This window comes from Myxococcus sp. SDU36 (assembly GCF_030168875.1).
In the GTDB taxonomy this organism is placed as follows: Bacteria; Myxococcota; Myxococcia; order Myxococcales; family Myxococcaceae; genus Myxococcus; species Myxococcus vastator.
In genome coordinates this window covers 6,772,193-6,886,264 of record NZ_CP077414.1, presented here as the reverse complement: position 1 = coordinate 6,886,264, position 114,072 = coordinate 6,772,193, and the positions used below count along the sequence as shown (strand labels likewise).

The window sequence follows — 114,072 nt, the reverse complement described above, 5'->3', positions numbered from 1 at the left end:
ACCAATGGCGACGAACAGGCCCGCGCGAATCGCCAGGCGGCGCTCGGTTCCAACGGGAGAGAACAGGCTCATGGCGCGCCTCCAGGGAACAGCTCCACGCGGCGCGCGTCGAGGAAGGCACGCACCTCCGGGACGGTGGAGTGGAGCATCTCCCGCGGGTTGCCCACCTGCACGATTCTCCGATTGGCCAGCATGGCGATGCGGTCTCCCACGGTGAATGCGCTCACCATGTCGTGGGTCACGACGATGGAGGTGCAACCGAGCCGGGTCTTCATCGAGTTGATCAACACGTTGATGGACTGCGTGGTGACGGGGTCCAGGCCCGTGGTGGGCTCGTCCCAGAGGATGACCTCCGGCTCCGTGGCGATGGCCCGCGCCAACCCCACGCGCTTGCGCATGCCGCCCGACAAGTCGGAGGGCATCAGCCGCTCGGTGCCAGGCAGGTCCACCAGCGCCAGCTTCTCCGCGACGCGGGCGCGGACCTCGTCCGCCGGCATGTCCGGGAAGTGCTCGCGCAACGGGTACGCCACGTTCTCCCCGACGTTCAGCGAGTCGAAGAGCGCCGCGCCCTGGAACACCATGGCCACGTGCCGACGCACCGGTATGAACTGCTCCTCCGTGAAGCGCGTCAAATCGTGCCCCTGGAAGAGGATGCGTCCGGTGTCTGGCGACAGCAGCCCGATGAGGCACTTGAGCAGCACGCTCTTGCCCGTGCCCGAGCCGCCCATCACCACCAGCGTCTCGCCGACGCGCACGTCCAGGTCCATGTCGTCATAGACGTGCTTGGCGCCGAACGCCTTGGTCAGGTGCTCGAAATAGATGAGCTGCTCCCCCGGCCTGGGCGGCTGGAACGCGAACTCAGAAGCGGGCGAGGACGAGGAGCGCATGGCGCGTCACAGGTTCAGCGTGAGCTGGGTGATGAAGAAGTCCGCCAGGCACACGGAGACGGAGGTGGTGGCCACCGTCTGGGTGGTGGCGCGGCCCACGCCCTCCGTGCCGCCCTCCACGGTGAGCCCGCGGAAGCAGCCCACCAGGCCGATGATGAGCCCGAACACCGCGCCCTTGAACACGCCGGAGGCGAAGTCCGGCATCAGCACCGCGTCCAGCGCGCCCTGGAAGAAGAGGTTGAGCGTAATCGCGTACTGGAAGTTCACCACCAGCCCGCCCGCCACCAGCCCCACGACGTCCGCGAACACCGTGAGCACCGGCATCACAATCAGGCACGCCAGCACGCGAGGCACCACCAGCTTGCGCAGCGGGTCCGCCCCCAGCGCGCGGATGGCGTCCACCTGCTCGGTCACCGTCATGGCGCCCAGCTCCGCGGCGATGCCGCTGCCGATGCGCGCGCCCACGGTGAGCGCGGTGAGCACCGGCGCCAGCTCGCGGAAGAGCGTGAGGATGACCACGCGCCCCACGGTGTACTGCACGCCGAAGCGCGACAGGAAGTAGCCGAACTGCAGCGAGATGACGAGCCCCGCGAACATCGCGGTGAGCAGGGCGATGGGCAGCGAGCGCACGCCCAGCGACTCCGTGTGGTACACGAGCCCGCGCCAGTCATAGGGCGGACGCACCGCGCGGCTGAACACCTGCCCCGTCATCCGCGACAGCGCGCCCAGGGACTCCAGGCGCTCCTTCACGCGGTCCATGAGGCTCGGGGACCCGGATGCCGCCGCCGCGTCCACCTCGGGCTGCCGCGTCGTCATCCCTTGCGCTCCAATTCGAAGCCGGCCAGCAGCGCGTCGAAGTCCGCCATGCGCTCCTCCGCGAGCCCCGGCGGCGCCACGTAGGTGAAGTCGAACACGCAGGAGTCCTTCTTCAGCACCACCAGCTCCAGTTGAACGGGCACGCCATCCATCTTCGCCAGGTGGCGGCTGCGCAGGGCCTCGCGGCCATCCATGGGGATGCGCTGTTCGGAGACTTCCCGCCGGTCCGTGAAGCCCGCCAGCAGGTGCCGCGTGAGCACCTGGAGTGACGGGTCATCATGTCCCTTGCATGTGGCGTTGACGGAGAGCGCACGGCCCGTGCCCTCCTCGGCGAAGGCGAGGTCGTTGTCCTCCAGCCGCACCTGCTGCCAGTGCGCGGGCAGCTTGCCAATGCGGTAGCGCACGGCGGGCTTGGTGAGGACGGAATCCTCGAACGTCGTCCGGTGACAACCCGTCAGGGGCATGACCACCAGCACGCACAGCAACGTCATCCGCAGCATGGCACCGTTCTTCGTGGCTCTCTCCCGGCCCTGCGGCCGAGTCATGCGTCACAAGTGGCGCACCTGCAAGGAATTCCATGCCGTGTGGTAGGGGCCAAACGTCCACTGTCACACCTCTAAATCCTTCCTGGCGCGTCACATTCCCGCCACCCGTGAGGCGCCGGCCGGCCGTCGCGACACCAACCTGTCCAAGCGGGCATCACTCCGCGGGCAGTGCCCGGCCACCATCCCAACCCCAGCTTTGTCCCGACGCATGCAAGCCGCCCGGCTCGGAACGCAGCGCCCCGCGCGCGAAACCAAGGACAAGGAGGACCCCCATGGACGGCGGACTCGCGATATTCGGCTTCGGACTCTTCCTGCTGGGAATCGCCAACCTGTACGTGCGGCACAGCTACTGGCTGGCTGGCTGCGTGCTGCTCCTGGCGGTGGTGTCCATGGGGCTGGCCTTCAGCGAGTCCAAGCGACTGCGCGAGGTGTCGCTGGGCGTGGGCGTCGCGCTGCTGCTGCTCACCGTCGTCGCGCTCGCCGTGGGCACGTCCTGGTGGCTGCCGCTGGCCACCTTCCTCTTCGCCGTGGCGTATGGCGTGCTCTGGGCGGAGTACCGCTTCCCCTTCTTCCAGCACGTGGCCCCAGGCGACGCTCCGCGCCACTCCGAGCGGCGCTCCCACATCCACTGGCCCTGGCACCGCCGGCGCGTGACGCCGTGACTCAGGGAGCGGGAGGCGGCTGGGCGTCCGCGCGCACCGCCACCTGCCCGCCGTGCACGTCGAGCCAGAGCGTGTCATCCGCCGCCGCGCCCCGCACCAGCGAGCCGTCCGTGGTGGTGAGCACCACCTGCGCGCCGCTCTGGGCCAGGTAGCCCATCAGGTAGGCGTTGCGCTCGGGGTCCAGCTCGCTCGACACATCGTCCAGCAGCAGCAGCGGCAGGAAGCCCATCGCGGCCTCCAGGTTCTCGATTTCGGCAATCTTCCAGCCGAGCACCAGCGCCCGCTGCTGTCCCTGGCTCGCGTAGGCCCTCGCGCTGCGGGCCCCCAGCGTCACCGAGACGTCATCCGCGTGCGGCCCCACCGAGGTGAAGCCGCGCTCCATGTCCCGGCGCAGGCGCGCGGCGAGGCTCTCCCGCAGCAGGGACGCCAGCGTCGGCTCGTCCGCGGCGGCGAAGTCGCCCTCCAGATGCGCGGGGCGGTAGTGGTACACGGCCGGGTCCACCGTGCGGCCAATGGAGGCGAAGGTCGCCTGCGCCCTGGGCGCCAGCTCCGCCATCAGCGCGCGCCGCCGCGAATAGAGGCGCGCGCCGGCCTTCGCCAGCGTCTCGTCGTAGGCCTCCAGGTACACCGCGTCCACGGTGTGCCCTTCGCGCAGCAGGCGGTTGCGGTTCTTCAAGGCCCGCGCGTACTCGCGGCTCTCGCGCAGGAAGGCGGGGAAGCGGTTGAACACCGCCCGGTCCAGGAAGCCGCGCCGCGAATCCGGCCCGCCCTTCACCACCTCCAAATCGTCCGGCGTGAAGGCCACCACGGACACGCCGCCGAAGTAGTCCTCCAGGCTGGAGGCCTTCTTCCCATCCACGAAGGCCTGCCGCGTGCCGCCGCCCACCTCCACGGCGATTTCACGCTCGGCGCCCTTGAGGAGGAAGCGGCCCGTCACCCGCGCGCCCTGCGAGCCCCAGCGCACCAGCTCCGACAGGCGCCCCGCGCGCAGGGGCTTGAGCGTGGCCAGGAAGTAGAGGGCCTCCAGCAGGTTCGTCTTGCCCTGCCCGTTCTGCCCCACCGCGATGGTGGCGTGGGCGCTGGGCGTGAGCTGGACCTGGGGGAGGTTCCGGAAGTCGTGGACGTGAAGCGCGAGGAGCCGCACGGCCCCTCCGTATCACCTCTCCGCCCTCCGGCGGGGGACCTATCTCGCGGGCCGCAGCGGCAGCTCCACCACGAAGGTCGCACCCTCGCCGGGCCGGCTGTCCACCTGGATGGTGCCGCCCAGGGCCTCCACCAGCGTGCGCGTCACGTACAGCCCCAGGCCCATGCCGCCGTAGTTCCGCTCGGACACGGCGCGCTCGAACTTCTGGAAGATGCGCGCGTGGGCTTCCGGGTCGATGCCAATGCCCCCGTCCTTCACCCACAGCCGGGCGCCCGTCCCAACAGGCGCCACGTCGATGTGCACGGGCGCGCCCGCGCCGTACTTGAGCGCGTTGGACAGCAGGTTGGAGACCACCTGCTCCAGCCGCAGCCGGTCCCACGCCCCCTCGAGCCCTTCAGCCCGCGTGACGTGCAGCGCGCAGCCGGCGCGCGCCGCCTCCAGCTCGAAGCGCGCGGCCACCTCGCGCACGAGCGAGGGCAGGTCCACCGGCTCGACCCGGAGCTTCAGCCGGCCGGTGCTGATGCGCGACACGTCGAGCAGCCCGTCCACGAGCTCGGCCAGACGTGTCACCTGCCGGCGCATGGCCTCCACCTCGCGCCCGTGACGCTGGGCCAGCGCGGACTCAGGGTCCGCGTGGATGGCGCGCGCGAAGGACTGGAGCCGCAGCCCCAGCGACGTCAGTGGCGTCTTGAGCTCGTGGCTGGCCACGGACAGGAACTCGTCACGGGCGCGCACGGCCTCCTGGAGGTGCTGCTCCACCGTCTTCAGGCGGGTGATGTCCAGGAAGGGAATCACCACCACGGACGGGTGGCCGTGCATGGCCGGCAGCGTCTCGGACGAGATGCTGAGGGCGTACTGGCCCGCGGGCGTGTGCCAATGGACCTCCAGTCCGTCCAGCCGCTCGCCCCGGGCCGCGCGGGTGGAGGGGATTTCATCCACGCTCAGCCGGCGGCCCTCCAGGTCCGTGACGTGGAAGTGCTCGCCATACGCGGTGGCGGGCACGTCCTTGGGGATGTTCAGGCCGTAGAGCCGGTCCGCCGCGGCGTTGGAGAAGTTGAGGTCGCCGCTGGCCGGGTCCGCCATCACCACCGGCATGGGCATCAAATCCAGCACGGCCTCCAGCCACTTCTGCTGGCTCTCCACGGCCTGGCGCGCGAGCACCTGTTCGGTGACGTCGAAGGCGAAGGTCACCAGCCCGTCCACGAGCCCGCGCTCGTCGCGCAGGGGCTCGAAGATGATGTTCCAGAACTTCGTCTCGACGTGGCCTGCGCCCTCGTAGTCGATGGTGACGGGGTACTCCCGCGCGATGGCGCGCTCGCCCGTCTCCAGCACGCCCCGGTGGAGGCTCAGCAGCTCCGGGGACAAATCCGGAATGGCCTCCTCCTGGGTGCGCCCGTTGAGCTCGCGTCCGCCCATGAGCTTCTGGAGCAGCGGGTTGGCGAACTCGTAGCGCAGCTCGTGGCCGCGCAGCACGTTGATGGCCACGGGCGCCTGGGTGAAGACCTGGAGCAGGTTGCGCCGCTCCGCCTGCGCCGCCTCGCGCGCCGCCAGCTCCGCCGTCAGGTCCTGGTAGGCCACGGCGATGTGCGTGACGCCGCCGCTGGAGGCGACCAGGGGGAAGCCGGTGCAGGAGATGGCGATGCGCCGCGCCTCGGCGGGCGCGCGGATGTGCTCCAGCTCCTTCACGTCGTACCAGAACACCGGCGTCTGGATGCGCTCGCCCGACACGGCCCGCCGGAGCAGCTTCGCGTAGCCCAGCCGCGCGAGCAGCTCGTCCTTGAAGAGGCTGTACTCGGGCGGCGGCGCCGCGCCGAACATCGCCAGGAAGGCGGGGTTGGTGAGCAGGCAGTGGCCGTCCGAGGTGAAGACGGCGTAGGGCACCGGCGAATGGGTGAACAAGCCTTCGAGCAGCGCCAGCGAGTCAGGTACCTCGGCGAGCTGCTCGCGCAAGGAGCGGGGCTCCGTCACCACGGGCCTGCTGCGCATGTCCTGACTCCGTTGCTGACCCATTCGCGTCACCAAGTGCCCAGGGCCTAGCAGAGCCACCCCGGGCTGCCCAGTCCACCGTTGTCCGGCCGCCTGCCCACTGGGGCCCCCTGACACGCACAGGGTGCTGGTGCACCGGGGAGCCCATGCCAGGATGCACGCACCATGGCGGACTCCCTCAAGACTTTCTTTGACGCGCGGCTCGTCGAACGCCTCGCCGCGTCACTCCACGCCGCGGCGCCGACCTTCCCCCGCGCGGCCTTCATCCGAGAGGCGGCGAAGGGCCTGGATGGCCATGAGCTGATGGACCGGGCGCGTCATATCGCTGGCGCGCTGCACCGTGCGCTGCCCGGCGACTACCCGGAGGCGGTGGAGGTGCTGCTGCGCTCGCTCGGCCCCCGGACGGAGGCCACGGAGGGCGGGGCCATGGCCTCCTTCTTCTACCTGCCCCATACGATGTACGTGGCGGAGCACGGCCTGGCGCACTTCGAGCCGTCCATGCGCGCGCAGCACGCGCTCACCCAGCGCTTCACCGCGGAGTTCTCCATCCGGCCCTACCTGGAGCGGCACACCGCCAGGACGCTGGCCCGCCTGCGTGAGTGGACGGAGGACCCGAGCGAGCATGTCCGGCGGCTCGTGTCGGAGGGCACGCGCACGCGCCTGCCGTGGGCCTCGCGGCTGCGCGAGTTCCAGAGGGACCCCACGCCCGTGCTCGCGCTGCTGGAGCGGCTGAAGGACGACCCGGCGCTGTACGTGCGCCGCTCGGTGGCCAACAACCTGAACGACATCGGCAAGGACCACCCCGCCCTGCTGGTGCAGGTGGCGACGGCGTGGATGAAGGACGCCACGCCGGAGCGGGAGTGGCTGGTGCGCCATGCGCTGCGCTCGTCCATCAAGCGCGGAGAGCCCGCGGCGCTGGCGGTGGTGGGCGCGCGGCCTCCGTCGGGCATCGAGGCCCGGGTGACGAAGCTGCCCCGCCGCGCGGCCCTGGGTGACACGGTGGAGGTCCACTTCGAGGTGGCCAATCGCTCGAAGCGGCCACAGACGCTGGTGGTGGACCTGGCCGTGCACTTCCAGAAGGCGAACGGCGAGGCGCGGCCCAAGGTGTTCAAGGTGCGCGAGCTGCTGCTCGGCCCGGGACAGGCGGAGACGGTGAGCAAGCGCGTCTCCTTCGCGCAGCTCACCACGCGCAAGCACTATGCGGGCCCGCACCGCTTCGAGGCCCTGGTGAATGGACAGGGCTTGCCGCTGGGCGTCGTCGAGGTCGGCGAGTAGGTGGCCGACTCCCTTTTCGTCATGAACCGAGGCCCCACAGGCAACTCCCTGGCGTGCGGCGGCGATACCTGAATTGCGGGACGCCTTCCGCCCCCCAGGGAGCATGCGCATGACCATCAAGGGTTCGAAGCCTGTGATTCCCCCGTCCACCGCGGGGGCCGCGACCCGAAAGCCGGAGGCGCCCGCCCGCGCCACGGAGCGCAAGCCGTCCCCGCCCCCGGGGCACCCGGCGCAGTCTCGCTTCGAGCCCACCCGACCGCCCGTGAACAGGGCTCGCCTGGACGGCGCGGCCCCCTTCGAGCCCGCCCCGCGCAAGGCCCAGAGCGCGGCCGAGGCGCTACGCCAGGGCGCGCCGCCCGACACCGCCCAGGCCGCGACGCTGACCGCGGCGCAGTTGGCGCGCTTCTCCGGCGCCGCGCCCAAGGTCCGCCTGCCACAACTGATGTCCCAGCAGGCGAGTTCCCTGTCGACGGCCGACGCGGCCCCGGCTTCCGCCGCGCGCGAACTGGACGCGGACTCCAAGGCCCAGGCAGAGGAGGACTTCGAGCGGTTGATGAACGCGCACTACCTCTCGCGGCCCTACCTGACGTCGGAGCTGCTTCAGGAGCATGCGGGAGACCCGGACTATCAAGCCCACCTCATCGGGTTGCTCGCCCAGAGCGGCCCCGAGGGTGAGCTCCAGAACGTGATTGCGGGCTTCGAAGGGCTCTTCATCATCAGCGGGGCGGGCGAACACCGAGGGACCGAGGCGCAGCGCGAGGCGGTGCTGGGCGCGCTCCAGGCCGCGCTCGACGCGGGGGTCATCAACACCGCGGACCTCCAGGCCTTCTCCCAGGTCGCACCGGGCGTCTGGGAGGAGGTGATGGGCGCGCTGGACGTGCAGGTGGCCCAGCCGCCCGCTGGCGCGGACGCCGCCGTGGCCGAGGTGGAGCAGGCGACGAGCGACTACGAGGACGCGAAGGCGGAGGCCCAGAAGAAGGACGAGTGGCTGGCGCAGCAGCTCGCGGACATGGGGGACCTGCTCACCGAGGAGCAGCGTCAGGCGTACATCAACGCGTTCCGCAACGACCCGGAGAACAAGGCCGTCTACGACGAGCTGGAAGCGACGGCGGCGCGGCTCGCGGAGGTCGTGCAGGACAACGCCTCCGTCATGGAGGCCGCCGCGTACGCGGACCCGCAGGGGGATGGCGCGGCGCTGCGCAAGGCCCTGGAGCTGCTGGCGGACTCCAGCCACGCCGCGGTGGCGCTGGAGATGGGCGCGCGCTACCTGGCGGACCCCACCAGCCCCATGGGCCAGGTGGTGGCCCACTGGGGTGACTTCGAGACGAAGGTCCTGGAGAAGGGCATCGCCAACGCGACCGCGCAGTTGCTGGCGGACGAAGACCCGGAGACGGCGTTCGCGCGGCTGCAGGAGCTGCTCGAGCCGCTGAAGAACGCCAAGGGGCCCGCGGCGACGGCGTACCAGGAGCTGAAGGACGGGCTGGAGGCCATCCAGCAGGCGCGTGCTGGGAACTACGACCGGCTGACGCAGCTCGCGCAGAACTGGGATTCGGCCTCGCCCTTGATGCGAGGGCTCGCCGTCGCGGGCGTGGCCTTCGGCGCGGTGTCGGCCATCAATGCGGGCCGCGAGGGCGACTTCGCCGGCATGCTCCAAGGGCTGGCGAGCGCGGGCGAACGCGGCGCGCAGCTGACGGCGGGCGTGCTGCAGTCCATGTCCATCGTCGGGGAGTCCTCGCGTGCGGCCTCCTTCGCGGCGAAGCTCGCGCCGGCCCTGGGCCTGGTGGCCAATGCCACCGCGCTGGGCATCCACCTCAACCAGTTCGCCCAGGAGCAGAACCCGGGCTACCTCATCGCGGCGTTCGGCGACGCGCTGGGGGTCCTGGGCTCCGCGCTGGAGCTGACACCTGCCGCGCCCGTGGGGCTCATCATCAACGGCATCGGCGCGGCCATCAGCGTGATTGGCGAGCTCAGCGTGGCGCCCTTCGAGGCGGCGAAGCTGAATGATGCGCGCGAGCGGTATCTGGAAGAAATTGGCGTGTCGCCCGAGCTGAGCGAGACGCTGCGCGCCGCCGACCCGGAGCGCATCGAGGAGCTTCGGCACGAGCTCGGCATCTCCGCGGAGGACGTGCAGGCCCTGGCCGTGAACCTGCCATGGCTCCTCACCGAGGGCACGAACAACGGGCTGTACTTCGACCCCGTGGTGGAGCTGTTCAAGGCCTACGGCATCACCGGTGACGACGCCTACGCCCTGCTGTCCACCATGGGCAACGGCCACGAAGACCGGTCCTTCAGCACCTTCGTGGTGCTGAACAACATCTCGCGTGAGGCAGGCTTCGCGCAGACGCCCGAGGACTTCGACCGCCTGCTCCAGAGGCTCCGCGAACAGCTCCCCGAGCACGCCAGCACCATTGACGCGATTCTGGCCGCGCGCGACGCGCAGGGGTGACGCGCTGCCGTCAACGGGTGGGGAGCTCACGACAAGCGACTCCCTCCAGTCCGAGGCGCCTCACCGCATCCACGAGCCGCTCGGTCCCGATGATCATCGTCGCGAAGTTCGCGAGCCGGAACACTCGTCCTCCGCCGCTCGCGCCCCTCGCTGGCGACCGTGTCCTCTCCACTTCAGACAACGCGGACCTGTCACCGCGGCCCGAAAATCTTCACCAGCTTGTTGTAGACGCCCATCACCAGCAGGGGCGACACCCACTGGCCAATGAAGCGACTGGGGCGCGAGCGGCCCGTCAATTCCAGGATGAAGGACGAGGCCATCGCGGCGAGGCTCGCCACCAGGAACACGTGTGAGGGCACCTTCGCCGTCTGCTGCTCAATCAACCGTGTCAGTGACGGCTCGGCGTGCTCGGCCCGCACCACCGGGGGCACGTCCCTGTAGTCCTGCTCCGACGCCCGGCTCGCCGGGTTGACGTCCGTCTCCATGCTCCCTCCCAGGGCGGGCAGGCAGGCCCGCCGCATGCAGCGCTCTTCCGTCAGGCGGCGCCATGCAGCCCGGCGGAGAGGTCCCCATCATGGTGTGACCGATGGAGGCAAAGGGCGAGATGGCGAACGAGTCCATGCACACAGACGCCGGCCAGTCAGGCGACCTTCAGCTCCCTGAAGAGGGCGCGGGCCCCCTGCTCCAGCGCGACTACTGGGCGGTCATCCAGCACTGCCGGGTCTCTCCCGAGGAGCTCATGCGCTGGGTGGCCGTGCGCTTCGCCGAGTTCGCGCCCGCCGAGCTCTGCGTCTTCGAGCGCAAACAGCAGGAGCGCGAAGGCCAGCCGCTGGCGCTGGACGAAGAGCTGACGGTGAAGATTCAGGGCGCGGGCACCTCCGCCGTGCGCGTCATCCACCAGGACGCCCAGAGCTTCACGCTCGGCACGCTCCACGGGCACCCGGAGGCGGGCCGCATCACCTTCGGCGCTTACCGGAACGCGCGCGGCGATGTCATCTTCCACATCCGCAGCCGGGCGCGCTCCGGCTCGACGTTCCACTACCTCGGCTTCGTCACCGCCGGAGACGCCATGCAGACCAACACCTGGACCGAGTTCGTCCTGCGCGCCGCGCTGACGGCCGGCACCGGAGTGCATGGCGTCATCCACGCGGACACCACCGAGCTGGAGGGCGAACCGCCCGGCGGCGACACCGTCCACGGGCCCACCTTCCTGGCGCGGGGAGACGGAAGACAATGATTGAGTGGCGCTGGTTCTCCGGCTGGACGGAAGCGGAAATGGTGCCTCGGCTGGCGCGGGCTCGCACGCTGGAGCGCAACTTCCCGGAGGTCTCCGGGGAGATGACGCTGCAGGGCGGGTGGAGCCAGGTCCGCTCGGAGAGCGTGCTCGGCCGCGAGCCACCAGGGCGCCCTGTCCCGGGCGGCCTCTTCGAGCGCGCCCAGCAGGTGCTGGAGACCTTCGACTTCTCCGACCCGCGCATCGTCGCCTGGCACTTCTCCGACGAGGAGCCGATGCAGGGCCGCACGGTGCTGCTGGAGCTGCGCTCGCTGGGCCAGCAGCTGCGCTACCTGTGCGGCGTGCGGGTGGGCGGCACGCGCGAGGAGCACGGCGAGGCGTGCAGCATCTTCGGCTTCAGCTTCGAGACGCTCGATGGCCACATCGAGGCCGGGCGCGAGTGGTTCCTGCTCAAGAAGGACCACGAGCGCGGCGAGGTGCGCTTCCACATCGAGGCGGCCTGGCGCCCCGGCCAGTTCCCCAACTGGTGGAGCCGGCTGGGCTTCGCGATGGTGGCCCCGCGCTACCAGCGCGCGTGGCACCGACTGACCCACGTGCGGGTGCGCGAGCTGGCGTTGAAGCACCCGGAGCTCGTCGGCCAGCACGCGAGCCACGGCCAGTTGGCGCACTCCGGCCATGCGCTGGGGACGGCCCCGGTGCAGTTCTTCGCGCGGCGGGCGCCAGGACGGCGAGAAACGCAGTTGGAGGAGGAGATAGAGGCCATGAATCGAGGACACGGGTTGAGGGCCCTGGGCTTGGGCGTGCTGGCGGGGATGCGGAGCATGAGCGCGCCGACGCTGGCGAGCCGCTGGCTGATGAAGACGCAGCCTGACAGCGCGGACCGGCTCACCCGGGCCCTGGCGCATCGCTGGACGCCGCGCGTGCTGGGGCTGCTCGCCGTGGGTGAGCTCATCGCGGACAAGCTGCCGATGACCCCCGCGCGCATCAGCGCCGTGCCGTTGACGGGCCGGATGGTGTCGGGCGCCCTGGCCGCGGCCTCGGTGACCACGGAGCGTCAGCGCGGCATGCGGCTCGCCGCGGCGGCCCTGGGCGCCGTGGCGGCGCTGGCGTCGAGCTGGGCCTGCTATTCGCTGCGGCGCGCTGCCACGAAGAAGCTGGGCGTGCCGGACGTGGCCGTGGCCCTGACGGAGGACGCCCTCCTCGCGGGCCTGGCCTCGCGGCTGCTGCCCGTCTCCAAGGGTGAACTCCAGCCAACGTGAGCACGCGCGTCTCCTCCACCGCAAATGATAGAGACTGACTCACGGCATGTTCAGGATTGCCGATATTACCGAACCTGAGCTTCGGCCGCTTCCGTGGGTGACGCGCAGCCCCCATCTCGCAAGTGGGACTCGTAGGTAGTGGTGACTTCGGGCCAAGATACCTGGAGAGCTAGCCAAGGGCGCTTTCAGGGGGAGGAAGGAAGGCCGATGGCCCCGAAGCCGCTTTCGAGCGCTTCGTGAGCCAGGGCTCAGTACCCGCCATGACGAGGTTGCTCATGCGCGAGCCTTAAATCCCATGCGGATTGACACCTTGACCGAGCAGCATCGTCGGCTACAGGACACCAGCAGTTCGCAACTGCTCGGCGAGTTGCTGAACTAGCCCGCTGTCGGTTGCTGCCCTTGTGGGCCAAGAGGAGGCACTTGGCAAGGCTCGTGTTCCTGGCATCTCCGCCGAAAGAGGTCGCGAATCAGGAAGTAGCGGAGTTCGGGCGTGGTCTCCTGCTTCCCAGTCTGCTCCTTAGGTCGCGCCCTGAAGTCGACCTCGCCATGAGCGTTAGCGTGGTCATCGGGACGAATATGCTACCCGCTCTTGACAACTACGAATGCACGCCTTACCTTTCGTCCTAAGGACGAAAGGTAAGGCGTGCATAAACAACCTCAATGAAGCTTACCTATGGAAAGGCACTGGTTCACCAATTAGCAGCAGAGAACAGGAGAGTCGTGTCCGATTGGCGCGCACTCCTGCTGCTCCGTCGAGCGAGTCATCAAACCAAGCCCGAGGATCGGCGCTGGCGTGACGCCCCCACTAGCCTTGAGGCCATTCACCCCATTATGAGCAGACTGGTGAACTCAAATGAGTTTGCCCTGGTGGAAGGGTGTCCTCATGTCTACGAAGCACTCGCGCCATATGGGCGCTCGGGGATTATCGGGGCTGAGGAGGTGCTTATGGAAGCACATCCATTTGCGGCGCTCAGCCACATCACCGCCCTGGCCTTCCATGGCCTTACAGATGACTTCCCGCAGGAGATCCATGCAGTCGTGCATTCCGGCCCAAGCAGTCATCTGATCCCGCCTGGCATACAGCAAGAAGACTGGGCTGAAACCGGGTGGGCGGCCTGGGGACGAATGCCTAAGAGTCTTTTTGGTCAATCTATTGACTGGCATCGACTACGTACAGCGCCCTCCGATTTTGGCACCGCGGAATACCGCCCCCACGGATACCCTGTTCGCGTTACGACGCCTGAGCGAACCCTGGTAGATGGCCTCGCCCATCCAGAATGGTGTGGGGGGCTCCAAAAGGTACTCCAAGCATGGGTGCAGGCGCGTGACGTCCTGAACGTAGATGCTCTAGTCGAGTTCGTCGACACTCTCAATCAAGGAGTACTGCGCCAACGCACCGGATTCGTCATGGAGCAATTGGGACTACACCACGCGGCCCTCCAGGAGTGGCCGCACCTCGCCAAACGAGGAGGCTCAAGCCGACTTGCTGGCAGTGAGCCGTTCGCCCCTACCTTCAACGATCGGTGGAAGCTCTCAATTAATGCCCCAATCGAGGCGCTCCACCCTGGAGCGGGAGAATGAAGGCTCTCTATCCGGAGGCCTTGTCAAACATTAGAGCATGGGCCAAGGAAAACTCTCGACCTTTCACAGAAGCGCGTAATCGCTTCGCACAGGGCGCCATCCTCCGGGCCATTGCCAGTTCCAACTGGCTCAGCAGAATCCTCGTATTCAAAGGCGGAAACGCTCTTGACTTCGTTTGGCAGCCAAACCGAAGCACGAAGGACCTCGACTTCTCCTCCATAGAATCTGGACTGACGGCAGATGACATACAAAAACATCTAGGGCGTGCCCTCGAGCAGACAGGTCGATCTCTTGGCATCAGTTTCCGCATCCAAAAAATTGACCGCCAGCCTCCGGGTCCCAACCGCACATTCGTGACCTATCAGGTGAGCGTAGGGTTTGCACTTGAGGATGACCTAAACAACCGCGACCGCATCGCACGAGGGGACCCCTCGAAGGCTGTCATTCCTATTGACATCAGTCTCAACGAACCCGTCTGCGGAGATGAACTCGTCGAGATCCATGGGCTTGCGCGTCTTCGAGTGAGCACAGTGGACGACATCATCGCAGAAAAACTACGTGCACTGCTACAGCAGCCGATTCGAAAGCGTAATCGTTGTCAAGACCTCCTAGACATTGCAATGCTCGTTCGAACCCATCCAGAAATCAACCACATACGAATCGCCGAATACCTACACAGGAAAGCCCATGCTCGTGGCGTACCCGTATCACACGCCGCGTTTGACAATCCGGAAGTAAGCCAACTGGCCCGAGTGGACTACGACAGCCTCAAGCAGACAGCGAGGACTTTCATCCCCTTCGAGGAAGCATGGCTCGAATTGCGCGCCTTGGTCGCACAACTCAGCCTTGACTGACAAGGATTGGACTGCCAGGTCTCCAACCTGGGATTCCGTGGCTCGAACATGGCCATCCCCTCCACGTCGATCAGAGGCCAGTTGGTGTAGCCCCCTGAAGAGTCGGACAGGCTCGTTCGGCTAATAAGCGAGTCTGAGCATGGAGAAGAAGAGCCAAGAGGGAGCCCCTGAGGGGGCGGAGAAGGGCAAGCGCCGTCGGCGGTATTCGGCGGCGGAGAAGCTGCGCCTGGTGACTGAGTGCGAGGCGCCGGGCAGTAGCGTGTCCCTGGTGGCGCGGAAGTACGGCATCAGCCCCAGCCAGCTTTTCCGCTGGAGGCACCTGAAGGAGGCGGGCGGCGTGTCCGGCCTGCAGGCCGGGGAGGCCGTGGTGCCCGAGTCCGAGGTGCAGGCGATCAAGGCCCAGGTGCGAGAGCTCCAGCGGCTCTTGGGCAAGAAGACGCAGGAGGCGGAAGTCCTCCGGGACGCGGTGGAGTTGGCTCGCGAAAAAAAACTATTGTCGCCCGCGGCCTTGTCGAAGCTGGGAGGCATCCTGTGAGCGCGGTGGCCCGGGCACTCGGCGTGTCCCGCTCCACCCTGCATCGTCCCCTGGGGGCTCGGGAGCCCCGCCGCCCAGACGCGCATGCCGACGCCGAGGCGCTGGAGGGACTCAAGGCCGTCGCCCAGGAGCGCGCCACGTACGGCTACCGCAGGGCGTGCGCCGTCCTCAACCGACAGCGCCGGGCGGAGGGGAAGTCGCCCGTCAACCACAAGCGGGCGTACCGGCTCATGCGCGACGCCCAACTCCTCCTCCAGCGGCACACAGGGAAGCCTACTCGTACCCACGAGGGCACCATCATCACGCTGAAGTCCAACCTGCGCTGGTGCAGCGACGGCTTCGAAATCCGCTGCTGGAACGGCGAGCGCGTCCAGGTGGCCTTCAGCCTCGACTGCTGCGACCGGGAGCTCATCGCGTACCGTGCCTCCGTCGAGCACCCCACCGGCCTCACCATTCAGGATTTGATGGCCGAGACGGTGGAGGCCCGCTTCGGCCCGGGCACCTCGAGGGTGCCGCACCCGGTGGAGTGGCTGTCGGACAACGGGCCCGTCTACACGGCCAAGGACACGCGCGACTTCGGCCGGAATCTGGGCCTGGTGGTATGCACCACGCCCGCCTACTCCCCGGAGAGCAACGGCATGGCCGAGGCTTTCGTGAAGACGTTCAAGCGCGACTACGTGTACGTCAACGACTTGCCCTCCGCTTCCCACGTCCTCACCCGGTTGCCCGCCTGGTGCGACGACTACAACCGCTGCCACCCTCATCGCGGATTGAAGATGATGTCACCCCGCGAGTTCCGTAGTGCTAACTCCCAACCCTGAGCTGTCCGATTTGACGGGGGCAACTACACCAGTCATCCCCCCGCACCCATGCCTGCTCGCTCAATGCTGAGACCACCTCTAGACTTGGGCACATCAACCGCGCCACGCCGCCGCGCGGGCCGCGTGCACCAGCGCGGGCAGGTCCTTCACAGCCGAGCCCGCGTCGGCCCCGGCCTCCGCCGTGGGTACGCGCGCCCGCTCGGGCGAGAACAGACGCGCGGGTGTCTGGCCCTGGCCACGCAGGAGGATGAACAGCCGCAGCGCGTCCCGCAGCCGCTCCACGTCCTCGCCCTGCTCGCCTCGAGCCCGCTGCGCCGCGTTCCACAGCCGCGCCCACGCGGTCTCCTCGTTCCAGGCGCCCACGGGACGCTCGCGGGACAGCAAGGCCAGCTGCGCGGCCAGCTCGAAGAGCCCCGCGCGGCCCTCACCGAAAGCCTCGCAGGCCGAAAGCCGCACCTCCTCGGCCACATCCACGCCCGCGCCGCCCGACTCCTCTGGACGGCCGGCGCTCGCGTGCCCCACGGGCCAGCCCATCCGCGAATCGTCGCCCCTGAGCCCCCCCGTGGGTGGCTGCAGGCCAGGCGCCGCGGACGGCCCAGGCCCGCCAGTCCGCGGCTCCGCGCCACGCCCCTCGCGCGCAGCCAGCCACGCCAGCAACGACGGCACCTCGGCGTCCGTGGGCACCACCGGCGCCAGGCGCGCCTCCAGCACGCCGCGCAGCCGCGCCCAGGCCACGCCCCGCCAGAAGGCCGCGTGCAGCAGCAGCTCCGGCCCGCTGCGAGGCACCCGCCGCGGCGCGCGAGAGACTCGGGCCAGCAGGAAGCGCTTCACCTGCCCGCGCGTATCGAAGTGCTCCAGCCGCTGCCACAGCGCCGCCAGCGCCGCCTCCGCCAGCGGCAGGGCCCGCTGAAGGGCCTCCGCCTCCTCCGCCGTGAAGGGCAGCCCCCCTTCCGGCGCGGGACGCTTGAAGACGTGCTCGAACACCTCCGCGGCGGCGCACGCGGCGCGCAGCTCCGGCAGGTTGCGCGGCAGCAGCTCCACCGCCCGCGCCCAGATGTGCCGCCCCAGGAGCGGCCCCGCCTCCAGCACCGTCTCTTCCAGCTTCAGCAGCGCCTCGCCCAGCGTCGCGGGCCGCCCTGGCGCGGGCAGCCGCTTGAAGGCCACGCGCTGGACGTCCTCCCGCAGGCGCTCCACCTCGCGCATCAGCTTCATGGGCGCGGCGCTCGCCGGCCACCCCTCCGCGGCGGCGCGGCGCTTCAGCGCGGCCAGGGTGGCGTCCACCTCCGGCTGCGCGCGCGCCACCTCCAAGAGCAGCTCGAACTGCGAGCGCACCCGCTCCTTCCAGAAGAAGGCCGCCAGCAGGCCGCGCAGGGCGCGATAGCGCAGCCGCGTGGCCTCCAGGAGGTCCGCGCGGTCCTCCAGCCGGGCGCGCAGGTTGTCCGGGTGCGTGGCCATGCCCTCACCATAGGAAGGCACCGGCCGGGTGTCAGGCCCCCACGGGGCCCGACGCGTCACGAGTGAACGGTGCGGGCCCGCTCAAGGGGCCCTGGCCGACTCACACGCGCATGGGCATGACGACGGCGGTGAAGCTCCGGTCGCCGGGGGCGTGGAGCACGCCCGGGCTGTGCTCGTCACCCAGCTCGAAGGAGACCTCGTCCGTCTCCGTCACGGCGAGCACGTCCATCAAGTAGCGAGCGTTGAAGCCGATGGTGATGCTGTTGCCGCGGTAGGCCAGCTCCAGCACGTCCTTGGCCTCGCCCAGGTCCGGGTTGCTCGCGGTGATGATGAGCTGGTTCTCCTCCAGGCCGATGCGGACCGCGTTGCTCTTGTCCGCCGACAACAGGGCGATGCGCTTGAGGCTCTCCAGCAGGCGCACCTTGGGCACCAGGACGACCTTCTCCCCTTCCTTGGGGATGACGCGCTGGTACTCCGGGAACTGCCCGTCGATGAGGCGCATCACCATGGTGAGGCCCGGCTTCTTGAACAGCGCCGAGTTCTCCGCGAAGCCCAGGTGGCACTCCGCGTCCGGCGCCTCGTCCAGCAGGCGCTTGAGCTCCATCAGGCCCTTGCGGGGGATGATGACGCCGCTCTTGAGCTTGAAGTCGCCCGGCAGGTCGCGCTCCACCAGCGCCAGCCGGTGGCCGTCGGTGGCCACCATGCGGACCTTGCCGTTGGCCTGGGGCTCGAAGAAGACGCCGTTGAGGATGTAGCGCGTCTCGTCGCTGGAGATGGCGAACTGCGTCTTCTTGATCATCTCCAGCAGCGTGTTGCCCCCCACCTGCACCAGGGGCGCGTTCTCCTCCTTCGGCAGCTTGGGGTACTCCTCGGCCGCCATGCCCACGATCTTGAAGTGGGCCGAGCCGCTGGAGATGTCCACGTAGTTGTTGGCCAGCTTCTTCAGCGTGACCTGCGCGTCCGGCAGGTTCTGGACGATGTCGAAGACGTACTTGGCGCTCAGCGTGACGGCGCCCGTCTTGATGACCTCGGCCGGGTGCTCGGACACCACGCCGATGTCCAGGTCGAACGCGGTGACGGTGATGCCGCCCTTGTTCGCGGTGACGAGCACGTTGGCCAGGATGGGCATCGTCGTCTTGCGCTCCACGATGCCCTGGGCGCGGTAGAGGGCCTTCTTCAGCTCGTCGGCGGCGATGCGGAATTCCATCGGAGGGCGTCCTTACGGGTCTCGGCCGCGAAGGCCGATCTACGAGGCCGGATGTAGCCCCTGCACTCCAGTCCGTCAACGAACCCTGAGCGACGTAGGAGCATCAATGTCCACCTGCAACTGACCGCCAGTCATCAATTCGCGAGACAGACTGGCCCCTGGCGGCGAGCCGGAGCACACTGGCGCCACTTTCCTCCCCTGGAGCCCGTCATGAACAACCGCTCACTGGTGCTCGCCGCCCTTGTCCTTGGCTTCGTCTCCGGATGTAGCAAGCCGCCCGCCGCGACGTCCTCGCCAGCGGCGAGCGAGAAGCCCCCCTCCTCCAGCGAGAACGGAACGCCCCCCATGAGCCCACCGCCCAGCAATGACTCCCAGCCCCAACAGGGTGAGAGCACCGTCTACATCGTCAAGGACAGCGGCGTGCGCTGCTTCGCCCCGCCCTGCCCCACCTACAACGCCTTCCCGGTGGACACGCCGGACGCGGAGCCCATCCCCGTGCACGAGCTGGAGCTGTCGGCGGTGACGAAGGGCTCGGACGCGCAGACGGAGGCGTTGATCCGCAAGACGCTGGACGGCACCGGGCTCAAGCTCCAGGGCACCCTGGAGACGCGGCCCAACGCGGGCCCCGCGGGCGCGGCCACCGTCCTGCGCGCCAGCAAGGTCGAAAACTGAAACCACCCTTCCGGGCGGGCCTCAGATGTGGAGGCCCACCTGGATGCCGGGCCAGTGCTGGAGGCGTTGATCCGGCTCCGGATGGTTCTCCCGGAAGGAGAACCGGGTGATGGCGTCGAAGTCCGACTCGCCCCAGGAGAACCACGCGTTGTACGTGGGCCCGGCGAACACGGCCAGACGCGACAGGAACTGGAAGCCCAGCATCAACCGGGCCTGCCCCAGCACGTTGCCACCGTCACCCTCCAGCGGGTTGCGCACCGGCTGGACGGCGCCGCCCGTCACGTCCAGGTCCACCCAGAGCCGCTGGGACAGCGTCATGTGCCCGCCCACGCCCGCCGCGAAGCTGAAGCGCGCGTCGCGGCCCGGCCCCAGGCCCGCCATCAGCGTGAAGTAGACAGCGCCGCCGCCCAGCTTCACGCCCATGTTGGAGACCTGGATGTCGCTCACCCAGAACTCCATGTGCGTGGACCCCCGGCGCAGCCCCCGTGAGGTCGGCTCGGGGACGTCCTCGCCCACCTGTTGGGCGAAGGCGCCCCGCTCGCCCATCAGTGAAAGGCGGGGGGCGTACCGGGAATTGGCGGCGGCTGTCCCCGCCCACAGCCCGAATGCGAGGAGCGCAAAGGATTTCATCACTCCTGCTTTTCCAGCGTGAGGGAGGCCTGCGTCAAGTTCCCGGGCAAGGACAGCGGTGCCGAGGAAGCGTCGGGATTTCCAGACAACGCCTCCGCGGCGGCCAGCACCACCTCGACGTCGAAGGGCGCGTCGGACGAAACGAAGAAGAAGCGCTCGAAGCCCGGGGCGTCATCCAGCTCGTAGGCGCGCGGCAGCACCTGCGTCCCCGACGGCACCAGGGCCATGGCCTGGGGGCCCTCCTCCGGGGCGTGGAGGGTGACGGCGCCGTGGCCATCCAGGGAGACGATGACGCCATGCGAGCGGCCCGAGGCGATATACGCCACCTGCACCACGTCCCCCGCGGCGGCGGCGGCCCCGTCGGCGAGCCGCTCCGGGCGGGCGGTGGACTGCCGGTGGATGACCAACTGCGGCGCCAGCCCCTTGATGCGCGTCACCTCCCGGGTGTCCCCCGGGGCCGTGCCCTGCCCTGTTTCGGAGGAAGGCAGGGCCACCATGACCAGCGCCACCGCGGCGAGCGCCGGCACCAGGCCCCACGCGGGCGACAGGCGGAAGGCCGGGCGGGGCGCGTCCCGCCGGGCCACGCGCGCCTCCACTTCGCGGGCCACCCGGGCGGGCGGCAGCGCCTCCAGCGTGGCGCGCGTGTCGGCCTCCAGGGCGGCGAGCCGGGCCAGGCCGCCGGGTTCCTCGGCCAGCCGGGCGCGGGCGGCTTCCAGCTCCGCGGGCGGCAGCTCGCCCAGGGCGATTCGTTCCAGCAACCAATCCGGGGTGCGGTGGTGGGCGGATTTCATGCGGCCTCCAGCTCCAGCTCTTGCAGCACTGCCGACAGCGCCCGCAGGCGCTTGCGCACACCGGACACGGACAGCCCCACTTCGCGGGCCGTCTCCTCCAGCGTCATCCCATCCACCAGGTGCAGCACGGCGATGTCCTGACTGGACGCGGGCACCCGGCCGAAGAGCCTGTCCAACAGGCCGCGCGCGGCGGCGCGGGACTCGGGGTCCTCGGCGGAGGCAATCTGCAGCACCAGCTCGTCCTCCCGGTCCTCCGGGCGCCGCTTCGCGCCGCGCAGCCTGTTGAGGCACACCGTGGTGGCAATGCGGTGCAGCAGGCTCGACGGCGCCGCGTCCTTCAGCGCGCCCTGGTAGCGAAGCAACTGCACGAACACGTCGTGCATGGCGTCCACGGCCTTCTCCTCGTCACGCAAGAGGAAGCGGCAGCGCCGGAGCACCTGGGGGCCATAGCGCCGGTAGTAGGCCTCCACATCGATTGACACCGCTTGCTCGCCTCCCTCGGTTGCCGCGGACAGGGAAACACCGCGGCCTCGGTGAACTGTCACCCGGACTTTTCAGTCCCGTGTTTCCCGGGGGCTTCCCTGGAATCAGCGCAGTGTCCATGTACCCAGGTACAATGCCGCCCGTTCTATTCGGTAAAAGCTACAAGCAAGCAGGCACACGAGCGCGAGCAAGAAGGGCCGAGCACTGTCAGGTTGGCGATGAAATCGGGGCGGGTTCGCTGTAACTGAGAAACGCAACCCCGATACTTGCCCCCTCGACCTGCCCTCCATCGCGCCCGTGCTCACCGCCAACGACTCCGCCCTGACCGGCCTGCTGAACGCGTATCTCTCAGCGCAGCTCGCCGGAAACCGGCGTGAGGCGCTGCGGCTGCTCGTGGACGAGGGACTGCTTCGGGGCATCCCCCTCCAGACGCTGCACCTGGAGGTCATCCAGCCCGCGCAGTACGAAATCGGCCGGCTGTGGCAGGAGAACCGCATCTCCGTGGCGCAGGAGCACCTGGCGACCGCCGTCTCCCAGCTCGCGCTCGCGCACCTGTACCGGCACCTGCCCAGGGACCCGCTCAACGGCAAGGTCGTCCTCGTCTCCTGCGTCCGGGGCGAGCTGCATGAAATGGGCGCGCGCATGGCCAGCGACTTCCTGGAGATGGCCGGCTTCGACGTGCGCTTCCTGGGCGCCAACGTTCCACCGGAGCACCTGGCACGAATGGCGGCCGAGCTTCGCCCGGACCTGGTCGCCCTCTCCGTGACGATGACGTACCACCTGCCCGCGCTCCGCGAAGCCGTGGCGCACGTGCGCAAGACACTCCCCGATGTCCCCATCGCCGTGGGCGGCCTGGCCTTCAACTGGGCACGCGGACTGGAGGAAGCGCTGGGTGTGAACTTCTTCGGCAAGGACGCGCGGGAGTTCGTCGCGTCCGCCTGCCGGGTCCTGGGAGTCTGAAGGCACCATGGAGAGCGTGAGCAAGAGCGTGGAAGCACGGGCGGACCGGCTGGCCACCGCCTCTCAGGAGGCGCTCTATCAGGACCCCTTCTGGGCCGCCCGCTACGGCCTGGAGCGCGCGCGCCGCTTCGGTGACGAGGACGCGCGCTTCCACGTCCGCTACCTGGTGCAGGCGCTGGACGAACACCGCGTCTCCGTCCTGGAGGGCTACGCCCGCTGGCTGCGCACCCTGCTGGTGTCGCGTGGCATGTGCTCGCGCCACCTGGACCAGCACTTCGCCGGGCTGGCCGCCGCGCTGGCCACGGAGGGCTGGGGCCCCGGGAGCACCCCCCACGGCTACGTGAGCGCCGCGCGACAGGCCCTCCGCTATCTGGAAGGTCCGGCCCAGCTGCTGGAAGAGGAGGCGCCCGAGCTCGCCCGCGCCGCCACGGCGCGCCTCACGCTCTACATCATCCCCGAGGACCAGCCCCGCCTGGAGGAGGAGCTCCAGTTGCAGCTTTCCTACGTGGCTGACGCGCTCGCCGCCGGGAAGTCCGACCTGCTGGGCGACCATGTGCGCTGGTACGCCGGCTTCTGGCCCCGTCGCGGTTTTGGCCTCCTGGCATTTCCCAGTGTGCTGGGCATGTTGAAGGCCGTGCTGGGCTCACGTCACCCCGAAGCACGGACGCTCCTCGCCGAGGCAGGCGTGTCCTGGGAGGAGACCCGTTCATGAGGCAACTCGCCCCCACCGAGCCACTGTTCTTCGACGACCTCAGCCGCGAAGTCGCCCTGGCCTGCGACGCGGGAGGCACCCTCACCTGGGTGGACGCCCGCGCCCGGAACGTCCTGGCCGCCGAGCCCGGAAAGCCCCTGCGCGCCCTGGCGGCCCAGGGCACCGAGGAGAAGGTGGACCGGCTGCTGCTCCAGGCGCGCGACGAGAAGGTAGAGGGCTGGGAGCTCATCCTCTGCCGCGACCAGACGCCCTCCACCTTCGCCTTCCGCGCCCGGCCCCATGACGGGGGCGTGCTGTTGGTGGGCAGCCTGGTGCCGGAGGACTACGGCAGCGCGCTCGACCGGGTGAGCACCACCCTGAGCGAGGTGTCCACGCTCCACCGGGAGACGGAGCGCCAGCAGCGCGAGCTCAAGCGCCGCGCGGACGAGCTGGCCCGCCTCAACGGCGAGCTGGAGGAGTCCAACCGCGGCGTGCGCAGCCTCCACACCGCGCTGGATGAGAAGGCCGAAAGCCTCCAGCTGGTCGCGGAAATCAAGAGCCGCGTGGTGACCAACGTCAGCCACGAGTTCCGCACCCCGCTGCACTCCATCCTCGGCCTGTCGAAGGTGCTGCTCAACCCCATCAATGGCCCCCTGAGCGGCGAGCAGGAGAAGCAGGTCCAGTTCATCCGCAACTCCGCGGAGGCGCTCTTCGAGCTGGTGAATGACCTGCTGGACCTCTCCAAGATGGAGGCCGGCAAGGCGGTGCTGCGCCACAGCCGCTTCGTGGTGCATGACGTGCTCAGCGCGCTGCGCGGCATGATGAAGCCGCTCTTGCCCCCTGACTCCCCGGTGGAGCTGCGGCTGGTGGAGCCGGACGCGCCGCTGGAGCTGGAGACGGACGAGTCACGGCTGAGCCAGGTGCTGCGCAACCTGGTGTCCAACGCGCTGAAGTTCACCGAGTCCGGCCACGTCACCGTCTCCGCCGCGCCCGGCCCGCGGGACACGGTGGTGTTCACCGTGCAGGACACGGGCATCGGCATCGCGCCGGAGCACCACGCGCGCATCTTCGAGGAGTTCGCGCAGGTGGAGAGCCACCTGCAACGCCATGCGAAGGGCACCGGCCTGGGCCTGCCGCTGGCACGCAGGCTGACGGAGCTCCTGGGCGGAACGCTCACCATGAAGAGCGCGCTGGGCCAGGGCGCCACCTTCACCGTCACCCTCCCGCGCGTCCACATGGAAGTCACGGAGATGACGGGCCTGACCCAGCGCAGCGAGCACCTGGACCCCAGCCGGGCCCCGGTGCTGGTGCTGGAGGACGACCGGCAGACGCTCTTCCTCTATGAGAAGTACCTGGCGCGCTCCGGCTTCCAGGTGCTGCCGGTGCGCAGCACGGAGGAGGCGCGGCGCGTGCTGGAGCGCGTGCGCCCCGCCGCCATGGTGCTGGACGTCATGCTGGAGGGCGAGACGAGCTGGGGCTTCCTGGCGGACATGAAGAACAACGAGGCCACCCGCGACATCCCCATCCTCGTGGTGACGGTGACGGACCGCGAGCAGAAGGCCCGCGCGCTGGGCGCCGACGAGTTCTGGCTCAAGCCGGTGGACGAGGTGCGGCTGCAACGCAAGCTGCAGGCCATGGCGCGCACCGGGCCGGTGGAGCGCATCCTCATCATCGACGATGATGACGTGCACCGCTACCTGCTCAAGCAGCTCCTCAAGGACATGCCTTACGTCCTGCTGGAGGCCGCTGGCGGCAAGGACGGCGTCCGGCTGGCGCGGGAGCAGTCTCCGCACCTCATCTTCCTGGACTTCGTGCTGCCGGACATCACCGCCTTCGACGTGCTGGACGAGCTCAAGGCGGACCCGCGCACGCGGGAGGTCCCCGTCATCCTCCACACCTCGCACGAGCTGAAGGAGGACGAGCGCACGCGGCTGGCGAAGGAGACGACCGCCATCCTGGCCAAGCACACGCTGAGCCGCGAGGTGGCCATCACCCGCATCCGGGACGCGCTGTCCAAGGCCGGCCTGGGCTCCCAGTCCCTGCACCAGGAGGCGCACCGCCGTGGTTGAGCCCCCTCTGGCCACCGTCCTCAACGTCAACGACGACGACGCCAATCGCTACCTCGTCAACCGCCTGCTGTCACTGGCGGGCTACAACGTGCTGGAGGCGGCCACCGGCATGGCCGCGCTGCTGCTGGCGCAGCAACACCGCCCGGACGTCGTCATCCTCGACGTGAAGCTGCCGGACATCAGCGGCTACGAGGTCTGCGAACGGCTGCGCGCCGACCCCCACACCGCCTCCATGGCGGTGCTGCACACCTCCGCCACCTTCGTCACCTCCGACAAGAAGGTGCGCGGCCTGGAGGGCGGCGCGGACGCCTACCTCACCCAGCCCTTCGAGGGCGCGGAGCTCATCGCCACGGTGAAGTCGCTCTTGCGCCTGCGCCACGCGGAGCAGGTGGCGCGCCACCGCGCCAACGAGCTGGCGGAGATGGACCGCCGCAAGGACGAGTTCCTGGCCATGCTGGGGCACGAGCTGCGCAACCCGCTGGCCGCCATCATGACGGCCATTGGCATCCTGGAGCGCAGGCCCACCCGCGATGACAAGGAAGCGCGCATGCGCGGCATCATCCAGCGCCAGACGACCCACCTGGCGCGGCTGGTGGATGACCTGCTCGACGTCAGCCGCATCACCCGCGACAGGGTGGAGCTGCGCCCAGGCCACGTGGACCTGGTGCCCGTGCTGCGGCAGGTGCTCCAGGTCGTGCAGCCCCTGGCGGACTCGCGCGGGCTGGGCCTGGACGTCACCCTGCCCTCCGGCCCGCTCTGGCTGCGGGCGGATGCCACGCGGCTGGAGCAGGTCTTCACCAACCTGCTCGACAACGCCCTCAAATACACCGACGCGGGCCGCGTCCACCTGCGCGTGGAACAGGAAGGCGTGGACGGCTCCGCCCAGGCGGTGGTGCGGGTGAAGGACTCTGGCATCGGCATCCCGCCGGAGGTGCTGCCGCACATCTTCGAGCTGTTCGCGCAGGCGGACACCTCGCTGGAGCGCACGCGCGGTGGCCTGGGCATTGGCCTGACGCTGGTGCGCAAGCTGGTCCAGCTCCACGGCGGCGAGGTGACGGCGCGCAGCGACGGCCCCGGCCACGGCAGCGAGTTCGTGGTGAAGCTGCCGCTGGACCTCACGCTGGGCGCGCCCGCGCCCGCGCGCAACGCGGTGGACCTCCGCCGCGCCCGGCGCGTCCTGGTGGTGGAGGACAACCCGGACGCGCGCCAGGCCATGCGCGACTTGCTGGAGCTGTGGGGCCACCAGGTGACGGTGGCGCCGGACGGCCTCCAGGGCGTGGCGCTCGCGGTGTCTCAGCCACCCGAGCTGGCGCTGGTGGACATTGGCCTGCCCGGGTTGGACGGCTACCGGGTGGCGCAGACGCTGCGCGCCCAGGTGGGCAACGGCATCCGGCTGGTGGCCATGACGGGCTACGGCGACCCGGAGGGACGGGACCAGGCGCTGCGCGCCGGGTTCGACCGGCATCTCATCAAGCCCGTGAAGCCTGACGAGCTGGACAAAATCCTCTCCGAGCTGTGAGGGATTGAAGCGACAGGGTCAGCGGCGGTTCAACGCGTTGGCCACCAGTCCCAACAGCTTCACCTTCGCGGGCTCCAGCGGACGCACGGTGCGCAGCAGGCGCCGCACCTCGGGGCGCTCCTGCGGAGCGGTGGGCGCCTCGCCGGGGCGCGCGACACCGTTGACGGCGTTCGCGGAGAGCCCCAGGAGCTCATCCGCGGAGACGTGCAGTTCGTGGCACAGCTTCAGCAGCGTCTGCACGCTGGGAAGCATTCCGCCGCGCTCCAGGCGCCCGTAGACCTCGGTGGCCACATCGATACGCTCGGCCACGTCCGCCTGGGTGAGCTCCAGGCGGGTGCGAGCAACGCGCGCGGCAGCTCCGATGGTGGTTGCGAGTTTCTTGTCCATGCCTTACCGACCCGAAACGTTTGGCCGCTGGCATAGGACGTATGGGGGCAGACAGACAGAACTTGTCGGGTCAGCCTCCAATTGTCCACCCATAGGGTTGCTGTGCACGAGGTGGACTCGCGGAGTCCATCCACGACGCGCGGCGGGGGCCTTTTCTCGACGGAGAACGCCGGGGGAGGGACCTCCGCGAGCCGTCCGAACCCACGCCGTCACCGGGGTGGCGGGAGAACCTGATGCGTTGTGCGGCGACTTTCCTACGGTTCCGTCGAGTCCTGCACGCTGTCCCGCCCTCTAGGGTTGGTTCATGTTTCCAGCGTGCGCATAAGCGGTTCACCACGCCTCATATCTATCTGGAAATACAGGGCTTGATGAAGGACGGGAGACCTCACCGGGTGTGCGAATCCTTGATGGGCGCATACCGGGGGTGTTTCCAGACTCAGGTGAACGAGCGCGGTGACGCGCCGGCGGGTACGCTGGGGGCCGATGGCGGTCGGCCGGAATCTGCTGGTGAAGCTGTGCGTGGCGATGGGCGTGGTGGCGCTGCCGCTGCTCGTCGTCATCCTGGGGTTCGTCTTGCCGCAGCTGCGGGAGCAGCTTCGCGAGGACCGCATCCTGGGACTGCGGCAAGCGGTGGAGACGGCCTACGGCGTGCTGGAGGTCCATGAGGCCCGGGAGCGGGCGGGCGCGCTGACGCGGCAGGAGGCGCAGGCGCAGGCGGCGGCGCTGCTGGAGCAGCTGCGCTACTCGCGGGTGGAGTACTTCTGGGTCAACGACCTGGACACGCGGCTCGTGATGCATCCGCACCTGCCGGACATGCTGGGCAAGGACTTGAAGGGCTACCGCGACGTGCGCGGCAAGCCGGTGTTCGTGGACATCGTCACGCTGGCGCGAGCGCGGGGCGAAGGCGCGGTGTCCTACGAAGCGACGCGGCCGGGCTCGCCGGAGGCCATTCCGAAGGAGAGCTACGTGAAGCTCTTCGCGCCCTGGGGCTGGGTGCTGGGCACGGGCGTGTACGTGGAGGACCTCGAGCGCGAGGTGGCGGCGGTGCGCCAGCGCATCCTCCTGGCGGTGGGCGGCGCGCTGGTGCTCGCGCTGCTGGCCGGCGCCTACCTGTCGCGCCGGGTGGTGCGGCCGGTGCGCGAGCTGGCGCGGGCGGCGCACCGGGTGGCGCACGGAGATTTGGAGACCCGGGTGGCGGTGCGCTCCTCGGATGAGGTGGGCCAACTGGCGGCGGCCTTCAACACCATGGTGGCGGGGCTGCGCGAGGTGGTGGCGGCGCTGGTGGATGCGGCGGGCGCCACGGCGGCGGACGCGGAGCGCATCCGAAGCTCCGCGGAGGCGTTGTCGGCGACGACGCGGGAGCAGTCGGACTCGCTCAAGCGCGCGGCGCGGACGGTGCAGGACATGAGCGCGCGCGTATCCCAGGGAGCGGAGGCGGCGCGCACGGCGGCGAAGACGGCGGCGGACAACGGACAGGTGGCGCGCGAGGGGGGCGCGGCGGTGGGCCAGGCGCTGCGGAAGATGGCGCAAATCGTGGAGGTGGTGGAGGAGGCGGCACGGACGGTGGAGCGGTTGCAGAGCTCCGGCCGGGTGACGGCGGAGATGTTGCGGCTCATCCAGCAGGTGGCGGAGGAGACGCAGTTGCTGGCGGTCAACACCGCGATTGAAGCGGCGCGCGCGGGCCAGCACGGCAAGGGCTTCGCGGTGGTGGCCGGCGAGGTGCGCAAGCTGGCGCACCGGACGCGGGACGCGGCGGGGCAGGTGCAGACGCTGCTGGGCCGGAGCGAGGCGGACACGCGGGCGGCGGCGGACCTGATGCGCCAGGGCACCACGGCGGTGCAAGAAGGACTGGGCCTGTCCTCGGCGGCGGGAGACGCGCTGTCGCGGCTGCTCGCCGGCGTGAATGAGATTGGCGGCAAGGTGGAGCGGATGGCGGACGAGAACACGCGCCAGTCCGAGTCGGGGGAGCACATCGCCGGGAGCATCCAGGCGCTCTCGGTGAGCTCGACGGAGTCGGTGGCCGGCGTGCGGCAGATTGCCCGCTCCGTGGAGGACCTGCGGGCACGGGCCTCCAAGCTGAAGGAGCTGGCCGGGCGCTTCACGGCGCGGGGGTGAATGGTGCGCGCCACGCTTGGCTGCTACCTTCCCAGGAATGCGCCACGCACGGTGCTTGCTCTTCGCCAACCTCTGGTTCGCCGCGTGCGCTGCCACCCCATGGATGCCGCGCGAAGCCGAGCACTATGGCTTCGCGAACGCCACCAACCGGCGTGTCTGGGTCCGAGGGCCCTGGGAGGCCATCTCCCCTTCCAATGACATCGACGTGGTCATCGACCAGCTCTGCCCCGCCATCATGCGGCTGCCGGGCGCGACGGACGGCGACCATGGCCAGGAGTACTGCGGGGCGCTCTATAGCCTGGGCGATGGCATCTACCATGCGAGCTTCCCATCCCCACTGGGTACGAAACGGCCGGTGGGCCCCAGCAGACGAAAGACCTGCTACGCGCCCATGAGCGTCCAGGACACACGCGGCCGGGCATCAGTCATCGCCGACTATCACAGTCACCCCTGGTCGCCGTCCCCCATGTCGGAAGAGGACCGAAGAGCGAACACCCAGCGATACTTCATCCGCATCCAGTTCGACTCCCGGTGCATCATCCATAAGCTCGTCCCCCATGCGAATGAGACCCGGCCTGGCGAACTGTACGTCCGGGAGGCCCAGCGATGGAGGCTCGTTGGACGCATCCTTCCCGAAGACAAGGCCACCGGCCGCATCACCACGGTGACGGAATGAAGTCCAAGCTCCTTGCACTCTGCATGTTGCTGTCCGGATGTGTCCCCCGCTCCGCGACGCTCCCACGCGCCGCACCGGAAGAAGCCGCGTGGTTCAAGTTCCCGGACGCGCTTCCCGCTGACGGCCGACACGCGCTGCCTTCGGCAACGGCGGCCGCCATCCAGTTGGCGATAGATGATTTCCGTCCCAGGCACGTTCGCCTTCCGGGCAACGCCTCCCCCGTGGAGGTCTGCCTGAATCAGCGGCAGTCCTATGACGTGAGGACCTCCCCCATGCCAGAAGGCATCCTCCTCGTTCGTTTCTCCGTCAGCCCAGGTGCCTGCATGCAAGAAGGCCCCGTCACCGACATGGGCGCCACCTATGCGGTGGACACTCGCGCGTGGCGCATCCTGGCGGTGCAGCAGCCATGACGCGCTCTGGGCCACTTTCGCTCCTCGTGCTCGGAGCCCTGTCGATGGGCTGCGCCACGACCGCGCCGCTCCTTCCCCGAGCGACACCCGAAGAAGCAGCGGGGTTCACCTTCCCACTCGAGCTCCCATCGGAAGGGATGCTCCACCTGGAAGGGAACACCGCCGCGGCCATTCAGCTCGCCATGGATGACTTCAGGCCACGCGGTGCAGCCATCCCCCCGGGTGTTCGCCCCGACGAGGCCTGCCTCTACCTGCCTCAGTCCTACGACGTGACTTCCGCGCTCGGCTCGGAGGGCGTGGTCCTGGTTGAGTTCCAGCAGAACGACGCGACCTGCCCGCCTTCACCGGCGCTCTCCGTGGAAGCCATCTCCGGCAAGCCGCTTCAGGAGGTCACGACCTACGCCGTGGACGTCCGGGCCATGCGCATCCTGGCGGTGGGCATCCAGACTCGCCCCAGGCCCTGACGCGCCTCTTCCGTCGTCGGCCGGGCCACCACTGCGGGCGGCCCGGCACGAACGGATGCGCAGCCGCCAGTGCCACGGCCCTGGGGAGGACTTGTGGGCAACTCAGGGCGCGCCGTGGGCGACGCCGAGCGCGCGCCGGTCCACCTTGCCGGCGGAGGTCCTCGGCAGGGCGTCCACGAAGCGAACCGACCTGGGCGTCTTGTAGCGGGCGAGCCGTCCGTCGCAGAAGCGCAGCAGGGCCTCCGCCGAAGGCGAGGTGCCCGGCCGAGCGACGACCAGCGCGCGCGGCGTCTCCCCCCACTTCGGGTCCGCCACGCCGATGACAGCGACCTCCGCCACGTCGGGGTGCCCCGCGAGGACGCTCTCCACCTCCGACGGGTAGATGTTCTCACCGCCGGAGATGATGAGGTCCTTGCTGCGACCCACGATGCGGAAGCAGCCCTCCGCGTCCCGCGTGGCCAGGTCGCCGGTGTGCAGCCAGCCGTCCGCGAAGGTGCGGGCGGTGTCCTCGGGGCGGCGCCAGTAGCCCGCGCACAGGTGAGGGCCTCGCAAGAGCAGCTCGCCCACGTCGCCCGGCTGCGTCTCACCGTCGATGCGGGCCTCGACGTGAAACAGGGGCACCCCCACCGCGCCCGGTTTGCGGCGCACGTCTTCCGGCGGAAGCCAGAAGTTGTTGGGGCCCGCCTCGGTGAGGCCATACCCCGTCTTGAAGTCCACGCCCCGAGCGAAGAAGCGCTCGAAGACGGGCTCCGGGCAGGGCGCGCCGCCGCTGATGACCAGCTTGAGGCGTGAGAGGTCCACGGCATCGAAGCGCGGGTGGCGCTGCATCTCGATGAACATGGTGGGCACGCCGAAGAAGAGGCTCACCACGCCCCGCTCCACGAGGTCGAACACGCCCTCCACGTCGAAGCTCCGGCACACCACCGAGGCGCCGCCGACGTAGGCCAGCGGCGCGGTGAAGACGCTGAGGCCGCCGGCATGGAACAGCGGCGCATTGAGGATGGCCACGTCATCGGCGGTCAGTCCCCAGCCCATCACCGTGTTCACCGCGTTGGCGGTGATGGAGCGGTGCGTGAGCACCGCGGCCTTCGGCAGGCCGGTGCTCCCGCCCGTGTAGCAGAGCACCCACGGGGCATCCGCCTCCAGCTCCAGCGGCGGAAGGGACACGTCCGTCTGCGTGTCGCGCTCGGAGAAGGCGCGCTCGCCAGGCCCTGGAGCCGCGAGGCTGAGCCAGTGACGCACGAAGGACGCGCCAGGCCGCACGGCGTCCACCTGGGCGCGGAACTCCGGCCCGAAGACGAACACGGAGGGCTCGGCATCCGCGAGCAGCCCGCCCAACTCCGTGGCGCTCAGCCGCCAGTTGAGGGGCTGAAGGACGGCGCCCAGCTTCGCGCACGCGAAGAAGAGGTCGAGGAACTCGACGCAGTTGTAGGCGAGCACTGCGACCCGGTCCCCTCGCCCCACGCCCAGTCCATGGTGGAGGAAGGCGGCGGTACGCGAAGCCGCATCGTTCCATTCCCGAAAGGAGATGCGCCGCTCGCCATGGTCGGCGTCGATGAGGGCGGTATGCTCAGGGGCCAGCGAGGCACGCCGGGCCAGCCAGTCATGGACGATGGGCATGGGCTCCACGCTAGCTGAGGAGCCCTCGCGGCGCTCCGGCTGGAGGTTTGAATGGAGTTTGAGTCTACCCTCCACTGTGGAGGGTAGACTCAAACTCCCCTCAAACTCGCTAGGTTCACGCATGATGCGACGCCCCTGGGGAAGCCCTTCTCGCCCTGCCCCAGGTGCGCGCAGGAAGCGACTCCGGTCGATGGGAGAGCGCCAGCTCCTGGTCAAGACCTCCACGCGGCAGCGAGATCCATCCGTCGAGTATGGGCAGGGGAGCCGCTTCCCGGCGTATCGAGGTCGAAGGCCAGGGGCACGAAAGAGCACCACCCGGCGACCGTCGAAGAAGGACGCATCGAACTTGTCGCTCCCATTGGCGTCAGCCTCCGCCCAGAAGAGGCCCCGAGGTCGCTCATGAGTCCATGCTGGAGGAAGCCGCTCGTCGCGCTGGCCCTCGTGTTGTGCGCGGAAGCAGGAGCCGCCTCCACACGGCTACCGCGCGCCGAGCGCACCCGCCGCGCGAAGTCCTCCGCCACCCTGGAACAGTCACTCCTCGCGGCCGTGCGGGACACGGGCTTCGACCAGGTGCTCGACTTCAAGCGCGCCGGTGCGCGCATCACCCAGGCGCCCTACGTCGACGTCGCCGTCATCGAGCTGGACGCCCGGAGCCGTCCCACTGCCGCCGCCAACGTGCTGCTGTCTCGCGACTACCCGGCTGGCGTCATCGTCCCCATCGACGTCGAAACGTTGGGCACCACGGCGGTGCGTTTCACGGCGTGGAATCTGGACCTCTGGGACAGCGGCGCCCAGAACACCACCCCCACGGAAGCCCTGGTTCCCGGACGCGACAAAGCGCCGCTGCGCTTCATGGCGCCCTACCCCGCCTCGCTCTTCAAGTTGCTCATCGCCTTTCGCGTCCTCCGGTGGGTGGACCAGGGTCATCTCACGTTGGACCAGCCCTGGCGCTTCCTCCGGGACACCGAGGACCAGGGCACGCGCCCGATACGCGACTGGCTGGAGCCGATGGTGACTGAATCGGACAACACCGCCACCGAGGCCCTGGTGAAGCTGCTCCACGCGCAAGGCGCGATGGCGGGCCTCAACGCGGAGCTGGCGGCGCTGGGCCTGGACACACTGCAAATCCACGGCACGTCCCCGGTGACGGGCCGGAGCTGGAACCCCGGCCAGATTCACATGACGGCGCTGGATACCGCGCGGCTGTTGCTGCTCATCGAAGGAGGCCCCGGCGTCCTCTGGCACACCGCCTCGGGCCGAGAGGTGACGGCGAAGGCGCTCTCTGGCGCGTCCAGGGCCCACCTCCAAGCCCTGCTCGCCGACCAGTCCCTGCATGAAGCGCTGTCCTCCACGCTGCTGTGCGGAGACGCCCGCGCGGAGCCAGGCATCCCCGCGGCGGTCCCATCGCGATGGGTGCACCCCGAGGACGGCACGGTGACAGCGGCGGAGACCGCCTTCGGCCGGGACACGCGCCCCTGCAACGCGACGGCGGAGGTCACCTTCCTCCACAAGACAGGGCTGACGGAGAACTACGGCAGCGACGGCGGCATCGTCCGCGCCCTGCCCGGCAAACCCTGGCGCCGGTACATCGTCGTGTTCCTGTCCAACCTGGGCTACCGCTACTACGACGCGAAGGTAACTGACGCGGCTGACTTCGCGAAGGGCGAAGACGGCTTCCCTTACATCAGCACGTCCATCAGCTACACGCAGCGCATCCCAGCCCTGGGCCGCCGCATCGACGCGATGATGCGGGAGCGCCAGCGAGCCCGGCCTCCACTCCGGCGGGACGCCGCGCGCCAACAGGCACCCCGCCCCGCTCGATAGAGAGGAGCGCTCGACCAGGCCGAGCACGCCCTCACGGCACCAGCACCAACTTCCCCACCGTACCGCCGGACTCCAGGGCCCGGTGTGCATCCGCCACCGCGTCCAACGGAAACGACTTCACCGGAGGCGGCACCAGCTTCCCCTCCTCCAGCCAGCCCAGGAGCCGCGCCATGGACTCTTCCAGCACGGCGCGCTGCTCGAACAGGTACGACAGGTTGAACGCCAGCACGCTGGTGTTGTCGTTGGTGAGCGTCAGCGGGTCGAACCGCGGCGTCCTCAACCAGTCCCAGGCCAGCTTCGCGTAGTTCGGCCGTCCTCCCGTGCGTGGCAGCATGGAGTGGAAGCCGTAGATGACCAGCTTCCCCGGCGACGCCAGGTGCTTGTAGCTGTCGCGCAGCGTGGACGGCCCGTTCGCGTCCAGCACCACGTCATACCCTCGAGGCGCCGCCCGCTCCGCCGCGGCCCACAAGGCCTCCCGGCTCTTGTCGATGACGACCGCCGCCCCCTGCGCGAGCGCCGTCTCCACCTTGTGCGTCCCACCCACCACGCCCACCATCCGGCACCCGGCGATGCGGCCCAACTGCAGCAACGCCCCGCCCACGCCCCCCGCCGCCGAGTGCACCAGCACATGGGCGCCCGGGCGCGGGTGCGCCAGCTCGAAGAGCGCGTAGTACGCGGTGAGGAACACCGTGGGGAACCCCGCGGCCTGCTCCATGCTCAGCCGCGCGGGCAAGGCGAACACCTGGTGACGGGGCACGGTGACGTGGGTGGCGTACCCACCAAAGCGCGTCACACCGAACACCCGCGCGCCGGGAGCCAGGTCCTCCACCCCTTCGCCCACGGCCTCCACCCGGCCGGCGAACTCGAAGCCCGGGGTGATGGGCCACCCCACGTACTCCTTCGCGGAGGCGTACAGCCCCATGCGGATGACGCAGTCCGCATAGTTCACCCCGATGGCCTCGGTGGCCACCCGGACCTCCCCGACTCCAGGTGAATCCTGATTCACCTCTTCAAGGTGGAGCTGCCCGTACCCACCTGCCTTGCGGATGACGACCTTGCGTGCGCGCATACCCCGTTGAGTACCACGCGACGCAGCGCGACAACGTCCATGCACGTCCAGACGACGGAAGACGCTCGCGGGAGATGTCTCTAGACTGTGTATCGCGCTCGAGGACAGTTCCTGTTCCGGACGCGCTCTCCAAAAACAAACATTAGGAGCATGCCCATGCGTCTGAGGCCTTCGCTGTATCTCGCGAGCACGCTGCTGCTTGGCATCACCACCGGCTGCGGCGAGGAGCTCGCGCCCCACGAGGAGGCGCTCGGCGTGGTGGAGGCCGCGGCGGTCTCCACCTCCGGCGCCACCACGCACTTCCGCAACTGGCTGTCGTCCAACGGCTACAACAGCTACGACTTCGTCCGCGCGGACCTCAAGGGCGGAAGCTACGGCGGCAAGGCCAGCGCCTCCGACACCGTGACGAAGCAGCCCGTCATCTTCATCCACGGCAACTCGGACAAGGCGGTGGGCTCGGGCGTCTTCGGCCAGACGGGCTGGACGAACTCCATCGAGTACTTCCACTCGCGGGGCTACAAGACGAGCGAGCTGTACGCGACGACGTGGGGCCCGGCCAACGCGCTCCAGTCCGCGAACCAGTACCACTCGAAGCAGAACGTGATGAAGGTGCGCAAGTTCATCGAGGCGGTGAAGGCGTACACCGGCGCCTCGAAGGTGGACATCATCACCCACTCCATGGGCGTGACGCTGGCGCGCAAGGCCATCCTCGGCGGCACGGCCCACGACGCTGCGGACGGCGGCAGCTACAACGTGGGCGCGCCGCTCACGTCCTCGGTGGACACCTTCGTCGGCATCGCCGGCGCCAACCTGGGCCTGACGTCTTGTTACATGTCTGGCCCGTCGACGCCCACCTGCGGCTCCACCAACGGCCTGTACCCGGGCTACCTCTACTGGGGCAGCGTCACCGGCCGCTCCGCGTACCTCAATGACCTGCGCGCCAAGAGCGGCTACGAGGGCGCCTACCGCTACGCCCTCTACTCCACGGCGGACGAAATCATCGGCTACGACGGCATCGTCTACGGCGAGTACACGTCGCGCCTCCCCGGACAGACAGGCGAGAAGCGCTACACCGGCTACCCCTACGGCCACTTCAACTCGAAGGACCTGACGGCGGAGGTCCAGTACGGCATGGTGGTCAACCACACCATCCCGTAGCCGGCTCCACGCGAGCGCCTCCACCCGCGCATCCGGGGTGGAGGTGCACCGGGCAGCGCGCTACGGCTGGGGCAGCACGCCCGGCGTCGGCTCGCCTTCCTGGCCCGGCGTGGGCGGAGGCAGACTCTCCGGCGTGAGCGGCTCGGATGCCGGCGCGGGCGGAGCCTCCGGCCGCGGCGCCTCCTCCTTCGCGGGCGCGGACGGCACCTCGATGCGCTCCGCCGCCACGTCGCGGACGAAGGCGAAGGCCGCCTCGTTGAAGCGCTCCGTGCAGTCGAGCTGCACGGTGTGCCCGCAGCCCTCCAGCGCCACCAGCTTCGCGCCGGGGATGTGGGACGCGCCGTACTCCATGACGCCGCGCGCCTCGCCGCCGTGGAGGAAGGGGCTGGGGATGAGCCGGTCATCCGTGCCGTAGATGATGACGGTGGGCACGGTGACGCGGTGCAGGTTTCCGCGCACGAAGTCGTTGTTGGACAGGCCCCGCACCGTGCGCACGTTGGCGTAGGCGTAGGCGTCGAACTCGGGCGACTTCGCCAGCCGCACGCGCTCCTCAATCAGCCACTCCAGCTCCGGCCGCCAGTGCATGAAGTTGGCCTGGCGCACGCTGCCCCAGATGCTGGCCTCCGGCGCGGTCTTGATGAACTCAAAGCTCATCACCCGCGCGAACCACTCCTTCTCCCGCCAGCTGAACTTCTCGAAGCCGGCGGGCGACGCCAGCACCAGCCCGCTGAGCGACGCCGGGTAGCGGATGGCGAAGGAGAGCGACGTCTGCCCGCCCATGGAGTGGCCGGCGAGCACGGGCGTGTCCAGGCCCAGGGTGTCCACCAGCTCCAGCACCGCGTCCGCCATGGCCTCCATGGTGTACGGGAAGCTGCCGGGCTTGTCGGACTTGCCGTAGCCGGGCAGGTCCACCGCGATGACGCGGTAGCCCTGCTGCTGGAAGGCGTCCAGCTGCGCCCGCCAGAACTTCAGGTACGAACCCAGGCCGTGGATGAAGACGACTGCCTTCGCGTCCGGGCCGCTGCCGGGCATGTCCACGTAGGCCATTTCGGGCACCACGGCCATGCCGTACTGGTTCGCGGTGCGCGGCAGCGCCAGCCGCTTCACCGGCCAGGGCTGCTTCGAGCCCTCGGAGGTGTAGTCCAGGTCCTGGAAGGAGAGCGCGGGCTGCTGCGCGAACGAGCGCACGCAACCGGCGGAGGAGAGCCCCGCCGCGAGGAGCAGGGCCGTGAATGCGCGGGAGGTGCTCATGGTCAGAACGCGTACCAGGTGAAGGTGGTGAAGACGGAGAAGGGGTTGGTCCGGATGGTGGGCGAGCCCTCGTAGAAGCTGCCCCGGAACAGGTAGCCCGCGTGCAGGCCGGCCGTCATGAGGTAGCGGATGTGGTAGCGCAGCTCCGCGTTGACCTCGGTGCCAATGTACCGGCCGCGCTCGACCTCGGGCGTCCACCGCACGGGCGTCGCGTCGGAGGTGGCGGTGCCCACGCCCAGCTTGAGGTTCAGCTTGTTGGGCACCATGTCCCACGCCGCGGTGGCGATGGCCGCGCGCATGCCGTAGCCCTGGTTGGAGATGTCCGTCACCGCGCCCGTGTAGTTGTTCACCGTGCTGGTGAACGGGAACAGGATGAGCATCTTGTGGTTGAACCACACCGCGCCCGGCAGGCCGTACTGGTTGAGCGTGAAGGCGCCGGTGTAACGCGAGTCGGACAGGTCGCTGTCACCGGTGGTGTACATGCCCTCCAGCGTGAGCATGTCCGCGGCCCCGCGGCCCCACTGGTACATCAGCTCCAGGTTGGCGGAGAGGCCGGAGATGGTGAGCTCGTCCAGGGCGGAGCGCTCAGGGTCGTCGCTGACGTACTTGCCGCCGTTGTACATGACGAAGCCGGACGCGCCGAACCGGCCCGTGCGGAAGTCGATGTTGTGGTTGAAGTTGGCGCCCGCCCAGAAGACGTTGCCCGTGGGCCGCGCGATGTCGAAGCGCGCCGTGCCCGTGAAGGTGTTGAGGCCCGTGGAGGACGGGCCGCTCTTCACCAGGCCCTCGAAGGCGTAGGCGTCCCCCTTCGTCTGGTCGTTGAGGAACCACAGCGACAGGCCCACGTTCGTGTTGGGCCGCACCGGGTACACGTAGTCACCAGTGATGAGCCAGATGTACTTCAGGCGAGGGTCGTTGCGCGTGGCCTTGTCCGCCTGCGCGGTGCCCAGCGGCAGCAGGCTCAGCTTGGCCAGGCCCTTGTAGCCGCTGAAGAGCGAGAGGCCCGTGGCGTCGCTGCCCAGGAAGCTCATCTTGTAGCCGGTGCGGGTGATGTCCGACAGCGGCGTGCGCGTGGGGTCGTAGACGTTGTCGTAGGCCGGCTGCGTGCCCACCAGCAGCGTCAACTGCCGCGGGTTGCGCGTGGGGTACAGCGCGACGTTGACGTTCTTCGTCTGGATGTTGACCTGGTCGGCGTTGAAGCCGCCGCCCTCGTTCTGCTGGAGCGCGTTGGCGGAGCGGCCCCACATGTAGTCGATTTCGAACTGGGCCCGGAAGGAGGCCAGCCCGTCCACGAAGTGGGGGCTGTACTCCAGCACCGGAATCCACCGCTGCTCGATGAAGTACGCGGACAGGCCGGGCTCGGCGCGCACCGCGCTCCCCGCGGGCAGGCCGATGGGGCCCAGCGCCACGCCGCGGAGGCCGGCCGGGTCGCCGACCTGGTTCTGCACCGACACGCGCGTGAAGAAGTAGTTGATGAGGCTGAACTCGCGCGGCTTCGCGTCCTCGTCGCGGTTCGTCTCGTCGTTCCACTCACCGAAGTAGAGGCCGGGAACCGGCGTGCTCTGCGCCGCCGCCGGGAGCGACACCCCCGCCAGCGCCAACGCCAGGGCTCCCGCGGACCGCCGCGCCGCCCTGCGTGCCTCGGAAAACCACCACCGTGCCATAAACACCTCGGCCCCGTGCGCGGGGCGCTCCCAGCCTTCCGGCCGGACTGCGAACGTCTGCGTGCTCCACCCCTGCGACCGCGCCACACGGCGACCGCCGGGCGCGGGCCCCACACGGAAGGGAGGAGGAGCACGCCTCCCTCCCGGCGGGTTTCACGCTAGCTGCCGCTGATGACGTAGCTCTGCACCGCGCTGCCCTCGAATGGACGGCTCTCGCCCGCGATGACCTGGTTCACCGTGGCCGAGCCCACGCCGCCCGCCGCGCAGTTGGCGCCCGTGGCGCCGCCCTCGAAGAAGAGCTCCAGGTCCAGCCGCCGCTGGTCCGCGGAGAACGAGCCGCGGCCCACCTGGCGGAAGCCGGGGAAGGTGAACGCGACGTCGAAGCACTCGCCGTTCGCCGACACGTTCTCGATGCTCACGACGGTGGAGGTGAAGGACAGCGCGTTCTGCGGCAGGTCCGGGTTGCAGGTGCCGGTCTGGCCCGCCTGCGGCGCGCCCTCGATGGTGCCCGGGATGCTGTCCACCCGGAAGTTGCCGCCCTGCACCGACATGGTGACGCGCTGGTAGCACTGCGAGCTGGCGCCGAAGTTGACGTCCTCGCTGAAGCCGTTCGGATGGGTCGGGATGTCGTCCCCGGTCATCGTCAGCGTCTTTCCTTCCAGGAACGTCAGGATGCCCTGCGACGTGCTCAGGTTGGGGGTGTTGTCGGGGCCGTTGTCGATAGGGTCGCTCTCACCACAGCCCACCAGGGACAGCGCAGACGTCATCACCGCGGACAGCAGCATCTTCTTCATGGGTTGCTCCTCTTCCTCCGGCGGGCATCGCCGGGCTGACGCGACAGTCGACAGGCAGCGAGCCACCGTTGGCGTGGCCCGTCCTTCAAGGTGCCTTCACGCTCAATGACGCGAGCGGTCCCGGTCCGCGGCCACGGCCGCGTCGCGAAGCTCGCGCTTGAGAATCTTTCCGGCCGCGGAGATGGGCAGGCGCTCCAGCAGCTCCACGCGCTTGGGCACCTTGAAGCGCGCCACGCGTCCCCGCAGGTGCTCCAACAGCGCCTCCGACGAAACCTTCCCATCCGGCTTCAACACCACGAAGGCGCGGCCGACCTCGCCCCACTTCTCGTCGGGCACGCCCACCACGGCGCACTGGGCGACGGCGGGGTGCTCGTACAGCGCGGCCTCCAGCTCCAGCGGGTAGATGTTCTCCCCGCCGGAGATGAACATGTCCTTCTTGCGCCCGGCGATGGTGAAGAAGCCGTCCGCGTCCCTGCGCGCCAGGTCGCCGGTGTGCAGCCACCCGTCCGGGTCGATGGTCTCGCGCGTGGCGGCCTCGTCCTCGAAGTAGCCGGAGCACATGGAGGGACCCTTGAGGAGCAACTCGCCCACCTCGCCCGTGGGGACCTCCCGGCCGTCGTCATCCACCAGCTTCGCGGCGATGAAGTAGTTGGGCCGGCCAATGGAGCCCGCCTTCGACACCGCGAACTCCGGCCCCATGCTGAAGAGGCCCGGGCCGAACTCCGTCATCCCGAAGCCTTGCTTGAAGGGCACCGGGTGCACCGCCTGCCACGCCTGGATGAGCGGCACCGGCAGCGCGGCGCCGCCGCTGGTCATGAAGCGCACGGAGGAGAAGTCCGTCGTCTTGAAGCGCGGCGACTCCAACAACTGCTGGTACTGCGTGGGCACCGCGAAGAAGAGCGTCACCTGCTCCCGGGGGATGAGGTCCAGCAGCGCCTCCGGCTCCCACCGGCGCATGAGGACGACGGTGCCGCCCACGGTGAGCAGCGGCAGCGTGTACACGAGCAGCCCGCCCGTGTGGAACATGGGCGTGTGCGTCACCGTGACGTCGCCGGGCCGCACCTCGTGGACCAGCGTGTTGAGCGTGTTCCACGCCACCATGCGGTAGCTGACGCGCGCGCCCTTCGAGCGCCCCGTCGTCCCGCCGGTGAAGATGAGACAGAGGATGTCCTCCTCGGACACCGCGTCCTGCGTCACCGGCGCGCCCGGCACGTGGGCCAGCGCCGCGGCGTAGGCGTCCGCGCCCGGCAGGCCTCGCGACTCCAGGGCCACCAGCCGGGGGCCGCCGCCCAGGCGCTCGCGGACGTCCGCCACGGTGTCACCGAAGTCGTCGCCGAAGAGGAGCACGCCGGGGCGGATGGAGCGCACCAGGTCCGCCAGCTCGGCGGCGTGCAGGCGCCAGTTGAAGGGGACGAAGACGGCGCCGAGCTTCGCGCAGGCGAACAGCGCGTCCAGGTACTCCACGCCGTTGTGGGCCACGATGCCCACCCGGTCCCCCTTCTTCACGCCGGCCACGTCACGCAGCCAGCCGCCCAGCGCGGTGGCGCGCGTGTTCATCGCGCGGTAGGTGAAGCGGCCCGCGTCCCCTCGGGAGGGGTCCACCACCGCGACGCTGTCGGGCCAGTACAGGGCGCCACGGCCCATCCAGTCACCGATGAACATGTGAGCGCCCTCCGTCATGGCGTGACTCAGGCCGTCCAGCGGTAGAGGGCGGAGGCCATGGCGAGCCCGCCGCCGCTGGCGCACAGGGCCACCAGGTCGCCGCGCTTCACCTTGCCCTGCACCACCGCGTAATCCAGCGTCATCGGGATGCAGGCCGAGCCGGTGTAGCCCCACTTGTCCATGGTGTAGTGGGCCTTCTCCATCGGCTGGCCCAGAATCTTCATGGTCGCTTCGATGGTGCGCAGGTTGAGCTGGGTGAAGACGAACTGCTTCACGTCGTCCAGCTTCAGGTTCTGCCGCTTGAGGAGCTGGTCCAGCAGCATGGGCCAGCGCTCGGTGTTGAACGTCGCGGGGAACTTGCGGACGAACTGCACCGCGGGCTTGCCGCCCGTGAGCGCCAGCGACTCGGCGGTGGCCGGGCGGTTCGTCCCGCCGGTGTAGACGCCGAGCGCGTCGTGGTACTCGCCGTTGGCCAGCAGCTTCGCGCCCATGAAGCCGGGCGTGTCACCCGCGCCCAGCACCACCGCGCCCGCGCCGTCCGCGAACAGGGTGGCCGTCTTCTTGTCCTTCCAGTTGATGTAGCGCGACATGCCGTAGGCGCCCACGACGAGGATGCGCTGGTAGCTGTCATCCGCGGCAATCGTCTTGGAGCCCACGTCCAGCGCCGTCACCCAGCCCGCGCACGCGCAGTTGAGGTCGTAGGTGCCGGCGTTCACCGCGCCCAGCTTCGCCTGCACCACGGAGGCGGTGGCGGGGCTGAGGTAGTCCGGGGTGTCGGTGGCGATGATGATGAGGTCCAGCGCCTCCGGCTTCGTGCCCGCGCGCTCCAGCGCCTGGCGGGCGGCGCCCACGCAGAGGTCGGAGGTGGCCTGGTCATCCGCCATCATGTGGCGCTCGCGAATGCCCACGTTCTGCTGGAGCCACTCATCCACCTTCTCACCGAGAATCTTCTCGACGTCGGCGTTGGTGAGGACCTTCTCGGGGACGTAGCGGCCAGTGGAGAGAATCTGGGCGTATCGCATGGGTGTTCGTCAGCTCCGGGCGGCGCGCGCCGGGCGGCGGGCGGAACGCAGGGTGTTCTTCTTCGGGGTCTTCGGCTTGAGCTTCGGCTTCGGCTTCGAAGCAGCGGAGGGTTTCACGGTGTTGCGGCCCGTGGACGCGCGCGGGTCCAGGCCGTGGGAGATGAGCGTCATCGCGGTGTCGAGCACGCGCTCGAGCCCCGGGTCCTCCTCCCAGAGGACCCAGCGCATGCCGAGGAAGTCACTGATGCCCATGAGGCAATAGGCCAGCGCCTCCGGGTCCATGCGCCGCACCTCGCCCGCCTCCATGGCGCGGGTGAGCCCGCTCACGTAGCCGCGCGCGAAGCGGTCGTAGTAGCGGCGGTAGCACGCCTCATCCACGAACTCCGCCTGGCGCACCACGCGATAGAGGTTGGGGTGCTGCCGCACGAACTGGAAGAAGGTGCGCAGGCCCTGGCGCTCCACGTCGACGCGGTGCTCACAGTCGGCCACGGACTCGGCGATGAGCCGGCGCAGGCGCGTGCCCAGCTCGTCCACCACCTCGACGAAGATGGACTGCTTGTCGGGGAAGTAGACGTAGAACGTCCCGAGCGCCACGCCACCCTTGCGCGTGATGTCCGCGATGGAGGCGCGCTCGTAGCCCTTCTCACCGAAGACCGACTCCGCGGCCTTCAACAGCTTCGCACGCGTCTTCTGGCCTCGCGGCGTGACGGGTCCGGAGCGGTCTGGAGAAGCTGAAGCCCGATTCATGTTTCACCTAGCGGTAGCACCCGGCAGAGAGGGTGTCAAAGCACGGTCGATGGCTCCGCGCGTCAAAGCGCACATACGACGCGGAGCGTCAGCGCGCGTGTCGCGCCAACGACAGAAGAGCCTAGCGTGAATGCGCGCCTCGCGCGTCCCAGGTCGCGGTGGGGCACGGTGCTCCCGCGCTGGGGGGGCGGCGCGGGCACGGCGTGCCGCATCATCGTCGGTCCGTGCGGCCGCGGTCGGCGCAACGTGCTTCGAGCAGAGAGATGCGCAGGGCGCTTCGGGAGGTGGCGATTTCCGCGTCCAGGCCCGACGATGGGGCGCTGGTGGCGCACCTGGACGAGCGGCTCACGCGGGAGGGCGCGGACTGGCACGTACCCCTGTGTGACGGCCACGACGCGCACAACCTCCCCACCCGGCCGACCTCGCGTCTGGGTGGGGACATGCTCCACGGAGCTGGGCCGTCCGCGTGGCGGACGCCCTCACGTCACGGCAGCGTGCGCACCGGCCGGAAGCCAATGCGGTCCAACGACGCCTTCGGGTACGCCTGGGAGCGGAATGCCGCGCGGCTGTCATAGGGCCGGTCGAGCGCGCTGCCACCGCGCACCGTGCGCTCCACGCCGTAGTCCCCCAGCGTCGTCCCGCCGATGATGGGGTCCACCACCTCGCCCTCCTTGTCGAAGGCCGTGTACTCCGAGATGTCCCACACCCACTCAGCGGCATTCCCCAGCATGTCGAAGAGGCCGTAGGCGTTCGCCTTCTTTTGCGCCACGGGCTTCAACTTGTTGTCGGAGTTCTTGTCGTACCAGGCGACCTCCTCCAGCTCGCCGTAGCGGCGCTCCGTGGACTTTCCGCGCGCGGCGTACTCCCACTCCGCCTCGGTCGGCAACCGGTAGCCCTTGCAGTCGAGCCCCTTCGGCCACGACGCCTTGTCGCCGTCAATCTCGTAGCAGGGCTCCAGCTTCTCGCGCTTGGACAGCGCGTTCAGGTACTCCAGGGCCTGGAAGAAGTTCATGCCCACCGCCGCGCAGTCGTAGCCACACTCCGCGTCGTAGAAGTCGTTCGGCTTGCCGGTGATGAAGAACCACTCGCCCTGCGTCACCTCGGTGGCCTTCATGGAGAAGCCGCGCGTCAGCTTCACCTGCGCCACGTACTCGTTCGACTTGCGGTCGACGTCTTCGCCGTCAGAGCCAATCTGGAAGGTACCCGCGGGGACGGCGACGTACTTCGCGAAGTGCGCGCCCACGGAGCTGGGCTTCTTCGGGCCCTCGTCGCGCTTCACGCTCTTCGAGCGGCGGAACTGGCCGATGCGGTCCACGCCCTTGGGCAGCGCGCAGCCCCAGCTCCCGGCGCTGCTGCTCTTCTCCCACGTCCCGCCGCCGCCCGTGCACTCGACACACATGGAGCGCTGCGACGGCTTCCGGGCGAAGGACGAACGGCACTCCGACGGGCTGGTGACACTCTGCGCGAACACGGGGGCGCTCAAGACCACAAGGGCATATACGAAGCGATGTAAAGTAGACATTCCCGCCAAGCTACTCCAGACGGACTCAGCGTGAATTCGAATTCTGGATGGCTCACGCCTGAAAGGCGGCGGCATCGCTCCACTGGCTCACGGGGATGAAGCGCAGCCCCTCCGGATTCAGGGCCAGCACCTGCTCCACTAGCGACTGGTGGAAGACGTGGGTGGAGGGGGTCTCCGACAGACAGAACGCAAGCCGCCGCTCCAGCGGAATCTCCAGAAGCAACCGCTCGTCCAGCACCAACCTTCGGACTCCGAGGACCTCCCCGTCGTCATGGAGCGACAGCACCGAGCGCTCACGGTCGACGCAGGCAATCCAGTTGTGGACGTGCATGATCCAATAGGGTCTCACATCATCAGGCGTCACTCGGACATCCGCCGGGATGAACTGCACGCCGTAGATGTCCAGCGCCTCCAACGCAGTCTTGAGACGCGGAGAGAACACCGGCTCGGGCAGCTCGTGGAAGTCCACCATGAGGGGATTCCTGGGGATGGGCTTTCCCAGCCTGAGCTTGACGGGGCGCCCCAACGGCTTGACAGGCCTGGGCCTCACCAGCCCCACGAAGAACTCGTCCCGAGCCAGCATGGGGTAGTCATTCGACGCGGCGGACTCCAGGACACAGTACTCGTTCTGCATGGCAGTCATGCTCCAACGACGAGGGCTCGTGCGGGCAGCGGCTGTCTCGTCACGCTGTGCGCCAGCCCGTGATCGCGTCCCTGTGGGCATGGTGCCGAAGTGGGTTTCTGGCTGATGCTCCGCAAGCCGCCACAGCCCACGCCGCCCACCCGATAGTCGAGTCCATCCCGGGTAAGCGTCCACAAGCCCGATTCGATACTCTTCAGAATCTCCGCGCTCACCTTGTCCAGGGTCGCGGCGAGAGCGTCCGGGTTCGAGCAGTACTCGCCTGACAACACCCGCCGCTCAAGGTCACGGAGCCTCTTCTTCACGGCCTTGGGGTACGGCAGGTGCAAGTCATGGGCGAAACCCTCGGCATGGTTGCCCCGGTGCACCGCCACACCCAACTGGCACGCGAGCGCCATCTTCATTGGGAGGAAGACACCGTTCCGATTCCGGTCCGGGTGGTAGCCGAACTGCGCGCAGAAGGCCGCCCAACCGTCGTCGTCCAGCGCCTCCAGGCAGATGAGGTGGTGCGCCGCCAGCGAGAAGGGCCCCGCGTACCACGGATGCGTGGACAGCTCCCGCCCCTCCAGCATGTTTCGCCCCAGCACCGCCGAGTTCCCCAGGTTGCACCCCACCCTGCCCTTCCTGTCAAAGGCGTGCGCCTCCTTCCCGCAGTAGTCACACGTCTCCTCGGGCTCCCCCTGCGCCACCTCCTCCACCCGTACCGCCACTGGCGGCGCGCCCTGCGGCTGCATGATGGGGAACGGCGCCGTGTTGTGGTCATTCAGCGTGAAGAGGTCGAGGTTGCGCACCACCGGCCTGCCCTCGATGAAGACGTCAGCGGAGTAGCTCACCGGGTGGGCGCGCCCCTTCGTCGTCCCCGACGTCACGCCTCCGCCCGCCGTGCCCGCCTCGTTGCCGGTGGACCTGCCCAGGTATGAGTCCCGCAGGGCCACCGACGCACCATGGATGCGCACCGTCCGGGAGCCATTCTCCAGGTCCCGGCTCACCGCGACGTTGGGGAACGGCACGGGCAAAGGCCCTCCCGGCGAAGGCACCCGGCAGACGTCCGGAAAGCCCACCACCGTGCCTCCGCTCTCCTCGGTGACCGGCGTCATGCCATTTATATACACCTCGCCCTCGTCGGACATGCGTGCCCCCCAGGCTTGCGCGCATCAAGCGCCGCATGCACTGGACATTACCTGGGAGGTAGCCTGAAGAAGAGCCAACACCAGACATCTCGTCAGGAAGGCGACACACGCGCTTCCACGGGTCCTCCCTTCCAGCACCCTCATTGGGATTCCCGAGAACCTCCCGGTGCCACAAGGCCGCAACTGCCCGATTCCACGCCAGCGTGGGGCGTGATTTCGCGATGCGCGCCTGCCCAACAGTCCCTTCAAGCAAGCCCCCACCGGTGAGCGCCCCCCCCATCCCCTTCAGTCCGTCTCCACTTCGATGCGCTCCCAGGAGCGGGCATCCAACGCCGGGGGACGGCCCTTCCTCGCGAGCGAGGGGATGTGCAGGTAGTCCGGCTCGGTCGTCAGCCCCTGGCGCTCGGCCATGTAGACCAGGCTGAGCCCCTCGACGCAAAAGCGTCCCTCCGTGACGAGGACTTCGGGAGCCACACTTCCATGGTCCTCGAGCTCCGCCCACTCGTCGCTCCGCGCCTCCAGGTACTGCTCCAGCGCCGCGTTGAAGTCATCTTCGCGGGCGTTCATGAGCGCCTTGCAGACGTCCAGCCGGAAGTCCTCCGAGCCTTCGAGCGCCTTCTCATAGCGCTCGAGCAGCGCCTCCAGCGTGGTGCGCGACGCCCCCAGGCAGGCGTGCTGCATACAGAACTCCACGAAGAGGAAGTCCTCCTCATACTCCTTTCCCTGGACCCACGTCCGCCGGGAGTGCCGTGCAATCTCCTCCGCTCCCTGAGCGTCGCCGGCAGCCAAGGCGTCGAAGAACGGCAGCGCCTTGCTCCCGAGTCGCCCCTCCTCCGCTGCGTGCGCGCTGAAGAAAGCGAAGGCGCGGCCACTCTGGTGCAGGTGAAAGCGGAGCGCGTCGGGCGAGCCATCCAGGAAGAGCTTCCCGATGCCCGCGATGCGGAAGTTCTGACAGAACGCGAGCACCTTGCGCTGGGGTGCCCCCGCACGGATGCGCGGAAGGAGCCCCAGGTTGTCCTCCAGCGCATTCTGGACATAGACAGGCAGATACACGGCGCTCATGTGTCGCTCCTCCGAAGTGACATGCAGCCCACCGCGCCGTGCTCGGAGCTGGATACGACGAGCGAGCAAGCCTGCCGGCCGTGGCCCCGCGAGAGGTCGTGCGCGGCCAGGCATACGCCCAGCGCGCCACTGGCAGCCCCCACGTCTCCCACATACGTGACAGGCAGGTGCAGCCGCGCCGCGCCGAGCCGCGTCCCGAGGTGGACGCGAACGCAACCCCACTCATGGGACCGCCACTGCTCGCCGTTGAGGTCGGCGTAGACATCCCCTTCAAAGGGAGACGGCAGGCCCGACAGGACGTCCTGGATGCACGCGGCGAGCCCGCGGCCCATGTTCTGCCGCCCTGAGCCGAAGTGGTCGGGCTCCCGGCCCGTCGCAATCGTGTCGATGCGGATGGCGGACTCCACGCCGCGGCGACGCGCGCTCGCGTCCGTCTCCACCAGCAGGCACACGCCGGCCTCCCCCGGCATCAACCCGACCGGATGGTCCTCGGTCTTCAGCCGGCGGTGACTGGCGAGCTGCTGGAGAAGCAGTTCGTCCAGGTACGAATCCACCGCGACCAGCACCACGCGCTCCAGGCCGTGTGAGGCCATCCATTGCTGGCCCTGCTGGAGACCCGCGGCGGTGCCCGCGTGCCCGCTGGAGATGAGCGCCACGTTCGGCTCGGCGATGGCCAGCCCGAGCGAGCGATGCAGCGGCTGGAGGTAGCTCTCGCGAATCTGCTCCAGCGCCCCTCCCGGCGCCGACAGGAAGACCTCGTCATCCGCGGGGGGTGTCACGACGACGAGCCCCGTCTTCTCCCAGAAGGCAGCAGGCCTGCCCGACACGCCGGGATGAGACAGCAGGTCCTCCACGGCGCCTCGCGCCAGCCGCAGCCACCGGCCGATGAGCTGGAAGCCCTCCGTGTAGCCCCGGATGGGGTGGCCCGACACGGGGATGTCCTCCTGGGATTCCTCTTCCACCACCCGGAACTCCCGAAGCTTCCGGGGCCGTGAGATACCGGCGCGAATCGCAGCGCAGGCGGCCTCCACGGAGTGTCCGACGCTCGTCACCGCACCGGTCGCCATCAGCACCAGACTCAAGGGACCTCCCCAGCGAGAACGCTCCCGCCCTCAGGCGGTCATCAGGCTGTCGAAACCGCGGAGCGGCGAGTCCAGACGCAGCGCCACCAGGCCCTGGAGCTGCCGCAGTTGGAAGGCCGCTCGTGCCGTGGTCGCCACCTGGAGGGCACCTCGGGTGCGGACCGCCAGCTCCAGCGCCCAGACCGGGCGCAGGCACGCGGGCCCATGGGTCAACTCCGCGGACACGGCCGCGGGGCTCCAGGGGACGCCCCGGACGAAGCGCCCTCGCTCGTCGAAGCGTGTCCGCGCCTTCTGCCACCAGGCACGCACAGAGGCAGCCCGCACACGGCCGGGCGGACGCGGAACCCGCCATGCGCCTGTTGCCGCTCCCATCTCGCCAGCGCCCTCCTCCGCGGATGAAGGGGCTTCGTCGTCCAGTTCGTCCGTGAGCAGGTGCTCCGTGAGGTCGAGTCCGGTGATGATGGCGAATGCTTCGGCCGCCAGCCGGGAGACCGCTTCTTCCCGCTGCATCACGTCCACCAGCGCCTCGGCCGCGACCCGTCGCCCGCTGAACCCCAGGGCCCAAAGCACGTCCTCGCGGAGCCGCGACGCTTCCGCTGCCTCAAGGAGCAGCCGCATGTCCGCGGGCTCCCCGCCTGACGCGAGCGCCAGCGTCGCCAGGCGGCCAGCCTCGCCCGGCGCCCCCACCTGCCGCCGGCACGCATGCCACGATTCGCGCAGCCCCAGGATGAGGCCCGTCTCCAGGGCCGCGCATCGCACGGCGTCCTCGGCATGCGCCAGCCCCTGCCGCACGAGTCCCTCCGCGACCGGTCGCGCGGTGAAGCGCGCTGCGCGCAGTGCGGCCTCCCACAGGGCCGGCGCGTCGGCGGCGCCGAGCGTCCGAGAAAGCGCCGTGCCCGGGTCCGCCTGCCACGCGGTCAGCACCTCCAGCAACATCGCCTGGGCCTCCGGGCCCACTCGCGCCACCTGAGGGAGCAGCAGGGCCTCGAACCGGCTCCGGTCGGCGAGCTCGAAGGCGCGTTGGATTTCGGGGCGCGACTCCTCCGGCCCCTCCGTCAGGCCCCGCAGCAGCAGCACCAGGGACGCGGCCCCTTCCCTTTCGAGGAGCGCGAGCGCCGCGGGACCGACCTGCCACAGGTCCTCGCCCTCCAGGGCGGGCAGCAGCAACCGCCTGGCGACGGGTGCGCCTCCGATGACGAGCCCCTCCACGTGCGCGAGCAGGCGTGCCTCGTCGCCCTCGGCGACCTCCTCGAGCGACTCCTCCCACGAGGCGAGCGCGCGCTCCCGCTGGCGCCAGTGGAATGCGGCCTCGTCCAGGTGCTCCTGCATGACGTCCCAGAGGATGCGTCCAGGGCGCTGACTTCTGGCGAGACCTTCGCGTGGGGGGCCGGGCGGAGTGTGCATGGGCTTCGTCACGCGTCGCTGAACTTCAGCTCCGACACGAGGAGATTGCTGAAGTCACCTTCGCTGAGCTCCTTCGCCAGCTCGAAGCTCAGCACATAGGACTTGGAGTCCTTGTCGATGCGGAATAGCGGCGGAGCGTTCTTCATCTTCTTCCGGTCGAGCACAGGCACGTGCACATCGACGATACGCTCCGGGTTCTCCGTCCCTCGCTGGACATCGCTCGCGTCCATATCCAGACAATCAAAGGTCCCCAGCGGGTTGATGATGAAGTAGTCCCGGCTGTAGACGCGCTTGCGGTGGTCGTACAACGTGAAAGACAGGTACTCCACCTTCTCGTCACCGCAGTGCTTCTGGATGATGTCTTTCACGTCCTTATGGACGATGAGCATCTGCTGCGTGTTACCGAGCAGCGAGGACAACTGGATGCCGAGGTTCTCCTTGTCCATGTAGAGGCGGGCATCCCTGGGCAGGATGGCACCCACGGGCTCGCCCAAGGCCACGCGCCACGAGTCCATCCCGATGCCCTTGATGAAGTTGCCCAGCATGCAGAGGTCCGGGTCGTCCTGGTCGCCCATGTTGTCCAGCATGAAGAACCGGAGATTTCCCGCGGTCGCAGCATGATCGCTCATGACTTGAAGAGACCCTTTAGATTCGACTTGGTGGGAGTCTTGTTGAAGTGGCTGGCCGGGATTTCATCCAGCGCATCGCCCTTCATTGTCCCCGCTGCCATCAGCTTTCCCGCAGCAATAATCTTGTCATACAGCAAGCTGGAAAGCGCCTCGATCTCCAACTTGCAGGCCTTGTAGTCGGCGGGCGGACCCTCGTGCTTCTGCACGGCCGCACGAACGGGCACCAGGTACCACTTCAATTTGTCGCGCACGTGGTTGCGGTAGGCCCGGTGCGAACGGTGCTCCGCGGTGAGCCGGTGCCGGGGCAACTGCAAGGCCCGCGCGACCTTCTCATCCATCGGCAACAAGATCATGTTGACCTTGTGATTGAGATTGTATTTCTCCCTGAGCAACCCGCTGCGAACCTTCTTCACATACACCATTTGCAAGGGCTGACCCTCACCCACCTTGGCGATGCAGGACTTGAGCACGTTGTTGGGCACGAGGTGGTGCGCCTCGTGCCAGAAGGGCACGTTGCAGCTGGTTCGGAAGTTGTGCCCCTCTGCCGTGACGTCCCAGGCCTTGTTCTCCCCGTTGGGAGCCTGGACCCGCCGGGTGCCGCTGCGGGCGCGCACCACCATCGCGAACGTCTTCTGCTTGCTCAGGGCTTCATAGGCGGGCCAGTTGTAGGTCGCCTTCGTCTCCAGCGCTTTCTTGAAGGCTTGCCAGCGATGGTTGCAGGAGACGGCCTTCAGCACGCCCTTGCCATTCTGCTCGCGGCTTCCGTCGTGCCGGTTGAGACACGCACCACCTTCCGTCGAGTTCCTGACCACCTTGTGCTTGACGGTGAGGTTCTTGTCGTCCCAGTTGTGCTGTTCTTTCGACATGACGAACTCCTGGGTCTGGTGTGCCGTCAGTTGATTTGGACCTTGCCACCCTTGATTCTTTGCACTTCGTCCGCCTCGGTCCGGATGTTGATGCCGCGCAGGAGCACCTGCCCATTGCGGCGCAGGGTCAGGCTGGCCTTGCCACAGCGCAGGACGACCTCATCGCGTCCCTCGATGACCACCCGCTGCCCGTCGACCTGGGCTTCCATGGGCGCCTCATCAAGGGGAGGTTCAAGCGCGGCATCCAGCAAAGGCGTCTCGCTGGGCGCATGGATGAGCCCCATCAAGAGGGGCAGGCCTGGATCGCCATTCTCGAAGAGGAGGATGGCGCCCTGCCGCAACTGGGCCGCACGGGTCAGGGCTTCGCGGTCCAGCGGTATCGCGCTGCGTGCGGGAAGGGGCCCGTGCGGGTTGCCGGGATAGTCCACGAGCGCCCCGCCGGCACTGCTGGTACCTGTCACCCATCCCACCTGGGGACCCAGAATCCGTTCCGCCAGCGACTCGGACGGGGCACTGCGCTTGTGACCAGGGCTTGAGGTGTCCATGCGGGGTCCCTCGGGTAGCCGCCTGGCGCTACCGCGGCTTGCCACACTCGTCACACACGATTTCGGAGCTCCCTCCCACGGCAATCACCGGGGGCTGCATGACGGGAAAGGGCGGGGTGTTCTTGTCGTTGTGGAGCATCAGGTCCATGGCGCGCGCCACGTTCTTCCCCTCGAACAGCACGTCGAAGGAGTAGTTGACGAACTCGGCCTTGCCCTTCGTCTTGCCGGAGACCACGCCTCCGGCGCTACCGGCCTCGTCACCCGTACTGGAGCTGAAGTTCGAGTCCTTCACGCAAACCGGGTTGCCTTCCACAGACACCTTCTTCGTCCCCTTCGCCGTATCCGAGGACTTCGCGATGTTGGGATAGGGAATGGGGACAGGCCCGGCCGGAGTCGGTGTCTTGCACACGTCAGGGAAAGCGACGGTGACACCGTTACTGTCCTTGGTGATGACCGACAGCTTGTTCACACCCACGGTATTCGCCATGTCCGCCCCCAGGCTTTGATGAGCTTCAGGCAGGGAGGTCAGCCGCCGCCACGCGCCGTGCCACGAACAGTCCAGTGCTCGACCACCGCTCGCCCGCACACGACACGCGGTGTCAACGAACCCCGGGGCAGGTGCCACCGCGCCTGGCTCGCCCCAGCTTCCCGCCGCTCTCCAGCCGAGGCCTCGCCCGGCGGACAAGCACACCTTCCCACCGGTAACTCCGGCACAGCTTCCGACGCGAACGGACACCGCCTCCGGACTTGCATCCTTGGAGCTTCAAATTTAAATTATCTGCCGCCCGACCAATGTACCTATAAAATCAAGGCAAACGCCCCCATGTTCCTGGACGAGCTCGACCACCGCATCATCGACATGTTGCAGCGCGACGGCCGCGCCACGCAGCTGGAGCTGTCGCGCGCGGTGAAGCTGTCCCAGCCGGCGGTGGCGGAGCGGATCCGCAAGCTGGAGGAGCGCGGCGTCATCACGGGCTACTCGGCCCGCGTGGACGCGGCGAAGCTCGGCAAGGACATCACGGCCTTCATCGGCGTGAGCATCGAGCACCCGAAGTACTTCGACGAGTTCCTGCAAAAGGTGCTGTCGCTGCCGGATGTCCTGGAGTGCCACCGCGTGGCGGGCCAGGACTCGTACCTGCTCAAGGTCAAGACGGCGAACACCCGGTCGCTGGACTCGTTGCTGGTGGGAACGCTGCGCACCATCGCGGGCGTCACCCGCACGCAGACCACCATCGTCCTGACGTCCATGAAGGAGGACACGCATGTGCAGGTGCCTCCAGAGAACCCAAAAGGAGCGTGATGCATGAGCGCTGACGCGATGAGCGCCCCCCTCCCCCCGCCGCCCGTATGGCGGCTGGCCCAACGGATGTCCCGCATCAAGACGTCCGCGGTGCGCGAAATCCTGAAGGTCGCCGAGCAGCCCGACATCCTCTCCTTCGCGGGAGGCCTGCCGGCCCCGGAGCTCTTCCCGCTGGAGGCCATCGCCGAGGCTCACGCCGAGGCCCTGGCCACCGAAGGCCGCGCCGCGCTCCAGTACAGCACCACCGAGGGCTTCGGCCCGCTGCGTGAGTGGATCTGCGGCCACCTCCAGAAGCGCGGCCGCCAGTCCAACGCGGACCAGGTGCTCATCACCAACGGCTCGCAGCAGGGCATCGACCTGGTGGCCAAGGTGATGCTGGACCCCGGCGACCTCGTCATCGTGGAGAACCCCAGCTACCTGGCGGCGCTGCAGACGTTCGGCGCCTACGAGGCGCGCTTCGCCACCGTCGGCAGCGACGACCAGGGCATGCGCACCGATGACCTGGAGCGCCTGCTGGCCACGCACAAGCCCAAGCTGGTGTACGTGGTTGCCAACTTCCAGAACCCCAAGGGCACCACCCTGTCCCTGGAGCGGCGGCGCGAGCTGGTCCGCCTGGCCCAGCAGCACCGCTTCCTCATCCTGGAGGACGACCCCTACGGCGAGCTGCGCTTCCGCGGCGAGCACCTGCCGTCCCTGGCCGCCTTCGACGACGAGGGCGTCGTCGTGTCGCTGGGCACCTTCTCCAAGACGCTGGCCCCGGGCCTGCGCCTGGGCTGGGCGGTGGGCCCGCGCGACTTCGTGCGCAGCCTGGCCGTCGCCAAGCAGTCCACCGACCTGCACACCGCCACGCTGGCCCAGCGCGCGGTGGTGAAGCTGCTGGCGCGCTTCGACTACGCGGCCCACCTGGAGTCCCTGCGCCCCGTCTACGGCGAGCGCGCCCAGGCCATGCTGGACGCCCTCCAGGCCCACATGCCCGCCGGCACCCGGTGGACGCACCCCGAAGGCGGCATGTTCCTCTGGGTGGAGCTGCCCGGCGGGCTGGACGCCCAGGCGCTGCTGCCCAAGGCGGTGGCGCAGAAGGTGGCCTTCGTGCCGGGCGCGCCCTTCTTCGCCAACACCCCGCGCCCGGAGTTCATGCGCCTCAACTACTCCAACCGCCCGCCGGAGCTGATTGCCGAGGGCATGCGCCGCCTGGGCGCCGTGATTGCCGCCGAGCTGGGTTGAGCCGCTGACGGAGGGCCCTTGCCGCGCCGCGTCGGAAACGGCGCGGCGCTCTTCGTTTCAGCGAAGTTGAAGCTTGATTCAGGTTTCAAATCTTCCGGCGCTGGCCAGGGCGGTCGGGGTTTCGTACCCTGCGCGGCATTTCGTACCACCCCACCTGCCGGAGAGAGACACATGCAGCTCAAGGACCTGAAAATCATCGTCACGGGCGGCGCCCAGGGCATGGGCGCTCACTTCGCGCAGCGCCTGCACGAGGCGGGCGCCCAGGTGGCCGTGGGTGACGTGGCCGAGGAGCGCCTCGCTTCGCTGCCCGCCGGCATCCACCGCCGCAAGCTGGACGTGTCCTCCGAGGAGGACATTGTCTCCTTCGTGAGCTGGGCGCAGGGCGCCATGGGCGGCCTCAACGGCCTCATCAACAACGCGGGCATCCTGCGGGACGCGCTGCTGGTGAAGAAGGACCGGACCACCGGCGAGGTGAAGAAGCTGGCCACCGCCGACTGGAACGCCGTCATCGGCGTCAACCTCACGGGCGCCACGCTGATGGTGCGCGAGGTGGTGGCGAAGGTGGCCGAGTCCGGCCAGAAGGGCGGCGTCGTCGTCAACATGTCGTCCATTGCCCGCCACGGCAACCGCGGCCAGTCCAACTACGTGTCCGCGAAGGCGGCGCTGGCGGCCAACACCGTCACCTGGTCGCGCGAGTTCAGCCCCTTCGGCGTGCGCGTGGGCGCGGTGGCCCCGGGCATGATTGAGACGCCGATGACGCAGGGCATGAACCAGAAGGCCCGCGACGCGCTGGTCTCCAACATCCCCGTGGGCCGCATCGGCCTGCCCGAGGACATCTGGCTCGCCGTGAAGTTCATCCTGGAGTGCGACTACTTCAACGGCCGCACCATCGACGTGGACGGCGGCCTCAACTTCTGAGTGAGGCCCCTCCTCCGGGCGGCGCGGCGCCGTGCCGCCTGGAGGTCCGCTGGGACTTGCGCCTCACCGCCGGCTGGCGTCGCTGAGGCGCAAGTCCCGCAGCAGCGCGGGCTCGTCCGCGTAGAGCAGCTTGTAGGCGCTGTAGCTGCCCAGCACCTTCTTCACGTACCCGCGCGTCTCCTCGAAGCCGATGTGCTCCACCCACTCGTCGAGCTCCGCTTCGGGCAGCGCGTGCCGCCAGCGCTCCACCGCCCGGGGTCCGGCGTTGTAGGCCGCCACCGCGTAGGCCACGTTGCCGCCGAAGTGCTTGAGCAGCTGTCCCAGGTACGCCGCGCCCAGGCGGATGTTCGTGTGGGGCTGGAGCAGCGCGGACTCGCCCGGCATCGGCATGTCCAGCGAGTCCGCCACCTGCCGCGCCGTGGCCGGCATCAACTGCGCCAGGCCCAGCGCGCCCGTGGCTGAACGCGCGCGAGCGTTGAAGCGGCTCTCCTCGCGGATGAGGCCCTGGAGCAGGTCCGGGTCCACGCGGTGGGCCCGCGCGTAGCGGGCAATGGACGTGCGGTACGCCAGCGGCCAGGTGGCCTCCCAGATGGGGCGGGACGCGGCGCTCAATGGGCCGTGGACCTCCTGCTTCAGTGAGGTGCGCGCCACCTGCCGCGCGGCCCGGCTGCGACCGGTGCGCTTCAGCGTCTGGTACAGCAGCCGCGCCGGGGCCTCGGGCAGCGCGCGCGCATCCACGGCGAGGAACTCCTCCACCGCGCCGGGCAGGCCCAGGCGCATCAGCTCCACGCCCGCGTTGAAGCGCGCGTCCTTCGCCAGCGCGCCGGGCGGCAGGGGCCAGATTTCCTCGGACTCGCCCACCTCCGCCATGGCCTCGTCCGTCGGGGCGTCACCGCGGCCGGAGCCGCCAGTGCCCTCCAGGGACTCGGGAGGCACGGGCTTGGGGTAGAGCCGCGCCAGGCGCTCCGGTGAGAGCAGCGCGAGCCGTGAGCGCGCCAGCATCCCGTACCAGGCCGCGGGGCGCTCGGCGGCGATGTGCGCGTAGGCGTCGAGCGCCGCGTCCGCGGAGACGCCGGACTCCTGCATGCGCGCGCGCCAGTACCGTGAGCGCCACAGCGCCTCGTCCGTGCGCGCCGCCTCGGGCAGGTTCTCCACCGCCGTCAGCGCGGCCAGGGCCGCTGGGGCGTTGGCCTTGCGGGAATGCAGCCAGAAGGCGCGGAAGAGCGACTCCGAGGCGAAGTTCCCCGCCGGGTAGCGCCGCGCGGCCTCTTCGTAGCGCGCCAGGGCCGTGTCCACGTCGCCCGTGCGCTGGAGCAGCCACGCCTCGAAGAAGAGCGCGTCATCCGCGTAGCCATGCTCCGGGTAGTCCCGGGCGAGCGTGGCGTAGGTGGTGATGGCCGCCTTCGGGTCCACCACCGACTGGGAGTAGCCCAGGATGTAGAGCGCCTGGGGCCGCTGCTCGGACGCCGTGCAGCCCTCCACCATGGGCTCCAGCATGTCGATGGCCCGGCGATGCTTGCGCTCCTTGCGCAGCGCCCGGCCGTACGTGAGGTGCGCGCGGCAGGCCAGCTCGTCGGGCAACTCCAGGTGCGGCAGCACCTTGTTCAGCAGCGCCATGCCAGCGTGGTTTCGGTGCAACTCCACCAGCGCCTCGGCGCGGCGCACCCGCCACTTGAGCGGCAGGGGCAGGCCCTTCAGCCGCTGCTCGGCGCGCCTCGCCTCGCGCGACAGCGGGCTGGTGGCCCACACCTCCAGCAGCGCGCGGTGCTCAGCGTTGTACTGCCCTTGCGCGCGCGCCAGGTCGCAGATGGTCAGCAGCGCCTTCATCCGGAGCGCGTCCGGCCCTCGGGACTGGCGGCTGTCGATGAACTCCTGGAGCGCCGTCAACGCGCCCGGGATGTCCCTCCTCCGCTGGAGCACCCGCGACAGGCTGAAGCGCGCCTCCGGGTACAGCGGCGAGCCCGGGCTCACGTCGCGGTACTGCACCGCGGCCGTGTCCAGCTTGCGCAGCCGCTCGTTGGCCTGGGCGGCCCGCAGCAGGCTGTGGTCGCGCAGCGCGCCGTAGTCATCCGCCAGCGCGGCGAACTCGTCGGCCGCCACCGCGTGGTTGCGCGCCAGCAGCGCGCTCTGCGCCATGAGGAAGCGGACCTGCGGCGTGGCGGCCTCCTGGGCGAGCAGCGCCCTCGCGCGTGCGTAGCGACGACGCCGGAACTCGGCATGCGCCTTCGCCAGCGAGCCCTCCGCGAAGTACGGCGCGAGCTGCCCCGGACCGAAGGCCTGGGTGGCCAGCTCCCCATCCGAGGGCTGCGCCACGGGCGAGTCGAGCAGCGCCTCCAGCTGGTCCTCGGAGAGCACGTCCCCGGGCGCTTCCTCCAGCGGCGCCTGCGCACGGGAAGGCGTGGCGCCCAGCATGCCCGCGCACGCGAGAAACACCACGGCACCTGCTCGAAGTCCCACCATGACCGCCCTCTTTCTTGAACCCGGGGCGGCAATGCATCGTCACGCGGCACGCATTGGGGAGCCACCCTCCGGGCACACCCGCGCGCGCGCGTCAGCCAGCGGATACAGCGCCGGTGTGTGCGCCAGGGACAGTGCTCGAAATCCAACGGGCGCACTCCGCGCCCAGGCCATTTTCGCCCCTAGAGAACTAATGCAACACGATTGCACATATGGGTCCGCCGTGACATATGTCGGGGCCGCGCGAGGCGACACCCGCCCACGCGGTTCTCCACCCAGTGCCGGGACAAGTGATGCACCTACGAACTCTTCATCTGGCCCTCCTGGCCGCGACGGCCATCCTCCTGGGGGGCTGCGGTTCCTCCGACGACCCCGAACCCGTCGAGTGCGGTGGCTACGGGCACCTGCACGGTGACCACTGCCACTGTGACGAAGGCTATGAGGCGGACGGCCTCACCTGCGTCCCCGCCGAGGAGCCCGTCGTCGAGTGCGGCGGCCACGGGCACCTGCACGACGACCACTGCCACTGTGACGCGGGCTACACCGAGCAGAACGGCACCTGCGTCCCGGCCGAGGAGCCCGCGCCCGACTGCGGCGAGCATGGCCACGCCCACGGCGACCACTGCCACTGTGACGCGGGCTACGTCGAGCAGGACGGCACCTGTGTCGCGGAAGAGGAGCCCGCGCCCGACTGCGGCGAGCACGGCCACGCCCATGGCGACCACTGCCACTGTGACGCGGGCTACGTCGAGCAGGATGGCACCTGCGTCCCGGAAGAGGAGCCCGCGCCCGACTGCGGCGAGCACGGCCACGCCCATGGCGACCACTGCCACTGCGACGCGGGCTACGTCGAGCAGGACGGCACCTGCGTCCCGGAAGAGGAGCCCGTCACCCCGCAGTTGCCGGCGTACACGCTGGTGCCCATCGGCTACCCCTCCGGCACCGGCAGCTATGCCCAGGCGCTGAATGACGCCGGGCAGGTGGTGGGCAACGTGCGCTCGGCCGTGGTGGGTGGCACGCCGCCGCCGCTCATCGCCTACCATTGGAGTGACGACACGCTCACCGAGCTGGGCACCCTGCCCGGCAGCAACGCCTTCAGCCGCGCCTACGGCATCAACGCCAGCGGCGTGGTGGTGGGCGAGAGTGACAACGACGCGCCCCGCGCCTTCCGCTGGGAGGCCGGCGTGCTGACGGACCTGGGCACGCTGGGCGGCGCCACCGCCGTCGCCACCGACATCAACGACAGCGGCGTCATCGTGGGCAGCGCCTCCACCGGCACCGCCAGCCGCGCCTTCCGCTGGGAGGCGGGCGCGATGACGGACCTGGGCTCACTGGACGGCCTGAACACCACGCTGGCCCGCGCCTGGAGCATCAACGCGCACGGCGACGTGGTGGGCTACAGCAAGAACGCCCAGGGCGTGACGCGAGCCACGCTGTGGACGCGCGAGGGCACCCGCGTGAATCTGGGGGCGCTGGATGTCACGCGCGCCAGCCAGGCCCATGACGTGAACGACGCGGGCACGGTGGTGGGCTCCGCCGTCGTGGGCGCCACGTCTGGCGGCTCACCCATCTACAACGCCTTCGTCTGGAGCGACGGCACCATCCGGAGCCTGGGCACCCTGCCGGGCCTGCCCGGCGCCATCCACAGCGAGGCCAAGGGTATCAACGCGGAGGGCTGGGTCGTGGGCTACGTGGGCCAGTACTACGGCAACACCACGCTGGGCACCGCGTCGGCCGTGGCGTGGCTCGGCGAGCAGATTCACGACCTCAACAGCGTGCTCCCCGCCGGCAGCGGATGGACGCTGCTGAGCGCCGAGGACATCAACGCCCGCGGGGACATCACCGGCCTGGGCCGCTTCAACGGCACGCTCACCGCCTACAAGCTGGTGCGTCAGTAGGCGCGCCCCCGGTGGGCCCGAGGGGGACGCCCCCCTCGGACTCACTTCTCCAGGTCGCCGACAATCCGGCCGATGGGCGACGGCTCGCCGCGCAGCTTCTGGAAGAAGTTGCGGTTGTCGGTGCCCTGGTCGAAGACGCTCAGGGTGTCATTGATGCCGTTCTTGTCGGGACGCATGCCCGAGTAGTCCTGCCGCGACGGCAGCCCGTGCTCCGCGCGGATCGCGTTCTCGCTGGGCGCCCAGCCCGCGGGCGTGTGCGGCGTGGGGCGCAGGCCAATCGTCTCGAACTCCTCCCGCAAGCGCAGCCGCTCCTCGACCGTCTCCTTCATGGGCCTCGTGTACTGGGGGTGCTGGTTGAAGACGTCCGCGTTGCTGTGCTTGCTGGCCGCCAGCGGGCTGACCTGCACGCCGTTGGACGCGCGCCACGCGTGGACCGACTCGTGGCCCAGGCTGTTGAAGCGCGGCCCCGTGGCCTGCTCGTTGTACCGGATGTCGCTGGGCCGGCCCGCGCCAGGCTGGCCTTCGTAGCGGTACGCCGGGCGCGTCGAGGCGTAGGTGCCGTCGTTCCGGGGCACGTGGGACATCGGCATGGCGCTGTTGCGGCCCGAGTAGATGTCCGCCACCGTCAAGGGCTGCCGCTGGGTGCCCGTCATCCCGGGGTTCACCGCCTGCGTCCGGCCGTTGAGCTCCGTCATCAACTGGTTGCCCTGGGGCTGGCTCGTCAGCCGGTGCGTGGAGGTGCGCACGTCCGAATTGAAGTCCGCGAAGTCCGCGCCGGACTGGCCGCTGTCACGGCGCGTGCGGATGCCCTGCAGGTCCGGGTGCACCACGCCGTAGTCCGTGCGCTTGAGGTTGTCCTTGCCCGTCTGCAGCTCGCTGGGTGTCGGGCGCGGGGCGTTGGGCCCGGCTGCGGTCTCCGTCTTCGGCGTCTTGTCCGTCTTCTGCGGCCTGCTCGCGTCCAGCTTCGGGGGCGCGCTGTTGGAGCGGGGACGCGAGGAAGAGGACGAGGGCTTGGAGAAGGAGGGCTTCGAGCGGAGCTTCATGGGAGCCTCGGGAGCGGGAGGAAGGCGACGCTCCCACACCAGAGCATGTCCCATGCCTGCCGCGCCGCGTCACAACCCGGGCAACAAAGCTCGTGATTTCAAGAGGTTCCGCGAGGCAGGGGGCGGCTCCCGGGCGGAAAGGCCGGTGACACCGCTCACCCCCTGGTGACGGGCGTCACCAGTCACCACCACGGGTGGCTCTGACGGCGGATCCGCTCCACGCGGCGCCGGACGCTGCGGTGGCCCGATGCCAGGCACCCGCACCGCCGGCCTGCCACGCACCGCGCCGCGATGCTGGCGTGGGGGCCGGCCTTCGGAGCGCTGGAGGTGGAGGGCGGGAGGGACACCCGGGGAGAGCGCCTGCGGCGGCAGCGGCGGCAGGAACTGCCTGGCTTCCAGGCCGTCATCGCGCCACCTCCAGGTGAGAGGGGCTGCACGCACTGAGTGAGGGCTTCATCGCCAGTTGCATGGAGGGACTCCGGGGGCTCGCGTCCACTGACCGCGAAAGGCAACCTTCGTGCCTTTCAATGGACAGACGCAGGCCCCCGGTTTTCCTGGCGGCGCCGTGACAGGCTGGGGACGAACAGACTGTGCGCGTGTGCAATGGACGTCACACCGCGTGACACGGGTGACAGCGGGACACGGCGACAATGGGAGACAATCACTGCTCACCGCGTCGCCACGCGCACAGCCTCACACGCGCCGCGCTTGCGCCCCGTCCACCAGCCAACGTCACCCTTCGACTCGCGGGCGACTGGCGGAATGACGGGCTAATCGCGAGATTCCAAGCTATTCAGGAAGAAGCGGCGGAGCCGTCGGTTCTCAGTAGCGGAAACGAAGGCTCGGCCACATCTTCAAGGAAAGGCGGGGACACGCGCTTTTCCAGGTGGCGGCAGGGCCACCCGGGCAGCCCTCTTCAGACAGGGAGGGAGTCCCAGACCAGGGGTGCGAGGCGAGGGGCACCCACCGCTAGATGAGGTCGAGGGGCATCATCGTGCCCGCTTCGAACTCCGGGGCACGGCGCAGTTGGTCCAGCACCCGCGGCGCGCAGCGCAGGTGGAGCATGGGCATGGAGCCCGGCTCGCTCACCGAGCGCACCGCGCCCAGGAGATGGTGGGCCTCCAGCCAGCGCATGAGGCTCTGGTGGAAGCGCGCGCTTTCGGCCAGACCGGCCTGGTGCACTTCCACGCGGGAGCGGACGGGCGGACGGGGAGCGGCGCGCCCACGCGACGCCGCCGCCGGTTCCTCGCGGGGCATCACCGTCACGTCAATCCAGTCTGGCTGCGTGTCCGCACCCGCGGCGCCCGGCAATGGGCGCACGCGCGCGGACAGACTCGGGACGCCGCCGACCCGGACGTCCCCCCACTCGCCATTCTTCCTGCCCATGACCCTCATCCTCTCCCGGGTCCGGCGCTCCCATGGCGCCGACCCCGGCTTCAACCACCACCGTCACCTGAATACGGCCAGGCCCTTGCCTGTCTTGTGGGTTCCCGACCGAGGGAGCTTCACCGCATTCGACAGGATCAAATCCCTCACCTCGAGCGCCGTCAAGTCAGGGGCACGGCAGCGGTACAGCGCCGCGATACCCGCTACATAGGGCGCTGCCATGCTCGTGCCACTCATTCGCTCGTAGAACGCCTGGTTGTTGCAACGACGCTCCGTGCTGGAATAGACATTCACGCCATACCCCATGATGTCCGGCACGACGCGCCTACTCACGGTGCCACTCGCGGAGAATGTGGCCACGTTACGCTCGAAGTCGACCGCGCCGACAGCCAGTGATTCTGGAAAGGCCGCTGGATAACCAACCGTGTCGGGTCCACTGTTACCTGCAGCCACAACGGGCAGGACATTGCTGTCGAGCAGGCGACGAATCATCGTCTGCAGCGCGCGCAGGTTGAGGTTGTAGTCCGCCTCTGAGATTCCGGGCGGCGGCATCAGCGGGAAGCCGAGCGACAGGTTGACCACCGCGGGCCGCGTCGAGTTCTCCGGGCGGCTGAACTGGTGCAGCAGCCACTCCATGCCCGCGGCCACGCGGCCCAGGCTGGTGCGGATGGTCTCCGATTCGATGACGGACGCGACGTAGAGGTCCACCTCCGGGGCGACGCCGTGGTGCACACCCGCGGCGATGCCGCACACGTGCGTACCGTGGCCATCCGGGTCGAAGCCGCGGATGTCCCGCGCCGGGTTGTGTGGCGAGTTGGGGAACAGCGACACGTAGCGGAACTGGATGACGCGCGCGGCGTGCTCGGGGTGGTCCGCGTCCACGCCGGTGTCGAGGATGCCCAGCATGACGCCGGCGCCGCGGATGCCCTGGGCGTGAGCCAGGGGGACGCCGGACTCGTCGGGCCACTCGCGCTCGGCCAGCGAGGACATGCCCCGGTTGCGCGGTCCCGGTTGTCCCGCCGACACCGGGCCAGGGAAGGACAACGGGACGACGTCGGGGATGAACTCGAAGTCGCGCTCCAGCTCGCTGCGGGCTTCCTTCTCCGTGTGGTCTTCGTAGAAGTGCGCCATGGTGGCACCGATGAGCGGCATGTACCGGTAGCTGCCGGGCTCCGCGCCGGTCTGCTCCGCCACCGTCGCGCCCGGCATGGGCGGCGTGGAGGCGTCCGCGCCGCGCGTGCCCAGGCGCGCCGCCTTCGCGCCCTTGCCCTTCCGACGACGCTCCTCCTGTCCACTGACGGGCGGACGCGGGCCGGGCAGCGTGGCCGACCGCAGTCCGAGCGCGAACAGCGTGTCCGGCGCCTTGTTCGCCACCGCGAAGCGCAGCGCCGTCGTGCGCGACAGCACGCGCTCGCCCTGCTCCGTGCCGCGAGGCCCCACGCGAGCCTGCGACTCGATGGACTCCTTTGGAACCAACAGGTAGGACTTCATGGGTTGTGTGCTCCTTGAACCACTGTGCTACGCCGGACGCATGAGGCGAGGTCGTCCAGCATCAGGTCAGCACCCGTCGCGTGCGGCGCCTCGCGCGTGCGACAGGGGCAATGGGGCCGCGAGCCCGACGTGACAGACTGCTCGCGGCGTCATGCCTACCCCCCTTCATCCAAGAGGCCCTGCGTTCCCGTTCGATTGGACAGGAAGGGCCTGACAAAAAACCACGGATTTCCCGTAGTACACGCACGAATGGATTAATTCGGTTCTAACTGGCCTTGCGCGAACGTCCGGAAGTGGGAGTGATTCCCTCCTGGGTACGAGCGAGGTGCCCGGAGGCACACAGGAGCGGTGTCCTCCACCCGACCTCCAAGAAGACGAGGCCGGGAAAGACTCCGTTCCGACATTTGTTCGCCCACATCCCTCCGCCCGGATTAATTAAGGGTGGGACGTTCGCATCCCCTGGAGCCGCCTGACGTGATTCCCTACTGGCACGCCCCCTCGATTGAGCTGGGCCCCCTCAAAATCGAGCCCTTCGGCATCTTCGTCGCGGTGGGCATCCTGCTGGCCGCGCGCCTGCTTGGCCGCAATGCCGAGCGCGACGGCCTGAACCCCGAGCCGCTCGCCGACTTCGCGCCCTGGGGCGTGGGCGTGGGCGTCGTCGTGGGCCACTGGGTGCACCTGTTCTTCTACCACCCGGAGGAGCTGTCCAAGAGCCCGTTCCAGATATTGAAGGTCTGGGATGGCCTGTCCTCGTTCGGCGGCCTGTTGGGCGGCATTCTCGCCGCCGTCGTGTTCTTCAAGGTGCGCAAGCTGCGCTTTTCGGACTACGCGGACGCGTTCGCCCTGGGCGTGGCGCCGGGCTGGGCGGTGGCGCGGCTGGGCTGCTTCGCCGTGCATGACCACCCGGGCGTGCCCACGGACTTCTTCCTGGCGGTGGCCTTCCCCGGTGGCCCTCGGCACGACCTGGGCATGTACGACGCCATGGCGCTCTTCGCCATCAGCGGCCTGCTGTACGCGCTGCGCAACGCGGGGAAGCTGAAGGGGCGCCTGCTGCCGCTGCTGGCGGTGCTGTACGCGGTCTGCCGCTTCTTCTTCGACTACCTGCGCGCCACGGACATGGCCTACGTGGACGCCCGCTACTTCGGGCTGACGCCCGCGCAGTACGGCTGCGTCGCGCTGGCGCTCTACGGCATCTGGGGCGTCCTGCGGCGCAGGGAGCCGGGGACGGCCTCCTCGCCGCCGTCGTCTCCGAAGAGCACGGGAACGGTGGGCGCGCGGTAGGACGGCAGCCTGGCGTCTCATGGGCCCGGAGCTCCGGCGCATCCGCGGCGGGCATCCGGGCCCGCGTATTTCCGACGAGGAGGCTGTCGCATGAAGGCGCTCGCGTACGACGCGGTCATGACGCCCCTGGGCTGGCTGGGCCTCACCGCCGCCCGGCGCAAGCTGGTGCGCGGCCTGTCCGGCCACGTGCTGGAGGTGGGCACCGGCACCGGCCTGGCGCTGCCCGGCTACCCGGACACCGTCACCGCCGTCACCGCCATCGACGTGGACGAAGCGGCGCTCGCGCGTGCCCAGCGGCGCGCGGGCTTCGACGTCGAGCGCCGCGTGCAGCGGCTCCAGGGCGTGAGCGAGCTCATCATCGCCCGGCGCCCGGCGGGCTGACGCGCCAGCCGTGCACGCGCGGGCGCAACGGGCATCCAGCGACACCAAGAAGGCGGGGGCCAAGAGGTGACGCAGGGGGCTATGTTGCACGGCCGCGACAGGCTTGCCGCCCGCGCGAGAACCTTCCGTCCATGGTGCGTTTTCGAGCGGGTTCCCGCTGACTCTCCCCTCTGAAAAGCGGGTGCGCACCAACCCCGCGAGTCGCTTCCAGCGAGGCAATGTCAGAGGTAGCCGTAGACTCCTCGATGCACCGGCGGACTTTCCCGCCGGAGAGCCCCGAGGCATTCACGCATGAGGAAGCTCCTCGCCGCCCTGCTCGCTCTTCCCGTTCTCGCCGCCTGTGGTCCCGCGCCGGAGTCAGACTCGAACGACACGCAACTGGCGCCCGAAGGCGCGGAGGTCGCCTCCACCGAGCAGGCGCTGTTCGGCACGCCCCGTGAGCGCTCCGTCCGCCTGCGCACCGGCGTGACGCTGCGCTACGTGGAGCAGGGCCTGCCGTTGGGCCCCGCGGTGGTGTTCCTCCACGGCTACTCGGACTCCCACCACACGTGGGACCTGAACCTGCGCACCTTCCCGCGCAACCACCACGTCTACGTGCTGGACCAGCGCGGCCACGGAGACTCGACGCGCCCGGCGTGCTGCTACACGCAGCAGTCCTTCGCCGCGGACGTGGACGCCTTCCTGGACGCGGTGGGCGAGCGCGGCGCCATCCTCGTCGGCCACTCCATGGGCAGCTTCATCGCGCAGCAGGTGGCGCTGGACTTCCCGCGGCGCGTGAAGGGGCTGGTGCTCGTCGGCTCGGCGCCCACCGTCGCCGGCAACCCGGTGGCGCTGGAGCTGAAGTCCATCGTGGACACGTTCGAGGGCACGGTCGACCCGGAGTTCATCCGCGCGTTCCAGGAGAGCACCTTCGTGCGTCCTGTCCCGGCGTCGTACATCAACACGCTGGTGTCGGAGAGCAGCAAGGTGCCCGCGCGCGTGTGGCAGGACGCGCTGGACGGCATGCTCGCGGAGGACCACTCGGCGCGGCTGAACCGCATCCGCGTGCCGGTGCTCGTCGTGGGCGGTGACCAGGACGGCTTCTTCCCCGTCGCCGACCAGCGGGCGCTGGTGAACGCCCTGCCGGACGCCGAGTTCAAGCTGTACCCGAACACGGGCCACGCGCCCCACGCGGAGCAGCCGCGGCGCTTCAACCAGGACGTGCACCGCTTCCTGCGCGACGTGACGCGCGGGTAGGACGGCTGGAAGCGCGTGCCCGGGACTCACCGGGCACTCGCCCCCCGGTGGCTACCAGTTCTTCACGGACTTGAGGTCGAAGACGTCCGGGAAGCCGTTGGCATGAAGCAGCTGCACGGCCTGGGCGCTGCGGCCACCGGCCGCGCAGTACACCACCACGCGCGTGCCGGGCAGGCCCACCTCGGCCAGCCTGCGGGGTAGCTCCTGCACGGGGATGTTCCGGGCGGGCTCGGGGTGCCCTTCCTGGAATTCCTGCGGCGTGCGCACGTCCAGCAGCACCGCGCCTCCGGCGACGAGCTGCCGGGCCTTCTCCGAGAGTTCCTGGGGTGTCATGCCCCCAGTCTAAGCCCGGGCCGGCGGAGGGCGACTGGCCGAAAACTGGAGGTGTCCGCCGTGGACGCTACAGTTCTGTACCACCCATGGGACTCGACAAGCATGCACTCCTGGGCCAGCTCGCGGACCGCCTCCAGCAGAGCGACCGGCTGGCCCACCGCGCCGAGGCGGAGGCCCGCGAGGCCGCCCGCAGCCTGGCCACGGAGTCCGAGAAGAAAGAGGACGGCCGCGCCGCCCTGGAGTTCGGCAGCCTCGCCACCGGACAGGCCAACCGGGCCCGTCGGGTCCAGGAAGAACTCCAGGCGCTGACGAAGTTTGGTCAGGCGGAGTTCCCACGCTTCCCCCGGCAAGGCCCGGTGGCGCTGGGCGCCATCGTGGACGTCAGCACCGAAGACGAGGAGGGCTTCTCCGAACGGACCTTCTTCGTCCTCCCCGCCGGCGCGGGGACCGAGCTGACGGGTCCGGGCGGTGACGGCTTCCTGTCCGTCATCACCCCCGCCTCCCCCGTAGGGCGCGCCCTCATGGGCCGCAAGGCGGGTGATACAGTGGAAGTGATGCTCGCGGGCGAGGTCCGCGAATGGACGGTGCTCGAGGTCGCGTGATGTCGAGCCTTCGACGAAAGCCCGGGGGGCCGTAGCACCCATGGCGCCCCTCGCGCGTGAATCCGCAAAGATGTCTTCTTCGCCTTCACCGCAAATCCAGGCGCCGCCCGCACCGGCCCTCCTGCCGCTCACCTGGCCCGCCGCTGTCGTGGGCCTGATGTTCGGCGTGCTGATGACGTACGTCCCGTACGAGTTCCGGGTGGCCTCCTTCCGGCCGCTCTACCCCTACGTGCGCCTGCTGGGCCTCACGTACCTGACGGGCAGCATCATGCTCATGGGCGCGCTGCTGTATCCGCGCGCGCCGCGCTGGCTGGACGTCACGGGGCGCCTGCTGCTGGGCGCGGCCATGGCGCTGTACTGGTGGGTGCTCAACGTCCTGCCCGGCAGCTTCACGGGCATCATCCTCTACCCGGTGCTCTTCGGCGGCGTGGTGCTGGAGGCCTGGCCCGCCATGCGCCAGCGCCCCGTGCTGCGCACCTTCGCGGCCCTCACCAGCGCGGCGTTCGGCGTGGCCATGCTGGTGGTGCCCGAGCGCTTCCCGCTCTCCGTCTACGCCCACCTCGCGCCCCTGCGGCCCCTGGTGGGACTGCTCTTCGCCGTCTGCGGCGTGGGCCTGCTGCTGCCTTCACAGTGGCTCCACCGCCGGCTGCCGGCCCTGCTCATGGGCGGGCTGGCGGTGCCCTTCGCCCTGCTCGCGTACGCGCTGGGCCGCGGCGCGTCGTGGCTGGGGGCCTGCGTGTACGCGGTGCTCACCCTGGCCTGTGTCGCGCAGGCACTGGACTGGCGGCCGCGCGCGCCGCGCACGGTGGGGTGGAAGCTGCTGCGCGGGCTGGCCTTCGCGGGGTTGGTGCCGCTGCTGGCGCTGGGTGGGCTGGCGGCATACCTGGCGCAGAACGCGATTGAACAGCAGGTGCGCGACGACACGCAGCGCGCCGCCGCGGGTGAGGCCGACTTCCTGCGGCGCTACCTGGACGACGCGGGTGAGTCCCTGGCGCTGATGCTGGAGTCGCCGGGCTTCCGCGCCGCCTTCGCCGCGGCGGCGGCGGAGCGACTGGAGCCCTACCTGGTCAACCTGGCGGCCCAGGAGCGCGCCTTCGACGCGGCGCTCGCGGTGGACACCCAGGGCCGCATCCTGGCCGCGTCTCCCAGCGTGGCGGGGTGGAACCTGGAGCCGCGCGCCTTCCTGCCCCCGGCCTTCACCCGGGGCGCCGAGGTGTCCCCGCCCTTCATCCGCCCGCCCGGCCAGCCTCTGGTCGCGGTGACGCAGCCCTTCCGCGAGGACGGCGAGGTGCGCGGAATGCTGGTGGGCCTGATGTCCCTGGAGCGCCTGAGCCGGGCCACCACGCCCGCGTCGCGGCGCTTCCGCGTGCAGGTGTTGGACCGGCGCGGCTTCAAGGTGCTCCGTGACACCGCGCCCGGCGCGCCGCTGCTGGGCGAAGCGCACCTGCCGGACGCGCTCAGCCTGGAGCTGCTGCGGCCTGGCATCGGCGTGCTGGAGGCCTTCGACGCGGCGGACCGCCGCATGCTCGCCGCCGAGGCCCCCGTGGAAGGCACGGAGTGGAGCGTGCTGGTGACGCAGGAGCTCGTGGTGGCCTACGCGGCGATTACGCGCATGAGCGCCGCGGTGGTGGGCCTGGTGCTGCTGGGCGTCCTCATGGCCCTGCTGCTGTCGCAGTTGGTCGCTCGCGACGTCATCCGCCGCCTGGACAGCCTCCGCGCCGCCACCGCCGCGCTGACCGCGGGCGACTGGTCTCAGCGCGTGGACGTGGAGGAGGACGACGAGCTGGGCGAGCTGGCCCGGGGCTTCAACGAGATGGCGGCCCGCACGGGCGCCACGCAGACGGAGCTGAAGGAGGCGGTGCGCGCGCGCGAGGAGTTCCTCAGCGTGGCCAGCCACGAGCTGCGCACGCCGCTCACCCCGCTCAAGGGCTTCGCCGCGCTCACCCTCCAGCGGCTGGAGCGGAGCGGAGACTTCCCGGAGCGCGAGCGGCTGCTCAAGGCGCTGCGCTCCATGGCCCGGCAGACGGAGCGGCTGACGCGGCTGGTGGATGACCTGCTGGACACCGCGCGCATCCAGGGCGGGCGGCTGGAGCTGGAGCGCAAGCGGCTGGACCTGGTCCCCCTGCTGGGCGAGGTGCTGGAGCGCTTCGCGCTGCGCACCGAGTCCGGCGTCACCTTCGAGCTGAACGTCCCCGCCCAACCGGTGGAGGGTGACTGGGACGCGCTGCGGCTGGAGCAGGTGCTCACCAACCTGGTCAGCAACGCCGTGCGCTATTCGCCCCACGGCGGCGCGGTGCGCATGTCCTTGGAGGCCGCGCAGACGCACGTGCTGCTGAGCGTGCGTGACGAGGGCATCGGCATCCCCCCGGAGAACGTGGCGGACCTGTTCCGACCCTTCGCGCGCGCGTCCAACGCCCAGGCGCGCCACTTCGGCGGGCTGGGGCTGGGCCTCTTCATCTGCCGCGAAATCGTGGAGCGCCACGGCGGCACCATCTGGGCGGAGAGCCCGGGGCCCCAGCGCGGCAGCAGCTTCCATGTGCGGCTGCCCCGCCGCGCCGAGCCCGCGGCGCCGGCGAGCGCGGCCTAGCGCCTCAGGACGACGACGGCTCCGGCGCGCCGTGCGCCATCAGCCACTCCTCGGGGATGTCACCGCGCGGCAGCTCCAGCACGAAGACGGAGCCCTGCCCCGGCTCGCTGGTGGCGCGCACCGTGCCGCCGAAGGCCTCCACAATCTGCCGGGTGATGTAGAGCCCCAGGCCCAGGCCGCCGTAGTGCCTGTCACTCACCGCGCGCTCGAAGCGCTCGAAGATGCGCGGCAGGTCCTCCGCGGAGATGCCGATGCCGCCGTCGCGCACCGTCAGGCGGGCGCTGAGCCCCTCCGCCTCCACCGCCACGCGCACGGGGTGGCCCGCGCCGTACTTCAGCGCGTTGGACAGCAGGTTGGTCACCACCTGCTCCAGCCGCAGCCGGTCCCACCGGCCCATGACGGGCACCGGCGCGTGCAGCTCCAGCTCACACTGCAGCTGCGAGGCGGACGGCGCGAAGCGGTAGAGGATTTCCGCCGCCACGCTGGCCAGGTCCATCTCCTCCACCTCCAGCCGCAGGCGGCCCGCGGTGATTCGCGACACGTCGAGCAGGTTGTCCACCAGGCTCGTCAGCTTGCGCACCTGCCGCTGCACCACTTCCAGCGTCTCCGACACGCGCTCGGCGGACACCGGCTGGTTGTGGGCCGCCATCCCATCCACCTGCTTCTGCAGCAACTGCACCTTGAGGTGCAGCGGCGTCAGCGGCGTCTTCAGCTCGTGGCTGGCGATGCCCAGGAACTCGTCGCGCAGGCGCACCGCTTCGCGCGCTTCCTGGAGGAGCTGCGCGTTGTCCACGGAGAGCGCGGTGCGGCGGGCCACCTCCTCCGCCAGCCGCAACTCCTCCGTGCTGAAGTCACGAATCTCATCCGCGCGGAAGAGGGCCAGCGTGCCGATGACGCGCTCGCGCGCCACCAGCGGCACGCCCAGGTAGCAGCGCAGGCCCAGCCCCCGCAGCAGCCGCGCGTGCTCCGCGTCCCGCGCGGCGGCCTCCATGTGGGCCTCCGTCACCCGCAGCCGCTCCGACTGACCGGCGCCGAACAACGGCAGCACGCGCTCGGGGGGCAGGGGGTAGCGGCGCAGCAGCTCCTCCAGCAGGCCATGGCGCTCCGGCTCGGCGTGCAGCGCCGTCACCGGGCGCGGCGGCTCTCCGGGCAGGCCCAGGTACAGCACCGCCGCGTCCGCGAGCGCGGGCACCAGCAAGCGGAGCAGCCGCGGCGCGGCCTCGTCGTCGAACGCGGCGCCCAGCAGCGCGCCGGCCTCCGCCAGCAGCCGCGCCGAGCCCACCGCGTCCAGCCCCGCGGACGAGGCCACTTCACATGCGCGCAGCAGCGCTCCGGCCGTCAGGCCCTCGTCGTGCTCCAGCGGCACCGCGGAGGCGCGCAGCAGGACGTGCGTCCCATCCTGCCGGCGCACCCGCCAGCGGGCCTCCGCCACCCACTCGCCCGTGAGCGCGCGCGCCAGGGGCGGCACCTCCACCGACATGGACGCATCCTCCGCACGCGTCCATACACAGCCGGGCAGCCATCCCTGTTCGGCGCGCTCGGGCCGGCTCATGCGGAACTGACGCCCGGCCTCCATGTTGAAAGCGAGCACACGCCCGGTGACATCCACCAACACGAGTGCCTCGCCCGCCTGCTCGAGCAGCAACCGGAGGACGCCCTCTTTCAGCAGGGCGTCCGCCTCTTCGGAGTCCAGGTGCATCATCGAAAGCGGGGCGCTTCCAGAGGCCATGAGAGACTTCCCGCGAGCAGAGGCAGCATGGAGGCATGTCTCCTTCCCCGGACGAAGGGCAGCCTCCGTGTTCCCACAGAACAGCAGAAGGGGCGCCATCCCCATCCCGCGCCTGCCAGGGTCATCGGAGCCCCCTTGCTTGCCTGCCCGGAAATCCAGATTCTCTGCCCCTTTGTAGCGCATCCGGGTGACCTTGCGTCCACCCGTGCGGCCCACTTTCTCGAGTTCCATCATGCAGAAGCCGCACTCCACGCCTGACTGGACCTCCAGCGAGCACCGTTACCGAGGCGTCATCGACAGCCTGCGGGAAGTGGTGTTCCAGACAGACCTGGCGGGGACGTGGACCTTCCTCAACCCGGCCTGGACGGACATCACCGGCTTCAGCGTGGAGGAGAGCCTGGGCCGCTCCTTCTCGGAGTTCCTCCACCCGGATGACCGGGAGCGCGACCCGGAGCCGCTCCAGCAGCTGTTCGCGGGGAAAGTGGAGTTCGTGCGCCATGAGATGCGCTACCTCACGCGCGACGGGAGCTACCGCTGGGTGGAGGTGTTCGCCCGGCTGATGCACGACGACGACGGCAACGTCCTGGGCACGGCGGGCACGCTCAACGACTTCACCGAGCGCAAGGCGGCGGACGGCGCGCTGGCGCGGCGCGAGCGCTACCTCACCGCGCTGGTGGACATGCAGCAGCGGCTGCTGGCCACGCAGGATGGCGGCGACCTCTACGGGCCCGCGCTGGCGCCGCTGGGCCACGCGTCGGGGGCCAGCCGCGTCTACGTGTTCGAGCTGCACCGGGCGCCAGACGGCGCCGTCCTGTGCAGCCAGCGCGCGGAGTGGTGCGCGCCGGGCGTGAAGCCCGAAATGGACAACCCGGACCTCCAGAACCTGCCCATGGACCCCGCGCTGCGGCGCTGGACGGAGACGCTGTCGCGGGGCGACGTCATCGAAGGGCTGGTGGAGAGCTTTCCCGCGTCGGAGCGGGAGCTGCTGGACCCGCAGGGCATCCTGTCCCTGCTGGCGCTGCCCCTGCGCGTGCGCGGCGTGCTGACGGGCTTCGTGGGCTTCGACAACACCGCGGAGGCGCGGCGGTGGGACCGGCTGGAGGTGGACCTGCTGTCGGCGGCGGCGGGCGCCATGTCCATGACGCTGGAGCGGCGCGACTCGGAGCGGGCGCTGCGCGAGCGCGAGCGGCGCTTCCGTCAACTGGCGGAGAACGCGTCGGACGTCCTCTACGTGTACCGGCGCGAGCCCCCGCGCGGCTTCGCCTACGTCAGCCGCGTGGCCCACACCAAGCTGGGCTACGGGCCGGTGGCGCACTACGCGGACGCGGAGCTGTGGTACCGGCGCGTGCACGAGGAAGACCGCGCGCTGATGGAGCAGCTGCTGGAGGCGCCGGAGCCCTTCCAGGGCGCGCCCGTGGTGGTGCGCTTCCTCCACCCCGACGGGCGGACGCTGTGGCTGGAGCACGTGGTGGCGCCCGTGACGGACGCCTCCGGGCGCATGGTGGCGGTGGAGGGCCTGGCGCGCGACATCACCGAGCGCCGGCAGGCGGAGGAGGCCCTGCGGTTGTCGGAGGCGAGCTTCCGCGCGCTGCTGGAGGGCGTGCCGGACGCGGCGGCCATCGAACGGGACAACCAGATTGTCTACGCCAACGCGGCGCTGGTGGGCACGCTGGGCTTCGAGCGCGCGGACCAACTGGTGGGCCGCCCCCTCACGGAGTTCGTGCGGGACATGCGCAGCCCGGACGCGGTGCGGGCCGGCGCGCTCACCGGCGAGCGGCGGCTGGTGCGCAGGGACGGGCGCACCCGCCTGGCGGAGGTGGTGTCGTTGCCGCTGCGCTTCGACGGCCAGCCCGCGGTGGTGTCCATTGCCCGCGACGTGACGGAGCAGCGCCAGCTCCAGGCGCGGCTGACGCTGGCGGACCGGCTGGCGTCGGTGGGCACGCTGGCGGCGGGCATCGCGCACGAAATCAACAACCCGCTGGCCTTCGTGCTGTCCAACCTGGGCTTCCTGTCCGACGAGTTCAACCGCAGCCTGCCGCCCGGGGACGGCGCGGCGGCGCTCCAGGCGCGGCTCAAGGGCGAGCCGGACCTGGGGGAGTGGCAGGAGGTGCTGCAAGAGGCGTGTGAGGGCGCCGAGCGCGTGCGGCAGATTGTCCGCCAGCTCAAGACGTTCTCCCGGCCGGACGAGGAGCGCGTGTCGCCGCTGGACGTGCACGCGGTGCTGGAGTCGGTGGCGATGATGGCGGCCAACGAAATCCGCCACCGCGCGCAGCTGCGGCGCGACTACGGCGACATCCCGCCCGTCATGGCCAACGAGGGCAAGCTCAGCCAGGTGTTCCTCAACCTCGTGGTGAACGCGGCGCAGGCCATTCCGGAGGGCGCGGCGCACCGGCACGAAATCCGGCTGGCCACGCGGGTGGACGGCGCCGGGCGCGTGGTGGTGGAGGTGGCGGACACGGGCGTGGGCATCGCGCGCGAGGTCATCGACCGCATCTTCGACCCCTTCTTCACCACCAAGCCGGTGGGCGTGGGCACGGGGCTGGGCCTGTCCATCTGCCACAGCATCATCAGCGGCCTGGGCGGCGACATCACCGTGGAAAGCGAGCCGGGGCGAGGCACCCTCTTCCGGGTGGTGCTGCCCACGCCGGAGACGGTGGAGCGCGCGAAGCCCTCGGAGCCTGGCACGCGGCGAGCACCGCAGGCGCCGCGCGGCCGGGTGCTGGTGGTGGACGACGAGCCCGCGGTGGGCCGGGTGCTGCAACGCATCCTCCGCGAGCACCAGGTGGACGTGGCGTGCAGCGGGCGACAGGCGCTGGAGCTGCTGGAGCGGGGGCTGGAGCCGGACGCGGTGCTGTGCGACGTGATGATGCCGGACCTGACGGGGCGCGACGTATACGAGGCCGTGCGGCGCGAGTACGAGGGGCTGGAGCGCCGCTTCGTGTTCGTCTCCGGGGGCGCGTTCACCTCGGGCGCGCGGGACTTCCTGGCCAGCATCCCCAACCTGCTGCTGGAGAAGCCCTTCGACGAAGCCCGGGTCCGCGGCGTGGTGGAAGAGCTCGTGCGGCAGCGGCAGCCGGTGCACGACGCCTGAGCCCGCGAGCGCAGGCCGTATCGGCCAACGGGTGGACCCTCCTCCTGGTGACCGATGCGGCCCCAGGCGACTCCAGGCGAGTGTGCCGCATCCCTCCAACCCCGAGGCCCTGAATGAACCGCTCACTGCTGCTGGTCGCCGCGACGGGAGTGCTCGCCGTGGGCGCGCTCCTGCTGGGCACGCCGCCCGCGCCGCCCGCGCCGCCCCCTCCCATCGTCACGGACACCAGCCACACGGTGAAGCGCCCGGAGGACCCACCCGCCACGCGGACGCTGCCGCTGGTGACGTCCCAGCCGGAGGATGGCGCCCTGCGCATGGCGGGCAAGCTGTCCGGCGCGTACGTGCAGACGGGGCCCAGCGAGGCCTTCGCGTGGCTGGAGCTGAAGGCGCGCCCGGCGGAGACCGGCCAGCGGGTGCCCGTCAGCCTGGCGCTGGTGCTGGACCGCTCCGGCTCCATGAACGGCCAGAAGCTGGCCGACGCCCGGCGCGCCGCCACGGAGCTGGTGCAACGCCTGACGCCCGAGGACCGGCTCGCCTTCATCGACTACGGCACCGACGTGCGGGTGCAGCCCAGCCGGCGGATGACGGAGGAGGCGCGCGCGGAGCTGTTGACGCTCATCTCCGGGCTGCAGGATGACGGCAGCACCAACATCAGCGGCGCGCTCGACGCCGCGGCCAACGCCCTGCGGCCCCACCTGCGCGAGTACCGCGTCAGCCGCGCCATCCTGCTGAGCGACGGCCAGCCCACCACGGGCATCGTGTCCGAGCCGGGCCTGCTGGACCAGGTCCACCAGCTGCGCCGCGACGGCATCACCGTCAGCGCGCTGGGCGTGGGCCGGGACTACCAGGAGACGCTGATGCGCGGCATGGCCGAGCAGGGGGGCGGCTTCTCCGGCTTCATCGACGATTCAGCGCGGCTGGCGGAGGTCTTCTCCCGCGAACTGGACCAGGCGACAAGCACCGTGGCGCGCCTGGTGGAGCTGCGGCTGGACGTCCCACCCGAGGTGCGGCACGTGGAGGTCATGGGCATGGCGTCCTTCCGCGAGGGCAACGTGCTGAAGGTGCCGCTGTACGACATGGCCAGCGCCCAGACGGTGCGCGTCATGGCGAAGCTGTCGCTGCACACCCCGCGGACCGCCGGCGCGCTCGCCCTGCTGAACGCCCGGGTGCACTACGTCGACGTGGCGCGTGACCTGCCGGCGGAGACGGCGCTGCGGCTCACCGCGGAGGTGACGAGCGACCTGGACCTCGTGCGCGCGTACCTGGACAAGGAGGTGCGCGTCCACGCGACCCGGGCGTTGGGCACCCAGCAGATGGTGGCCGCCGCGGAGGAGATGAAGCGCGGCAACAAGGCGAAGGCCCGTAGCCTGCTGGACAACGCCCGGAGCATTTTCGGCACCTCCGCGGCCTCGCTGTCCGGGGAGCTTGCGGACGTCAGCCGCTCCCAGGCAGCCTTGGCCGGAGCGTCCAGCGCGGAGGAGGCGCAGGCCGAGTCGCGCAACCTCCTCAAGAAGTCCATCAAGAACTTCGGCCAGAACAACACGTACTAGCAGGACGGTGAACCCATGGCCCTCTCCGTGCAGTACTTCCACCGCGAAGAGTTCGAGACCCGCACGCTTCGCGCGCTGGGAGGCGCCGCCTGCATGGGCCTGGTCGCCGGCGCCGTGCCGGACCTGCACCTGACACCGGAGTACCTCGCCATCGTCGCCGCGGCGCAGGCGTGCGTGAAGCCCACGGGGGTCCACCCCCTGGCGCTGCGCCTGGCGCTGACGGTGCTGCCCGCCCTGCCCTACTTCTTCCGGGCCCCGGAGCCGTTGCCCGTGAGCCTCGCGGGCGCGCTCGCCGCGGCGCTGGTGGCCTGGCTGGGCCATGGACGGGAGCAGCCGGGGCAGCCCGCCGCGGTGGCCACCAGCGCGGCCGCCGCGGGCGTGCTCGTCCCACTGGGCCTCTACGTCCAACAGGTGCTGGAGGCGCGCTTCCTGGGGAGCGACGGCCTGCTGCCGGCGCTGGTGGGCTTCCTCGTCGTGGGCCTCTTCTGGAGCATCGGCACGCTGCCGGCCCACCTCCGCGTGGAGCTGGACGCGGTGGAGGCGCGGGGCCGCCAGTTGCAAGACGCGCTCAAGGGCGACTCGCGCACCCTGGCCACGCGGGCGCTGACGCTCTACCGCCAGTGCAAGGACGTGGTGACGAAGATGCCGTCCAGCACCGGGCGCACGGAGCTGCTGGGCGTGCTGGAGAAGATGACGGGCGACAGCTTCTCGCTGGCGGAGGTCCACTTCGGGCTGGAGGCCCAGCTCGGCTCCGTGGTGGCCAACGACGTGGACGCCCAGGTGCGCGAGCTGCGGGAGCGCGCCGCCGCCACGCAGGACGCGGTGGCCCGCCGGCAACTGGAGCTGGCCGCGTCGTCGCTGGGTGAGGAGCTCAACCACCTGGACGTGCTGGCCCGCCGCAAGGAGCGGCTGCTGGCCCAGCTCCACGCACAGGTGGCGCTGCTGGAGCGGGCCCGGGTCTCCTTCATCGGGGTGCAGGGTAGCGAGCTGGGTGCCAAGGGCGCGCAGGCCGCTGACCTGGCGCGCAAGCTGAAGCAACTGGGAGAGCCCGCCTCCAGCGCGGGGCCCGAGGACGTCGCCCCCGTGGCCGCGCCCTCCCCCACGCGCGTCACCCCCTGAGCGACGCGCTACTTCCGGGACGCCCGGCGGGTGGCGCGCTTGCGCCGCGGCGCGGGCGTGCGGCTCACGGGCGGCGCGTGCAGTTGCTCCGCGATGCGCTGTTCAATGGCCTCGCGGGTGCCGCGGGCCTGGACCAGCGCCGCCTCGATTTCCTCACGCACGCGCGCCGCCTGCTCCTCCGCCGTGGCCCGGTACTCCGACACCGTGCGGCGCAGGGCGATGCTGCCCCGGTCCGGCGCGGCACTCCGTTCACCCGTGCGCACTGTCTTGGGAGCCGATGTCCTGCGCCTGCGTACCTGGGTCCTGCGTGTCTGCTGTCCTTCGTGCTCCGCCATCCGCGCCTCCCGGAAAGTCATCCTCGCTTCCAGGAAAGTGGGCTGCTATCGGACGCGAAGGAAGCCCGTGCCTGGGCTGGCTTCTGGGCAGGCAGGCAACACACCGCCTGTTCATTCAGCAGGGTTGCTTCTTGCCTGCTCCAGGAAAACGCTATGGCGCGGCTTTCAGGATGCGGCAATTTCAAGGGCCCCTGGTACTGACAGCACCGCCGTAAGCCCCGTGGCCGGCGGGGACGGCGCGCACACACTCCTGCTTCGTCTGCCTCCGCGGGGGCAGCGGCTTGTCGCGAGGATACCGTGGCAGTCAGCGCACCCTTTTCGTTCCTGAAGCACCGCAAGCACAACCTGGACCGGATGACGCTGGGCGACCTGGTCTACTCGTTCTTCACCTACTACGCGGTGGTGGCCTACATCACCGTGGGCATCATCAGCCTGGTCCTGGCCGTGAGGTGGTTCGAGAGCCCGCTGCGCATGCTGCTGGCGATGCTCGCCGCGAGCGTGGCGTTCCCCTTCGGCTGGTACCTGGTGCACAAGCACATCCTGCACAGTCGCTTCCTCTACAAATCACCGCTCACCGCGGCGACGTGGAAGCGCATCCACTTCGACCACCACCAGGACCCACACGACCTGCGCGTGCTCTTCGGCGCGCTGGCCAACGTGCTCCCCACGGTGGGCGGCGTGATTGCCCCCATTGGCTATCTCATCGGCGGCAAGGCAGGCGCCGCCGCCGCGCTGGGCTGGGCCATGGTGATTACGTGCTTCTATGAATTCTGCCACTGCATCCAGCACCTGAACTACACGCCCAAGTCCCAGTTCCTGAAGGACATCAAGCGGCTGCACCTGTCGCACCACTTCCACAACGAGCAGGGCAACTACGGCATCACCAACTACTTCTGGGACCGCCTCTTCGGGACCTTCTATGAGAAGTCCGGTGACAGGCCCAAGAGCCCCACCGTCTTCAACCTGGGCTACACGTCCGAGGAGGCCCAGCGCTATCCCTGGGTGGACCGGCTCTCCGGCGGCACCCGGGGTGACGGCCACCCGCGCCGCTTCTGGGAGCGCCAGGCCGCCGCCCAGACGCCGCCCCCGGAGCCCGCCAGGCGCCACGAAGGCTGACGGCCGGGCACCCGCCTGAAGCCTCCGAGCCCCCTCCCTCACCCAGAGGCAGGGGGCTTTTGACGGCCCGCATCTACGAAGGGCTTCGTTGACATCTACGAATCCATTCGTAATATGGCTTCAGGCAATCGAGTCACGGAAGGAAGCGTCATGAGTGAGACGAAGCTGCCGCGTCCCACGGATGGGGAGCTGGCCATCCTGCGGGTCCTCTGGGCGCGTGGCGACAGCACGGTGCGCGAGGTGCATGAAGCCCTCACCCGCGACGAGCCGGAGGGCACCGGGTACACGACGGTGCTGAAGCTGATGCAAATCATGACGGAGAAGGGGTTGGTGGAGCGTGACGAGTCCCAGCGCGCGCACGTGTACCGGCCTCGGGCCACGGAGCAGCGCACCCAGCGCCAGTTGGTGACGGACCTGGTGGACCGCGCCTTCGGTGGCTCTCCGGCGCGGCTGGCGATGCAGGCCTTGTCGTCGAAGAAGACGCGCCCCGAGGAGCTGGCGGAGCTGCGCCGGCTGCTCGACACGCTGGAAGGAGGCGAGGAATGAGCCGGCTGCTGATGGAGTCCCTGGGGTGGGCGCTGCTGCACTCGCTCTGGCAGGGCACGCTGGTGGCGCTGCTGCTGGCGGTGGCGCTCGTCACGGTGGGGCGGCGCGCGGCGCATGCGCGTTACGCGCTGGCCTGCGGGGCGCTGGTGCTGGCGCTCGCGCTGCCGGTGGCCTCCGGGTGGAAGCACTTCCACGGCGCGCCCGCGCGAGTGGCCATGGACACCTCCGCGCCGCCCACGCGGCTCCGGGTGGATGCCGCGAATCCCCACCCCATGGAGAGCACGGCGGCGCGTCCCTCCTGGCGCCTGTCGCCCGTCGCGGCGTCGCCTGCGTGGATTGACGCGGACATGGCCGAGGACGGCGCCGCGAATGGCTTCGAGAGCACGGTGCTGACGGGCCTGGGCTCGTTCCTGGTCATGGCCGGGCTGCTGCTGCAACGCGCGCTGTCCGTGGTTGAAGCGCACCTGCACTGGCTGGTGCTCGCCTGGGCGGCGGGCGTGGGTCTGAGCTCGGGGCGGATGGCGGCGGAGTGGATGAAGCTGCGCCGGCTAGCGGACCGGGCCCTGCCCGCGCCCGCTGCATGGCAGGAGCGGCTGGACGCCCTGTCGCGGCGCCTGGGCCTGCACCGCGCGGTGCGGCTGCTCCAGTCCTCCGACGTGGACGTGCCCGCCGCGGTGGGCTGGCTATCGCCCGTGGTGCTCCTGCCCGTGTCCACCCTGGCGGGCCTGCCCGCTCGGCAGTTGGAAATGGTGCTGGCCCATGAACTGGCCCACATCCGCCGTCACGACTTCGCGGTGAACCTGGCGCAGGTGCTGGTGGAGACGCTGCTCTTCTTCCACCCCGCGGTCCGCTGGATTTCCCATGTCATCCGCGTCGAGCGGGAGCACTGCTGCGACGACGTCGCGGTGGCCGCCAGCGGCAACTCCGTCTCCTACGCCCGGGCGCTGACGGCGCTCGAGACGCTCCGCGTGCTGCCCGGAACGCCGAGCCCCGCCATGTCCGCGCTGGGCGGCTCGTTGCCGGAGCGCGTGCGGCGGCTCATCACCCTGCCCACGTCGCGCTGTGCCTCGCGCTGGGCGGCGGGCGCCTCCGTGCTCACCCTGGTCAGCAGCCTCGCCGTGGCCGCGCCGCTGACGTCGCTCCTGCTGGGACAGACGGACGCCGCGCCGCGGCCGGGAGACGAGCCCGTCCTCGTCCAGGCTCCGCCCATCCCGGCGCTCTCGCTCACCCCGCCGGTGCCGCCCGCGCCCACGCCCGTGACACCGCCCGCGCCCCCGGCGCCCCCCGCGGCTCCGGCCAGCGTCGCGGCCGTGGCGGCCCGCGCGGCTCCGGGCCCCATCCCGCCGCCCGCTCCTCCGGCGCGGAGCCTGGGTGCGCGCGCCCAGCGGGAGTTTGACGGGCAGACGCGGGTCGGCGCGGGCCAGCAGCTCTCCGTGGCGCAGCTCATCGCGCTCAAGAACGCGGGCATCACCCCGGAGCGCGTGCGGCAGCTGACGGCCATGGGCTACACGCCGACCGTCGCCAACCTCGTGACGATGAGCCACGCTGGCGTCACCCCCGACTACATCCAGGACATGAACACGCGCTTCGGCCGGAAGCTGGAAGCGGAGGAGCTGACGCACCTGCGGCACCTGGGCGTCACGCCCAAGTACATCCAGTCCCTCGAGTCCGCGGGCTTCAACGTCGATGACCCGAAGGCCCTGTCCCACGCGCGCGCCGTGGGCGTGGACGAGGACTTCGTCCGCGGCCTCAAGGACGCCGGCTACACCGGCATGTCGCTGGAGGAGCTCGCTCACCTCCGCGCCGTGGGCGTGAGCCCCGAGTACATCCGCGAGCTGAACAAGCACGGCCTGTCGAAGCTGAAGGCCCAGGAGCTGACGCGGCTTCGCGCCGTGGGCGTCTCCGCGGGCTGGCTCGCCAGCATGCGCAAGGCGGGCGTGCAGACGACGGACGCGAAGGCGCTCCAGCGGCTGCGCGCCACGGGCGTGGACGCCGACTTCCTGGGCGAGCTCCACGACGCGGGCCTGAAGGACCTCTCCGTCGATGAGCTGGTGCGGCTGCGCACCGGCGGCGTGGACGCGGACTTCATCCGGAAGATGCGCGGCACCGGTTCGAAGTAAGCCGTTCGTCCCTCCCCCCTCACGTCTCGATTGCCCCACCCCGCTCGGCGCACGTCCCACCGGACGCGCGCCGCACGGGAGGGGTCTACCCGAAGGAGCCCACCATGCGTCTCATGTCGTCACGCCTGTCCCTCGTGGCCCTGTTGTTGATGGCCACCTCCGCCGTCGCGGCCTCTTCCACCTTCGAGCCTCGCGGCACCTGGTCTGCCTCGACCAAGCGCAGCGACCCCTCCACCCTGAACCTCCAGCTCCAGCAGGGCCCGCACCGCAACATGGGCTTCACCGAGCCCCTGGCGTCCTTCCAGGGACTGTCCACCACGGGCGGCGCCACCACCTTCACCCTGCCGCGTGAGGCCGGCACCTTCCGCTTCGACGGTCAGTTCCAGGACGGCCAGGGCGCGGGCCACTTCCGCTTCGAGGCCAGCAGCGCCTTCCTCAAGACGATGGCCACGCTGGGCTACTCGGACATCACGCCCGAGGCGCAGTTCCAGTTGGCGGCGACGAATGTCACGACCGCCCGCATCCAGGCCCTGGCCGCGCTGGGCTACAAGCAGCTCAGTACGGAGGAGCTCATCCAGGCGGGCATCTTCGACGTGACGCCCAAGTACGTGCGCGGCCTGTCCGACGCGGGCTACCCCGGCCTGTCGTTCAAGGAGCTGGTCGCGGGCCGCATCCACGGCGTCACGCCCGACTTCGTGAAGCAGCTGCGCGAGCTGGGCTTCACGGACCTCACCCAGGACCAGCTTCTGGCCTTCCGCATCCACGGCGTCACGCCCGACTTCGTGAAGCAAATGCGTGAGTCGGGCTACCCCAACGTCACGCCGGACGAGCTGGTGGCCCTGCGCATCCACGGCATCGACCGCGTCTTCATCCGCGACATGTCGGGGACGGCGCCGAAGAAGAAGTGACGCCAAGCGCGGTCAACGTCCGACGGTGAACGGCCGGGGCTGTGCAGGGATGCACGAAGCACCACCCGGCCACAGCTTCCCTTCGGGACGGTGGTGGTGGGGAGGGTCGGAATGTCGCTGCTTCGAGCCGCTTGTGAGGTCTTCGAGGTGACCTACGACGGGCTCGCCTCCCGCTCGCAGGTGGAGCAGGAGGAGACGCCCCGGGTCATCGAGCTGTAGCCCGCGGCTCACTCCAGCGACGGCGCCGTGTCGCCCGGCAGGAACACCTCCCGCGCGAGCGACACGGGCAGCCCCAGCTGGAGGAGCCTGTCATGGAAGTCCTTCAGCACCAGCGTCTTACCGCGCGACTCCAGGTGGCGGCGGTAGTCGTCGCGCAGCTTGAAAATCTGCATGCGCCCTACGGCGTAATACAGGTACGTGGGGTCGAGCGTGCCACGCTCCACCTCGCGCAGCGCGGGGAAGGGCTCGAAGTACGCAATCTCCGCGTACCGCTTCGCCACCTCCTCCAAGGGCTCCCCGTACACATGCAGCGCCAGCGCCGCGTACCAGCGCGCGTGCCGCTGGAGCGCGCGGCGGAGCTGCCCCAGCCGCACGGCGGGGTCGCCATTGCCCAGGCCTTCATCCACCATCATCTGCTCGGAGTAGTGCGCCCAGCCCTCCACCAGGGACGCGGGGGTGAAGACCTTGCGCACGTCCGTGGGAATCCGCGCGCCGTAGAGCAGCTGCACGAAGTGGCCGGGCATGGCCTCGTGGACGGTGATGCCCAGGAGGCCCGCGCGGTTGAAGTACGTCAGGTGCTGGGCCTTCTGCTCGGGCGTCCAGCCGGGCTCCACGTTGGTGATGTTGTAGAAGGCCTCGGTGGCCTTCTTCTCGAAGGGGCCGGGGGTGTCCATGGACGCGAAGCCCAGCCGCGCGTAGGGCGGCGTCTCCCGCACCACGGGCAGCCGGTCCGACGGCAGCGTGAGGATGTTCCGCTCGCGCACGAAGCGCTGCAGCTCCACCAACTGCGCCCGCGCCGAGGCCACCAGCTCCTCCGCCTTCGGGTGGTCCTTCACCAGCTCCGCCATCACCTGCTCGGGTGTCTTGGAGGCGTCCAACCGGGCGGCTTCTCGCGCCACCCAGGCCTTGTAGTCGCGGATGGCGCGCTCGTTGATGTCGCGCAGCGCGTCCGCGTCCAGCGTGACGTGCTCCTCCAGCGCCAGCTTCTTCTCGAAGCGCTCGCGGCCCAGGCGGAAGTCGCCGTCCGCCTTGGGCAGCAGCTCGCGCTCCAGCCACACCGCGAAGGCCTCCAGCTGCCGCGCGGCCTCCTCGCGCGCGGCGGTGAAGGCGGCGCGCTCGCTCAGCGGCACCTGGGCATACCCCTGCGCCGCCAGCGTCCGGGGCAGGTCCGTGCGCAGGTACACCACGGTGCCACGCGCGTCGCGCAGCGCGTACTCCGCCCACAGCTTCGGGACGCCGCTCAGGTTGAACTGCGCCGCGTCGAGCACGCCGGGGATGCGCGCCATCCGGGAGCGCATGGCGCGCATGCGCTCGGCCACGGGGGCGAACTCGCGTGACGACAGGCCGTCCAGCCCGCTGGAGATGATGCCCACGTAGAAGCCCGGGTTGCGCGCCCAGGGGCGCACCTCCTCCAGTTCCAGCAGGTCGGCGCGCATCGCGTTCTCCAGCACGCGCACGTCCACGGCGGCGTCTCCCGACAGGCCACCGCGCGCCTCCACCTGCTCCAGGCGCGTCAGCCAGCCGCGCAGCGCCTCCGCCTTGCGCTTCAGCGCGTCCGAAGAGACGTCCGGCAGGTGGGCGTCATGCATGTGATAGCCGAGCCGCGTGGCCCGGGTGGGATGCGCCGCCGCATACCAATCCAGGTACTCGCGCGCGAGGAGGACGTAGTCGGCATCCGCGGCGGAGACGGTGGCGGTGGGCATGGCCGTGGAGGACTCCGGCCCAGGCCCCGGGCGCGAAGCGCAAGCGGAGACACAGGCCAACAGGACGAATGAGGAGCGGATGCGCATGGCGGCTCGAGTCTCGTGATGAGGCGGCGGTTCGGAAAGCGGGAAGCGCGCTCTGGATGATTCTTCGTCGAACAGCTCGCGCCCGGGCTGTCGGCTGAAGGTCCCCGGGCTCGTACGCCGAGGCGCCCGCGGAGGGCGACTGTCACGCAATGACAGTCCTGGACCGACTCGCGGACGGGTTGGGTTTCGTCACATCCCGGCCAGATTGCGCGACCACGGCACCCCACCGCCCCAGCCACCGAAACAAGGAGTGAGTATGCGTCTTCGCGCACAGAGCCTTCCTTTGCTGTTGTCCGCCGTCTCAGGCTTCGCCACCGTCGGATGCGACATTGAAGCCCCCTACCCGGTTCGCCTGGAGCACGGGGAGGTGGAAGCCGCCGCTGGCCGTGAAGACACCGCGCGCCTGGGCGCGGCGGCCGGTTGGGAGCTGTGCGACACGACGGCCCGAATCGTGCGGGACATCCTCCCGGGCGCGGGGCACTCCTATCCGCGGGGCCTCACCCACGGCAACGAGGCCCTCCTCTTCTCCGCCACGGATGGCGTGTGGGGCCGTGAGCCCTGGGTGAGCGTGGGCGTGGCTTCGGGGACGCGCCCGCTGCTGGACGTGAACACCGGAAGCCCGGGCTCGGACGCGGGTCCCTTCGTCCAGGGCGGGACGACGACGTACTTCGCGGCGAAGAACGGCATGTATGGCCGCGAGCTCTGGAAGACGGATGGCACCACCGGGGGCACGGCGCTGGTGAAGGACATCTCGGCAGGGGCGCTGGGCTCGGCCCCGGAGCAGCTGACGTTCTACGACGGCGTGCTGTACTTCACGGCGAACGATGGCGTGCATGGCCGCGAGCTGTGGCGCAGCGACGGCACGGAGGAGGGCACCTACCTCTTGCGTGACTTCAGCACCGAGGGAGACCTGGTCTCCAGCCACTTCGAGCTGGTGGCGGGGACGAACGCGCTCTACGTCAAGGTGAACATCTTCTCACCGACCGACCGCCAGGCGAGCCGGGTGCAGCTGTACCGAACCGATGGCACCCGCTTCGTGCGGCTCGTGGATGGGCCGGAGGACCACATGCTGGGCGACCTGACGCCGGTGGGGGACAAGCTGTTCTTCACCTGGAACTTCGATGCGCCCGAGACGCGGCTCTACGTCACCCACGGCACGTCGGGCTGGGCGCGTTACGTGTACACGTTCATTGGCGCGCCGCTGGGGCTGGTCTCCTACAAGGACAAGCTCTTCCTGAGCGCGACGACGGGCGCCGAGGGGATGGACTTCGAGCTGTGGCGCAGCGACGGCACGACGTCCGGCACGACGCGGGTGAAGGACATCTACCCGGGCACGGTGCCGTCGCAGCCGATGTACCTCACGGTGGTGAAGGACCGGCTCTTCTTCGTCGCGGATGACGGGGTGCATGGCCGCGAGCTGTGGAGCAGCGACGGGACGAGCGCGGGGACGCAGCTGCACGCCGACATCGCCGTGGGCGCGCAGGGCTCGGAGCCCTCGGAGCTGACGGCCGTGGAGGAGTACCTCTTCTTCAGCGCCTACACGGAGGCCGGGGGCCGGGAGGCGTGGGTGAGCGACACCCGGGAGCAGGGGGCGTTCGAGGTGCAGGGCATCGCGCCGGGGGCCATGCACTCGCTCCCGAGCGACTTCGTCCGCTCGGGGTGGGACCTCTACTTCGTCGCCAGCGACAGCGCCGACTACGGCCGCGAGCTGCGCGCGCTCCGCATGCGGCCGGCGGGCATGTGTGACCTGACCGGCAATGGCGTGCGCTGAGCGGTAGGCGCCTGCTCGCCCTCGGCGCGGCCGGCCCCAGGAGCCAACCGGGACGGCGTTGGCCCCTTCCCTTCCTGGTGCCGGGTGCCCACTTCGGAGAAGTGTCGAGTGGCAGGGGGCACCAGGAGCCGGCTGGTGTCCCCTCTTTTTGTGCCCCCAGAGCGGCCGTCCGTCCTTCGAAATGTACGCCTCCGTGCATTTCTCCCCGCCTCCAGCGTCGTCCTGGGCAGAACAGTCATGCTGCTGTCCCGCCGCGGGCCAGCGCGTCTGACGCGTGCGGACGCGTCAGGGCTGGGCTAAGCGTCTGCCTGCCCATCGGGTACCGCACAGGCTGGCGCCCGCGGCCCGCTCGATGGAGGAGGTTTCAAGCGATGTCCGACACCGTGGTGAAGAAGAAGCGCCGTTGGCCCTATGTCCTCGGAGGAGTCTTCGCGCTCCTCGTCATCATCGTGGCCGTGGCCCTCTGGCGACTGGACGCCATCCTGCTGAAGACGGCCCGCGACCAGGCCGCCACCTATTCCCAGCTCCTGGGACGTCCCATCGAAATCGGGGACATCTCCACCAAGCTCTTCCCCACGCTGGGCGCCCAGGTGGAGAACGTCACCGTCGGCCCCGCCGAAGGGGAAGACCTGCCGCTGGCCCAGCTTGCTCAGATTGACGTCCGCGTCGCCGCGGGCCCGCTCCTGTCCTCCAGCGGCAAGGACATCCAGGTGAAGAACGCGGAGGTCTCCGGCCTCACCGTCAACCTGGTCCGCTTCGCGGATGGCACCACCAACGTGCAGCGCCTGCTCCAGCGGCTGGAAGAACAGCAGCCCAAGGAAGAGGAGGCGCCGACTGAAGAGTCCCAGCCCATGGACCTCTCCGGCGTCCACGTGGAGCGCGCGGCCCTCACCGACGGCGCCATCCGCTTCGTGGACCGCGGCGCCGGGGAGCAAGCCCGCGAGCTGGGCGTGAAGGACCTGGACATCGAGGTGAAGGACCTGCGCGTGGGCAAGCCGCTGGTGGTGAACCTGGCCGCCGCCGTGCTCGCGGACACCCAGAACCTCCAGGTGTCCCTGCACGCCGCGCCGCTGCCGGCCACGCTGGTCCCCACGCCCGAGCGCGTGACGCTGAAGGCGCAGAAAATCGACCTCGCCCCGCTGGGCCCCTTCCTGCCGCCGGACATCGGCCTGCGGGCGGGCACGCTGGACGCGGACTGGCAGGCGGACCTGGGCGGCGCCGTCCCCGGCGGCCAGGGCCCCACGAAGCTGGTGGGCATCATCAAGGCCCTGGGCCTGAGCTTCACCGGCTCCGAGGGCGGCAAGGCGCTGGACGTCGTCATGGACACCGACGTCGCGGGAGACATCACCACCGGTGACCTGGCCCTCAACAAGCTGAAGGTGGACCTGGGCCCCGCGAGCCTCAGCGGCAAGGGCAGCGTGAAGGGCCTGCTCACCGACACGCCCGCGGTGGAGGGCTTCGAGCTGACGGGCCGCAACCTGGACCCGGCCGCGCTCGCCGAGTACTACCCGCCGCTGCGCAAGCAGCTCAACGGGATGATTGCCGGCCCCATCGGCCTGGATGTGCGCGGCAGCGGCACGCAGGACGCGCAGGCGATTGACGTCAACGTGGACCTGACGCCCGTGCGGCTGCGCGTGCCGGCCCAGCTCACCAAGGACGCGGGCGGGGCCATGAAGCTCTCCGCGCGAGTCTCCGGCGCGGCGGCCACCGGCGGCGCCCTGCGCTTCGACGCGAAGGCGGACCTGGGCGGCGTCGACCTGCGGCCCGGCCTGCTGGTGGACAAGGCCCCGGGACAGCGGATGGAGCTGAGCGCCGCGGGCACCTACGCGCCCGGGAAGGGCTCCGGCATGAAGGTGGACATCCCCAAGCTCACCGCGAACGTGCTCGCGGACACGATGACGGGCAGCGCGTCCTTCGCGCTCGCGGGCACGGGGAAGCAGCAGACGACGACGTTCGCCGCGGACCTCAAGAGCCAGAACCTGGACGCGGACGCGCTGATGATGAGCGAGGAGGAAGTCCAGGCGCGTGGTGGTCCGCCGCCGGAGGAGCCGCCGTCGGATGACCCGACGCGCTTCAACGGCTACCGGGGCGACCTTCGCTTCGCGGTGGGCACGCTCCGCTACCTGGAGATGACCATGACGAACGTGACGGGCGTGGTGAAGATGACCGACGACCTCATCACGGTGGAGAAGTTCTCCACGGGCGTCTACGGCGGACGCATCGCCGCGGACGGCACCACGGTGCGCCTGGGCCCGCAGCCGGAGCAGCGCCCCTTCGAGGCGAAGGTGAAGGTGGAGAGCGTCGCGGTGGAGCAGGCGCTGACGCAGTTCACCCCGCAGAAGGCCGTGACGGGCAGGTTCAACGGCAACGTGGACGTGAAGGGCGTGGGCTACACGTCCGAGAAACTCAAGCAGACGCTGCTCGGTGGCATCAACGGCGACCTGCTGGATGGCGAGCTGCTGGGCAAGGACCTGGTGTCGGCGGTGTCCGAGCCGCTCGCCAAGGCGCTGCCCATCGCGGCCAAGGGCCTGAAGAACGAGCAGGTGACGAAGCTGGGCGGCGACCTGCCCTTCAGCGTGCAAATCAAGGACGGCGTGGCCCAGCTCTCCAAGCCGCTGCAGTGGTCGCGTCCGGAGGCGGCGCTGAGCTTCGACGGCGGCATCCGGCTGGACGGCACGCTGGACCTGACGGGCTCGGTGTCGCTGACGCCAGCCACGGTGAAGACGCTGACGCTGGGCAAGGTGACGCCGCCGGCCGCCATCCCCGTGGGCCTGAAGCTGACGGGCCCCGCGTGGAAGCCGGAGGTCACCAGCCTGGACGTGAAGCCGGCGGTGACGCAGATCGCGAAGCTGGCGGCCTCGTCGCTGGCGGGCAGCCTGATTGGCGGCGAGCGCGGCCAGCAGGTGCAGGGCCTCATCGAAGGCGGCGAGGACAAGCTTCGCGCCGAGGCCGAGGCCAGGCGCAAGGAGCTGGAGGCCAAGGCCGCCGAGGAGAAGGCGCGCCTGGAGGCCGAGGCCAAGAAGCGCGCCGAGGAAGAAGCGAAGAAGCGCCTGCGCGGCATCTTCGGGAAGTAGCGGTCCGCGCGCGGCACCGGGCCCTCTCTGCCGGTGCCGCCGCCCTCGCGCCCTGAAACACGCTGAAACGACCGGGAAACACCCTGTTCACCCCGTCACCCGAGGCCTGCACTCGGGGACGAGTGTGGCACGGGCCCTGCTGGGGCCTCCTGTCCGTTTCACGCGTCACAAGGGAGCGCTCGACATGCAGACGAATGAGGACCGCGGCCGCGGGGATTCGGTGACGCCGTCCAGCCCCAGGGTGGTGCCGGTGCGCGAACACCATCGCGTCCTCATCATCGGAGGTGGCACGGCCGGAATCTCGGTGGCCGCCCGGCTGGCGCGCGCTGGACAGAAGGGCGTCGCCATCCTCGAGCCCTCCCAGCACCACTACTACCAACCCCTGTGGACGCTGGTGGGCGCCGGGGAGGCGCGCGTCGAGGACACCGTGCGCAACGAGTCCCGCCTCATCCCGCGCGGCGTGAAGTGGGTCCGCGACGCCGCCACGGAGATAGACCCGGAGGCGCGGGAGGTCCTCACCCGCGGCGGCCTGCGCCTGGGCTATGACTTCCTCGTCGTCGCCCCCGGCATCCAGCTCGACTGGGACAAGGTCGCGGGCCTGCGCGAGGCCCTGAAGACCCCCCACGTCAGCAGCAACTATGACGTCCAGCTCGCGCCCAAGACGTGGCGCCTGCTCAAGGGCTTCCAGGGTGGCACCGCGCTCTTCACCCAGCCCTCCACGCCCGTGAAGTGCGCCGGGGCGCCCCAGAAAATCATGTACCTGGCCGCCGACCACTTCCGCCGCACCGGCGTGCTGGAGCGCTCCAGCGTCGTCTTCGGCTCCGGCGCGAAGGTCATCTTCGGCGTGAAGCCCTTCGCCTCCGTGCTGGAGGGCGTGGTGCACCGCTATGGCATCACCGCCCGCTACCAGCACAACCTCATCGCCGTGGATGGCGAGCGGCGCGAGGCCACCTTCGAGACCTCGCGCGACGGGCAGACGGAGCGCGTCACCCTGGCCTACGACATGATGCACGTCACCCCGCCGCAGAGCGCGCCGGACTTCATCAAGCGCGGCCCCCTGTCCTGGCAGGAGGGGCCGAATGCCGGCTGGGTGAAGGCGGACAAGTACACGCTCCAGCACCCGGACCATCCGAATGTCTTCGCGCTCGGCGATGCGTCGGACCTGCCCACCAGCCGCACGGGCGCCGCCGTGCGCAAGCAGGCGCCGGTGCTGGTGGAGAACCTCCTGGCCTGCATGAAGGACCAGCCCCTGCCCGCGCGGTATGACGGCTACGCGTCCTGCCCCCTCACCACCGGCTATGGGCGCCTGCTGCTCGCCGAGTTCGACTACGACGGCAAGCCCGCGCCCAGCATCCCGCTCATCGACACCCTCCAGGAGCGGCGCGATATGTGGCTGCTCAAGAAGTACGGCCTGCCGAACCTCTACTGGACCTTCATGATGCGGGGCCTTGCATGAGACGCGGGGGGGCGGGCTATGCACCGACGATGCCCACCGCTCACCTCGTGCTCCCCGCCCTGGATGCCCTCGCGGGCCCCGTGCTCCTCGTGGACAATGCGCGCAAGGTGAGCGCGCTCACACCCGCGCTCGAGGCCCTGCTGGGCGGCGCGCCTCGCGCCGGGGCGCCGCTGGCGCACGTCCTGGTGCGTCCCGACGGCGCGGAGCCGCTGGACGACGCCCTGCTCAAGGACGGCCGGGAGACCTCCGCCCGGCTGCGCGTGGGCGGGCGCCTGAAGTCCGTGCGGGTGCGCGCGGTCCCCCTGCCGCGCGGCGCCCGCGTGGGCGGGTGGGCCCTGCTCATCACGCCGGATGCCGAGGGCGCGCTGGACGGCCACGCCGAGCTCTTCCACGGCCTGTGGACCCAGGCGCCCGAGCTGCGGCGCGTCTTCCGCATCGTCGAGAAGGTGGCCCATACCGAATCCAGCGTGCTCGTTCGCGGAGAGTCGGGCACCGGCAAGGAGCACATCGCGCACGCGCTGCATGCGCTGTCGGCACGGGCGCGCGGGCCGTTTCGCGCCATCAACTGCGCCGCGCTGCCGCCCAACCTGCTGGAGAGCGAGCTGTTCGGCCACGTGCGCGGCGCCTTCACGGGCGCGGTGCGCGACAGTCCGGGGCATTTCCGGCTCGCGGACAAGGGCTCGTTGTTCCTGGACGAGGTGGCGGAGATGCCCCTGGACCTCCAGGCGAAGATGCTGCGCGTGCTGGAGACGCGCACCGTCATCCCCGTGGGAGGCCGTCAGCCCGTGCCCGTGGACGTGCGCATCATCGCCGCCACCCACCGGCCGCTGCGGCGCGAGGTGGAGGCGGGGCGCTTCCGCGCGGACTTGATGTACCGCCTGCGCGTGGTGCCGCTCTTCCTGCCCACGCTGCGGGAGCGACGAGGCGACATCCTCCCGCTGGCCCTGCGATTCCTGGAGGAGCTGCACCAGCGAGGCACCCGCCGCGTGCAGCGCTTCTCTCCGGGTGCCCGCCGCTTGCTGGAGGAGCACCCCTGGCCCGGCAACGTGCGCGAGCTGCGCAACGTGGTGGAGTACGCCTACGTCATCGGAGAAGGCCCGGTGGTCCACGAGGCGGACCTGCCACCGGAGTTCTCCGAGCCGCGGCAGCCAGCGCCCGTGACGAGGCCCGCCCCGGAGGCCTCGCTGGAGCCGGAGCGGATCCGCGCCGCGCTCGCCCAGGTGGACGGAAACCGCTCCGAGGCCGCGCGCCTGCTGGGCGTCAGCCGCGTGACGCTGTGGCGGCGCCTGCGCGCCCTGGGAGCGACGGCGGAGCGCTGAGCGCCCCTCCAACACAGCAGCCACGCGTTCATCGCCTGACGCCAAGGACACCCGGGCGACGGCCACGAAACTCCGCCCTCGAACGACGTTTCACCCCTGTTTCAAGCGCGTTTCACAGGAGCGAACTTGAAACACTCCCTCGTGCCCGCGGGGTCCGCTTCCGCTGTGCCGGCGCCCCGCGCGCACTCGGCCCGAGCCCTCCACCTCCACCGCCCGGCCTGCTGGCACGTCGCTGGCAGTGATGGGCTCGCACCCCACTCAGACGGAGACGGACGATGCGCTTCCGGCAGCTCTTCGACGCGGATACCTCGACGTATACGTACCTCCTGGCCGACGAGGCCACGGGCGCCGCCGCGCTCATCGACCCGGTGCTGGAGCAGGCGGAGCGAGACCTGAAGCTCCTCCGGGAGCTGGGCCTCACGTTGTCCGTGGTGCTGGAGACGCACGTCCACGCCGACCACGTCACCGGCGCGGGGGTGCTTCGCGAGCGGACAGGCGCCACCGTGGTGGGCTCCAGCCGCGGCGCGCCCTGCGTGGACCGGGCGGTGCATCACGGAGACCTCGTGCGCGTGGGCGGCCTCGAGGTCCAGGTGCTCGAAACGCCCGGCCACACCGACGACAGCCTGAGCTTCCTCTGTGAGCGCCGCCTCTTCACCGGAGACGCGCTGCTCATCCGAGGCACCGGGAGGACGGACTTCCAGAGCGGCGACCCGGGCCAGCTCTACGACGTCATCACCCGCGTCTTCTTCACCCTCCCCGACGACACGGCGGTGTACCCCGGCCACGACTACGCCGGGCACGCCATGTCCACGGTGGGCGAGGAGAAGCAGCACAACCCCCGGCTCGCCGGACGCACGCGCGAGGACTTCATCGCCTTGATGAACGCGCTCCAGCTCCCACCGCCCCGGAAGCTGGACGTGGCCGTCCCCGCGAACCGGGCCTGCGGACACACGCCGCCCTCACCTCCCCTCCAGCCCTGAAGCCCTCATGCACCCGCTCTTCGACAACGCCGCGCCCCACCCCGCGGGCTACCGCGACGTGGACGTGGGACAGCTCGCGGCGTGCCTGCCCTCCGAGCTCACGCAGGTCGACGTGCGAGAGGCCGCCGAGCTCGACGGCATCCTGGGCCACCTCGCGGGCATCCGGCACGCGCCGCTGGCCACGGTGCGGGACGTCGTCGACGCCTGGCCGCGTGACACGGACGTGGTGCTGGTGTGCCGCTCCGGGGCGCGCTCGGCGAGGGCGGCCATGCGCCTCGTCACCCTGGGCTTCACCCGGGTGATGAACCTGCGAGGCGGGATGCTCGCGTGGAACACCGCGCGGCTGCCCGTGGTGCGCACCGCCCCCCACACCCTGCCCACGCTGGGCGCCGTCCGCGACGGGCTGCTCGACGGCCTCCACCGCGCCCTGGCACCACCGCCCCACGAAGGTCCCACCGTGCCCCCCATGACGACCCCGTCCCGGGAAGCGCTCACCGCCGTGCTCGGCGCGCTCCAGGCCACGCGGCCGCCGGGCGTCCGGGACACCGCCGCCTTCGAGCACCTGCTGCGTACGTGCCAGGACCTGCTCGCCGTCGCGCGCGCGGAAGGCGAGCGGTGATGCCGTACGCGGGCCTCGCGGGCGCGCTGCTCGTGGGCCTCCTGCTGGGGCTGCTCGGAGGCGGCGGCTCCATCCTCACCGTGCCGCTGCTCATCTACGTGCTCGACGTCGAGCCTCGGACGGCCATCGCCATGTCCCTGGTGGTGGTGGGCGTCACCAGCGCCAGTGGCGCCGTCCTCCACGCGCGCGCGGGCCGCGTCCGTTGGCGCACCGCGCTCGTGTTCGGCGCAGGCGGCATGGGCGGGGCCTTCCTCGGCGGCCGGCTCAATCCCCACCTCGCGCCCGGCACGCTGCTGCTCCTGTTCGCGGGCGTCATGGTGGCCGCCGCCGTGGCCATGCTTCGCCGCCGGGAAGCCGCCCCCGCCGTCACCAGCGGCCCTCCGCTCCCCACTGCGCGCGTGCTCGCCCAAGGCGTCGCGGTGGGCGTGTTGTCGGGGCTGGTGGGCGCGGGGGGCGGCTTCCTCATCGTGCCCGCGCTGTCACTGGCGGGGCTGGCCATGCCAGTCGCCACCGCCACGTCCCTGGTGGTCATCGCGCTCCAGTGCGCCGCCGGCCTGGTGGGACACCTGGGCCACCTGGACCTGCCCTGGCAACTCACCGGCGAGGTCCTCCTGGCCGCGCTGACGGGCAGCCTCGTGGGAGGAAGGCTCGCGGGGCGCGTGCCCCCCGCGCTGCTGCGCAAGGGCTTCGCGGTGTTCGTGCTGGCCACCGCCACCTTCCTCCTGGGCGCCCAGGCTCCCGCCCCGCTGCGTGAGCGCGTGTGGACGGAGGGGCCGTGGCGCTGGAGCATGGCGCTCCTGACCGTGAGCATCCCCGTGGCGGTGTGGCGCCTGCGCGTGGCCCGCCAGCGGCAGGCCGCGCAGTCCCTGCCGCGGTGAGGCACCGTCACGCGGGCGCCAGCGGCACGGTGAAGTGGAAGGTGGAGCCGCGTCCCAGCTCGCTCTCCACCCACAGCCGTCCGCCATGCCGCTCGACGATGTCCTGGCAGATGTAGAGCCCCAACCCCAGGCCACCGAAGCCGGAGATCGGCGCGTTGCGAGCGCGGAAGAAGCGCTCGAAGAGGTGCTCCTGCTGGTCCCGCGGAATGCCCCTTGCTCATGGATGTGCACCTTCGACATGGGCGCTCCTCGGCCTCGTTGGCGGGACGTTTCCGGCGGAAAGATGCGGCGCACGCCAAGGGCATGAAAGGGGCCGCCCTGCTCGGCTGCCACCGCCGGAGGGGCTCCCGACGCCAAGGCCGCTCGCCGTGCGAAAGCGATAGGCTCCCGCCGCATGACGACCTCCCGCCTCGCGATGCTGCTCCTGGTGCCCGTGTTGGCCACGGGCTGTGCCTCCACCGCCAGCGCCACCCGGCCGGCCGAGCCCGCGACGGAAGCGGCGGCCCCCGAGGCCACCTCCCGCGCGCCCTCCGGCTATGGCTTCAGCGAGGACGACCCCATCCACGTGGGCGGCGGCGTCGACGGGGAACACGAATACCTCCAGCACCTGCGGGGACCCCAGGGGCAGAAGGTTCGCTACGAGCGGCGAGGAAGCTGCTGCGCCTTCGAATCGGAGGGCTCGCCCTTCGGCGCCGGCATGCTCGACGTGTACATCGTCAGCTACGAAGGGCTCGAGGCGCCGGTGATGCTCTACCTCAACATGTATGACAGGAAGGACCCCCGCGCCCCCGAAGGCTTCCGCCTGGACTGACGCGCGCCAGCGGTCTTCACGGCCCTGGATTTCAACAGGCACGCGTCTGCGCCGTTGACCGCCGACAGGTCCGCGCGGAGATTCCCGGCATGACGCTGAGAGCCATGACCGACGTGGGCGCGGAGCTGGGCCTGTCTCCCGAGGATGTGCTGCCGTGGGGAACCCACCGCGCCAAGGTGTCGCTGGACGCGCTCGGCAAGCGGGGCGGCCGGCAGGGACGCCTGGTGCTCGTGTCCGCCATCAACCCGACGCCGCCGGGCGAAGGGAAGACCACGATGTCCGTGGCGCTGGCCATGGGCCTGCGCAAGCGGGGGCGCCGCGTGGTGGCGGCCCTGCGCGAGCCGTCCCTGGGGCCCGTCTTCGGCGTGAAGGGCGGCGGCACCGGCGGTGGGCAGGCCAGCCTGGAGCCCGCGGCCGACATCAACCTGCACTTCACCGGCGACCTGCACGCCATCACCAGCGCCAACAACCTGCTGGCCGCGCTGGTGGACAACGCCGTCTTCTACGGCCAGCCGGTGGCCCTGGATGCCACGCGCGTGCGCTGGCGGCGCGCGCTGGACATGAACGACCGCTTCTTGCGCAACGTCATCGTCGGCCTGGGCGGCAAGGCGCAAGGCGTGCCGCGCGAGGACCACTTCGACATCACCGCCGCCAGCGAGGTCATGGCCATCCTCGCGCTCGCGGAGGGGCTGAAGGACCTGGAGGCGCGGTTGGGCCGCGTCATCATCGGCCACACCCGGGACGGCCAGCCGGTGCGCGCGCGCGACGTGGACGCGGCGGCGGCCATGGTGGCGCTGCTGAAGGACGCGCTGATGCCCAACCTCGCCCAGACGCGCGAGGGCGGCCCCGCGCTGGTGCACGCGGGCCCCTTCGCCAACATCGCCCACGGGTGCAGCTCCGTGCTGGGCACGCGCATGGGGCTGGCCTACGCGGATGAGGTCATCACGGAGGCGGGCTTCGGCTTCGACCTGGGCGCGGAGAAGTTCCTGGACATCAAGTGCCGCGGCAGCGGGCTGTGGCCCCGGGGCGTGGTGCTGGTGGTGACGCTGCGCGCGCTGAAGCACCACGGCGGGGCCGCCCCCGCGCGCGTGGCCGAGCCGGACCGCGAGGCCCTGGTGCGCGGCTTCGCCCACCTGGAGAAGCACCTGGAGTCGGTGGCCGCCTTCGGCCTGCCCGCCGTGCTGTGCGTCAACCGCTTCCCGCAGGACACCGAGGCCGAGCTGGAGGAGCTGCGCGCCTTCGGCAGGGCCCGCGGCGTGGAGCTGGCCGTGTGCGACGGCTTCTCGCGAGGCGGTGACGGCGCGCTGGAGCTGGCCGACCGCGTGCTGGAGCTGCTGGACGGCACGGACGCCGCGCCGCCCCAGCCGCGCTTCCTCTACGACGTGGCGCAGACGCCCGAGGAGAAGGTGGCCGCCATCGCCCGCACCGTCTACGGCGCGGACGACGTGGCCTTCACCGCGAGCGCGAAGAAGGACCTGGACGCCATCCGCGCGCTGGGCGGCGCCGGGCTGCCGGTGTGCATGGCGAAGACGCACCTGTCGCTGTCGGATGACCCCACGAAGCTGGGACGGCCGCGCGGCTTCACGCTCACCGTGCGCGAGGTGCGGCTGTCCGCGGGCGCGGGCTTCATGGTGGCGCTCACCGGCGACATCCTGACGATGCCCGGCCTGCCGCGCGAGCCCGCCGCCCGCCGCGTCACCGTCCACGACGACGGGCGCGTCACCGGGCTGATGCAGGGGGAGTGAGTCCAGGCCCCGGGCCGGGGTGCCACCCAGGACGGTGGCACCCGCGCGGCCCGGCGGCCGTGTCAGACGCGGAAGCCGGTGGACAGCTCCTGGAGCTGCCCCAGCGACGTGTTGATTTGCGTCACCGCCTGCTCGGCCGTCATCGTGGCCGTCACCACGTCCGCCATCATGGAGGACAGCGTGGTCATCACCTCGGTCATCTGCGCGATGCCCGCGTTCTGCTGGGTGACGGAGGCCACAATCTGGCGCGCGGCCTGACTGCTCTCCTGCACCACGGTGGTGATTTCCTTCAGCGTGTCGGCCGAGGCGAGCACCTGCTCGATGCCCTCCTCCATCTTCTCACTGTCGCCCTCGGCGATGCCCACCGTCTGGCGGATGGCCTGGTTGATTTCGAGGAGAATCTTGCCGATGCGCTGGGTGCTCTGCAGCGACTGACCGCTGAGTGAGCGCATCTCCCGCGCCACCACCGCGAAGCCCCGGCCCTGCTCCCCCGCGCGCGCCGCTTCGATGGCCGCGTTGAGCGCGAGCACGTTGGACTGGTCCGCCAGGTCCTTCACGCTGCCGATGATTTCTCCGGCGTGCACGGCCTGGTCGCTCAGGTGCCCGATGCTGCCCACCAGCGCGCCCACGCGCTGGCGAATCTGCTGGAGCCCCTCCGCGCTCTTCTCGATGGACTCCTGGCCGGACGCGCTGAACGCGTCCGCCTGTCCCGCCACGCGGAGCACCATCTCCGCGCGGCTGGCGGCCATGCTGGACGTCTGCGCGATTTCGGCGATGGTGGTGCTCGCCTCGGTGAGGCTGCGGGACTGGTTGGTGAGGAAGTTCACCTGCTCCTGGCTGGCCTGCGTCAGCGTCTTCGCCGCCTCCGTCAGGTCCGTCACCACCGTCTGGATGGTGGTGGGCACGTCGCGCAGCCGGGACACCATGACCTGGAAGCCGCGCGCCAGCTCGCCCACTTCGTCGTGAGCGCTCACGTCGATGGCCTGCGTCAGGTCGCCCTTCTCCGCGATGCGCGTGGCCACGTGGGTCAGCTTCGCCAGCGGCAGCGTCACCTCGCGGTGCAGCCAGATGGCCAGCCCCACCGTCAGCGCGATGCACAGCAGCACCAGCGCCGTCACGGCCCACGTGCTGGCGCTGTGCAGCCCGGCCACCTCCTCATAGGAGCTGGCGATGGCCTGGGAGTCCTCGTCCACGGCCTTCTGGAGCGCCTCGCGCAGCGCCGCGGCCTGGGCCTCCACCGCCGCGAACGCGGGCGCCGCCTGGGCGTCATCCGCCACCACGAGCGCCAGCGCCTGTTCGGCGGCCGTCCAGTACGTGGCCAGGGCCGCCTTGAGCGCCTCCGTGCGCTCGGTGTTGGCCCCCGGGACGGCCCGCGCGAGGTCGAGCTTCGCCTGGAGCTCGCGCACCTCCGCGCGCGCCGGCTCCAGCCCCTCCGCCACCTTCCCCGTCACCGCCACCACCACGTTGCGGTGCAGGCCCGGGTAGCGGTGCATCACCTCACGGCTCAGCTCGATGGTGGGCACGTGCGAGCTGCTGATGCGCGCGTACACGCCACCGGAGCGCGCCCCCAGGGCGAAGAACGCCACCAGGATGGCCACCAGGAACACCGCGACAACGGCTGGCAACAACATCATCTTCTGCTTGAGCTTCAAACGCACCCGCTGGCCTCCCCGCTACCGTGAGCACCCTTCAACGCCCGCGACTCCATGCCGCGCGTCGCGGCCAGAATCCGGCTGTGGAAGAGCCACCCCGTCTTCCAGGGCTCGCTGCGCCAGCACATGTCGCCATCCTTCCGTGGACTCCCACGGGAGCCACATCCTCGTGCGGCCGGTGCTCACGCCGCGCGTCGTAGGATAGCCAACTGTCCGCGGGCGGGTAACTCTCACCACCCGTGTCGTTCGGACGGACTCGGAGCGCTGCGAAAGACGGGTAGGACCTGACCCCACCCACGGGCGCGCATCCCGGTAGCCCGGTTTCGCGGTGCTGTCCGGGAAGGAGGGCAGGGCGTCGCTTCCCGGGCAAGTGCTCGGGTCAGCGCACGGAGGGTTGGAGCGCCGGCGCAATCTCCTGCTGGCAGGGCTCGTCGCATTCCGTGAAGCGGGTGAGGAAGTCCGCCATCCGCGCGCAGCGCTTCGGGAAGCGGGTGGTGCCCGCGTCGCCGGTGCACAGCTCGCGGAAGGACTCGCGCGTCTCCTGGAAGAGCGAGGCCCGCTGCGCGGGAGAGAGCGCCTTCAGCGCCCGGTTCTCCCCGCCCAGGAGGTACAGGCAGACGGCACCGAGCAACAGCAGCCCGAGCCCCACCAGTACGAGCTTCCGGTTCCGCATTTCAGCCGGCGAGGGGCCTCGGGCGCGGGAGAAGACGTTCTCCTCTTCACCGTCTTCGGGCGGCGGGCCGCCTGCCATCATCCCCATCAAGCGCATACGCCCCCTGTTCCAGCCCAAACCGGCGAGCAACGCCAGCACGGAGTGCAGGGGATGTGTGGCAACCGCCAACACCTGGGCGGCCATTGCGTGTGCTCCCGCACGCTGGGAGGGAGTCTGGCCGTGTGACGGCGGGCATTGCGCCTAGGATGAAGCCATGGACGTTCGAGAGCGCCCCATGCGAGTGCTGGTGGTGGACGACGAGCGGAACATCCGCCACACCCTGCGCGTGTGCCTGGAGGGCTTCGGCTGCGAGGTCCGTGAGGCGGCCACCCCCGAGGCCGCGCTGGCCGCGCTGGCGCAGGGCCCCGCCGACCTGGCCTTCGTCGACCTGCGGCTGGGCACGGCCAGCGGCATGGAGCTGCTGCCGCGCCTCCTGGCCGAGTCACCCCACCTGGACGTCGTGCTCATCACCGCCTACGCCACGTTCGACACGGCGGTGGAGGCGATGCGGCGCGGGGCACGGGACTATCTGCCCAAGCCCTTCACGCCCGCGCAGATTCGCCACGTGGTGGAGAAGGCACGGCGGCACCAGGAGCTGGCGTCGCAGTTGGAGAACCTGGAGGGGCAGCTGTCCCAGGCGGTGCCGGAGGCCACGTTGGAGACGGCCTCACCCGTGATGCACGCGGCCATCGGGCTGTTGACGCGCGCGGCGGCGTCCGACGCGGCGGTGCTGCTGCGGGGAGAGAGTGGCACGGGCAAGGGGGTGCTCGCCCGCGCGCTGCATTCGATGAGCGCGCGGCGGCGCCGGCCCTTCGTCACCGTCAACTGCCCCACGCTGTCAGAGCAGCTGCTGGCCAGCGAGCTGTTCGGCCACGTGCGCGGCGCGTTCACCGGCGCGGTGAAGGACCAGCCGGGGCGCGTGGAGGCGGCGGAAGGGGGCACGCTGTTCCTGGATGAAATCGCGGAGATGAGTCCGGGGCTCCAGGCGCAGCTCTTGCGCTTCCTGCAGGAGAAGCAGTTCGAACGGCTGGGCGAGGGGCGCACGCGCAAGGCGGACGTGCGGGTGGTGGCGGCGACGAATCGGGACCTGGAGAAGGACGTGGCGGAGGGCCGCTTCCGCGAGGACCTGCTCTACCGGCTGAACGTCATCGAGGTGAAGCTGCCGTCCCTGCGGGAGCGGCCGGAGGACCTGCTTGCGCTGGCCCGGCGCTTCGTCGCCTTCTTCGCGCGAGCGGCGCAGCGCCCTCCGCCGGAGCTGTCGCCCGCGACGGAGCAGATGCTGCGGGCCTATGGGTGGCCGGGCAACGTGCGCGAGCTGCGCAACGCGATGGAGCGGGCGCTCATCGTCTGGCCGGCGGAGGTGCTGGAGCCGCAGGCGTTCCCGGACCGCATCGCCGCGGCGGGGAGCCCGGTCATGGCACTGGGCGGGCCGCACACGCTGGAGGACGTCGAGCGCGAGCACGTGCTGCGCGTCATGGCCTCGGCGCCCACCCTGGACGAGGCGGCGCGGGTGCTGGGCATCGACGCGTCCACCCTGTGGCGGAAGCGGAAGAAGTACGAGTCTGGCGAGGACTGAGGGGCTTCCTTCCGAGTCCTCACGTCCACGTCAGCCGTGAGCGCGCGCAGCGGTCGCACGCGCGCCAGCCCGGGGCTTCATGGGAGCGAACCGGGCAGGGCTTCTCCGTGTGCCTGGAGCGGTGATTGCGGCGCCCCGCGCACATGCGGAGCGTTGGAGGACACCGAACCGATTCCAAGGAGCGCAGCCGTGGACGTGATTGACCTGTTGATTCAGCAGCACCGCGAGGTGGAAGCGCTGTTCGAGGCCTGTCGCGCGGCGAAGGACGACGCGAGCAGGCAAGCGCTCGGCGTCCAGCTCGCGGAGGCGCTCACGTTGCACACCACCATCGAGGAGCGCTGGGTGTACCCCGCCGCGCGCCGGGTGGTGGGGGAGAAGCTGATTCAGGACTCCGTCGAGGAGCACGGGGAGATGACGCAGCTCATCGCCCAGATGATTCGCGCGCGCAACGACCCGAAGAAGCTGGTCTCCCTGTTCGGCGAGCTGGAGCAGGTGGTGAAGGACCACGTGACGATGGAGGAGCGGGACGTGCTGCCCAAGCTCGGTCAGAAGGTCACCGAGGAGGACCTGGGCATGTCGTGCAAGGACATCGTCCGCACCGCCTCCGAGGTCCGCCGCGAGGAGATGCAGAAGCTCCAGGGGCAGGCGAACGCCTGAGGCCGCGAGTCCAACTCACGGGGAGGCAGGCAGCGTGAAGACGAGGGCGCGGTGTTGCCCTGAGGTACACCGCTCCTCAGCAGGCCGAGGTCAGCATGTAGGTGCTGTCTGGCCTCCACGCTGACTTCTCCGCGAAAATTCGGACAGGGGCCGTGAGCCTCTTCTCCTGGACCTCGTCGAAGGACTTCACGGTGTAGTTCCGCTCGTGAAGCTCCAGCATCACCATCAAGCGAAGCAGCAACTCGAAATGCCAGCTGAACTCTTCGGCGCCAGTCTCCCAGCGAGACACCGCTTCAGAACGGACGTTGATGCGCTTGGCGAAGTCGGCCTGCGAGAATCCCAGGTGCTTGCGCAGGAATCGAACCTCCGATGGCGTCAGCAGGCTGTTCTTCGCGGCCAGGGCTTTCGCGATGGTTCGGTGCAACTCCTTCAACTTCGGAATCACGACCTCTCGTTCGTCGCACTTCTCGCACCGGCGCTCAACCACCCCCACGAGGATGACATCCTCCAACCCACTTTCGTCGAAGTGGTAGCTGTCGAGTCGTGTCTCCAAGAGCTCCCCGCCACAGCTCTCACACTTCATGACTTCCTCCAGACCGAGACGATGACCAACTCGTTCGCATCGCCCGCTTCGTCGCAGCGAAAGGCCACCGCGAGCCCCATGCGTGGAGTCTCGATGACGTAGGTCCACCGACCATCCTTCTGTTCCCCCTCGCTGTTCACGACTCCGCCTTCGATGATGTTCTCGATGTCCGTGGTCGCGAGGTTCCGCTGCTTCATGCGGTCTTTCGCGTGCTGCTTGAGAACCAACGAGCCCTCATTCAAGAGACGCCGGGCGAATCTGAGCGCCTCGAAACGCTTGAAGGGTTCCTTGCTCAACGCCCTCCACTCCCACTTGCGGTGACCGCAATATTAATAACAACGACCAGTCAACGCGCACAAGTGATTTCCCAAGCGGCCGAAGCGCCTGGCTTCGCACCCGAACAGCAGGTGACTCAGGGATGAGCGCAGCCCCACCGTACATAAGGCCTCTGACGCACCCTGTGGGTTGTCCTCCAGTCCCTCACGCACGCTCCGGCCCGGGCTCCTCCCGCCGGGGCAGCGTGAACCAGAACGTGCTGCCCTGGCCGGGCGCGCTCACCACGCCGATGTCCCCGCCGTGCGCCTGTACGATGTCCTTCGCAATCGACAGGCCCAGCCCCGCGCCCCCCGCTGGCGCGCCGGGCGCCCGGTAGAACTTCTCGAAGATGCGCGCCTGCTGCTCCACGGCAATCCCCTCCCCCGTGTCCCGCACCTCGAAGCGAACCCCGCGCGCTTCCCGCGACACGCGCACCTCCACCTCGCCGCCCATGGGCGTGTGCTTCACCGCGTTGCCCACCAGGTTCCCCAGCACCAACCCCAGCCGGTCCGGGTCCACGTCCACCGGCTCCACGTCCAACCCCACCTGCCTCGACAGCCGCACCCCGCGCTCCTCCGCCGCCGCGCGCTGCGCCTCCAGCGCCGCGTCCACCAACGCCTCCGCCGGCACCCGGCGAAGCTCCAACTGAAGCTGCCCCGCCTGGATGCGCGACAGGTCCAGCAGGTCATCCACGATGCCCTGCAGCCGCTCGCAGTCCTCGCGCGCCGCGAACAGCAGGTCCGCCTGCTTCTCCGTCACCGGCCCCACCACCCCCTCCGTCACCAGGTGCAGCGCCATGCGCAGGGACGTGAGCGGCGTGCGGAACTCGTGCGCCACCGTGGCCACCAGGTCGTTCTTCAGCTCGTCGAAGCGCCGCAGCCGCGTCACGTCCTGGAGAATCACCGTGGCCCCCACCACCTCCCCTGTCTCGCCGTACACCGGGCTGCCCCGGGCCAGCAGCCACCCGTCGCCCTCCGGCAGCGGCGCCCGCACCGCCTCTTCGTACCCGCGCGGCTGATAGGCCCCTCGCCCCGTCAGCACATGCTCGCGGACCCGCTCCAGGACGGCGCGCGCCTCCGGCACCACCCGCCCCAGCATGTCCCCGCCCGCCTCCAGCGACAGCCGCAGCACCTCTTCCGCCGCGCGGTTGACGTTGAGCAACTCGCCGTCCGCGCCGAACACCACCACCGGGTCCGGCAAGCTGTCGATGGCCGCCTGGGACGCCGCCTGCGCCTGGAGCAGCTCGCCCAGGCTGCTGCGCCGGTAGTGCTGGAGCGCCTCCGCCATGGCGTTGAACTCCCGCCCCACCCGCGCGACTTCGTCCTGCCCCTCCACCACCGCGCGCGCCGCGTAGTCGCCTTCACCCAGGCGCCGCACCGCCTGCGACAGCACCGACACCGGCCGGAGCGCCCGGTGCGTCAGCGACTGCGAGGCGAGCAACCCCACCACGAAGGCCACCAGCACCGCCGTCACCATCACCGTGTTCACCCGCGCGCTCTGCCGCTGCAACGCCTCGCTCTTGCGCACCATGGCGTCCTGGTTCAGGTCCAGGATGGCTCGGGCCGCGCCCATCACCGTCTGGAAGGCCGGCTCGAGCCCACCGAAGTACGCCGCCCGCGCGCCCTCGGGCGAGGGCTGGGCGAGGAACCCGTCATAGCGTTCCAGGTAACGCCGCCAGGCCAGGCGCAGCCGGAGCGTCGCCGCGTCCTCGGCGGGCTCGGTGACGTTGCCCTCCTGCACCCGCAGCCGCGACTCCACGCGCTCGCGCTGCGCCGCCTGCTGCCCCAGCCCGCGCTGCCGCTCGCCCGCGATGATGAAGAGCGCCCCGCTGTCCATGCGCTCCAGCTGCGCCATCATCTCCTGCGCGGCCAGCACGCTGCGGTAGTTGTCCTGAAGCACCCGCGGCCCAGCGCGCCCCAGCCGGGACAACGTCACCACGGCCACCACGCCCACCAGCAACAGCGCCAGGGCCAGGGGCGCCTGGGCCAGCAACAACCGGGCTCGCAGCGTCATGGGCGGCGTCCCTCCTCCCGCGGCTCGAAGGCCACCACGTGGATGTCGAAGCCCCGGCCCTCGCGCATCAACCGCACGTCCACCGCGCGCCCCAGCCGCTGCTTCCACCACGGCTGATGCGAGCGGCCGACGATGATGTGCCCCACCCCGTGCGAGCGTGCGAAGTCCAGGATGCCCTCCACCGGGTCTCGCGCCCTCAGGCGCACCACCTCCGCGCCCAACTCCTTCGCCTTCTCGATGTTCGTCAACAGGTGCCGCTGCGCCTCCGAGTCGATGAGGTGCGGCGCCTCGCGCGGTGTCTCCACGTACACGACGAACCAGTCCGTGTTCAGCCGGCCCGCCATCCGCGAGCCCCGGCGCAGCAGCGTCGCCGCGTGCCGGGGATAGCTCGACAGCGCCACCAGCACCCGGCCCCACGCCGCGCCCCGCTGCGAGCCTTCATCTCCCTCCCCCGGAGGTGGCCTCGCGGTGGCGCGGTCCAGGCTCTCCGCCACCTCCCGCAGCGCCAGCTCGCGCAGCGTGGCCAGGTTCTCCGCCTTGAAGAAGCGCTCCAGCGCCTGGGGCACCTTGTCGTTCGCGTAAATCTTCCCCGTCCGGAGCCGCTCGTGCAGGTCCTCCACCGCCAGGTCCAGGTTCACCACCTGGTCGGCGGCCTTGAGGAAGCTGTCGGGCAGCGTCTCGCGCACGGTGACGCCGGTGGCGCGCCCCACCAAATCGTTGAGGCTCTCCAGGTGCTGGACGTTGAAGGCCCCGATGACGTTGATGCCCGCCTCCAGCAACGCCTGCACGTCCTGGTAGCGCTTGCGGTGACGGCACACCGGCAGGTTGGTGTGGGCCAGCTCGTCCACCACCACCACCTGCGGCTTGCGCGCGAGCACCGCGTCCAGGTCCATCTCCTCCACGGTGACGTCGCGGTAGGTGTACTGCTTGCGCGGCACCACCTCCAGGCCCTCCACCAGCGCCTGCGTGTCCGCGCGGTCGTGCGGCTCCACGAAGCCCAGCACCACGTCCACGCCGCGCCGCTTCAGCGCGTGGGCCTCCTCCAGCATCCGGTACGTCTTCCCCACTCCAGCCGCGAAGCCGATGTAGAGCTTGAGCCGGCCGCGCCGGCCCCGCTCCACCAGCTCCAGGAAGTCCTCCGCGCGTGAGCGCCGCGTCATCGTCATCCTCTCCCCATCCCGTGGGACGCCGGGCGGAGGATGCCCTCGCGCCCGGCGAAGCTCACGGGGTGAATGCGTGCCTGCACGCAGCGGTGTTCAGGGCACGCCACGGCCCGGCCGCGGCCCGCCGTCCCCCACCCCCGGGCCGAAGCGCCGGTCCAGCGCCAGGTTCAACAGCAGGACGTTGACGCGCGGCTCGCCCAGCACGCCGAAGGTCCGCCCCTCCACCAGCGCGTCCACCACGGCCAGCACCCGCTCCGGCGCCACCCCCCGGGCCCGGGCCACCCGCGCCGCCTGCCAGCGCGCCGCCTCCGGCGACAGGTGCGGGTCCAGTCCCGACGCGGACGTCGTCACCAGCTCGGCGGGCACGGGCCCGGGGGCCTCCGGATTCTCCCGGCGCAGGCGCTCCAGCTCGGCCGCCGCGCGCGCCTTCAGCTTCAGCGACGTGGGCCCCAGGTTGCTGCCCGAGGACGCCGCGCCGTCATAGCCCGCGCCCGCGGCGGAGGGACGCGGATGGAAGTACTCCGCCCGGGTGAAGCCCTGGCCGATGAGCGCGCTGCCCACCACCCGGCCGCGGTCGTCCGTCACCAGCGAGCCGTTGGCCTCCCCCGGAAAGAGGAGCTGCGCCAGCCCGGTGACGGCCAGCGGGTACAGCAGGCCCGTGAGCACCAGCGTGACGACGCACGCGCGCAGGGCCGTGAGGAGTGTGGAGAACATGGGGATGCGTCCTTTCACGCCAGACCCGCGGCGCCGAGCAGCACGTCGATGACCTTGATGCCCACGAAGGGGACGATGACGCCGCCCACGCCGTACAGGAGCAGGCTGCGCCGCAGCAGTGCCTCCGCGCCCAGCGGGCGGTAGCGGACGCCCTTCAGCGCCAGGGGGATGAGCAGGATGATGATGAGCGCGTTGAAGATGACGGCCGACAGCACCGCGCTGAACGGCGAGGTCAGCCCCATCACGTTGAGCGGCGCAATCTGGGGAAAGACGCCCATGAAGAGCGCCGGGAGGATGGCGAAGTACTTCGCCACGTCGTTGGCGATGGAGAAGGTCGTCAGCGTGCCGCGCGTCATCAGCAACTGCTTGCCCACCTCCACCACCTCCAGCAGCTTGGTGGGGTTGGAGTCCAGGTCCACCATGTTGCCGGCCTCCTTCGCCGCCTGGGTGCCAGTGTTCATCGCCACGCCCACGTCCGCCTGCGCCAGCGCGGGGGCGTCGTTGGTGCCGTCGCCCGTCATGGCCACCAACTTGCCGCGGCCCTGCTCGGTGCGGATGAGGGCCAGCTTGGCCTCGGGGGTGGCCTCGGCCAGGAAGTCATCCACGCCCGCCTCGCGGGCAATCGCCGCCGCGGTGCGCGGGTTGTCACCCGTAATCATCACCGTGCGGATGCCCATGGCGCGGAAGCGGTCGAAGCGCTCCTTGATGCCGCCCTTCACCACGTCCTTCAGGTGGATGATGCCCAGCAGCCGCGCGCCGTCCGCCACCGCCAGCGGCGTGCCGCCCGCGTCACCGATGCAGCCAGACACCTGGGCCAGCGCGTCCGGCACCGCGCCACCCTGGGACTTCACGTGCGTGACGATGGCGTCCACCGCGCCCTTGCGAATGCCGCGTGGGTGCGGGTCCACCAGGTCGCAGCCGCTCATGCGCGTCTGCGCGGTGAAGGGCACGAAGGTGGCGTGGTGCGCCTGGAGCTCGCGGGGGCGCATCTTGTACGTGTCCTTCACCAGCGTGACGATGGAGCGCCCCTCCGGCGTCTCGTCCGCGAGGCTGGCGAGCTGCGCGGCCTCCGCCAGCTCCTCCATCCGCACGCCCGGCATGGGGAGCAGCTCCGTGGCCATGCGGTTGCCCAGGGTGATGGTCCCCGTCTTGTCGAGCAGCAGCGTGTCCACGTCACCCGTCGCCTCCACCGCGCGGCCGCTCATGGCCAGCACGTTCTTGCGCAGCAACCGGTCCATGCCCGCGATGCCAATGGCGCTCAGCAGGCCGCCAATCGTCGTGGGGATGAGGCACACCAGCAGCGCCACCACCGCCGCGCCCGACAGCGGCACGCCCGAATAGAGCGCCAGCGGCACCAGCGTCACGCACGCCAGCAGGAAGATGAGGGTGAGCCCCACCAGCAGGATGTGGAGCGCCACCTCGTTGGGCGTCTTCTGCCGGGCCGCGCCTTCCACCAGGCCAATCATCCGGTCCAGGAAGGACTCGCCGGGGTTGGCGGAGATGCGCACGCGGATGCGGTCGGAGAGCACCTTCGTGCCACCCGTCACCGCGGAGCGGTCGCCGCCCGACTCACGGATGACGGGGGCGGACTCGCCCGTCACCGCGGACTCGTCCACGCTGGCGATGCCCTCCACCACCTCGCCGTCGCCGGGGATGAGGTCTCCGGCCTCGCAAATCACCTCGTCGCCCTTGCGCAGGTCCGGCGCGGACACGCGCTCCTCGCGGCCGTCCTTCCAGCGGCGCGCGGTGGTGTCCTTGCGCAGCTTCCGCAGGGCGCCGGCCTGGGCCTTGCCGCGCCCCTCCGCCATGGCCTCCGCGAAGTTGGCGAAGAGCACGGTGAACCACAGCCACACCATGACCTGCACGGTGAAGCCCAGCGGCGCGGCCTCCGGGCGCGGCGCCACCAGGTCCTTCACCACCAGCAGCGTGGTGAGCAGGCTCCCGGCCCACACCACGAACATGACGGGGTTGCGCGCCACGTCGCGCGGGTGGAGCTTGCGCAGGCTGTCCACCAGCGCGGGCTTGAGCAGCGAGGCGTCCAGCAGCGACGCCGGCTTCGAAGCAGGCGAGGACATCTCAGGAGACCTTTCCGGCCCCGGCGAGGAAGTGCTCGACGATGGGACCCAGCGAGAGGGCGGGGAAGAACGTGAGCGCGCCGACGATGACAATCACGCTCACCAGCAGACCGGTGAAGAGCACGCCGTGCGTGGGGAAGGTGCCCGGGCCCGCTGGCGACACCTTCTTGCCCACCATGGAGCCGGCGATGGCCAGCGCGGGCACCATCATCAGGAAGCGCCCGCCGAGCATCGCCATGGCCAGGGTGAGGTTCCAGAAGGGCGTGTCGGCGTTGAGGCCCGCGAAGGCGCTGCCGTTGTTCGCCGCGCCGCTGGTGTACGCATAGAGGATTTCCGACAGGCCGTGCGGCCCCCCGTTGTTGAGCGAGGACACGCCCTGCGGCAGCACCGCCGCCAGCCCGCTGAAGCCCAGCGTGAAGAGCGGAAAGACGAGCACGTACAACATGGCGAGCTTCATCTCCCGCGCCTCGATTTTCTTGCCGAGGTACTCGGGCGTGCGGCCCACCATCAGCCCGGCGATGAAGACGCTGAGCACCACCATGACGAGGATGCCGTAGAGGCCCGCGCCCACACCGCCGAAGACGACCTCGCCCAGCTGCATGTTGACCAGGGGCACCAGGCCGCCCAGGGGCGTGAAGCTGTCGTGCATGGCAATCACCGCGCCGCACGAGGCCGCGGTGGTGATGGCGGCGAAGAGCGCGGAGGCGGTGATGCCGAAGCGCGTCTCCTTGCCCTCCATGTTCCCCGCCTGCGCCACCTGCCCGGCGGCGGCGATGGCGGGGTTGCCCTGGGCCTCCGCCGCGTACACCGCCGCCACGCCCGCGAGGAAGAGCACGGACATCGCCGCGAGCAGGGCCCAGCCCTGCCGGGTGTCACCCGCCATCTTCCCGTAGGTGTACGTGAGGGCCGCGGGGATGGAGAAGATGGACACCATCTGCACCAGGTTGGTGAAGGGCGTGGGGTTCTCGAAGGGGTGGGCGCTGTTGGCGTTGAAGAACCCGCCGCCGTTGGTGCCCAGCATCTTGATGGCCTCCTGCGAGGCCACCGGCCCCTGCGCCAGCGTCTGGCTCGCGCCCTCCAGCGTCGTGAGCCGCAGGTAGGGCGCGAAGCTCTGGAGCACGCCCTGCGACACCAGGAAGAGCGCGTAGAGCAGACACAGCGGCAGCAACACGTAGAGGGTGGCGTTCATCACATCCACCCAGAAGTTCCCCAGCGTCTTCTGTCCGTCCGGGCCGGGCCGGCGGGTGAAGCCGCGCGCCAGCGCCAGGGCCACGCTGATGCCCGCGGCGGCGGAGACGAAGTTCTGCCACGCCAGGCCCACCATCTGCGTGAAGTAGCTGAGCGAGGACTCCCCGCCATACGCCTGCCAGTTGGTGTTGGTGGTGAAGCTGACGGCGGTGTTGAACGCCAGCGCCGGCTCCACCGCCGCCATCCCCTGGGGATTGAGCGGCAACAGGTGCTGCGCGCGCTGGAGGCCGTAGACGATGAGGACGGAGAAGAGGCTGAACGCCAGCAGCGAGCTCGCGTAGGCCACCCACGTCTGTTCGCGCCGGTCCGCCGCGCCACACAGGCGCAGCAGCAGGCGCTCCACGGGCCCCAGCACGCGGGGTAGCGGGCGCGCGTCTCCTTCGAGGACGCGGAAGAGCCAGGCGCCCAGCGGCTTCGTCACCGCCAGCACCAGGACGAAGAACAGCAGGATTTGCGACCAACCGATGAAGGACATGGCGGGGGCCTAGAAGCGCTCCGGACGGAGCAACGCGTAGAGGAGGTAGGCGCCGAGCAGCACGGACAGGACGGCGCCAGCGGCGTATTCGAAGGTCATCGGGAAAACCTCACAGGCGGTCGCAGCCGTGGACGTAGGCCCACGCGAGCGCGAAGAAAGCGGTGGTGACGAGGATGAGGACAAGGTCCATGGCGTGGGGCTCCCGTTCAGAACCAGGCGACGGCGCCGAGCACGGCGAGCGTCTCGGAGTCCTTGAACGTGGGCGCGCCATCCACGCCGGTGGCGCGTGCGGTGAAGACGTCCGCGGTGGAGGTGTCGTGGCGCGCCTCCAGCTTGAGGACCAGGTGTTCGGCGGGCTTCACCTCCAGGGTGAGCGTGCCGCCCGCCAGCGTCTGCGACGCACCGGAGGTGACACCGTCCAGGTCTCGGTACGCCTCCACGCGGGCCGCCAGGGCCACCGGCTCCGCGAGCTGGACGCGCGCGTTGAGGCCCGCCGCGTACCACGGGGCCGCGTCCTGTCCGGAACGCGCCTGCCGGCCCACGTCGGCGGTGGCCGCCAGTGAGAAGGCCTGCGTCACCTTCCAGGTGGCCACGGCGTCCACGAAGAGGCGGAGACCACCGTCGCCTTCCTCCCCTACGAAGGTGTTGAAGGCGGCGGACAGCCGCGGCCCCGCGTAGGCCACCTGGGTGCCCAGCGCCTTGCCGCGGTTGTTCTCACCAATCGTCTGCCAGCCATTGAGCAGGTGGAGCTGCGCGCTCCACGCATCATTGAAGGCCCAGGTGCCCTTGAGGCCGGACTGGTAGTAGGGCGACAGCTCGCCCATCCACGAGCGCGTGTAGTTCCAGTTGAGCTGCGACTGGAACGACTCCAGGCCGATGTGGCTGGGATAGACGCCCGCCTCCAGCGTCAGCGGGCCCGTCACATACGACACCGTGGCCTGCTGGAGATGGCGCCACACCTCGGGGCCCGTCGCGGCGCCCTCTGGCTCGGCCTGGTACAGCACCTCGATGCCGGTGCCGAAGCCCAGCAGCAGCGTGAAGCCCACGGGCTCGGGGGCCAGCGACACGCCCAGCGAGGCGAGGTTGATGGAGACCTCGTTGTCACGCTTCGCGGTGGTGCCCGTGCCAGGGAGGAAGCTGGCCCCGTCAGAGGGGCGGTTGAAGTTGCGCGCGTAATACACGTCCACCCCACCCTCCACCGTCAGGCGGGACAGCAGGCCCGGGGGTTCGGAATCGGCGGACGGCTCCGGCGCGGCAGCCTGGGACAACAGCAGGGAGGACAGCAGGGAGGACAGTGGGGATACGAGCATGGTCGTGCCCTCCCCAAGAGCACCCGCCGTGCCCGGCCAGCGCCCATGGTGCCCCTGTCATTCCAGGGGGTTGGGCCCCGGCCTTCCTGCCCTGGGTTGCACCTTGCACGAAACAGCCTGAAGGTTTCGTGCGAGCTGAAAGCCCGGCCCGGTTGGCCGGGTGCCCCCCGGGCCAGGCGCCCGTCCTCCGCGCGACGCATGGGGGCGCGGCCCGGCGTGCTGACGCTGGACGCCCTCCAGCGCCTGCCTCGCACCGACCTGCGCATCCGCCATCACTGCGTGGTGGGCTGGAGCGCGGTGGCGTCCTGGCATGGCGTGCGCCTGAGCGAGCTGGCCCACTACGCGGGCGCTGATTCCCGAGCGGGCTACGTGGAGCTGCGCTCGTTCGACGCGGGCTATTCTTCGTCCTGGGACCGGCCCAGCGCCTTCCATCCACAGACGATTCTGGCCTACGGCATGAACGGTCAGCCGCTGACGCCCGGACACGGCGCGCCCCTGCGCCTCTATTCGGGCGTGAAGCTGGACTACAAGATGGTGAAGTACCTCACCAAGGTAAACTTCCTTCCCGAGCCCACCGGCGGCTACTGGGAAGACCGCGGCTACGAGTGGTTCGCGGGCGTGTGAGGCTCTCTCCCACGACCTCCACGACAGCCAGGTGGATGCCAGATATTCACTCGTGGTATTTCATAGCCAACCGCGAGGACTGGTGCACCTCACTGCCCACCGCCGTCTGCGTCGACGGCTCGTACTACTCCTCCCACCTGCTCTCGAACTTCTTCTGCCACGCCGTGGGGAGCAATGGCTCCTGCGGCGACCCAGACGCCGTCTGGGAAGTGAACTGCCGAGCGCGCCTCACCCCCCTCAAACCCACCCTCCCAGCGAGAGGAATTCGACCATGCAAGGAATGATGAGACTTTCGGCCCTGACCACCGCGCTCTGCGGCGTGCTTGTACTCGGGGGCTGCAACATCCCGGCGGATGAAGCGTCTCCAGCGTCTGGAACCGAGCTCGAGTCTGGCGAAGCCGCGCAGGAGTTGACCCTCTGTGGCACCACCTGCCCCGCGGGGCAGCATGTGACGAGCCAGCTCTGCAATCCGGCCGCCTGTGGCAGCTCGTGCAGCGGCGCCTACTCCTACAATCAGGTCACCTGCGCCCCCAATACCGAGACGTTCTCGCATTGTGGCTCGGGCTGCCCGAGCGGCTGGCTGGTGACGGACGTGGGGTGCTCTTCGGCGTGCGCCGACTTCTGCAATGGCATCTACCTCAATCAAACCACGTGCACCCGCGGTTGCGACCCGCGGGCTGGGACCTACGGCCGGAAGACCCTCTACACCTCCGCCGAAAGCGAGTATGTCTATCGGTCCGGATGGTGCGGCATTGGCACCGTCTATCCCGCGATGTGCCATGAAGGAACGTACTACTACTCCCAGTCGCTCGAGACGCGGGGCTGCCTGCGGGCGGGGAGCAACGGCACGTGCCAGGACCCCGATGCCGTGTGGCGGGTGACCTGCCGGTCATCCGTCCAATGCGTCTACGACTGCGACGGGAACTGCATTCAGACGCACTGCTCATGAAGCAGGGGGACGGGGGCCGCTTCGACGGCCCTCGCCCCTGGTCGCGAAGGTTCAGACCTTGCTGCCGACGAAGCCACCGCTGAAGGGAGAGAAGCCCCGCTTGCGCAGCGCCTCGCGCTCGGCCTGGAGCGCGGCCAGGGCTTCGTCGCGGGTCGCGTAGTGATTGACGGCGGCGCCGTTGATGGCGCCGCTGGTGAGCACGAACATGCGCGTCATCTCATCCCCACCGAAGCGGTACGAGCGGTGCGTGTAGCGCTCCAGCACGTCACGGCGCTCCTTGCCGAAGACGCGGCCGGCGGTGAACTTCACCACCAGCCCGTCCAGGTTGATGAGGAGGTCCACCTTGGACGGATACTTGGAGAGGTGGTCCTCGACTTCCTTCCGCCAGCGAAGGACGTCCGCCTCATTCGTCAGGAGACAGTCGGTGA

General features: G+C 70.0%; 97 protein-coding genes and 4 pseudogenes (2 of these 101 only partly in view). 48 read left to right on the top strand and 53 right to left on the bottom strand.

The features are described from left to right. The 4 genes in view from KGD87_RS28020 to KGD87_RS28005 are tightly spaced (at most 6 nt apart) and all read right to left on the bottom strand, a layout consistent with a single transcriptional unit that may run on beyond the window. Positions 1–72 carry the start of an MlaD family protein gene (locus KGD87_RS28020; protein WP_284663979.1) on the bottom strand. It extends 1,092 nt beyond the left edge of the window, so only the first 72 of its 1,164 coding nucleotides appear in the window; it begins with the start codon at positions 70–72; the stop codon falls past the left edge of the window. Beyond that, positions 69–887, bottom strand: coding sequence for an ABC transporter ATP-binding protein (locus KGD87_RS28015; protein ID WP_284663978.1), 819 nt, complete (start codon positions 885–887; stop codon positions 69–71). The genes KGD87_RS28020 and KGD87_RS28015 overlap by 4 nt, the downstream gene beginning before the upstream one ends. 6 nt (positions 888–893) lie before the next feature. Continuing rightward, positions 894–1,703, bottom strand: a complete 810-nt coding sequence (locus KGD87_RS28010; protein WP_284663976.1) for an MlaE family ABC transporter permease — start codon at positions 1,701–1,703, stop codon at positions 894–896. Further along, entirely contained in the window at positions 1,700–2,248 is a 549-nt protein-coding gene (locus KGD87_RS28005) for a hypothetical protein (RefSeq protein WP_284663974.1), read from the bottom strand. Before KGD87_RS28005 ends, KGD87_RS28010 begins: the two co-directional genes overlap by 4 nt. Before the next feature lie 272 nt (positions 2,249–2,520). Here KGD87_RS28005 and KGD87_RS28000 point away from each other — a divergent pair, with 272 nt between their 5' ends. Then, complete coding sequence (locus tag KGD87_RS28000; protein WP_284663972.1) at positions 2,521–2,910, top strand: hypothetical protein; 390 nt, start codon at positions 2,521–2,523, stop codon at positions 2,908–2,910. A 1-nt stretch (position 2,911) separates the two neighbouring features. Here KGD87_RS28000 and recF read toward each other — a convergent pair whose 3' ends face one another. After that, entirely contained in the window at positions 2,912–4,054 is a 1,143-nt protein-coding gene (gene recF, locus KGD87_RS27995; RefSeq protein ID WP_284663970.1) for a DNA replication/repair protein RecF, read from the bottom strand. 39 nt (positions 4,055–4,093) lie between these two features. After that, positions 4,094–6,040: a PAS domain-containing sensor histidine kinase gene (locus KGD87_RS27990; protein ID WP_284663968.1), complete on the bottom strand. Its 1,947-nt coding sequence runs from the start codon at positions 6,038–6,040 to the stop codon at positions 4,094–4,096. Positions 6,041–6,205: 165 nt separating this feature from the next. On the opposite strand from KGD87_RS27990, the gene KGD87_RS27985 reads away from it, so the two are divergent. Both KGD87_RS27985 and KGD87_RS27980 read left to right on the top strand, forming a co-directional pair. Further along, a complete protein-coding gene (locus KGD87_RS27985; protein ID WP_284663966.1) occupies positions 6,206–7,315 on the top strand; it encodes a DNA alkylation repair protein in 1,110 nt (369 codons plus the stop codon). 109 nt (positions 7,316–7,424) lie between these two features. Then, positions 7,425–9,761 (top strand): phage tail family protein, encoded by a 2,337-nt coding sequence (locus KGD87_RS27980; RefSeq protein WP_284663964.1) that lies wholly within the window; start codon positions 7,425–7,427, stop codon positions 9,759–9,761. Between the two features lie 10 nt (positions 9,762–9,771). Here KGD87_RS27980 and KGD87_RS27975 read toward each other — a convergent pair. Together KGD87_RS27975 and KGD87_RS27970 are read right to left on the bottom strand one after the other, a co-directional pair. Further along, positions 9,772–9,885: pseudogene (locus KGD87_RS27975) on the bottom strand (double-CXXCG motif protein); the annotation flags it as partial. Positions 9,886–9,952: 67 nt separating this feature from the next. Beyond that, positions 9,953–10,282: a hypothetical protein gene (locus KGD87_RS27970; protein ID WP_284663960.1), complete on the bottom strand. Its 330-nt coding sequence runs from the start codon at positions 10,280–10,282 to the stop codon at positions 9,953–9,955. Between the two features lie 83 nt (positions 10,283–10,365). On the opposite strand from KGD87_RS27970, the gene KGD87_RS27965 reads away from it, so the two are divergent. The 5 genes and pseudogenes from KGD87_RS27965 to KGD87_RS27945 all read left to right on the top strand — a co-directional run. Then, positions 10,366–10,998 (top strand): DUF1990 family protein, encoded by a 633-nt coding sequence (locus tag KGD87_RS27965; protein WP_284663959.1) that lies wholly within the window; start codon positions 10,366–10,368, stop codon positions 10,996–10,998. After that, the gene (locus KGD87_RS27960; protein ID WP_284663957.1) at positions 10,995–12,254 is read left to right on the top strand and encodes a DUF1990 family protein; all 1,260 of its coding nucleotides are present in this window, start codon (positions 10,995–10,997) and stop codon (positions 12,252–12,254) included. Before KGD87_RS27965 ends, KGD87_RS27960 begins: the two co-directional genes overlap by 4 nt. A gap of 660 nt (positions 12,255–12,914) precedes the next feature. Beyond that, the gene (locus KGD87_RS27955; protein WP_284663955.1) at positions 12,915–13,835 is read left to right on the top strand and encodes a type IV toxin-antitoxin system AbiEi family antitoxin domain-containing protein; all 921 of its coding nucleotides are present in this window, start codon (positions 12,915–12,917) and stop codon (positions 13,833–13,835) included. Then, positions 13,832–14,689 carry a nucleotidyl transferase AbiEii/AbiGii toxin family protein gene (locus tag KGD87_RS27950; protein WP_284663954.1) on the top strand — a complete coding sequence of 286 codons (858 nt, stop codon included), beginning with the start codon at positions 13,832–13,834 and terminating at the stop codon, positions 14,687–14,689. The genes KGD87_RS27955 and KGD87_RS27950 overlap by 4 nt, the downstream gene beginning before the upstream one ends. Before the next feature lie 139 nt (positions 14,690–14,828). Then, positions 14,829–16,056, top strand: a pseudogene (locus tag KGD87_RS27945) (IS3 family transposase); the annotation flags it as partial. A gap of 82 nt (positions 16,057–16,138) precedes the next feature. Here KGD87_RS27945 and KGD87_RS27940 read toward each other — a convergent pair. Beyond that, complete coding sequence (locus KGD87_RS27940; protein WP_284663953.1) at positions 16,139–17,500, bottom strand: hypothetical protein; 1,362 nt, start codon at positions 17,498–17,500, stop codon at positions 16,139–16,141. 100 nt (positions 17,501–17,600) lie between these two features. Further along, entirely contained in the window at positions 17,601–18,707 is a 1,107-nt protein-coding gene (gene dnaN, locus KGD87_RS27935; RefSeq protein ID WP_284663952.1) for a DNA polymerase III subunit beta, read from the bottom strand. 210 nt (positions 18,708–18,917) lie between these two features. Between dnaN and KGD87_RS27930 the strand changes: the two genes are divergently transcribed. Continuing rightward, complete coding sequence (locus KGD87_RS27930) at positions 18,918–19,379, top strand: DUF6748 domain-containing protein (protein WP_284663951.1); 462 nt, start codon at positions 18,918–18,920, stop codon at positions 19,377–19,379. 21 nt (positions 19,380–19,400) lie between these two features. Here KGD87_RS27930 and KGD87_RS27925 read toward each other — a convergent pair whose 3' ends face one another. The 3 genes from KGD87_RS27925 to KGD87_RS27915 are packed head-to-tail and all read right to left on the bottom strand — an operon-like array spanning position 19,401 to position 21,282. Next, positions 19,401–20,009 (bottom strand): peptidase, encoded by a 609-nt coding sequence (locus tag KGD87_RS27925; RefSeq protein ID WP_284663950.1) that lies wholly within the window; start codon positions 20,007–20,009, stop codon positions 19,401–19,403. Next, complete coding sequence (locus tag KGD87_RS27920; protein ID WP_284663949.1) at positions 20,009–20,800, bottom strand: ActD-like protein; 792 nt, start codon at positions 20,798–20,800, stop codon at positions 20,009–20,011. The genes KGD87_RS27925 and KGD87_RS27920 overlap by 1 nt, the downstream gene beginning before the upstream one ends. Next, on the bottom strand, positions 20,797–21,282 hold the full coding sequence (locus KGD87_RS27915) for an RNA polymerase sigma factor (RefSeq protein WP_163781150.1): 486 nt from the start codon (positions 21,280–21,282) through the stop codon (positions 20,797–20,799). The genes KGD87_RS27920 and KGD87_RS27915 overlap by 4 nt, the downstream gene beginning before the upstream one ends. A gap of 298 nt (positions 21,283–21,580) precedes the next feature. On the opposite strand from KGD87_RS27915, the gene KGD87_RS27910 reads away from it, so the two are divergent. From KGD87_RS27910 to KGD87_RS27895, 4 genes are read left to right on the top strand one after another with little or no spacing between them, the layout of a single operon-like run. Continuing rightward, entirely contained in the window at positions 21,581–22,243 is a 663-nt protein-coding gene (locus KGD87_RS27910) for a cobalamin B12-binding domain-containing protein (protein WP_284663946.1), read from the top strand. Positions 22,244–22,250: 7 nt separating this feature from the next. Further along, positions 22,251–22,955: a hypothetical protein gene (locus KGD87_RS27905; RefSeq protein WP_284663944.1), complete on the top strand. Its 705-nt coding sequence runs from the start codon at positions 22,251–22,253 to the stop codon at positions 22,953–22,955. After that, a complete protein-coding gene (locus KGD87_RS27900; protein WP_284663942.1) occupies positions 22,952–25,003 on the top strand; it encodes an ATP-binding protein in 2,052 nt (683 codons plus the stop codon). Before KGD87_RS27905 ends, KGD87_RS27900 begins: the two co-directional genes overlap by 4 nt. Next, positions 24,996–26,522 carry a response regulator gene (locus KGD87_RS27895; protein ID WP_284663941.1) on the top strand — a complete coding sequence of 509 codons (1,527 nt, stop codon included), beginning with the start codon at positions 24,996–24,998 and terminating at the stop codon, positions 26,520–26,522. The genes KGD87_RS27900 and KGD87_RS27895 overlap by 8 nt, the downstream gene beginning before the upstream one ends. Positions 26,523–26,540: 18 nt before the next feature. Here KGD87_RS27895 and KGD87_RS27890 read toward each other — a convergent pair whose 3' ends face one another. Beyond that, complete coding sequence (locus tag KGD87_RS27890) at positions 26,541–26,909, bottom strand: helix-turn-helix transcriptional regulator (RefSeq protein ID WP_163781142.1); 369 nt, start codon at positions 26,907–26,909, stop codon at positions 26,541–26,543. Positions 26,910–27,392: 483 nt separating this feature from the next. On the opposite strand from KGD87_RS27890, the gene KGD87_RS27885 reads away from it, so the two are divergent. The 4 genes from KGD87_RS27885 (at position 27,393) to KGD87_RS27870 (ending at position 30,574) form a co-directional block, all read left to right on the top strand. Next, positions 27,393–29,024 (top strand): methyl-accepting chemotaxis protein, encoded by a 1,632-nt coding sequence (locus tag KGD87_RS27885; protein ID WP_284663940.1) that lies wholly within the window; start codon positions 27,393–27,395, stop codon positions 29,022–29,024. Between the two features lie 37 nt (positions 29,025–29,061). Then, positions 29,062–29,700: a hypothetical protein gene (locus KGD87_RS27880; protein WP_284663938.1), complete on the top strand. Its 639-nt coding sequence runs from the start codon at positions 29,062–29,064 to the stop codon at positions 29,698–29,700. Then, complete coding sequence (locus tag KGD87_RS27875) at positions 29,697–30,110, top strand: hypothetical protein (RefSeq protein WP_284663936.1); 414 nt, start codon at positions 29,697–29,699, stop codon at positions 30,108–30,110. The genes KGD87_RS27880 and KGD87_RS27875 overlap by 4 nt, the downstream gene beginning before the upstream one ends. Before the next feature lie 137 nt (positions 30,111–30,247). Next, positions 30,248–30,574 carry a hypothetical protein gene (locus tag KGD87_RS27870; RefSeq protein ID WP_284663935.1) on the top strand — a complete coding sequence of 109 codons (327 nt, stop codon included), beginning with the start codon at positions 30,248–30,250 and terminating at the stop codon, positions 30,572–30,574. Positions 30,575–30,676: 102 nt separating this feature from the next. Here KGD87_RS27870 and KGD87_RS27865 read toward each other — a convergent pair whose 3' ends face one another. After that, positions 30,677–32,194 carry an acyl-CoA synthetase gene (locus KGD87_RS27865; protein WP_284663934.1) on the bottom strand — a complete coding sequence of 506 codons (1,518 nt, stop codon included), beginning with the start codon at positions 32,192–32,194 and terminating at the stop codon, positions 30,677–30,679. Between the two features lie 399 nt (positions 32,195–32,593). Here KGD87_RS27865 and KGD87_RS27860 point away from each other — a divergent pair, with 399 nt between their 5' ends. Next, complete coding sequence (locus KGD87_RS27860) at positions 32,594–34,018, top strand: serine hydrolase (RefSeq protein WP_284663933.1); 1,425 nt, start codon at positions 32,594–32,596, stop codon at positions 34,016–34,018. Between the two features lie 31 nt (positions 34,019–34,049). Here KGD87_RS27860 and KGD87_RS27855 read toward each other — a convergent pair whose 3' ends face one another. Next, a complete protein-coding gene (locus KGD87_RS27855) occupies positions 34,050–35,087 on the bottom strand; it encodes a synaptic vesicle VAT-1 family membrane protein (protein ID WP_284663931.1) in 1,038 nt (345 codons plus the stop codon). Between the two features lie 156 nt (positions 35,088–35,243). Between KGD87_RS27855 and KGD87_RS27850 the strand changes: the two genes are divergently transcribed. Further along, positions 35,244–36,245 (top strand): lipase family protein, encoded by a 1,002-nt coding sequence (locus KGD87_RS27850; RefSeq protein WP_284663929.1) that lies wholly within the window; start codon positions 35,244–35,246, stop codon positions 36,243–36,245. A 60-nt stretch (positions 36,246–36,305) separates the two neighbouring features. Here KGD87_RS27850 and KGD87_RS27845 read toward each other — a convergent pair whose 3' ends face one another. The 16 genes from KGD87_RS27845 to KGD87_RS27770 all read right to left on the bottom strand — a co-directional run bounded on the left by KGD87_RS27845 (position 36,306) and on the right by KGD87_RS27770 (position 52,752). Further along, positions 36,306–37,496, bottom strand: coding sequence for an alpha/beta fold hydrolase (locus tag KGD87_RS27845; protein WP_284663928.1), 1,191 nt, complete (start codon positions 37,494–37,496; stop codon positions 36,306–36,308). 2 nt (positions 37,497–37,498) lie between these two features. Further along, complete coding sequence (locus KGD87_RS27840) at positions 37,499–39,097, bottom strand: hypothetical protein (protein ID WP_284663926.1); 1,599 nt, start codon at positions 39,095–39,097, stop codon at positions 37,499–37,501. Positions 39,098–39,318: 221 nt separating this feature from the next. Next, entirely contained in the window at positions 39,319–39,954 is a 636-nt protein-coding gene (locus KGD87_RS27835; RefSeq protein ID WP_284663924.1) for a hypothetical protein, read from the bottom strand. 102 nt (positions 39,955–40,056) lie between these two features. Next, a complete protein-coding gene (locus tag KGD87_RS27830; RefSeq protein WP_284663923.1) occupies positions 40,057–41,616 on the bottom strand; it encodes an acyl-CoA synthetase in 1,560 nt (519 codons plus the stop codon). Positions 41,617–41,642: 26 nt separating this feature from the next. Further along, positions 41,643–42,638 carry a 3-oxoacyl-ACP synthase III family protein gene (locus KGD87_RS27825; protein WP_284663921.1) on the bottom strand — a complete coding sequence of 332 codons (996 nt, stop codon included), beginning with the start codon at positions 42,636–42,638 and terminating at the stop codon, positions 41,643–41,645. 9 nt (positions 42,639–42,647) lie between these two features. Beyond that, positions 42,648–43,385, bottom strand: coding sequence for a TetR/AcrR family transcriptional regulator (locus KGD87_RS27820; protein ID WP_284663920.1), 738 nt, complete (start codon positions 43,383–43,385; stop codon positions 42,648–42,650). A 484-nt stretch (positions 43,386–43,869) separates the two neighbouring features. Beyond that, positions 43,870–44,856: a formylglycine-generating enzyme family protein gene (locus tag KGD87_RS27815; protein WP_284663919.1), complete on the bottom strand. Its 987-nt coding sequence runs from the start codon at positions 44,854–44,856 to the stop codon at positions 43,870–43,872. A 103-nt stretch (positions 44,857–44,959) separates the two neighbouring features. After that, a complete protein-coding gene (locus KGD87_RS27810) occupies positions 44,960–45,541 on the bottom strand; it encodes an imm11 family protein (RefSeq protein WP_284663918.1) in 582 nt (193 codons plus the stop codon). Positions 45,542–45,546: 5 nt separating this feature from the next. Beyond that, on the bottom strand, positions 45,547–46,677 hold the full coding sequence (locus KGD87_RS27805; RefSeq protein WP_284663916.1) for a PAAR-like domain-containing protein: 1,131 nt from the start codon (positions 46,675–46,677) through the stop codon (positions 45,547–45,549). 285 nt (positions 46,678–46,962) lie between these two features. Then, positions 46,963–47,739, bottom strand: a complete 777-nt coding sequence (locus KGD87_RS27800) for an Imm49 family immunity protein (RefSeq protein WP_284663914.1) — start codon at positions 47,737–47,739, stop codon at positions 46,963–46,965. After that, positions 47,736–48,806 (bottom strand): hypothetical protein, encoded by a 1,071-nt coding sequence (locus tag KGD87_RS27795; RefSeq protein WP_284663913.1) that lies wholly within the window; start codon positions 48,804–48,806, stop codon positions 47,736–47,738. Before KGD87_RS27795 ends, KGD87_RS27800 begins: the two co-directional genes overlap by 4 nt. Before the next feature lie 45 nt (positions 48,807–48,851). After that, positions 48,852–50,150, bottom strand: coding sequence for a TIGR02270 family protein (locus KGD87_RS27790; protein WP_284663911.1), 1,299 nt, complete (start codon positions 50,148–50,150; stop codon positions 48,852–48,854). An 83-nt stretch (positions 50,151–50,233) separates the two neighbouring features. Beyond that, on the bottom strand, positions 50,234–50,854 hold the full coding sequence (locus tag KGD87_RS27785) for a hypothetical protein (RefSeq protein WP_284663909.1): 621 nt from the start codon (positions 50,852–50,854) through the stop codon (positions 50,234–50,236). After that, entirely contained in the window at positions 50,851–51,720 is an 870-nt protein-coding gene (locus KGD87_RS27780) for an AHH domain-containing protein (protein WP_284663908.1), read from the bottom strand. The genes KGD87_RS27785 and KGD87_RS27780 overlap by 4 nt, the downstream gene beginning before the upstream one ends. A gap of 26 nt (positions 51,721–51,746) precedes the next feature. Beyond that, entirely contained in the window at positions 51,747–52,181 is a 435-nt protein-coding gene (locus KGD87_RS27775; protein ID WP_350100063.1) for a DUF6484 domain-containing protein, read from the bottom strand. A 112-nt stretch (positions 52,182–52,293) separates the two neighbouring features. Continuing rightward, positions 52,294–52,752: a DUF4150 domain-containing protein gene (locus KGD87_RS27770; protein WP_284663905.1), complete on the bottom strand. Its 459-nt coding sequence runs from the start codon at positions 52,750–52,752 to the stop codon at positions 52,294–52,296. Between the two features lie 336 nt (positions 52,753–53,088). Between KGD87_RS27770 and KGD87_RS27765 the strand changes: the two genes are divergently transcribed. The 3 genes from KGD87_RS27765 to KGD87_RS27755 all read left to right on the top strand — a co-directional run bounded on the left by KGD87_RS27765 (position 53,089) and on the right by KGD87_RS27755 (position 55,707). After that, a complete protein-coding gene (locus tag KGD87_RS27765) occupies positions 53,089–53,565 on the top strand; it encodes an Lrp/AsnC family transcriptional regulator (protein WP_284663903.1) in 477 nt (158 codons plus the stop codon). Positions 53,566–53,568: 3 nt separating this feature from the next. Then, positions 53,569–54,789: an aminotransferase-like domain-containing protein gene (locus KGD87_RS27760; protein ID WP_284663902.1), complete on the top strand. Its 1,221-nt coding sequence runs from the start codon at positions 53,569–53,571 to the stop codon at positions 54,787–54,789. Positions 54,790–54,960: 171 nt separating this feature from the next. Next, complete coding sequence (locus KGD87_RS27755; RefSeq protein ID WP_176419089.1) at positions 54,961–55,707, top strand: SDR family oxidoreductase; 747 nt, start codon at positions 54,961–54,963, stop codon at positions 55,705–55,707. A 63-nt stretch (positions 55,708–55,770) separates the two neighbouring features. On the opposite strand, the gene KGD87_RS27750 is transcribed toward KGD87_RS27755, so the two are convergent. Beyond that, positions 55,771–58,167 carry a lytic transglycosylase domain-containing protein gene (locus tag KGD87_RS27750; protein ID WP_284663897.1) on the bottom strand — a complete coding sequence of 799 codons (2,397 nt, stop codon included), beginning with the start codon at positions 58,165–58,167 and terminating at the stop codon, positions 55,771–55,773. 290 nt (positions 58,168–58,457) lie between these two features. Here KGD87_RS27750 and KGD87_RS27745 point away from each other — a divergent pair, with 290 nt between their 5' ends. Beyond that, positions 58,458–60,062 (top strand): DUF3466 family protein, encoded by a 1,605-nt coding sequence (locus tag KGD87_RS27745; RefSeq protein WP_284663895.1) that lies wholly within the window; start codon positions 58,458–58,460, stop codon positions 60,060–60,062. 41 nt (positions 60,063–60,103) lie between these two features. Here KGD87_RS27745 and KGD87_RS27740 read toward each other — a convergent pair whose 3' ends face one another. The 3 genes from KGD87_RS27740 to popC form a co-directional block, all read right to left on the bottom strand. Beyond that, on the bottom strand, positions 60,104–61,105 hold the full coding sequence (locus KGD87_RS27740; RefSeq protein ID WP_284663894.1) for a M91 family zinc metallopeptidase: 1,002 nt from the start codon (positions 61,103–61,105) through the stop codon (positions 60,104–60,106). Positions 61,106–62,074: 969 nt separating this feature from the next. After that, positions 62,075–62,491: a PopC secretion inhibitor PopD gene (popD, locus tag KGD87_RS27735; protein ID WP_284663892.1), complete on the bottom strand. Its 417-nt coding sequence runs from the start codon at positions 62,489–62,491 to the stop codon at positions 62,075–62,077. A gap of 63 nt (positions 62,492–62,554) precedes the next feature. Then, the gene (popC, locus tag KGD87_RS27730) at positions 62,555–63,982 is read right to left on the bottom strand and encodes a subtilisin-like protease PopC (protein WP_284663891.1); all 1,428 of its coding nucleotides are present in this window, start codon (positions 63,980–63,982) and stop codon (positions 62,555–62,557) included. 474 nt (positions 63,983–64,456) lie between these two features. Between popC and KGD87_RS27725 the strand changes: the two genes are divergently transcribed. From KGD87_RS27725 to KGD87_RS27715, 3 genes are all read left to right on the top strand, one after another. Next, positions 64,457–65,263 (top strand): prolipoprotein diacylglyceryl transferase, encoded by an 807-nt coding sequence (locus tag KGD87_RS27725; RefSeq protein WP_284663890.1) that lies wholly within the window; start codon positions 64,457–64,459, stop codon positions 65,261–65,263. Positions 65,264–65,353: 90 nt separating this feature from the next. Next, a complete protein-coding gene (locus KGD87_RS27720; RefSeq protein WP_284663888.1) occupies positions 65,354–65,644 on the top strand; it encodes a methyltransferase domain-containing protein in 291 nt (96 codons plus the stop codon). 291 nt (positions 65,645–65,935) lie between these two features. Next, positions 65,936–66,880, top strand: coding sequence for an alpha/beta fold hydrolase (locus KGD87_RS27715; RefSeq protein WP_284663886.1), 945 nt, complete (start codon positions 65,936–65,938; stop codon positions 66,878–66,880). 51 nt (positions 66,881–66,931) lie between these two features. Here KGD87_RS27715 and KGD87_RS27710 read toward each other — a convergent pair whose 3' ends face one another. Continuing rightward, entirely contained in the window at positions 66,932–67,213 is a 282-nt protein-coding gene (locus KGD87_RS27710) for a rhodanese-like domain-containing protein (RefSeq protein WP_284663884.1), read from the bottom strand. A gap of 86 nt (positions 67,214–67,299) precedes the next feature. Here KGD87_RS27710 and KGD87_RS27705 point away from each other — a divergent pair, with 86 nt between their 5' ends. Further along, positions 67,300–67,815, top strand: coding sequence for a GreA/GreB family elongation factor (locus KGD87_RS27705; RefSeq protein WP_163784474.1), 516 nt, complete (start codon positions 67,300–67,302; stop codon positions 67,813–67,815). A 70-nt stretch (positions 67,816–67,885) separates the two neighbouring features. After that, entirely contained in the window at positions 67,886–70,402 is a 2,517-nt protein-coding gene (locus KGD87_RS27700) for an ATP-binding protein (RefSeq protein ID WP_284663882.1), read from the top strand. A 4-nt stretch (positions 70,403–70,406) separates the two neighbouring features. Here the strand turns inward: KGD87_RS27700 and KGD87_RS27695 are convergent, their stop codons facing one another. Further along, positions 70,407–72,131, bottom strand: coding sequence for a sensor histidine kinase (locus KGD87_RS27695; protein WP_284663881.1), 1,725 nt, complete (start codon positions 72,129–72,131; stop codon positions 70,407–70,409). A 232-nt stretch (positions 72,132–72,363) separates the two neighbouring features. On the opposite strand from KGD87_RS27695, the gene KGD87_RS27690 reads away from it, so the two are divergent. The 3 genes from KGD87_RS27690 to KGD87_RS27680 all read left to right on the top strand — a co-directional run bounded on the left by KGD87_RS27690 (position 72,364) and on the right by KGD87_RS27680 (position 77,891). Beyond that, positions 72,364–75,222 carry a PAS domain S-box protein gene (locus KGD87_RS27690; RefSeq protein ID WP_284663880.1) on the top strand — a complete coding sequence of 953 codons (2,859 nt, stop codon included), beginning with the start codon at positions 72,364–72,366 and terminating at the stop codon, positions 75,220–75,222. A 113-nt stretch (positions 75,223–75,335) separates the two neighbouring features. Continuing rightward, positions 75,336–76,772, top strand: a complete 1,437-nt coding sequence (locus tag KGD87_RS27685) for a vWA domain-containing protein (RefSeq protein ID WP_284663878.1) — start codon at positions 75,336–75,338, stop codon at positions 76,770–76,772. Positions 76,773–76,787: 15 nt separating this feature from the next. Beyond that, the gene (locus KGD87_RS27680) at positions 76,788–77,891 is read left to right on the top strand and encodes a hypothetical protein (RefSeq protein ID WP_284663877.1); all 1,104 of its coding nucleotides are present in this window, start codon (positions 76,788–76,790) and stop codon (positions 77,889–77,891) included. Positions 77,892–77,899: 8 nt separating this feature from the next. Here KGD87_RS27680 and KGD87_RS27675 read toward each other — a convergent pair whose 3' ends face one another. Continuing rightward, positions 77,900–78,247 carry a hypothetical protein gene (locus KGD87_RS27675; protein WP_284663876.1) on the bottom strand — a complete coding sequence of 116 codons (348 nt, stop codon included), beginning with the start codon at positions 78,245–78,247 and terminating at the stop codon, positions 77,900–77,902. Between the two features lie 276 nt (positions 78,248–78,523). On the opposite strand from KGD87_RS27675, the gene KGD87_RS27670 reads away from it, so the two are divergent. The 4 genes from KGD87_RS27670 to KGD87_RS27655 all read left to right on the top strand — a co-directional run bounded on the left by KGD87_RS27670 (position 78,524) and on the right by KGD87_RS27655 (position 82,916). Then, positions 78,524–79,342, top strand: a complete 819-nt coding sequence (locus KGD87_RS27670) for a sterol desaturase family protein (protein ID WP_284663875.1) — start codon at positions 78,524–78,526, stop codon at positions 79,340–79,342. A 150-nt stretch (positions 79,343–79,492) separates the two neighbouring features. Next, positions 79,493–79,888 (top strand): BlaI/MecI/CopY family transcriptional regulator, encoded by a 396-nt coding sequence (locus KGD87_RS27665; RefSeq protein ID WP_026113917.1) that lies wholly within the window; start codon positions 79,493–79,495, stop codon positions 79,886–79,888. Beyond that, complete coding sequence (locus KGD87_RS27660; protein WP_284663870.1) at positions 79,885–82,008, top strand: M56 family metallopeptidase; 2,124 nt, start codon at positions 79,885–79,887, stop codon at positions 82,006–82,008. The genes KGD87_RS27665 and KGD87_RS27660 overlap by 4 nt, the downstream gene beginning before the upstream one ends. A gap of 104 nt (positions 82,009–82,112) precedes the next feature. After that, on the top strand, positions 82,113–82,916 hold the full coding sequence (locus KGD87_RS27655; RefSeq protein ID WP_284663868.1) for a 4-hydroxy-3-methylbut-2-enyl diphosphate reductase: 804 nt from the start codon (positions 82,113–82,115) through the stop codon (positions 82,914–82,916). A 227-nt stretch (positions 82,917–83,143) separates the two neighbouring features. Here the strand turns inward: KGD87_RS27655 and KGD87_RS27650 are convergent, their stop codons facing one another. Beyond that, positions 83,144–84,838: a DUF885 domain-containing protein gene (locus KGD87_RS27650; protein ID WP_284663867.1), complete on the bottom strand. Its 1,695-nt coding sequence runs from the start codon at positions 84,836–84,838 to the stop codon at positions 83,144–83,146. Positions 84,839–85,181: 343 nt separating this feature from the next. Here KGD87_RS27650 and KGD87_RS27645 point away from each other — a divergent pair, with 343 nt between their 5' ends. The 7 genes from KGD87_RS27645 to KGD87_RS27615 all read left to right on the top strand — a co-directional run bounded on the left by KGD87_RS27645 (position 85,182) and on the right by KGD87_RS27615 (position 95,022). Beyond that, the gene (locus KGD87_RS27645; RefSeq protein ID WP_284663866.1) at positions 85,182–86,696 is read left to right on the top strand and encodes an ELWxxDGT repeat protein; all 1,515 of its coding nucleotides are present in this window, start codon (positions 85,182–85,184) and stop codon (positions 86,694–86,696) included. A gap of 371 nt (positions 86,697–87,067) precedes the next feature. Further along, positions 87,068–89,770, top strand: a complete 2,703-nt coding sequence (locus tag KGD87_RS27640; protein WP_284663865.1) for a DUF748 domain-containing protein — start codon at positions 87,068–87,070, stop codon at positions 89,768–89,770. 184 nt (positions 89,771–89,954) lie between these two features. Beyond that, positions 89,955–91,226 carry an NAD(P)/FAD-dependent oxidoreductase gene (locus KGD87_RS27635; RefSeq protein WP_284663864.1) on the top strand — a complete coding sequence of 424 codons (1,272 nt, stop codon included), beginning with the start codon at positions 89,955–89,957 and terminating at the stop codon, positions 91,224–91,226. A gap of 29 nt (positions 91,227–91,255) precedes the next feature. Next, positions 91,256–92,545, top strand: coding sequence for a sigma-54 interaction domain-containing protein (locus KGD87_RS27630; RefSeq protein ID WP_284663863.1), 1,290 nt, complete (start codon positions 91,256–91,258; stop codon positions 92,543–92,545). A gap of 275 nt (positions 92,546–92,820) precedes the next feature. Further along, positions 92,821–93,525 carry an MBL fold metallo-hydrolase gene (locus KGD87_RS27625; protein WP_284663862.1) on the top strand — a complete coding sequence of 235 codons (705 nt, stop codon included), beginning with the start codon at positions 92,821–92,823 and terminating at the stop codon, positions 93,523–93,525. Between the two features lie 7 nt (positions 93,526–93,532). Beyond that, a complete protein-coding gene (locus KGD87_RS27620; RefSeq protein ID WP_284663861.1) occupies positions 93,533–94,144 on the top strand; it encodes a rhodanese-like domain-containing protein in 612 nt (203 codons plus the stop codon). Next, entirely contained in the window at positions 94,144–95,022 is an 879-nt protein-coding gene (locus KGD87_RS27615; protein WP_284663860.1) for a sulfite exporter TauE/SafE family protein, read from the top strand. Before KGD87_RS27620 ends, KGD87_RS27615 begins: the two co-directional genes overlap by 1 nt. Positions 95,023–95,029: 7 nt before the next feature. Here KGD87_RS27615 and KGD87_RS27610 read toward each other — a convergent pair. Beyond that, positions 95,030–95,233 (bottom strand): annotated as a pseudogene (locus tag KGD87_RS27610) (sensor histidine kinase); the annotation flags it as partial. 183 nt (positions 95,234–95,416) lie between these two features. On the opposite strand from KGD87_RS27610, the gene KGD87_RS27605 reads away from it, so the two are divergent. Both KGD87_RS27605 and KGD87_RS27600 read left to right on the top strand, forming a co-directional pair. Then, on the top strand, positions 95,417–95,833 hold the full coding sequence (locus KGD87_RS27605; protein ID WP_284663859.1) for a hypothetical protein: 417 nt from the start codon (positions 95,417–95,419) through the stop codon (positions 95,831–95,833). A gap of 89 nt (positions 95,834–95,922) precedes the next feature. Further along, positions 95,923–97,578 carry a formate--tetrahydrofolate ligase gene (locus KGD87_RS27600; protein WP_284663857.1) on the top strand — a complete coding sequence of 552 codons (1,656 nt, stop codon included), beginning with the start codon at positions 95,923–95,925 and terminating at the stop codon, positions 97,576–97,578. 62 nt (positions 97,579–97,640) lie between these two features. On the opposite strand, the gene KGD87_RS27595 is transcribed toward KGD87_RS27600, so the two are convergent. Together KGD87_RS27595 and KGD87_RS27590 are read right to left on the bottom strand one after the other, a co-directional pair. Further along, a complete protein-coding gene (locus KGD87_RS27595) occupies positions 97,641–99,236 on the bottom strand; it encodes a methyl-accepting chemotaxis protein (RefSeq protein ID WP_284663855.1) in 1,596 nt (531 codons plus the stop codon). A gap of 373 nt (positions 99,237–99,609) precedes the next feature. Further along, the gene (locus KGD87_RS27590) at positions 99,610–99,999 is read right to left on the bottom strand and encodes a hypothetical protein (RefSeq protein WP_284663853.1); all 390 of its coding nucleotides are present in this window, start codon (positions 99,997–99,999) and stop codon (positions 99,610–99,612) included. Between the two features lie 157 nt (positions 100,000–100,156). On the opposite strand from KGD87_RS27590, the gene KGD87_RS27585 reads away from it, so the two are divergent. Both KGD87_RS27585 and KGD87_RS27580 read left to right on the top strand, forming a co-directional pair. Further along, positions 100,157–101,518, top strand: a complete 1,362-nt coding sequence (locus KGD87_RS27585; RefSeq protein WP_284663851.1) for a sigma-54-dependent transcriptional regulator — start codon at positions 100,157–100,159, stop codon at positions 101,516–101,518. Positions 101,519–101,707: 189 nt separating this feature from the next. Beyond that, positions 101,708–102,175 carry a hemerythrin domain-containing protein gene (locus KGD87_RS27580; protein ID WP_284663849.1) on the top strand — a complete coding sequence of 156 codons (468 nt, stop codon included), beginning with the start codon at positions 101,708–101,710 and terminating at the stop codon, positions 102,173–102,175. A gap of 76 nt (positions 102,176–102,251) precedes the next feature. Here KGD87_RS27580 and KGD87_RS27575 read toward each other — a convergent pair whose 3' ends face one another. The 9 genes from KGD87_RS27575 to KGD87_RS27535 form a co-directional block, all read right to left on the bottom strand. After that, a complete protein-coding gene (locus tag KGD87_RS27575; protein ID WP_284663848.1) occupies positions 102,252–102,758 on the bottom strand; it encodes a type II toxin-antitoxin system MqsA family antitoxin in 507 nt (168 codons plus the stop codon). Then, positions 102,755–103,054, bottom strand: a complete 300-nt coding sequence (locus KGD87_RS27570; RefSeq protein WP_284663847.1) for a DUF4258 domain-containing protein — start codon at positions 103,052–103,054, stop codon at positions 102,755–102,757. Before KGD87_RS27570 ends, KGD87_RS27575 begins: the two co-directional genes overlap by 4 nt. A gap of 184 nt (positions 103,055–103,238) precedes the next feature. Continuing rightward, on the bottom strand, positions 103,239–105,086 hold the full coding sequence (locus KGD87_RS27565) for a HAMP domain-containing sensor histidine kinase (RefSeq protein WP_284663845.1): 1,848 nt from the start codon (positions 105,084–105,086) through the stop codon (positions 103,239–103,241). Next, positions 105,083–106,252: a sensor protein KdpD gene (locus tag KGD87_RS27560; RefSeq protein WP_284663843.1), complete on the bottom strand. Its 1,170-nt coding sequence runs from the start codon at positions 106,250–106,252 to the stop codon at positions 105,083–105,085. The genes KGD87_RS27565 and KGD87_RS27560 overlap by 4 nt, the downstream gene beginning before the upstream one ends. Positions 106,253–106,342: 90 nt before the next feature. Next, on the bottom strand, positions 106,343–106,963 hold the full coding sequence (kdpC, locus tag KGD87_RS27555; RefSeq protein WP_284663841.1) for a potassium-transporting ATPase subunit KdpC: 621 nt from the start codon (positions 106,961–106,963) through the stop codon (positions 106,343–106,345). A gap of 14 nt (positions 106,964–106,977) precedes the next feature. Continuing rightward, the gene (kdpB, locus tag KGD87_RS27550) at positions 106,978–109,038 is read right to left on the bottom strand and encodes a potassium-transporting ATPase subunit KdpB (RefSeq protein WP_284663839.1); all 2,061 of its coding nucleotides are present in this window, start codon (positions 109,036–109,038) and stop codon (positions 106,978–106,980) included. Position 109,039: 1 nt separating this feature from the next. Next, entirely contained in the window at positions 109,040–110,761 is a 1,722-nt protein-coding gene (gene kdpA, locus KGD87_RS27545; RefSeq protein ID WP_284663837.1) for a potassium-transporting ATPase subunit KdpA, read from the bottom strand. A gap of 9 nt (positions 110,762–110,770) precedes the next feature. Further along, on the bottom strand, positions 110,771–110,860 hold the full coding sequence (gene kdpF / locus KGD87_RS27540) for a K(+)-transporting ATPase subunit F (protein WP_163778980.1): 90 nt from the start codon (positions 110,858–110,860) through the stop codon (positions 110,771–110,773). A 107-nt stretch (positions 110,861–110,967) separates the two neighbouring features. Next, on the bottom strand, positions 110,968–112,071 hold the full coding sequence (locus KGD87_RS27535) for a porin (protein WP_284663835.1): 1,104 nt from the start codon (positions 112,069–112,071) through the stop codon (positions 110,968–110,970). A gap of 204 nt (positions 112,072–112,275) precedes the next feature. Between KGD87_RS27535 and KGD87_RS27530 the strand changes: the two are divergent. Beyond that, a pseudogene (locus KGD87_RS27530) lies at positions 112,276–112,695 on the top strand (molybdopterin-dependent oxidoreductase); the annotation flags it as partial. Positions 112,696–112,966: 271 nt separating this feature from the next. Then, positions 112,967–113,644 carry a hypothetical protein gene (locus tag KGD87_RS27525; protein WP_284663831.1) on the top strand — a complete coding sequence of 226 codons (678 nt, stop codon included), beginning with the start codon at positions 112,967–112,969 and terminating at the stop codon, positions 113,642–113,644. 51 nt (positions 113,645–113,695) lie between these two features. On the opposite strand, the gene KGD87_RS27520 is transcribed toward KGD87_RS27525, so the two are convergent. Next, a protein-coding gene (locus KGD87_RS27520; RefSeq protein ID WP_284663830.1) for a hypothetical protein crosses the window boundary here: on the bottom strand, positions 113,696–114,072 show its 3' portion. The gene runs 58 nt beyond the window's last position; 377 of the gene's 435 nt are visible here — the last part of the coding sequence; its start codon lies off the right edge, out of view; it ends in the stop codon at positions 113,696–113,698.

Coding starts and splice junctions, on each gene's coding strand:
- KGD87_RS28015 (WP_284663978.1), bottom strand. CDS start 887: ATGCGCTCCTCGTCCTCGCCCGCTTCTGAGTTCGCGTTCCAGCCGCCC.
- KGD87_RS28010 (WP_284663976.1), bottom strand. CDS start 1,703: ATGACGACGCGGCAGCCCGAGGTGGACGCGGCGGCGGCATCCGGGTCC.
- KGD87_RS28005 (WP_284663974.1), bottom strand. CDS start 2,248: ATGACTCGGCCGCAGGGCCGGGAGAGAGCCACGAAGAACGGTGCCATG.
- KGD87_RS28000 (WP_284663972.1), top strand. CDS start 2,521: ATGGACGGCGGACTCGCGATATTCGGCTTCGGACTCTTCCTGCTGGGA.
- KGD87_RS27990 (WP_284663968.1), bottom strand. CDS start 6,040: ATGCGCAGCAGGCCCGTGGTGACGGAGCCCCGCTCCTTGCGCGAGCAG.
- KGD87_RS27985 (WP_284663966.1), top strand. CDS start 6,206: ATGGCGGACTCCCTCAAGACTTTCTTTGACGCGCGGCTCGTCGAACGC.
- KGD87_RS27980 (WP_284663964.1), top strand. CDS start 7,425: ATGACCATCAAGGGTTCGAAGCCTGTGATTCCCCCGTCCACCGCGGGG.
- KGD87_RS27970 (WP_284663960.1), bottom strand. CDS start 10,282: ATGCGGCGGGCCTGCCTGCCCGCCCTGGGAGGGAGCATGGAGACGGAC.
- KGD87_RS27965 (WP_284663959.1), top strand. CDS start 10,366: ATGGCGAACGAGTCCATGCACACAGACGCCGGCCAGTCAGGCGACCTT.
- KGD87_RS27960 (WP_284663957.1), top strand. CDS start 10,995: ATGATTGAGTGGCGCTGGTTCTCCGGCTGGACGGAAGCGGAAATGGTG.
- KGD87_RS27955 (WP_284663955.1), top strand. CDS start 12,915: ATGAAGCTTACCTATGGAAAGGCACTGGTTCACCAATTAGCAGCAGAG.
- KGD87_RS27950 (WP_284663954.1), top strand. CDS start 13,832: ATGAAGGCTCTCTATCCGGAGGCCTTGTCAAACATTAGAGCATGGGCC.
- KGD87_RS27940 (WP_284663953.1), bottom strand. CDS start 17,500: ATGGCCACGCACCCGGACAACCTGCGCGCCCGGCTGGAGGACCGCGCG.
- dnaN (WP_284663952.1), bottom strand. CDS start 18,707: ATGGAATTCCGCATCGCCGCCGACGAGCTGAAGAAGGCCCTCTACCGC.
- KGD87_RS27930 (WP_284663951.1), top strand. CDS start 18,918: ATGAACAACCGCTCACTGGTGCTCGCCGCCCTTGTCCTTGGCTTCGTC.
- KGD87_RS27925 (WP_284663950.1), bottom strand. CDS start 20,009: ATGAAATCCTTTGCGCTCCTCGCATTCGGGCTGTGGGCGGGGACAGCC.
- KGD87_RS27920 (WP_284663949.1), bottom strand. CDS start 20,800: ATGAAATCCGCCCACCACCGCACCCCGGATTGGTTGCTGGAACGAATC.
- KGD87_RS27905 (WP_284663944.1), top strand. CDS start 22,251: ATGGAGAGCGTGAGCAAGAGCGTGGAAGCACGGGCGGACCGGCTGGCC.
- KGD87_RS27900 (WP_284663942.1), top strand. CDS start 22,952: ATGAGGCAACTCGCCCCCACCGAGCCACTGTTCTTCGACGACCTCAGC.
- KGD87_RS27890 (WP_163781142.1), bottom strand. CDS start 26,909: ATGGACAAGAAACTCGCAACCACCATCGGAGCTGCCGCGCGCGTTGCT.
- KGD87_RS27885 (WP_284663940.1), top strand. CDS start 27,393: ATGGCGGTCGGCCGGAATCTGCTGGTGAAGCTGTGCGTGGCGATGGGC.
- KGD87_RS27880 (WP_284663938.1), top strand. CDS start 29,062: ATGCGCCACGCACGGTGCTTGCTCTTCGCCAACCTCTGGTTCGCCGCG.
- KGD87_RS27875 (WP_284663936.1), top strand. CDS start 29,697: ATGAAGTCCAAGCTCCTTGCACTCTGCATGTTGCTGTCCGGATGTGTC.
- KGD87_RS27870 (WP_284663935.1), top strand. CDS start 30,248: ATGCTCCACCTGGAAGGGAACACCGCCGCGGCCATTCAGCTCGCCATG.
- KGD87_RS27865 (WP_284663934.1), bottom strand. CDS start 32,194: ATGCCCATCGTCCATGACTGGCTGGCCCGGCGTGCCTCGCTGGCCCCT.
- KGD87_RS27860 (WP_284663933.1), top strand. CDS start 32,594: ATGAGTCCATGCTGGAGGAAGCCGCTCGTCGCGCTGGCCCTCGTGTTG.
- KGD87_RS27855 (WP_284663931.1), bottom strand. CDS start 35,087: ATGCGCGCACGCAAGGTCGTCATCCGCAAGGCAGGTGGGTACGGGCAG.
- KGD87_RS27850 (WP_284663929.1), top strand. CDS start 35,244: ATGCGTCTGAGGCCTTCGCTGTATCTCGCGAGCACGCTGCTGCTTGGC.
- KGD87_RS27845 (WP_284663928.1), bottom strand. CDS start 37,496: ATGAGCACCTCCCGCGCATTCACGGCCCTGCTCCTCGCGGCGGGGCTC.
- KGD87_RS27835 (WP_284663924.1), bottom strand. CDS start 39,954: ATGAAGAAGATGCTGCTGTCCGCGGTGATGACGTCTGCGCTGTCCCTG.
- KGD87_RS27830 (WP_284663923.1), bottom strand. CDS start 41,616: ATGTTCATCGGTGACTGGATGGGCCGTGGCGCCCTGTACTGGCCCGAC.
- KGD87_RS27825 (WP_284663921.1), bottom strand. CDS start 42,638: ATGCGATACGCCCAGATTCTCTCCACTGGCCGCTACGTCCCCGAGAAG.
- KGD87_RS27820 (WP_284663920.1), bottom strand. CDS start 43,385: ATGAATCGGGCTTCAGCTTCTCCAGACCGCTCCGGACCCGTCACGCCG.
- KGD87_RS27810 (WP_284663918.1), bottom strand. CDS start 45,541: ATGCAGAACGAGTACTGTGTCCTGGAGTCCGCCGCGTCGAATGACTAC.
- KGD87_RS27805 (WP_284663916.1), bottom strand. CDS start 46,677: ATGTCCGACGAGGGCGAGGTGTATATAAATGGCATGACGCCGGTCACC.
- KGD87_RS27800 (WP_284663914.1), bottom strand. CDS start 47,739: ATGAGCGCCGTGTATCTGCCTGTCTATGTCCAGAATGCGCTGGAGGAC.
- KGD87_RS27795 (WP_284663913.1), bottom strand. CDS start 48,806: ATGGCGACCGGTGCGGTGACGAGCGTCGGACACTCCGTGGAGGCCGCC.
- KGD87_RS27790 (WP_284663911.1), bottom strand. CDS start 50,150: ATGCAGGAGCACCTGGACGAGGCCGCATTCCACTGGCGCCAGCGGGAG.
- KGD87_RS27785 (WP_284663909.1), bottom strand. CDS start 50,854: ATGAGCGATCATGCTGCGACCGCGGGAAATCTCCGGTTCTTCATGCTG.
- KGD87_RS27780 (WP_284663908.1), bottom strand. CDS start 51,720: ATGTCGAAAGAACAGCACAACTGGGACGACAAGAACCTCACCGTCAAG.
- KGD87_RS27770 (WP_284663905.1), bottom strand. CDS start 52,752: ATGGCGAATACCGTGGGTGTGAACAAGCTGTCGGTCATCACCAAGGAC.
- KGD87_RS27765 (WP_284663903.1), top strand. CDS start 53,089: ATGTTCCTGGACGAGCTCGACCACCGCATCATCGACATGTTGCAGCGC.
- KGD87_RS27760 (WP_284663902.1), top strand. CDS start 53,569: ATGAGCGCTGACGCGATGAGCGCCCCCCTCCCCCCGCCGCCCGTATGG.
- KGD87_RS27755 (WP_176419089.1), top strand. CDS start 54,961: ATGCAGCTCAAGGACCTGAAAATCATCGTCACGGGCGGCGCCCAGGGC.
- KGD87_RS27750 (WP_284663897.1), bottom strand. CDS start 58,167: ATGGTGGGACTTCGAGCAGGTGCCGTGGTGTTTCTCGCGTGCGCGGGC.
- KGD87_RS27745 (WP_284663895.1), top strand. CDS start 58,458: ATGCACCTACGAACTCTTCATCTGGCCCTCCTGGCCGCGACGGCCATC.
- KGD87_RS27740 (WP_284663894.1), bottom strand. CDS start 61,105: ATGAAGCTCCGCTCGAAGCCCTCCTTCTCCAAGCCCTCGTCCTCTTCC.
- popD (WP_284663892.1), bottom strand. CDS start 62,491: ATGGGCAGGAAGAATGGCGAGTGGGGGGACGTCCGGGTCGGCGGCGTC.
- popC (WP_284663891.1), bottom strand. CDS start 63,982: ATGAAGTCCTACCTGTTGGTTCCAAAGGAGTCCATCGAGTCGCAGGCT.
- KGD87_RS27720 (WP_284663888.1), top strand. CDS start 65,354: ATGAAGGCGCTCGCGTACGACGCGGTCATGACGCCCCTGGGCTGGCTG.
- KGD87_RS27715 (WP_284663886.1), top strand. CDS start 65,936: ATGAGGAAGCTCCTCGCCGCCCTGCTCGCTCTTCCCGTTCTCGCCGCC.
- KGD87_RS27710 (WP_284663884.1), bottom strand. CDS start 67,213: ATGACACCCCAGGAACTCTCGGAGAAGGCCCGGCAGCTCGTCGCCGGA.
- KGD87_RS27705 (WP_163784474.1), top strand. CDS start 67,300: ATGGGACTCGACAAGCATGCACTCCTGGGCCAGCTCGCGGACCGCCTC.
- KGD87_RS27700 (WP_284663882.1), top strand. CDS start 67,886: ATGTCTTCTTCGCCTTCACCGCAAATCCAGGCGCCGCCCGCACCGGCC.
- KGD87_RS27695 (WP_284663881.1), bottom strand. CDS start 72,131: ATGGCCTCTGGAAGCGCCCCGCTTTCGATGATGCACCTGGACTCCGAA.
- KGD87_RS27690 (WP_284663880.1), top strand. CDS start 72,364: ATGCAGAAGCCGCACTCCACGCCTGACTGGACCTCCAGCGAGCACCGT.
- KGD87_RS27685 (WP_284663878.1), top strand. CDS start 75,336: ATGAACCGCTCACTGCTGCTGGTCGCCGCGACGGGAGTGCTCGCCGTG.
- KGD87_RS27680 (WP_284663877.1), top strand. CDS start 76,788: ATGGCCCTCTCCGTGCAGTACTTCCACCGCGAAGAGTTCGAGACCCGC.
- KGD87_RS27675 (WP_284663876.1), bottom strand. CDS start 78,247: ATGACTTTCCGGGAGGCGCGGATGGCGGAGCACGAAGGACAGCAGACA.
- KGD87_RS27665 (WP_026113917.1), top strand. CDS start 79,493: ATGAGTGAGACGAAGCTGCCGCGTCCCACGGATGGGGAGCTGGCCATC.
- KGD87_RS27660 (WP_284663870.1), top strand. CDS start 79,885: ATGAGCCGGCTGCTGATGGAGTCCCTGGGGTGGGCGCTGCTGCACTCG.
- KGD87_RS27655 (WP_284663868.1), top strand. CDS start 82,113: ATGCGTCTCATGTCGTCACGCCTGTCCCTCGTGGCCCTGTTGTTGATG.
- KGD87_RS27650 (WP_284663867.1), bottom strand. CDS start 84,838: ATGCCCACCGCCACCGTCTCCGCCGCGGATGCCGACTACGTCCTCCTC.
- KGD87_RS27645 (WP_284663866.1), top strand. CDS start 85,182: ATGCGTCTTCGCGCACAGAGCCTTCCTTTGCTGTTGTCCGCCGTCTCA.
- KGD87_RS27640 (WP_284663865.1), top strand. CDS start 87,068: ATGTCCGACACCGTGGTGAAGAAGAAGCGCCGTTGGCCCTATGTCCTC.
- KGD87_RS27635 (WP_284663864.1), top strand. CDS start 89,955: ATGCAGACGAATGAGGACCGCGGCCGCGGGGATTCGGTGACGCCGTCC.
- KGD87_RS27630 (WP_284663863.1), top strand. CDS start 91,256: ATGCCCACCGCTCACCTCGTGCTCCCCGCCCTGGATGCCCTCGCGGGC.
- KGD87_RS27625 (WP_284663862.1), top strand. CDS start 92,821: ATGCGCTTCCGGCAGCTCTTCGACGCGGATACCTCGACGTATACGTAC.
- KGD87_RS27620 (WP_284663861.1), top strand. CDS start 93,533: ATGCACCCGCTCTTCGACAACGCCGCGCCCCACCCCGCGGGCTACCGC.
- KGD87_RS27615 (WP_284663860.1), top strand. CDS start 94,144: ATGCCGTACGCGGGCCTCGCGGGCGCGCTGCTCGTGGGCCTCCTGCTG.
- KGD87_RS27605 (WP_284663859.1), top strand. CDS start 95,417: ATGACGACCTCCCGCCTCGCGATGCTGCTCCTGGTGCCCGTGTTGGCC.
- KGD87_RS27600 (WP_284663857.1), top strand. CDS start 95,923: ATGACGCTGAGAGCCATGACCGACGTGGGCGCGGAGCTGGGCCTGTCT.
- KGD87_RS27590 (WP_284663853.1), bottom strand. CDS start 99,999: ATGCGCTTGATGGGGATGATGGCAGGCGGCCCGCCGCCCGAAGACGGT.
- KGD87_RS27585 (WP_284663851.1), top strand. CDS start 100,157: ATGGACGTTCGAGAGCGCCCCATGCGAGTGCTGGTGGTGGACGACGAG.
- KGD87_RS27575 (WP_284663848.1), bottom strand. CDS start 102,758: ATGAAGTGTGAGAGCTGTGGCGGGGAGCTCTTGGAGACACGACTCGAC.
- KGD87_RS27565 (WP_284663845.1), bottom strand. CDS start 105,086: ATGACGCTGCGAGCCCGGTTGTTGCTGGCCCAGGCGCCCCTGGCCCTG.
- KGD87_RS27560 (WP_284663843.1), bottom strand. CDS start 106,252: ATGACGATGACGCGGCGCTCACGCGCGGAGGACTTCCTGGAGCTGGTG.
- kdpC (WP_284663841.1), bottom strand. CDS start 106,963: ATGTTCTCCACACTCCTCACGGCCCTGCGCGCGTGCGTCGTCACGCTG.
- kdpB (WP_284663839.1), bottom strand. CDS start 109,038: ATGTCCTCGCCTGCTTCGAAGCCGGCGTCGCTGCTGGACGCCTCGCTG.
- kdpA (WP_284663837.1), bottom strand. CDS start 110,761: ATGTCCTTCATCGGTTGGTCGCAAATCCTGCTGTTCTTCGTCCTGGTG.
- kdpF (WP_163778980.1), bottom strand. CDS start 110,860: ATGACCTTCGAATACGCCGCTGGCGCCGTCCTGTCCGTGCTGCTCGGC.
- KGD87_RS27535 (WP_284663835.1), bottom strand. CDS start 112,071: ATGCTCGTATCCCCACTGTCCTCCCTGCTGTCCTCCCTGCTGTTGTCC.
- KGD87_RS27525 (WP_284663831.1), top strand. CDS start 112,967: ATGCAAGGAATGATGAGACTTTCGGCCCTGACCACCGCGCTCTGCGGC.